This is a genomic window from Acinetobacter sp. AKBS16, assembly GCF_002899995.1.
Lineage (GTDB): Bacteria > Pseudomonadota > Gammaproteobacteria > Pseudomonadales > Moraxellaceae > Acinetobacter > Acinetobacter baumannii.
This window is the reverse complement of the sequence record NZ_POYH01000060.1, coordinates 1-115,343: the sequence shown is the minus strand read 5'-3', so window position 1 is coordinate 115,343 and position 115,343 is coordinate 1. Positions and strand designations below refer to the sequence as shown.

General features: G+C 39.1%; 103 protein-coding genes, 6 pseudogenes and 1 riboswitch (1 of these 110 running past the window's edge). Of the genes and pseudogenes, 67 read left to right on the top strand and 42 right to left on the bottom strand.

The annotated features are described in order from the left end of the window. Positions 1 to 939, top strand: the 3' portion of a protein-coding gene (locus tag C1642_RS10715; RefSeq protein ID WP_103236308.1) for an MFS transporter. Its footprint begins 384 nt before the window's first position; the window shows 939 of its 1,323 coding nt (coding positions 385-1,323); its start codon lies beyond the left edge, outside the window; its stop codon occupies positions 937 to 939. A 52-nt stretch (positions 940 to 991) separates the two neighbouring features. Beyond that, positions 992 to 2,221, top strand: coding sequence for a CaiB/BaiF CoA transferase family protein (locus C1642_RS10710; RefSeq protein ID WP_103236307.1), 1,230 nt, complete (start codon positions 992 to 994; stop codon positions 2,219 to 2,221). A 104-nt stretch (positions 2,222 to 2,325) separates the two neighbouring features. On the opposite strand, the gene tcuB is transcribed toward C1642_RS10710, so the two are convergent. The 7 genes from tcuB to C1642_RS10670 all read right to left on the bottom strand — a co-directional run bounded on the left by tcuB (position 2,326) and on the right by C1642_RS10670 (position 10,151). Further along, complete coding sequence (gene tcuB, locus C1642_RS10705; protein ID WP_103236306.1) at positions 2,326 to 3,459, bottom strand: tricarballylate utilization 4Fe-4S protein TcuB; 1,134 nt, start codon at positions 3,457 to 3,459, stop codon at positions 2,326 to 2,328. Continuing rightward, the gene (tcuA, locus tag C1642_RS10700; protein WP_103236305.1) at positions 3,449 to 4,855 is read right to left on the bottom strand and encodes an FAD-dependent tricarballylate dehydrogenase TcuA; all 1,407 of its coding nucleotides are present in this window, start codon (positions 4,853 to 4,855) and stop codon (positions 3,449 to 3,451) included. The genes tcuB and tcuA overlap by 11 nt, the downstream gene beginning before the upstream one ends. Before the next feature lie 103 nt (positions 4,856 to 4,958). Further along, positions 4,959 to 5,888: a LysR family transcriptional regulator gene (locus tag C1642_RS10695; RefSeq protein WP_000421135.1), complete on the bottom strand. Its 930-nt coding sequence runs from the start codon at positions 5,886 to 5,888 to the stop codon at positions 4,959 to 4,961. A 131-nt stretch (positions 5,889 to 6,019) separates the two neighbouring features. Further along, positions 6,020 to 6,814: a substrate-binding domain-containing protein gene (locus C1642_RS10690; protein ID WP_000749505.1), complete on the bottom strand. Its 795-nt coding sequence runs from the start codon at positions 6,812 to 6,814 to the stop codon at positions 6,020 to 6,022. A gap of 92 nt (positions 6,815 to 6,906) precedes the next feature. Next, the gene (locus C1642_RS10685) at positions 6,907 to 8,217 is read right to left on the bottom strand and encodes an MFS transporter (protein ID WP_000383636.1); all 1,311 of its coding nucleotides are present in this window, start codon (positions 8,215 to 8,217) and stop codon (positions 6,907 to 6,909) included. 278 nt (positions 8,218 to 8,495) lie between these two features. After that, entirely contained in the window at positions 8,496 to 9,425 is a 930-nt protein-coding gene (locus tag C1642_RS10675) for a LysR family transcriptional regulator (protein ID WP_000403825.1), read from the bottom strand. Positions 9,426 to 9,542: 117 nt separating this feature from the next. Further along, positions 9,543 to 10,151 carry a LysE family translocator gene (locus C1642_RS10670; protein ID WP_103236304.1) on the bottom strand — a complete coding sequence of 203 codons (609 nt, stop codon included), beginning with the start codon at positions 10,149 to 10,151 and terminating at the stop codon, positions 9,543 to 9,545. A 249-nt stretch (positions 10,152 to 10,400) separates the two neighbouring features. On the opposite strand from C1642_RS10670, the gene C1642_RS10665 reads away from it, so the two are divergent. The 5 genes from C1642_RS10665 (at position 10,401) to C1642_RS10640 (ending at position 15,600) form a co-directional block, all read left to right on the top strand. After that, entirely contained in the window at positions 10,401 to 11,273 is an 873-nt protein-coding gene (locus C1642_RS10665) for a LysR family transcriptional regulator (protein ID WP_103236303.1), read from the top strand. A 365-nt stretch (positions 11,274 to 11,638) separates the two neighbouring features. Then, complete coding sequence (locus tag C1642_RS10660; protein ID WP_000031355.1) at positions 11,639 to 12,625, top strand: DUF1852 domain-containing protein; 987 nt, start codon at positions 11,639 to 11,641, stop codon at positions 12,623 to 12,625. Positions 12,626 to 12,646: 21 nt separating this feature from the next. Continuing rightward, entirely contained in the window at positions 12,647 to 13,690 is a 1,044-nt protein-coding gene (locus C1642_RS10655; protein WP_000735351.1) for a methionine synthase, read from the top strand. 185 nt (positions 13,691 to 13,875) lie between these two features. Next, positions 13,876 to 14,367 carry a flavin reductase gene (locus C1642_RS10650; RefSeq protein ID WP_000249482.1) on the top strand — a complete coding sequence of 164 codons (492 nt, stop codon included), beginning with the start codon at positions 13,876 to 13,878 and terminating at the stop codon, positions 14,365 to 14,367. Between the two features lie 684 nt (positions 14,368 to 15,051). Continuing rightward, entirely contained in the window at positions 15,052 to 15,600 is a 549-nt protein-coding gene (locus C1642_RS10640) for a TetR/AcrR family transcriptional regulator (RefSeq protein WP_213064275.1), read from the top strand. 117 nt (positions 15,601 to 15,717) lie between these two features. Here the strand turns inward: C1642_RS10640 and C1642_RS10635 are convergent, their stop codons facing one another. The 3 genes from C1642_RS10635 to C1642_RS10625 are packed head-to-tail and all read right to left on the bottom strand — an operon-like array spanning position 15,718 to position 20,245. Further along, entirely contained in the window at positions 15,718 to 18,105 is a 2,388-nt protein-coding gene (locus tag C1642_RS10635; protein ID WP_103236312.1) for an AAA family ATPase, read from the bottom strand. Beyond that, positions 18,102 to 18,815, bottom strand: a complete 714-nt coding sequence (locus tag C1642_RS10630) for an ABC-three component system middle component 1 (protein WP_004748208.1) — start codon at positions 18,813 to 18,815, stop codon at positions 18,102 to 18,104. The genes C1642_RS10635 and C1642_RS10630 overlap by 4 nt, the downstream gene beginning before the upstream one ends. After that, positions 18,812 to 20,245, bottom strand: coding sequence for an ABC-three component system protein (locus C1642_RS10625; protein ID WP_004748207.1), 1,434 nt, complete (start codon positions 20,243 to 20,245; stop codon positions 18,812 to 18,814). Before C1642_RS10625 ends, C1642_RS10630 begins: the two co-directional genes overlap by 4 nt. A 265-nt stretch (positions 20,246 to 20,510) precedes the next feature. Here C1642_RS10625 and C1642_RS10620 point away from each other — a divergent pair, with 265 nt between their 5' ends. Next, on the top strand, positions 20,511 to 21,248 hold the full coding sequence (locus C1642_RS10620; RefSeq protein ID WP_133246537.1) for a hypothetical protein: 738 nt from the start codon (positions 20,511 to 20,513) through the stop codon (positions 21,246 to 21,248). Between the two features lie 139 nt (positions 21,249 to 21,387). Here the strand turns inward: C1642_RS10620 and C1642_RS20135 are convergent. After that, a pseudogene (locus tag C1642_RS20135) lies at positions 21,388 to 21,498 on the bottom strand (Darcynin 1); the annotation flags it as partial. Then, positions 21,495 to 22,352, bottom strand: coding sequence for a LysR family transcriptional regulator (locus tag C1642_RS10615; protein WP_103236300.1), 858 nt, complete (start codon positions 22,350 to 22,352; stop codon positions 21,495 to 21,497). The gene C1642_RS10615 and the pseudogene C1642_RS20135, both read right to left, overlap by 4 nt. Positions 22,353 to 22,576: 224 nt before the next feature. Between C1642_RS10615 and C1642_RS10610 the strand changes: the two genes are divergently transcribed. Together C1642_RS10610 and C1642_RS19030 are read left to right on the top strand one after the other, a co-directional pair. Then, on the top strand, positions 22,577 to 23,470 hold the full coding sequence (locus tag C1642_RS10610) for a PhzF family isomerase (protein WP_103236299.1): 894 nt from the start codon (positions 22,577 to 22,579) through the stop codon (positions 23,468 to 23,470). 85 nt (positions 23,471 to 23,555) lie between these two features. Beyond that, positions 23,556 to 23,675, top strand: a pseudogene (locus tag C1642_RS19030) (TetR/AcrR family transcriptional regulator); the annotation flags it as partial. Positions 23,676 to 23,756: 81 nt separating this feature from the next. On the opposite strand, the gene C1642_RS10605 reads toward C1642_RS19030, so the two are convergent. From C1642_RS10605 to C1642_RS10590, 4 genes are all read right to left on the bottom strand, one after another. Further along, on the bottom strand, positions 23,757 to 24,536 hold the full coding sequence (locus tag C1642_RS10605) for a tetratricopeptide repeat protein (RefSeq protein ID WP_005129537.1): 780 nt from the start codon (positions 24,534 to 24,536) through the stop codon (positions 23,757 to 23,759). A 114-nt stretch (positions 24,537 to 24,650) separates the two neighbouring features. Then, positions 24,651 to 25,934, bottom strand: a complete 1,284-nt coding sequence (locus C1642_RS10600) for a ribonucleotide-diphosphate reductase subunit beta (protein ID WP_000025828.1) — start codon at positions 25,932 to 25,934, stop codon at positions 24,651 to 24,653. A 137-nt stretch (positions 25,935 to 26,071) separates the two neighbouring features. Then, on the bottom strand, positions 26,072 to 26,206 hold the full coding sequence (locus C1642_RS10595; RefSeq protein ID WP_000465010.1) for a hypothetical protein: 135 nt from the start codon (positions 26,204 to 26,206) through the stop codon (positions 26,072 to 26,074). Between the two features lie 55 nt (positions 26,207 to 26,261). Continuing rightward, entirely contained in the window at positions 26,262 to 29,096 is a 2,835-nt protein-coding gene (locus C1642_RS10590; RefSeq protein ID WP_000111540.1) for a ribonucleoside-diphosphate reductase subunit alpha, read from the bottom strand. A gap of 329 nt (positions 29,097 to 29,425) precedes the next feature. Here C1642_RS10590 and C1642_RS10585 point away from each other — a divergent pair, with 329 nt between their 5' ends. The 3 genes and pseudogenes from C1642_RS10585 (at position 29,426) to bfmS (ending at position 32,023) form a co-directional block, all read left to right on the top strand. After that, complete coding sequence (locus tag C1642_RS10585; protein WP_000143214.1) at positions 29,426 to 29,632, top strand: hypothetical protein; 207 nt, start codon at positions 29,426 to 29,428, stop codon at positions 29,630 to 29,632. Beyond that, positions 29,629 to 30,345, top strand: coding sequence for a response regulator transcription factor BfmR (gene bfmR / locus C1642_RS10580; protein ID WP_000076440.1), 717 nt, complete (start codon positions 29,629 to 29,631; stop codon positions 30,343 to 30,345). Before C1642_RS10585 ends, bfmR begins: the two co-directional genes overlap by 4 nt. A 32-nt stretch (positions 30,346 to 30,377) precedes the next feature. Further along, positions 30,378 to 32,023 (top strand): annotated as a pseudogene (gene bfmS / locus C1642_RS10575) (sensor histidine kinase BfmS). Between the two features lie 21 nt (positions 32,024 to 32,044). Here the strand turns inward: bfmS and C1642_RS10570 are convergent. Together C1642_RS10570 and C1642_RS10565 are read right to left on the bottom strand one after the other, a co-directional pair. Continuing rightward, positions 32,045 to 32,398 (bottom strand): hypothetical protein, encoded by a 354-nt coding sequence (locus C1642_RS10570; RefSeq protein ID WP_001047855.1) that lies wholly within the window; start codon positions 32,396 to 32,398, stop codon positions 32,045 to 32,047. Positions 32,399 to 32,490: 92 nt separating this feature from the next. Beyond that, positions 32,491 to 33,912, bottom strand: coding sequence for a sensor domain-containing diguanylate cyclase (locus C1642_RS10565; protein WP_103236298.1), 1,422 nt, complete (start codon positions 33,910 to 33,912; stop codon positions 32,491 to 32,493). Between the two features lie 427 nt (positions 33,913 to 34,339). On the opposite strand from C1642_RS10565, the gene ndhC reads away from it, so the two are divergent. The 16 genes from ndhC (at position 34,340) to C1642_RS10485 (ending at position 51,145) form a co-directional block, all read left to right on the top strand. Next, complete coding sequence (ndhC, locus tag C1642_RS10560) at positions 34,340 to 34,891, top strand: NADH-quinone oxidoreductase subunit A (protein ID WP_001274550.1); 552 nt, start codon at positions 34,340 to 34,342, stop codon at positions 34,889 to 34,891. 6 nt (positions 34,892 to 34,897) lie between these two features. Further along, positions 34,898 to 35,575 (top strand): NuoB/complex I 20 kDa subunit family protein, encoded by a 678-nt coding sequence (locus tag C1642_RS10555; protein ID WP_000878003.1) that lies wholly within the window; start codon positions 34,898 to 34,900, stop codon positions 35,573 to 35,575. Between the two features lie 84 nt (positions 35,576 to 35,659). After that, positions 35,660 to 37,447 (top strand): NADH-quinone oxidoreductase subunit C/D, encoded by a 1,788-nt coding sequence (nuoC, locus tag C1642_RS10550; RefSeq protein ID WP_000852150.1) that lies wholly within the window; start codon positions 35,660 to 35,662, stop codon positions 37,445 to 37,447. A gap of 13 nt (positions 37,448 to 37,460) precedes the next feature. Then, a complete protein-coding gene (gene nuoE, locus C1642_RS10545) occupies positions 37,461 to 37,970 on the top strand; it encodes an NADH-quinone oxidoreductase subunit NuoE (RefSeq protein WP_000973142.1) in 510 nt (169 codons plus the stop codon). Beyond that, on the top strand, positions 37,967 to 39,298 hold the full coding sequence (gene nuoF, locus C1642_RS10540) for an NADH-quinone oxidoreductase subunit NuoF (protein ID WP_001091095.1): 1,332 nt from the start codon (positions 37,967 to 37,969) through the stop codon (positions 39,296 to 39,298). The genes nuoE and nuoF overlap by 4 nt, the downstream gene beginning before the upstream one ends. 11 nt (positions 39,299 to 39,309) lie before the next feature. Then, positions 39,310 to 41,994, top strand: a complete 2,685-nt coding sequence (nuoG, locus tag C1642_RS10535) for an NADH-quinone oxidoreductase subunit NuoG (RefSeq protein WP_000190953.1) — start codon at positions 39,310 to 39,312, stop codon at positions 41,992 to 41,994. Positions 41,995 to 41,997: 3 nt separating this feature from the next. Further along, complete coding sequence (gene nuoH, locus C1642_RS10530; RefSeq protein WP_001070989.1) at positions 41,998 to 43,014, top strand: NADH-quinone oxidoreductase subunit NuoH; 1,017 nt, start codon at positions 41,998 to 42,000, stop codon at positions 43,012 to 43,014. A gap of 18 nt (positions 43,015 to 43,032) precedes the next feature. Continuing rightward, the gene (nuoI, locus tag C1642_RS10525) at positions 43,033 to 43,575 is read left to right on the top strand and encodes an NADH-quinone oxidoreductase subunit NuoI (protein ID WP_000276693.1); all 543 of its coding nucleotides are present in this window, start codon (positions 43,033 to 43,035) and stop codon (positions 43,573 to 43,575) included. Continuing rightward, entirely contained in the window at positions 43,575 to 44,093 is a 519-nt protein-coding gene (nuoJ, locus tag C1642_RS10520; RefSeq protein ID WP_014205902.1) for an NADH-quinone oxidoreductase subunit J, read from the top strand. The genes nuoI and nuoJ overlap by 1 nt, the downstream gene beginning before the upstream one ends. Beyond that, entirely contained in the window at positions 44,093 to 44,401 is a 309-nt protein-coding gene (gene nuoK / locus C1642_RS10515) for an NADH-quinone oxidoreductase subunit NuoK (protein WP_000529822.1), read from the top strand. The genes nuoJ and nuoK overlap by 1 nt, the downstream gene beginning before the upstream one ends. Further along, positions 44,398 to 46,287, top strand: coding sequence for an NADH-quinone oxidoreductase subunit L (gene nuoL / locus C1642_RS10510; protein ID WP_000121137.1), 1,890 nt, complete (start codon positions 44,398 to 44,400; stop codon positions 46,285 to 46,287). Before nuoK ends, nuoL begins: the two co-directional genes overlap by 4 nt. A 1-nt stretch (position 46,288) precedes the next feature. Beyond that, positions 46,289 to 47,887: an NADH-quinone oxidoreductase subunit M gene (gene nuoM, locus C1642_RS10505; protein WP_000429844.1), complete on the top strand. Its 1,599-nt coding sequence runs from the start codon at positions 46,289 to 46,291 to the stop codon at positions 47,885 to 47,887. 2 nt (positions 47,888 to 47,889) lie between these two features. Then, positions 47,890 to 49,386, top strand: coding sequence for an NADH-quinone oxidoreductase subunit NuoN (gene nuoN, locus C1642_RS10500; RefSeq protein ID WP_001011953.1), 1,497 nt, complete (start codon positions 47,890 to 47,892; stop codon positions 49,384 to 49,386). 100 nt (positions 49,387 to 49,486) lie between these two features. Continuing rightward, positions 49,487 to 50,122, top strand: a complete 636-nt coding sequence (gene upp / locus C1642_RS10495) for a uracil phosphoribosyltransferase (RefSeq protein ID WP_001007343.1) — start codon at positions 49,487 to 49,489, stop codon at positions 50,120 to 50,122. 116 nt (positions 50,123 to 50,238) lie between these two features. Continuing rightward, the gene (locus C1642_RS10490; RefSeq protein ID WP_000806835.1) at positions 50,239 to 50,532 is read left to right on the top strand and encodes a cold shock domain-containing protein; all 294 of its coding nucleotides are present in this window, start codon (positions 50,239 to 50,241) and stop codon (positions 50,530 to 50,532) included. 157 nt (positions 50,533 to 50,689) lie between these two features. Further along, complete coding sequence (locus C1642_RS10485; RefSeq protein ID WP_001985879.1) at positions 50,690 to 51,145, top strand: excalibur calcium-binding domain-containing protein; 456 nt, start codon at positions 50,690 to 50,692, stop codon at positions 51,143 to 51,145. 11 nt (positions 51,146 to 51,156) lie between these two features. Here C1642_RS10485 and gigC read toward each other — a convergent pair whose 3' ends face one another. Then, entirely contained in the window at positions 51,157 to 52,044 is an 888-nt protein-coding gene (gene gigC / locus C1642_RS10480; RefSeq protein WP_001242992.1) for a LysR family transcriptional regulator GigC, read from the bottom strand. Between the two features lie 86 nt (positions 52,045 to 52,130). Here gigC and C1642_RS10475 point away from each other — a divergent pair, with 86 nt between their 5' ends. Further along, a complete protein-coding gene (locus C1642_RS10475; RefSeq protein ID WP_000021165.1) occupies positions 52,131 to 52,892 on the top strand; it encodes a ferredoxin--NADP reductase in 762 nt (253 codons plus the stop codon). A gap of 46 nt (positions 52,893 to 52,938) precedes the next feature. Here the strand turns inward: C1642_RS10475 and C1642_RS10470 are convergent, their stop codons facing one another. Continuing rightward, on the bottom strand, positions 52,939 to 53,358 hold the full coding sequence (locus C1642_RS10470) for a hypothetical protein (protein ID WP_002000170.1): 420 nt from the start codon (positions 53,356 to 53,358) through the stop codon (positions 52,939 to 52,941). A gap of 292 nt (positions 53,359 to 53,650) precedes the next feature. Between C1642_RS10470 and C1642_RS10465 the strand changes: the two genes are divergently transcribed. The 3 genes and pseudogenes from C1642_RS10465 to C1642_RS10455 all read left to right on the top strand — a co-directional run bounded on the left by C1642_RS10465 (position 53,651) and on the right by C1642_RS10455 (position 56,074). Next, the gene (locus C1642_RS10465; protein ID WP_000543705.1) at positions 53,651 to 53,878 is read left to right on the top strand and encodes a hypothetical protein; all 228 of its coding nucleotides are present in this window, start codon (positions 53,651 to 53,653) and stop codon (positions 53,876 to 53,878) included. Between the two features lie 227 nt (positions 53,879 to 54,105). After that, positions 54,106 to 55,775 (top strand): annotated as a pseudogene (locus C1642_RS10460) (mechanosensitive ion channel). A 128-nt stretch (positions 55,776 to 55,903) separates the two neighbouring features. Then, positions 55,904 to 56,074 (top strand): hypothetical protein, encoded by a 171-nt coding sequence (locus C1642_RS10455; protein ID WP_000742883.1) that lies wholly within the window; start codon positions 55,904 to 55,906, stop codon positions 56,072 to 56,074. Between the two features lie 12 nt (positions 56,075 to 56,086). On the opposite strand, the gene C1642_RS10450 is transcribed toward C1642_RS10455, so the two are convergent. The 5 genes from C1642_RS10450 to C1642_RS10430 form a co-directional block, all read right to left on the bottom strand. Then, positions 56,087 to 57,286, bottom strand: coding sequence for an NAD(P)/FAD-dependent oxidoreductase (locus C1642_RS10450; protein ID WP_103236297.1), 1,200 nt, complete (start codon positions 57,284 to 57,286; stop codon positions 56,087 to 56,089). A gap of 117 nt (positions 57,287 to 57,403) precedes the next feature. Further along, entirely contained in the window at positions 57,404 to 58,285 is an 882-nt protein-coding gene (locus C1642_RS10445) for a 1-aminocyclopropane-1-carboxylate deaminase/D-cysteine desulfhydrase (RefSeq protein ID WP_103236296.1), read from the bottom strand. A 64-nt stretch (positions 58,286 to 58,349) separates the two neighbouring features. Then, positions 58,350 to 59,465, bottom strand: coding sequence for an HlyD family secretion protein (locus tag C1642_RS10440; protein ID WP_103236295.1), 1,116 nt, complete (start codon positions 59,463 to 59,465; stop codon positions 58,350 to 58,352). 40 nt (positions 59,466 to 59,505) lie between these two features. Beyond that, entirely contained in the window at positions 59,506 to 61,149 is a 1,644-nt protein-coding gene (locus tag C1642_RS10435) for an MFS transporter (protein WP_000047790.1), read from the bottom strand. Next, positions 61,146 to 61,715 (bottom strand): TetR/AcrR family transcriptional regulator, encoded by a 570-nt coding sequence (locus C1642_RS10430; protein WP_000044600.1) that lies wholly within the window; start codon positions 61,713 to 61,715, stop codon positions 61,146 to 61,148. The genes C1642_RS10435 and C1642_RS10430 overlap by 4 nt, the downstream gene beginning before the upstream one ends. Before the next feature lie 178 nt (positions 61,716 to 61,893). Between C1642_RS10430 and C1642_RS10425 the strand changes: the two genes are divergently transcribed. After that, on the top strand, positions 61,894 to 62,517 hold the full coding sequence (locus C1642_RS10425) for a LysE family translocator (protein WP_000463103.1): 624 nt from the start codon (positions 61,894 to 61,896) through the stop codon (positions 62,515 to 62,517). Between the two features lie 162 nt (positions 62,518 to 62,679). Next, a complete protein-coding gene (locus tag C1642_RS10420) occupies positions 62,680 to 62,868 on the top strand; it encodes an NF038215 family lipoprotein (protein ID WP_213064274.1) in 189 nt (62 codons plus the stop codon). Between the two features lie 128 nt (positions 62,869 to 62,996). Here the strand turns inward: C1642_RS10420 and metG are convergent, their stop codons facing one another. Further along, positions 62,997 to 65,060, bottom strand: a complete 2,064-nt coding sequence (gene metG / locus C1642_RS10415) for a methionine--tRNA ligase (protein ID WP_031987838.1) — start codon at positions 65,058 to 65,060, stop codon at positions 62,997 to 62,999. A 286-nt stretch (positions 65,061 to 65,346) separates the two neighbouring features. Between metG and C1642_RS10410 the strand changes: the two genes are divergently transcribed. The 3 genes from C1642_RS10410 (at position 65,347) to C1642_RS10395 (ending at position 68,195) form a co-directional block, all read left to right on the top strand. Further along, entirely contained in the window at positions 65,347 to 65,802 is a 456-nt protein-coding gene (locus C1642_RS10410; RefSeq protein WP_213064273.1) for a hypothetical protein, read from the top strand. Positions 65,803 to 65,947: 145 nt separating this feature from the next. Then, positions 65,948 to 67,177 carry an iron-sulfur cluster carrier protein ApbC gene (gene apbC, locus C1642_RS10405; protein WP_103236293.1) on the top strand — a complete coding sequence of 410 codons (1,230 nt, stop codon included), beginning with the start codon at positions 65,948 to 65,950 and terminating at the stop codon, positions 67,175 to 67,177. A gap of 145 nt (positions 67,178 to 67,322) precedes the next feature. Beyond that, the gene (locus C1642_RS10395; RefSeq protein ID WP_103236292.1) at positions 67,323 to 68,195 is read left to right on the top strand and encodes a 5'-methylthioadenosine/S-adenosylhomocysteine nucleosidase; all 873 of its coding nucleotides are present in this window, start codon (positions 67,323 to 67,325) and stop codon (positions 68,193 to 68,195) included. A 30-nt stretch (positions 68,196 to 68,225) separates the two neighbouring features. On the opposite strand, the gene C1642_RS10390 is transcribed toward C1642_RS10395, so the two are convergent. Beyond that, positions 68,226 to 68,792: a DUF2062 domain-containing protein gene (locus tag C1642_RS10390; RefSeq protein ID WP_103236291.1), complete on the bottom strand. Its 567-nt coding sequence runs from the start codon at positions 68,790 to 68,792 to the stop codon at positions 68,226 to 68,228. Positions 68,793 to 69,148: 356 nt separating this feature from the next. Between C1642_RS10390 and C1642_RS10385 the strand changes: the two genes are divergently transcribed. From C1642_RS10385 to C1642_RS10350, 7 genes are all read left to right on the top strand, one after another. Beyond that, complete coding sequence (locus C1642_RS10385) at positions 69,149 to 69,742, top strand: LysE family translocator (protein ID WP_000626777.1); 594 nt, start codon at positions 69,149 to 69,151, stop codon at positions 69,740 to 69,742. 114 nt (positions 69,743 to 69,856) lie between these two features. Beyond that, complete coding sequence (gene dcd, locus C1642_RS10380) at positions 69,857 to 70,426, top strand: dCTP deaminase (protein ID WP_000985728.1); 570 nt, start codon at positions 69,857 to 69,859, stop codon at positions 70,424 to 70,426. A gap of 296 nt (positions 70,427 to 70,722) precedes the next feature. Further along, the gene (locus C1642_RS10370; protein ID WP_001248735.1) at positions 70,723 to 72,030 is read left to right on the top strand and encodes a hypothetical protein; all 1,308 of its coding nucleotides are present in this window, start codon (positions 70,723 to 70,725) and stop codon (positions 72,028 to 72,030) included. Positions 72,031 to 72,252: 222 nt separating this feature from the next. Continuing rightward, a complete protein-coding gene (locus C1642_RS10365) occupies positions 72,253 to 74,385 on the top strand; it encodes a hypothetical protein (RefSeq protein WP_103236290.1) in 2,133 nt (710 codons plus the stop codon). 15 nt (positions 74,386 to 74,400) lie between these two features. After that, positions 74,401 to 75,126, top strand: a complete 726-nt coding sequence (locus tag C1642_RS10360) for a DUF6160 family protein (protein WP_103236289.1) — start codon at positions 74,401 to 74,403, stop codon at positions 75,124 to 75,126. Between the two features lie 32 nt (positions 75,127 to 75,158). Beyond that, a complete protein-coding gene (locus tag C1642_RS10355; protein ID WP_004842235.1) occupies positions 75,159 to 77,570 on the top strand; it encodes a DUF6160 family protein in 2,412 nt (803 codons plus the stop codon). Between the two features lie 161 nt (positions 77,571 to 77,731). Further along, complete coding sequence (locus tag C1642_RS10350) at positions 77,732 to 78,685, top strand: DUF6160 family protein (protein ID WP_000791869.1); 954 nt, start codon at positions 77,732 to 77,734, stop codon at positions 78,683 to 78,685. A gap of 80 nt (positions 78,686 to 78,765) precedes the next feature. Here the strand turns inward: C1642_RS10350 and C1642_RS10345 are convergent, their stop codons facing one another. Both C1642_RS10345 and C1642_RS10340 read right to left on the bottom strand, forming a co-directional pair. Further along, positions 78,766 to 79,710: a tRNA dihydrouridine synthase gene (locus tag C1642_RS10345; RefSeq protein ID WP_001984199.1), complete on the bottom strand. Its 945-nt coding sequence runs from the start codon at positions 79,708 to 79,710 to the stop codon at positions 78,766 to 78,768. A gap of 84 nt (positions 79,711 to 79,794) precedes the next feature. Beyond that, the gene (locus tag C1642_RS10340) at positions 79,795 to 80,604 is read right to left on the bottom strand and encodes a cytochrome C assembly family protein (protein WP_000624642.1); all 810 of its coding nucleotides are present in this window, start codon (positions 80,602 to 80,604) and stop codon (positions 79,795 to 79,797) included. Between the two features lie 140 nt (positions 80,605 to 80,744). On the opposite strand from C1642_RS10340, the gene ffh reads away from it, so the two are divergent. Beyond that, on the top strand, positions 80,745 to 82,154 hold the full coding sequence (gene ffh, locus C1642_RS10335) for a signal recognition particle protein (RefSeq protein ID WP_000460625.1): 1,410 nt from the start codon (positions 80,745 to 80,747) through the stop codon (positions 82,152 to 82,154). Positions 82,155 to 82,205: 51 nt separating this feature from the next. On the opposite strand, the gene C1642_RS10330 is transcribed toward ffh, so the two are convergent. Together C1642_RS10330 and C1642_RS10325 are read right to left on the bottom strand one after the other, a co-directional pair. Continuing rightward, positions 82,206 to 82,940 (bottom strand): pantothenate kinase, encoded by a 735-nt coding sequence (locus tag C1642_RS10330; RefSeq protein ID WP_000839417.1) that lies wholly within the window; start codon positions 82,938 to 82,940, stop codon positions 82,206 to 82,208. A gap of 15 nt (positions 82,941 to 82,955) precedes the next feature. Further along, positions 82,956 to 83,708 (bottom strand): biotin--[acetyl-CoA-carboxylase] ligase, encoded by a 753-nt coding sequence (locus C1642_RS10325; protein WP_000362828.1) that lies wholly within the window; start codon positions 83,706 to 83,708, stop codon positions 82,956 to 82,958. 30 nt (positions 83,709 to 83,738) lie between these two features. Here C1642_RS10325 and C1642_RS10320 point away from each other — a divergent pair, with 30 nt between their 5' ends. The 7 genes from C1642_RS10320 to C1642_RS10290 all read left to right on the top strand — a co-directional run bounded on the left by C1642_RS10320 (position 83,739) and on the right by C1642_RS10290 (position 94,322). After that, positions 83,739 to 84,542: a sulfite exporter TauE/SafE family protein gene (locus C1642_RS10320; RefSeq protein ID WP_000420176.1), complete on the top strand. Its 804-nt coding sequence runs from the start codon at positions 83,739 to 83,741 to the stop codon at positions 84,540 to 84,542. A 248-nt stretch (positions 84,543 to 84,790) separates the two neighbouring features. Then, positions 84,791 to 85,486 carry a GntR family transcriptional regulator gene (locus C1642_RS10315; RefSeq protein ID WP_001047228.1) on the top strand — a complete coding sequence of 232 codons (696 nt, stop codon included), beginning with the start codon at positions 84,791 to 84,793 and terminating at the stop codon, positions 85,484 to 85,486. Between the two features lie 10 nt (positions 85,487 to 85,496). Further along, a complete protein-coding gene (smc, locus tag C1642_RS10310; RefSeq protein WP_103236287.1) occupies positions 85,497 to 88,946 on the top strand; it encodes a chromosome segregation protein SMC in 3,450 nt (1,149 codons plus the stop codon). Position 88,947: 1 nt separating this feature from the next. Next, positions 88,948 to 89,985: a cell division protein ZipA C-terminal FtsZ-binding domain-containing protein gene (locus C1642_RS10305; protein WP_103236286.1), complete on the top strand. Its 1,038-nt coding sequence runs from the start codon at positions 88,948 to 88,950 to the stop codon at positions 89,983 to 89,985. 94 nt (positions 89,986 to 90,079) lie between these two features. Further along, on the top strand, positions 90,080 to 92,116 hold the full coding sequence (ligA, locus tag C1642_RS10300) for an NAD-dependent DNA ligase LigA (RefSeq protein WP_001018835.1): 2,037 nt from the start codon (positions 90,080 to 90,082) through the stop codon (positions 92,114 to 92,116). Between the two features lie 253 nt (positions 92,117 to 92,369). Further along, positions 92,370 to 92,834, top strand: coding sequence for a heteropolymeric bacterioferritin subunit Ftn (gene ftn / locus C1642_RS10295; protein ID WP_001214863.1), 465 nt, complete (start codon positions 92,370 to 92,372; stop codon positions 92,832 to 92,834). A 294-nt stretch (positions 92,835 to 93,128) separates the two neighbouring features. After that, complete coding sequence (locus tag C1642_RS10290; protein WP_103236310.1) at positions 93,129 to 94,322, top strand: MFS transporter; 1,194 nt, start codon at positions 93,129 to 93,131, stop codon at positions 94,320 to 94,322. 67 nt (positions 94,323 to 94,389) lie between these two features. On the opposite strand, the gene C1642_RS10285 is transcribed toward C1642_RS10290, so the two are convergent. Together C1642_RS10285 and otsB are read right to left on the bottom strand one after the other, a co-directional pair. Continuing rightward, positions 94,390 to 95,820, bottom strand: a complete 1,431-nt coding sequence (locus C1642_RS10285; RefSeq protein ID WP_000040111.1) for an alpha,alpha-trehalose-phosphate synthase (UDP-forming) — start codon at positions 95,818 to 95,820, stop codon at positions 94,390 to 94,392. Further along, the gene (gene otsB, locus C1642_RS10280) at positions 95,808 to 96,659 is read right to left on the bottom strand and encodes a trehalose-phosphatase (RefSeq protein WP_032009331.1); all 852 of its coding nucleotides are present in this window, start codon (positions 96,657 to 96,659) and stop codon (positions 95,808 to 95,810) included. The genes C1642_RS10285 and otsB overlap by 13 nt, the downstream gene beginning before the upstream one ends. A 355-nt stretch (positions 96,660 to 97,014) precedes the next feature. Between otsB and C1642_RS10275 the strand changes: the two genes are divergently transcribed. From C1642_RS10275 to bioD, 5 genes are all read left to right on the top strand, one after another. After that, positions 97,015 to 97,749 (top strand): hydrolase, encoded by a 735-nt coding sequence (locus C1642_RS10275; protein ID WP_103236285.1) that lies wholly within the window; start codon positions 97,015 to 97,017, stop codon positions 97,747 to 97,749. A 90-nt stretch (positions 97,750 to 97,839) separates the two neighbouring features. Further along, positions 97,840 to 99,120, top strand: coding sequence for an adenosylmethionine--8-amino-7-oxononanoate transaminase (bioA, locus tag C1642_RS10270; RefSeq protein WP_000131443.1), 1,281 nt, complete (start codon positions 97,840 to 97,842; stop codon positions 99,118 to 99,120). A gap of 1 nt (position 99,121) precedes the next feature. Next, positions 99,122 to 100,279: an 8-amino-7-oxononanoate synthase gene (locus tag C1642_RS10265; RefSeq protein ID WP_000054324.1), complete on the top strand. Its 1,158-nt coding sequence runs from the start codon at positions 99,122 to 99,124 to the stop codon at positions 100,277 to 100,279. Next, entirely contained in the window at positions 100,276 to 101,025 is a 750-nt protein-coding gene (bioC, locus tag C1642_RS10260) for a malonyl-ACP O-methyltransferase BioC (protein ID WP_000055872.1), read from the top strand. Before C1642_RS10265 ends, bioC begins: the two co-directional genes overlap by 4 nt. Beyond that, positions 101,026 to 101,682 (top strand): dethiobiotin synthase, encoded by a 657-nt coding sequence (bioD, locus tag C1642_RS10255; RefSeq protein ID WP_000016600.1) that lies wholly within the window; start codon positions 101,026 to 101,028, stop codon positions 101,680 to 101,682. 51 nt (positions 101,683 to 101,733) lie between these two features. Here bioD and rluB read toward each other — a convergent pair whose 3' ends face one another. The 5 genes and pseudogenes from rluB to C1642_RS10230 form a co-directional block, all read right to left on the bottom strand. After that, positions 101,734 to 102,657, bottom strand: a complete 924-nt coding sequence (rluB, locus tag C1642_RS10250) for a 23S rRNA pseudouridine(2605) synthase RluB (RefSeq protein ID WP_001291249.1) — start codon at positions 102,655 to 102,657, stop codon at positions 101,734 to 101,736. Positions 102,658 to 102,698: 41 nt separating this feature from the next. After that, positions 102,699 to 103,295, bottom strand: coding sequence for an SMC-Scp complex subunit ScpB (gene scpB, locus C1642_RS10245; RefSeq protein ID WP_000093856.1), 597 nt, complete (start codon positions 103,293 to 103,295; stop codon positions 102,699 to 102,701). Continuing rightward, entirely contained in the window at positions 103,292 to 104,083 is a 792-nt protein-coding gene (locus C1642_RS10240; protein WP_213064272.1) for a segregation and condensation protein A, read from the bottom strand. Before C1642_RS10240 ends, scpB begins: the two co-directional genes overlap by 4 nt. 228 nt (positions 104,084 to 104,311) lie before the next feature. Next, positions 104,312 to 104,924, bottom strand: a pseudogene (locus tag C1642_RS10235) (L-threonylcarbamoyladenylate synthase). Positions 104,925 to 105,013: 89 nt separating this feature from the next. Next, positions 105,014 to 105,676 (bottom strand): elongation factor P hydroxylase, encoded by a 663-nt coding sequence (locus tag C1642_RS10230; RefSeq protein WP_000550441.1) that lies wholly within the window; start codon positions 105,674 to 105,676, stop codon positions 105,014 to 105,016. Between the two features lie 96 nt (positions 105,677 to 105,772). Here C1642_RS10230 and C1642_RS10225 point away from each other — a divergent pair, with 96 nt between their 5' ends. The 6 genes from C1642_RS10225 (at position 105,773) to lysM (ending at position 109,447) form a co-directional block, all read left to right on the top strand. Then, the gene (locus C1642_RS10225; RefSeq protein WP_001275712.1) at positions 105,773 to 106,333 is read left to right on the top strand and encodes a YceD family protein; all 561 of its coding nucleotides are present in this window, start codon (positions 105,773 to 105,775) and stop codon (positions 106,331 to 106,333) included. 74 nt (positions 106,334 to 106,407) lie between these two features. Next, positions 106,408 to 106,593, top strand: coding sequence for a 50S ribosomal protein L32 (rpmF, locus tag C1642_RS10220; RefSeq protein WP_000290730.1), 186 nt, complete (start codon positions 106,408 to 106,410; stop codon positions 106,591 to 106,593). Positions 106,594 to 106,745: 152 nt separating this feature from the next. Beyond that, a complete protein-coding gene (gene fabD / locus C1642_RS10215) occupies positions 106,746 to 107,732 on the top strand; it encodes an ACP S-malonyltransferase (RefSeq protein WP_001274814.1) in 987 nt (328 codons plus the stop codon). Next, positions 107,729 to 108,463: a 3-oxoacyl-ACP reductase FabG gene (gene fabG / locus C1642_RS10210; protein ID WP_000191300.1), complete on the top strand. Its 735-nt coding sequence runs from the start codon at positions 107,729 to 107,731 to the stop codon at positions 108,461 to 108,463. The genes fabD and fabG overlap by 4 nt, the downstream gene beginning before the upstream one ends. Before the next feature lie 84 nt (positions 108,464 to 108,547). After that, positions 108,548 to 108,784 carry an acyl carrier protein gene (gene acpP / locus C1642_RS10205; RefSeq protein WP_001279871.1) on the top strand — a complete coding sequence of 79 codons (237 nt, stop codon included), beginning with the start codon at positions 108,548 to 108,550 and terminating at the stop codon, positions 108,782 to 108,784. A gap of 189 nt (positions 108,785 to 108,973) precedes the next feature. Continuing rightward, on the top strand, positions 108,974 to 109,447 hold the full coding sequence (gene lysM / locus C1642_RS10200) for a peptidoglycan-binding protein LysM (protein ID WP_103236283.1): 474 nt from the start codon (positions 108,974 to 108,976) through the stop codon (positions 109,445 to 109,447). A 45-nt stretch (positions 109,448 to 109,492) separates the two neighbouring features. Here lysM and C1642_RS10195 read toward each other — a convergent pair whose 3' ends face one another. After that, positions 109,493 to 110,260, bottom strand: coding sequence for a hydroxymethylpyrimidine/phosphomethylpyrimidine kinase (locus tag C1642_RS10195; RefSeq protein WP_001247940.1), 768 nt, complete (start codon positions 110,258 to 110,260; stop codon positions 109,493 to 109,495). A 97-nt stretch (positions 110,261 to 110,357) separates the two neighbouring features. Here C1642_RS10195 and C1642_RS10190 point away from each other — a divergent pair, with 97 nt between their 5' ends. Beyond that, positions 110,358 to 111,032 carry an HAD-IA family hydrolase gene (locus C1642_RS10190; RefSeq protein ID WP_103236282.1) on the top strand — a complete coding sequence of 225 codons (675 nt, stop codon included), beginning with the start codon at positions 110,358 to 110,360 and terminating at the stop codon, positions 111,030 to 111,032. Between the two features lie 65 nt (positions 111,033 to 111,097). On the opposite strand, the gene ribB is transcribed toward C1642_RS10190, so the two are convergent. Next, positions 111,098 to 111,757, bottom strand: coding sequence for a 3,4-dihydroxy-2-butanone-4-phosphate synthase (gene ribB, locus C1642_RS10185; protein ID WP_000096537.1), 660 nt, complete (start codon positions 111,755 to 111,757; stop codon positions 111,098 to 111,100). A gap of 90 nt (positions 111,758 to 111,847) precedes the next feature. After that, positions 111,848 to 111,998, bottom strand: a riboswitch (FMN riboswitch). Between the two features lie 177 nt (positions 111,999 to 112,175). Here ribB and C1642_RS10180 point away from each other — a divergent pair. Together C1642_RS10180 and C1642_RS10175 are read left to right on the top strand one after the other, a co-directional pair. Further along, positions 112,176 to 113,957 carry a DUF2157 domain-containing protein gene (locus C1642_RS10180; protein WP_103236281.1) on the top strand — a complete coding sequence of 594 codons (1,782 nt, stop codon included), beginning with the start codon at positions 112,176 to 112,178 and terminating at the stop codon, positions 113,955 to 113,957. Continuing rightward, positions 113,957 to 114,517 (top strand): GDYXXLXY domain-containing protein, encoded by a 561-nt coding sequence (locus C1642_RS10175; RefSeq protein ID WP_005129476.1) that lies wholly within the window; start codon positions 113,957 to 113,959, stop codon positions 114,515 to 114,517. Before C1642_RS10180 ends, C1642_RS10175 begins: the two co-directional genes overlap by 1 nt. 55 nt (positions 114,518 to 114,572) lie before the next feature. On the opposite strand, the gene panD is transcribed toward C1642_RS10175, so the two are convergent. Then, entirely contained in the window at positions 114,573 to 114,953 is a 381-nt protein-coding gene (panD, locus tag C1642_RS10170) for an aspartate 1-decarboxylase (RefSeq protein ID WP_000952664.1), read from the bottom strand. A 131-nt stretch (positions 114,954 to 115,084) separates the two neighbouring features. Next, positions 115,085 to 115,343, bottom strand: a pseudogene (locus C1642_RS10165) (aminoacyl-tRNA hydrolase); the annotation flags it as partial.

Sequence of the window (115,343 nt, the reverse complement as noted above, 5' to 3'; positions counted from 1 at the left end):
TTTATTGGTGCTTTGGGAATCGGAGCACTCTATATGGCCTGTAATACCTTAATGGCTGAATATGTGCCGACGACTTACCGTACAACGGTCTTGGGCACATTACAGACGGGCCAGACCGTAGGTTATATTGCTGCAACGTTATTAGCTGGCGCAATTATTCCAGATTATGGCTGGCGCGTTTTATTCTTTCTGACCGTAGTACCTGCTTTCGTTAATATTTTCCTGCAACGGTTTGTGCCAGAGCCAAAATCTTGGCAGCTCACTAAAATTGAAAGCTTGCAAGGCAACAGACAGCCTAAAGAAAGAGTAGTAGTTGAAAAGCCAAAAAGTAGCAGTATCTACAAACAAATCTTTAATAACTTTAAGCACCGTAAAATGTTTTTGTTATGGATGACCACAGCATTCTTCTTACAGTTTGGTTATTACGGCATTAACAACTGGATGCCAAGTTATTTAGAAACAGAAGTACATATGAACTTTAAAAACTTAACCAGTTATATGGTGGGTTCATATACTGCAATGATTTTAGGCAAAATTTTAGCGGGTTATCTTGCTGACAAGTTTAACCGCCGTGCTGTTTTTGTGTTTGGAACAATTGCCAGTGCTGTGTTCTTGCCAATCATTATTTTCTTCAATACCCCTGACAATATTTTGTATTTATTGATCACTTTTGGCTTCTTATATGGCATTCCATATGGTGTAAACGCGACCTATATGGCTGAAAGTTTTTCAACCGACGTGCGTGGAACAGCCATTGGCGGTGCCTATAACATTGGTCGTGTCGGGGCAGCGATTGCACCAGCCACCATTGGATTCTTGGCATCGGGCGGTACGTTTACCATGGCCTTTATTGTGATGGGCGCTGCGTATTTTGTTGCGGGTGTATTGCCGGGATTATTTATTAAAGATCGTCAGTACGATCCGCAAAAACAATCATAAACAATGACAGGAAGGTACGTTGAGTACCCTCTAAAAAGATAAGGGTATCGTTATGGGTGCATTACAAGGAATTCGGGTTTTAGATTTAAGTCGTGTGCTTGCGGGGCCTTGGTGTGGGCAAATCTTGGCAGACCTTGGCGCGGAAGTGATTAAAATTGAACGTCCTCGAGTCGGTGATGACACCCGTATGTGGGGCCCACCATGGATGCCCGATCAAGACGGAAACATGACCCGTGAATCTGGTTATTTCCAGTGTACCAATCGTAATAAATATTCTGTTGCGGTAGACATTACCACACCAGAAGGTCAGGCCTTAATTTATGAAATTGCCAAGACTGCCGATGTCGTGATTGAAAATTATAAGACAGGGTCTTTGGCTAAATATGGTTTGGACTACGCGTCATTAAGTGAGTTGAATCCGAACATTGTTTATTGCTCGATTACCGGTTTTGGGCAAGATGGCCCACGTGCAGAAGAACCCGGTTATGATTTTATTATTCAGGGTATGTCTGGCTTAATGAGCATTACTGGCGAGCCTGATGATGTGGCAGGTGGTGGTGCGCAAAAGGTTGGTGTGGCTGTGGTAGATATTCAAACTGGATTGTATTCCACCATTGCCATTCAAGCGGCACTGATTGCACGCTCACACACAGGACGCGGTCAGTATATTGATATGTCACTCCTTGATGTGCAGGTCGCGGCACTGGCAAATCAGGGAATGAATTATTTAGCTTCAGGTAAAGCGCCACAACGCATGGGTAATCAACACCCAAGTATTGTGCCGTATCAAACTTTTAAGGCTAAAGATAAAGAATTTATTATTGCTTGTGGCAACGACAAACAGTTTAAAGATTTGTGTATTGCGATTAGTTATCCAGAGTTGCTCGAAAATGATAAGTTTGTGCGCAACCAAGACCGCGTAAAATATCGAAATGAACTGATACCTTTATTGTCCGAGCACTTTTTGCAGAAAACTGCTAAAGAATGGGTTGATATGATTCATGCGTTAAAAGTACCCGTAGGTGTTATCAATTCTATTGAAGATGCTTTGGCTGAACCACAAATCGTGCATCGTAATTTGGTGGTCAATATTCCTCATCGTTTAAATGAAAACTTCCAAACCATTGGCTCACCCATCAAACTGTCTGATACTCCCGTTGAATATCATCATGCACCTCCAGAGCTTGGTGAACATACTGCTCAAATCTTATCGAGATTTAAAACAGCAGAAGAGCTAGCTGCGTTAAAAGAGAAAGGCATTATTGATGGGAAAATTGCTTAAGCTATTACCGTTTTCAATATGTCCATTCAATTATCATTGTAGTTGAATATAAAAAACCGCTTTTATAGCGGTTTTTTATTAGGAAGTTTTTCTAATCTTAAACATTATGACTTCTTGGAAATACGCTCTTCGATGGCAAATTTAAGTAAAGAAGCGCTGCGGTAAAAACCGTGTGCGAACTTTCCAAATGGCATGGTAATAAAAAACGTCATGACCGTAGCTAAATGGAAAATCAGTAAAAGTGCCATGTAAGGGGTATTGCGAAATGCCATGAGAGCTAAGCCTGAAGCACTGACTAAAATTAAAAGGAAAATAAAGCCTCGATCTACAGGTCTTTGCTCACGGTCACCATGTAATGGGTGACGTTTAAGATTTAAATAGAGCAAGCCCGATGGTCCAATCACTAAGCCAATCCCACCCAAAGTACCCAAAATCACAGGCAAGCTAAAGATAGGGTAAGGCGCATGTAGGTCAAGAAAATAGTGATATAAAGTCGCTACACCCGTAGCTGCAAAGCAAAGCATAAAGCCATAAAACGTCAGGTGATGGAACACACGGCGGATTTGTGTATAACGGTCATCTTGTTCATTACAGCCTTTACCATGACCGCCATCTAAATATTTAAGTGTTAATACATTTTGAGTGGCTTGAACCAGATCTGGTTTCTCAACTTTGCCATGAATGACTTTAGAGGTTTGTCGCCAGAATTTGCTAACTCCAATGCCGAGTAAAACAATTGCAACTGTAAAGGTCGCTCCAAACAATAGTGCTAAAAAGTTATGCGGGAAAATCGCATAAAAATTACCTTGATAGCCTGCAAATAAGTCAGTGCCTTTCCACCACACTACAGCTAACATGCAAAAAAAGAAAATGAGTGTTAACGTCGAAACAAAAGGAATACCTACAGACTTATAAAGTCGACCTAAAGGCTGAGGTGTAGCAAATTCTTGATAAGTTTCTAAACGTACTTGTGCCATCGCTTTTGGAATATTTACACCAAACTCGTGTGGTGGAGCATATTGGCAAGCATGTAAACATGCACCACAGTTATGGCAGAGGTTTGCCATGTAATGAATATCGGCTTGGTTAAACTCAAGACGTTTGGTCATAGCCGCAAATACAGCACAAAAAGACTCACAGTAGCGACAAGCATTACAAATCTGTAGCACTCTTTGAACTTCCTGCTCATGGTCAGAGAGCTGAACAACTGGAATTAGGGCTTTGGTACTAGCATTCATGTTCAACTCCTTGTGAAAGTGCATAGTGGGCGGCATTTTTTCCGGCAATGCGTCCAAAGGTTGTGCCGATCGACATGCCAACGCCTGCGGTATAACCCTGACCAAGTACGTTACCTGCCATCATTTCACCTGCGACAAATAGGTTACGGCTTGGTTTATTGTTAAAACGCACCGCAGCATCGTCTTCGACTTTTAAACCTAAATAGGTAAAGGTAATGCCGGGTTTAAGCGCATAGGCGTAGAAGGGTGGTTGATCGAGAGGAACGGCCCAGTGGGTTTTGTTGGGAACAATATTTTCGGTGGTGCAGTCATCTAAAACCGTGTGGTTAAAGGTGCCTTGTACGCAGGCTTGATTAAATTCTTCTACGGTGTGGCATAAGGTTTTTGCATCTAGCCCGATTTTTTCGGCCAGTTCTTGAATGCTATTTGCTTTCACACCCGCAAACACAGGTGGCATAAAGCGACCAATGGCTTTTGAGTCGATAATCGAATAGGCGATTTGCTGAGGTTGTTTGGCAACAAGGCGGCCCCAAATCGCATAACGTTTTGGCCAGAAATCTTCGCCCTCATCGTAAAAACGTTCAGCTTTGTTATTGACTACAATTCCCAGTGAAACGCAGTCAATACGGGTGCAGATGCCGCCGTCATATAACGGTGCGCGTGCATCTACCGCCACACAGTGCGATTGTGATGGGTCACCAATAATATCGGCGCCTTGATCTATCATAAATTTGAGCAAGTTGCCCTGATTAAAGCGGGTTCCACGAATAATGAAATTATCGGCAGGCCATTCGCCGTTTTCATTTTGTCCCCATGCTTCTCTTAACCATTCGAGATTTGACTCAAAACCACCTGCGGCCAATACACAGCTTTTTGCTTTAAATACACGTCCATCTTCAGCAATTGCAGCTTCAAAATGTCCTTGATTTAACTTTAGATCTTTAATTTTTATGTTGTATAAAATTTCGATACCAAGTTCTTGGGCGCTACGGTAGTAGGCATTAATGAGGGCTTTACCTCCACCCATAAAAAAGGCATTGGTGCGTGCAACATGCAAAGCACCCGATAGCGGTGGCTGAAAATTCACACCATGTTTACGCATCCAGTCACGGCAGGTCGCCGTGCTACGAATGACGAGACGAGCTAAATGTTCATTGGTTTTGCCCGCAGTCACTTTAAGTAAGTCTTGCCAATATTCTTCTTCTGGGTAAGCATCGACCAATACGTCTTGAGGAGCATCATGCATGCAGCGAAGGTTACGAGTGTGTTGTGAGTTACCACCACGCCACTCTTTGGGCGCTGCTTCTATGACAAGCACTGACGCGCCACTTTCTTTTGCTGTGAGCGCGGCACACAGTGCGGCATTCCCACCACCAATCACAATTACATCATGCATGGATTTCTCCCTTTCTCAGCTAGGGCTAATGTAGCTTCAAAAGGGAAGATGAAGTGAGAGGCTAGGCTTGAATGGGTGTTTAGTAAAAATAAACACTAATGGCTTAAGTGTTTATGAGTTCCGCACCGGGCCAGCGCTTTTCATTAATCAAGTTTGCTACACAGGCACGAATCACCACTTTTGTGGCTAAGGTGGCAGGCGAGAGCTCTTCTTCAGAGAGACTAATTAAATAATTAATACGTTCAATAGCAGGTTCTATAACGCGCAGTAAACACAGGTCTTGCCGCGAGTTTAACGATGCACCAGCAGGTTGAATAGTTGCCATTTCGAGTTGGCTAATGCTTTCCATTAACAAATGCAGCCCATCAATTTCATAGGCCACTTTAAGTTGGTGAATTTTCTGTTCGAGCAACAAGCGCAGCCCATGTCGTTGGCTCGGTAAAATCAAGGGAAGTTCTTTAAGCTGTGAATGGGTAATGGTTTGAGTGTCGATACAGCTTTCAAGGTCGTACTGACTCAGCACTTCTTTAGGCGAGATTAAAAACATCTGTTCTTTGACTAAAGGCTGTATGGCCCACTGTGGGTCGACATCGTCACTAAAGATGATCGCGACATCGAGCTGCCTTGCATTCACCAAAGCTTTGAGATCACCCGATAACCCTTCAATTAAACGGACTTTAATGTCGGGGTAACGGTTTCTCATCAGTTTTAAAAAGTGTGTGCCAATAACAGCTGCAACACTCGGTGAAAAACCGACGGTGACGTGGCCACTTAAACGTGAAGAATGCGCAGAGTCTACGGCATGGTCTAGGTGTCTAAGTGCCAGTTGAACCTGTTGAAAAAAAGCTAAACCCGCAGGGGTGGGAACCGTACCCAAAGCAGTACGTTGTAAAAGGCGAATAGAAAGCTCGCTTTCTAATTTTGAGATTTGCTGACTTAATGCAGACGTTCCAATATCGAGATTTTTTGCAGCTTTACCCAAGCTTCCTGACTCGATCACTGCAATAAAATATTTTAATTGTTTAAGTTCCACGGCAAATTCTACTTTGACCTTTGTTAATTATTCTACACTGGTTTATTGCTCTACATTTTGTTCTATTGCTTTGAGTAAACCGTTCAAAGAGTAAAGGCAACATCCTCTCAAAATGCTGCCTTTTAGAGCTTTTATTGTTTAACCTGCTCAAGACCCTGTTCTTCAATAATTTGTGTCGCTTGAGGCGATTTCACAAATTGAATAAGTTCTTTTGCGACTTTTGCATGTTCCGAGTTTTTACCAATACCAGCAGCAAATACGGTAACTTTTTGGTAAGGCGCAGGGATTGGACCAACTAACTCAACTTGACCATATTTGCCGGTAAAAGGTTTGATTTCACTAATTTGCTGGAAACCAATATCAAACTGGCCTTCGGCAATACGTTTTGCAACGCGGTCGCCTACCACTTTTTCTGCTTTACTAGAAATTACTTTGTATTCGACAGGTGGAAAGCTTGGGAAAACATCTTTTTCAAGATGAGTACCACTCGCACTTGCAGAATAGCCTATGTGCTTGGCATTTAATAAAACTTTTTCAAATTTTGCTGCAGAGCTAATGTCTGGCTTTGGTGCACCTTTAGGCACAGCCATGCCAATGCTTGAATTCACTAAAGCGCTTTGTGAATTTGGGTCAACATAACCTTTTTCTGCGAGTTTGCTTAGTTCAGGAGCAGCCAACACAACAATGTCAAAACGTTCACCACGATTGAGTCGATTTGGAATTGCAGTCGGTGATTCACCCATAGACGAACCAGATGAGAGGTGAACTGTGTGACCAGTTTGCTTTTCAAATATTGGAATGAGTTTTTCCATAGATGAATAGAAACCGCCTGAGCTAATTACTTCGAGCGTATCTGCATTGGCAAATGTAGATCCTAAGCCTGCACCAGCTAGGCAAATAGTTATGAAGATAGGGGACTTTTTCATAGTACCTCACTTGAATTGCAAGAAAGCACAGTACGGAGATTTAAGGTCTGCCGTACTGTTTATTAAAATTTCAGGTTAAGGAATGAGTTGTTTTAAGCGCTAACCTTTGCAGGTTCAGCAATCGCGTCAGGATCTTTCTGTTTAGAACCACGACATAAATACAAGCTTGAGATGAGACTACATACCGCAGCGAGCATGAGCCAGAACGCTGGTGTGCTTGCATTACCTGTATTTTCGACAAGGAAGGTACAAGCCATTGGAGTCATACCACCAAAAATCGCGGCTGCAAGACTAAATGCTAAAGAGAAGCCAACGGTACGTACACGTTTTGGCATCACTTCGGCAAGCGTTGCGACCATAGTGCCGTTGTACATACCAAAGAAGAATGAGAAGTAAGCAAGGGTAATAAGTAGGTTTGAGAAGCTAATGTCGCTCACCAACCAGCTTAAAACCGGATAGCTGGTAAAGATCGCAAGAGTCGTAATACCCACTAATACTGGACGGCGACCAATTTTGTCTGAAAGCAAACCACCCATTGGCAACCAGAAGAAATTCGACAAACCTACAAACACGGTTGCTAAAAGGCTATCTGTTACCGACATTTCTAAAGTACGTTTCGCATACACCGTGGTGTAAACCGTAATAAAGTAGAAAGTTGTCGTAGTCATCGCACTCATCATCATGCCGGCAAGTACAATGCGCCAGTTGCTTACAAGTGTGCTGAAAATTTCTTTTGAAGATGGATGAGTTTTTTGCGCTTTAAAGTCTTCAGTTTCCTCTAAAGTACGACGGAACAAGAAGATTAAAGGAATAATTAAACAGCCAATTAAGAACGGAATACGCCAGCCCCATTCACCCACTTGAGCATGAGTTAAAATGGTGTTGAGCCAATAACCAAGTAAGGCCGCAAACACAACCGCAATTTGTTGGCTACCAGACTGCCAGCTAGTAATAAAGCCACGATTTTTATCGGTTGCAATTTCAGCGAGGTAAATTGAAACGCCACCAGATTCAACACCTGCCGAGAAGCCTTGTAATAGACGCCCAATCACCACCAAAATTGGCGCGATAATACCAATGGTTTCATAACCCGGCACAAAGGTAATTAAGATGGTGCCAATTGCCATAAGACTTAAAGTGACAATCAAACCTTTACGGCGACCGACTTTGTCGACATAGGCACCCAAGAAAATAGCGCCGAGAGGACGCATAAGAAAACCCGCAGCAAACACGGTAAATGTCATCATTAAAGAGACATATTCATTATCAGAATGGAAAAACTTTGCTGCGATATAGGTGGCATAGAAACCAAAAAGAAAAAAATCGTACTGTTCTAAAAAGTTGCCACTCGTTACATTTAATATTTTTTTAAAAGTAGCCCTACGGTTATTAACGACATCCATTGGAGACCTCCTTGGCCTAACAAAATGGAAACATTCACGATCTTCAAGGTTTGGACGTAAACTGATTCAATCAATAAACCTAAATAGGAAATGGGTTAGAGATGAGATTTAAAGGTGTCCTTCGTAGAAAATGTGATGCCTTGTTTCCAGTTCAAACTACACATCTATGTTTCGATAAACAGAAAACCACTTATCATTCGAAGGAAAATGTAATCTTAAAAAGCAGGAGGGAGTGAGAGGAGAAAATTAATTAGGTATTTAGAAAAATTAATGACCCTTTATAAAATAATTTCAGAACATGGCCAAATCTGGTTTTGAATCAATTCTTTCACACATGCCTTAATGGCTGACTTGGCAGCAAGTGCGGCAGGTGATAATTCTTCTTCGGCAAGGCTCACCAAATAGTTAATTCGTTCAACTTCCGGGTCGACAACCTTAAGCAATTGTAGCTTGTGTTTATACTCTTGTAAGCAAGCACTACCGGGCCTCACACTTGCAAGGTCAAGATGAATCAGGCTGTCCATAAGCAAATGCAAGCCATCAATTTCATAGACGACATTGAGCTGTCCAATCTTGTGCTCAAGCAGTTTTCGTAAGCTATGGCGTTGACGTGGCAACACTAAAGGAATATCGCCAATTTGCTGCGACTGAATAATTCCACTTTTAATACATTCGCTAAGTCCGTATTTGTCGAGCACTTCTTTGCGTGCCATTAAATACATTTGCTCGCGTACCAAGGGTTGAATTGACCACTGTTTATCAATTTCATTGGTAAAAATAATGGCAATATCAAGCTGACGCGAATTAATCGACTGAATCAGGTTCCCCGACAAGGTTTCCACAATCTCTAAACGAATATCTGGATAACGTTCAGACATTAGTTTCATTAAAGGGATGCCAATTAAAGCGGTAATGGTCGGTGGAAAACCAAGGCTGACATGACCTGAAAGCCGTGCTGAATGTGCAGCATCTATGGCGAAGTTCACTTGACGCAAAATAAGTTGAGAGTGCTTTAAAAAGGCAAGGCCAGCAGGGGTTGGGGTCACACCAAAAGCATTACGCTGTAATAAGCGAATGCTTAACTCTTGCTCGAGCTTACTAATTTGCTGACTAATTGCCGAAGCACCCACATCGAGTTTTTGGGCAGCTTTTCCAATACTGCCTGATTCAACGACCGTCAAAAAATACTTTATTTGCTTGATTTCCATAATAAATGTATTCGCTCATCATCCTTGATTTATAGAGATATGAAGGATTGGGAAATCTATCATGTATTTTTATATTAACAGTAATACATTAAAAAGGTTCTGAAAAATTAAGTGCCTCTACTGAAACTTAGTAAAAAGCAAAATCACACCTAACACACATAAAATTGAACCAATCACCCTATTAATCTGTACTTGCTTGGCTAACATTTTTTGTCTCAGTAGCATGGATGAGAACAGTACAGCCACAAGTGAAAACCATACAAAATGGGCAAATGACATAAAAAAGCCATAAGCCAAAAGAATGGTTTTAGGCGTAGTTAAGCTCACAATTTGCGTATAGGTACTAATCACAAATAGCGTGGTTTTTGGGTTCAGGGCGTTGGTAAAAAAACCGTATTTTATCGCTTGCAAAGTACCTATAGAATTTAAAGCAGCAGAGTCTAAAACAGGTTTCTGAGTAAAAGTTTTATAGCCAATATAGATCAGGTAAAGTGCGCCAATATACTTAACAATATTCAAAATTTGCGGCGTATAAGTCATCACAAAGGCAACGGCGACTAACGTATAAGTCACATGCACCAACACACCAAGCGATATTCCAAGTGAAGTAAACACACCTATTTTTCGACCGTACAAGTAACTATTTTTAGTCACAATCGCGAAGTCTGCTCCGGGGCTAACCACCGCCAAAATCGTAATTAAAATAACCGCAATAAACTCTGCCATTATCTTGTACCCTCACTGAAAATGAGGGGAATGCTCTGTACTTTTTGGAATGTATTTGAGAGGGGAGCTGTTTTGCTTAAAGCTATTATTCTTTTCGTGAGAAAGATTGGGGCTTTACATTTATGAAGATAGATATTTAAAATATTTTTCATCATCTAAAATAGGTTTTAATAAAGATGATTTTTATTTTGAACAGAAACCTAAAAATAAAAATCGATAAAAACGACAACATAACTATGAGTTTTTGGAATGATCGAAAGAATATCGCTGAATTCACTAAAATTTTTCTATTTTGTAGCGAAGTATGGCAGCGTAACTTTAGCTGCAAAGAAATTATTTTTGACGCAAAGTGCGGTCAGTAAACAGATTTATAATTTAGAAGAAGCTTTAAATACGTCTTTATTCGACCGAAAAAATAAAACGCTTGTGATGACTAAGCAGGGCGAAATTTTATTGAGTTGTTGCCATCAGGTGTTTGGTCAACTCGATGAATGTTTAATAGAGCTTAGCCAACCCAAAACCGAAAACAAGCAACTGGTTTTGTCCTGTGAACCGACTCTTTCTATGAAATGGCTCATTCCGCGGTTATCAAAATTTAAAAAGCTCGGGCATGATTTTGAGGTTGTGCTACTCACAGCAGGCGGCTTGGTCGATTTTGAAAAAGATAATATTGATATTGCGATACGTCGAAATGACTTTGATTGGGGGGAGCATATCTATAGCGAAAAAATTGCCGATGAATATATCGCTCTAGTTCAAGCAACCAACCCATCGGAAACCAACGATGTACTCATTTCGACTTCTAGACCAAATTTTTTCAAAAACATGAGCCGCATTGCTGAGTTAAAGCAGAGTTTAAAAGGCTACTCCAAAGTTGAACTTGAACATTTTTACCTATGTTTAGAAGGTTGTTTAGCGGGACTCGGCGCGACAGTCATCTCAATTTATATGATCGAAAAAGAGCTTGAATGGAACTTACTGCAAAAAAATTCACCAGTCGTTCAAGATGGTTCAGCCTATTTTCTACTTTCTCATCGTGCTTTTGAGGAAGATCCACGCAAAACCCTATTTTTAGAATGGCTAAAAGCAGAGATGAATGAGAGTCAACATAAATTGCTCTAGACTTATCTGTTTTATTTAAAGAAAAATGATTTAATTAACTGAAAATAATCATAAATTCTAAATTTTCAGGCACAATAAAGCGAGTGCTGTATATTGAATTTCTGCCGTCTAAAATTCCCTAAGATGAAAAATATTTAACTTTATACTTATTTATAAAACCCTAAACATGAATTTCACTCAGTTTTGAATGAGACTAAATCATTTTTATTCATGTTGTGATTGCGGTATAAATCTATCCATGCTCTGAAGCGCTCCAGTTATTCACTTTGATAAGACCATAAGGCACAAAACTGATAAGGCTGGAAAGTTCAAAAAGAGCAAAAAGATTTTTTAGGTTTATCTCAGAAATTAGGGTACTGATCACAATGAGTAAAGAATTTACATTTACGATTAAGAGTATTTGTTTCGATGAGAACTATCGTCCAGCAGACAATACGCGTATTACAACCAACTTTGCTAACTTGGCGAGAGGGATGAGCCGCGAAGAAAATTTGCGCAACACCTTACGGATGATCGACAATCGTTTCAATGCCTTAGCTCATTGGGACAACCCTAAGGGCGACCGCTATGGCGTTGAACTTGAAATCATTTCAGTTGAAATGAATATTGATGCGGAAAATCGTACCAGCGGGCTTCCTCTCATCGAAATATTGAAAACCAATATTGTTGATAAAAAGACCAATGAACGCATCGAAGGTATTGTAGGTAACAACTTCTCGTCTTATGTACGTGACTATGACTTTAGTGTGCTGTTGTTAGATCACAACAAAAACAAGTCTACGTTTAGCACGCCAGAAAAGTTTGGTGAATTGCACGGCAACTTGTTTAAGAGCTTTATTAACTCTGAGACTTATAAAGCCAACTTTAAAAAGGCACCAGTCATTTGCCTAAGCGTTTCAACAAGTAAGGTGTATCACCGTACTGAAAACGAACATCCTGTTTTGGGTGTTGAATACAAGCAAGAAGACTATTCATTAACTGATGAATATTTCCAAAAAATGGGCTTAAAAGTTCGCTATTTCATGCCGCCGCATAGCGTTGCGCCGTTAGCGTTCTACTTTACTGGCGATTTGTTGAGTGATTACACCAACCTTGAGTTGATTAGTACCATTAGTACGATGGAAACCTTCCAAAAGATTTATCGTCCTGAAATTTACAATGCAAATTCAGTGGCTGGAAAGTCTTATCAACCAAGCTTGAAGCACCAAGATTATTCACTTACTCGAATTGTGTATGACCGTGAAGAACGTAGCCGTCTGGCTATAGAGCAGGGGAAGTTTGTTGAAGAGCAATTTATCAAACCATACCAAGCGATTCTTGAGCAGTGGTCTGCGAATTACGCTCCTAATTAATCAACATATAGGTCATTTATTATGAAAAAGTTATTACCGACTTCAACTGCTGGCAGCTTACCAAAACCGTCTTGGCTTGCAGAACCTGAAAAGCTTTGGTCGCCGTGGAAACTCGAAAACGAAGGCTTAATTGAAGGTAAAAAAGACGCGTTACGTTTAGCACTTCACGAACAAAAACTTGCGGGCATTGATATTGTTAGCGATGGCGAACAAACCCGCCAACACTTTGTGACTACGTTTATTGAGCACTTGAATGGCGTAGATTTTGAGAAGCGCGAAACAGTTCGTATTCGTGACCGTTACGACGCAAGCGTACCGTCTGTGGTAGGTGCGGTGTCTCGTCAAAAGCCTGTGTTTGTTGAAGATGCAAAGTTTTTACGTCAGCAAACTGATCAGCCAATTAAATGGGCGTTACCTGGCCCAATGACCATGATTGATACGCTTTATGATGGTCACTACAAGAGCCGTGAAAAGCTTGCTTGGGAATTTGCCAAAATCTTGAACCAAGAAGCGAAAGAGTTAGAAGCTGCTGGTGTAGATATTATCCAGTTTGATGAACCTGCATTTAACGTATTCTTTGACGAAGTAAATGACTGGGGTATTGCGACTTTAGAACGTGCAATTGAAGGCCTAAAATGTGAAACTGCGGTGCACATTTGCTATGGTTACGGTATTAAAGCCAATACTGACTGGAAAAAGACACTCGGTTCAGAATGGCGCCAGTACGAAGAAGCTTTCCCGAAACTTCAAACTTCTAACATTGATATCATCTCGTTAGAATGTCACAACTCTCGTGTGCCAATCGACTTACTTGAACTCATTCGTGGTAAAAAAGTCATGGTGGGTGCAATTGATGTTGCAACGAACCAGATTGAAACACCGGAAGAAGTTGCCAATACACTACGTAAAGCGCTTCAGTTTGTAGACTCAGACAAGCTTTACCCGTGCACAAACTGTGGTATGGCGCCTCTTTCTCGTGAAGTGGCACGCGGCAAGCTAAATGCCTTAAGTGCAGGTGCAGAAATCGTTCGCCGAGAACTTACGGGTTATGATCTTACTGCTTAATATTTACCAATAAGTGGTATAAAGGGTTACTTTTTTGATGGTGGTTGATAATCAAACAAGTAACCCTCATTTTACTTACTACATGTCGCTCTAATCAGATCGCATGTCGATAGTACCTTCCTGATAGAGTTGGGCGGTATAGCAAACACACAGGACAAGGTACGGTTCAATTTAGGAATAATGTCATGGTTCAAGCAACAGACTTTAGAAATGCAATGTCTTTACTCACAAGTGCGGTTAGTGTTGTGACCACGGCAGGCATGTCTGGCCGTTTTGGATTTACTGCCTCTGCTGTTTGTAGTGTGACTGACACACCGCCGACATTATTGGTCTGTATGAACCAAGCTGCGAGTTCACATGCACATTTCCTAGATAATAAAATCTTAACCGTGAATGTGTTAGGCGCGCACCACGAACATATTTCAAAAGCTTTTTCATCTAAGCTCACACCAGAAGAACGCTTTAAACATGGCGAATGGATTGAGTTAGAAACAGGCGCACCTGTGTTGGAAGATGCTTTGGTGAGCTTCGATTGTGAGATTGAGCAAATTCAACAAGTCGGCACACACACGATTTTTATATGTCCGATTGTGGCGATTAAACAAAGCCAACATGACCAAAGTTTGGTTTATTTTAACCGTGCTTATCACCAAGTGGGGCAGACAGAGACTGTCTAATCCTACTTATCATTTCGTTATTTCATATTAAAAGTCTCATTAAGAAATCAATAAGCACGGATCGCTTCTGTTTAATTTTAAAAATACAATTAAATATAATATCTTAAATAAAAATTAAGTTAATCTAATGAAAAACAATAAGAAATTTAATCACTTGTCATTAAAGCCACATTGACACATCTCAACTCTCAGATTATGCTTTGCGTGCTGGCCACATTGCCAGCCGGCTTTGACAGGCTGATCTTTGAGAACATTGAAAAAACTCGTTTTTTTGATGTAGACCCACTCGTCTCCCTTTTTGTAGCGGTAGGACGGAAGGGGGACGTCTTTGTGCGTGCTGGGTTCTCGAAGCCAGTCTGTCAACCCTCTTTCGTTCTGCCACCATAATTCCAAATGAATGCTTTGGCAGAACTCCCAAAATTAGGAGTTGGCTATGCACATCCATCATTTCTTGGCCTCGAGCGCCAAAAGCTATAACGACACCACTTAATTCATCTTTAAACAGTTTGGAGGCTTAACCGCTTTTCAGACTTTAAGTCATTACGGCTAAAAACTTATATCAACAATAAAACTTGAGATGTGCCAAGCACCGTCTTACGGCTTTGCTGTGCCTTTTTTTCTCCCAGAAAGGGCACAGGCTTTTTATCTCATTTAGAAACAACAAGAATTTATAACGGTAAAACTATGCCAACTTTAGAAATATCTTCCAAAAAATTACAGGTTGTTCAAACTGCCATCCAACTCTTTACTACGCATGGATTTCATAATGCAGGCGTAGACCTGATTATCAAAGAAGCCAAAATACCGAAAGCCACATTTTACAACTACTTCCATTCCAAAGAACGCCTAATTGAAATGTGCATCGCCTTTCAAAAAAGCCTACTCAAAGAAGAAGTGCTCTCGATTATTTACTCAAGCCGTTACTACACCCAAAAAGATAAACTCAAAGAAATTATTGTTTTACATACCAACTTAAACAGTCTGTACCATTTGCTGCTTAAAGCAGTTTTTGAAATAAAACGGTTGTATCCGCAGGCCTACCGTATGGCAGTTGAATACCGAAAATGGCTACATCGGGAACTTTTTGACCTGATTTTTAGCTGTGAAACTCGTGCTTTTAATTTTGATGCAGACATGGTTTTAAACCTGATCGATGGTTTGCTACTACAGGTTTTAAGCTCAAATAGTGTGGATGAACGGGATGTGGTGTTGGAGAGGTTTTGGGGGAGATAAGTGAGTAAAAGTTTTTAAAAAAAACTTATACTGATCCTAAATTTTTATTATTTATATTAAAAATTTAATTTTTAAGGGAATGATACATCGTTATCATACCCTTAAAAATAAGAAATTTTATAATTTTTTAGCTTCATATACATAATTATTATTTAAAATGTATTCAGCTCTTTCCATTAGGTTTACTGATTTCACGCTTTTATTATATTTTAAAAATTTATAAGAAAAGTATCTTGCTACTTTATTTTCATGAGTAGATAGAATAATTTGCTTCTTAGAGAAATCATTACGTAAAACTTCAACTAGTGAGGACATGTTTACATCATCCATTGTTTGTACTGGATCATCGATGAGAATTGTAGAAAATTTTGTAGAGTAAACTCGATGTAAGGCTAAAGTTAAAGAAATTACTACAGCTGATATTTGTCCGGAACTCATTGTATTCAATATATCATGATCACTTTGCCAGTTTGAAACTAGACGTATATTTTTGAGTTCATCCTCACTAGTCGGATCTTTAATTGCTGGATCCTTAATAAATACACCATACCCTAAACCTGCTTGATGAGTTTGTAATATTTTTCCAGAATAAATATAAAAAGGTATTTCAATTTCTGTTATTAATTTTTGTCTATATAACCTGATTTTTTTTCGTATAGTTATAATTAAATTGTTTATATCATGATAGGCTATATTCAGATAACTAAGTTGTTTATTTAGACTTTCTATCTTCTCTTTAACTTCTGCTAGAGAATTAAAGTACAAGTTATGTATATAATTCTGTTTTTGATCAATTAAACTAGAATTTATTAAATTTAAATTTTTGTATGTGTTGTTGAAGTAATCTCGATAAACTCGATTAAATACATCAGAGCCATTAGATTCTGAATATCCTTCAGGAGGGGTTCCAATTGCAGATAAAATACGTAAAATTAATTCATTAGTTGCTTCTTCTAAATTATAAATATCATTCCGTATCGGAAAAACTTTAGCTATTAAATCTTGATATTCAAATTTTTGGCTCTCTAACCATCCATCTATTCTATCAAGGAAATCTTTATAATTTAGTGCCTTAGATAGAGATTGTAAATCTTCTTGAGAAATATCTATAGTTTTTTCTAAAAAATCTTTACATGCATGTATAAGAGGTAAAAGATGAATATTATTAAATTCTTCTTTTAATTGGGATAAAAACTTTTCTTTATCAGTTAGTTCTAATTCAATTACAAGCTTTTGTTGAGCTATAGCATTTACTAAGGCATCGTGATTTTGATGGTTATGACCACATAGTAAACAAGATGATTCATTTGGTAAACTTTGTAGCTTTGAAGACATTTCATTATGATATTGAAGAAGTTCAGTATAAACAGAACTTAGACCATGATTTTTTGCTTCTTGATTAATAAGAAATTGAAGTGAATTTTGAAAGGAAGAATAATTTTTTAAACCTAATAAATCAAAAATGTTTTCAAGGTTAGTTATTGTTTGTATCAATTTATAATCTTTATTATTTAATATATTATAAGTGCCTTTGATAAACTGATAATTCTTCTCTTCATTGATATAAAAATTATATTTATCAATAAATTGGTAATATCCAAGATAGAGCTTGAGTTGTTCGCGCTGTTGAGTAACACTTTCGAAACTACGATTTTTGATAAAAAAATCTTGATATTTAATTAGATTTCTTATGTGAGAAATTTCTTCTAAAGAGTTATTGAGCCTTTCGTGATTGAAATCTTTAATAGAAGGCATATCCCAAAAAGGGGTTTTATCAACTTCGGTAAGCCATGGGAATAGAAAGAAGTGTTGTTCAGAGTTTTCTGGTGTCGAATTTAAATCATTAATTTTATAAAGTTCATTAATATTATTTATTTGTGTTTCTATTTTACTTTTTTCAGTGCTTATCTTATTTTGAATATCTTTTAATTTATTTAGTTTTTCATCAGCTTCTAATGTATTACCAAAAAGCTGTGCTAATTCCTCAGCTCTTTTTACTTCATTTTTAGTTTTAAGAAATTGAGAGGTTTCTTCTTGTTGAACATAGTGAAAAAGTAGAAAATCTCTAGCAAGATCCTGACTACCTAAATATTCCTCTAATTTATCTTGAGAAGATTCAATTAATTTTCCATCTATTATTTCGAATAATTCCCATAACTCAGCAAACTTAGATATTTTTTTTAAGGCTTTGGGTGGATTATTTTTGAGCTTTCTTTGAAAAGTTTTTATTTGATAATTTTGATCTATTAGTTCGATTGTAATCTCAACATTTTCATTCCCTTTATGTGCGACTACCACATCTGTAGGAACTTGTCTGTTCTCAACAGAAATTAAACGAGAAATATTTCCTGTAAGACTTAATTCAATAGCATCAAATACGGATGTTTTGCCATAGCCATTTGGTCCATCTAAAAGGATAAGATTGTTATGATCTAAATTTATTGTATAAGGATCATTTCCAAAAATTTTAAAATTCTTGAATGTAATTTTTTTTAACTGGATCATGTTAAGTTCCCCCATATTTTTTCAATATTTTGATAAATATTATTTTCATTCCAATCTATTTCAGGTTCCATTAAATTTTTAAAAATCACAGATTCTCTGTCTTCGAGAGTTTTTTCAATCTCCAAACTCAAATTTATTAATTCTTTCTTTTGAGGGATATAGGTAATAAATGGTAATTTGAGTGCTATTTTTAAAATAAGAGAGTAATAGTTTTTGATATTATTATGATTCTTTTTGAAATTCAAAAAAAGTTGTCCATTCTGACTATTAATAATTTCGCTAATAGTTAGATTAGAAATTTGTTTAATATTATTTTCTTCTAAATACTTTTTTAAATCACTTAATTCAGAAGGGAAATACGTAATGACATTTTTTTTGAAATTATATGGATCCTCTTCTAGAGTGAATATTGTTTCCCTATTTATACGGGTTTCATCGTGACAAATAAATAAAGTACAATTTTTTATAAAATATGACTCAACTTTTCCAGAGTTTCTTATAGTTTCGAATAACTCCTCAGCTGAATTTTCTAATAACTCTTTTGCGAGTTCATCTGATTCGTTATTTAGTTGAATGGTAACGAAATATTCTTCTTTTGCATGTTCTGTTCTAGGACAAAAAAGAAAAATATTATGTTTATCATCGGGTAATTGTATATCGACTAACTCATATCCATTGTTTAATAGAATATTATTAATAATTTTAATCATTTAACTAATTTATCCTTGGCATTGGTTAAAGGAATAAGATGGATAATATTTAAGGGTTCATTTCGCTTAGATCTAAGATCTAAATCTTGAGAAACTGGAGCTTCAGTATGCCTTGATGCTATTGCTGAAATAGGATGTATGATATTCCCATGGTAAATAAGATTCTCAACTTCATACAAAATTTCAATAATGCTTGGATTTAAACTAATTTGTCTCTCAATTTGTGTAATTCGGCGAAAAGAGTTAGTAATAGTTGTTGGTAAATAATATTGATAGGGTGGAGTAGTGTTGCGATAAAGTAATTTATATTTTTGGGGTTTGTGAATTGCTAAATTGAAATCAATTTCATGGAAAATGCGTATAAGCATGTAACGAATTCCATCAGAATTAGTCTCAAATGCATCATCAATATTATTATTCTGTAGATTAATTTGTGGGGAAAAATGACGGTAATGTTCCCAAAGCTCGTAAGGTGTAAGACTTAATAGTATTTTGCGGATCTCTTGTAAATTACAATGGAATCCTGGTTCTGGTGACTGATAATCTTCATCAGGATCTTCCATATAGTGATCAATATAAAAGAAAAAACGTTCTTTAAATTTATAAGCTATATATTCTTTGCTTACATTCTCATGATCTATATTAAGGATATTAATTATCTCAGTAAATTCTATTGGAGCCTTTGTTAGGCTTTTTTTATGTTCATGGCGATAAATAATATATTTATCCATCATGCCTAAAAAGTGCAAAAAAGCTTTATCTAATTGGTTTTCAGTTGTAGGTATACCTCTTTGTTTTAAGGCTAAAGATAGCTGTTTTTTAATCTTTTCATTAATTGTATTAATATCACAAAATAAATTTTTATCCTCATATTCATATGCAGAAATTCTAGATAAAGCATCATTTTGTTCAGTCGAAATAGATTGTAAAAGTTGAGCTATTTCTTCTGCTGATTTACTTTTAAAAGCATTTCTAATAATTAAAGTAGTTTTAGAACAACCTTGCACATTAGATGCTGCTTTATGGATAGTAGAATTTGCTTCAGTTGAGAGACGGTATTCTTTTAGAATACCGTCTATATCACTTTTTATTGATGATTTTAAATCGTAACAACCTGATTTATAATTTATTTCTTTCCATGTGTGAATTTTACCTATTACATTTAAATTCTTTGAAAGCTCTAAAGTTATTTCTAAAAGTGCATCAGAATATTTACTATAATTAGATTCATTATATGCTTTTACTTGGTGAAAAGAGATAGGGGCTTTATCAATGACAATTTCAAAGTCTTCATTATCTTCAAGCATTAAATTATAGTTAGAGAAATCTTTTTCTACTGATTCTGAATTAATACATTTTAAAGCATAGTAAAGAGCTACTTTGCCTTGATAATTGAAACCACTCCAAGATGGGGATGCATCAAAAGCCATTTAAAAACTCCAATACACAGAAAAATTGCGGTAAAGTGTTTGTAAATTTCTGTGTTAATTTTTTGAATTTATGTTAATGGGTTTTACCATTTTTTAACTTTTAATTCTAGTCTCTTTTTTGGTAATTTAATGAAATATATAAAATATGTTATTCAGATAAAAAAGATGTAATATCAATAGGATCTATATTTAAAAAATATTAATATTTACTTATGGAATAGCTTTAATCATCCCTATGATAGCTAAATTAGAGGACTCAAAATTAGTGAAAGAAATTAAGCTGAAAGAGATACGTGATCAATGTATAGCTTTACAAAAAGCGATGGATGCTTCAAGAAAATCGAAGGTAGATGATGTCTGGTTGCATTCAAGTTTTAAAACTTTTATGCGTAAATATAATGAGATATTAGCGAAAGCTCAGGAAGTAATTAATATTAGAGCTCCCGTAGACGTGTATAATTTAGAAAAAGTTCCTTCAGCTTTTGATACCGTCACGATTGAACAAAGAATTTATTTTGATGAAGTCTATACTAATCTTTTAATTTTAAAAGCATTTGTTGAAACTACGGGTGGTTTGGATGAAGTTGAAGCAGATAATATTCTTAATTTTTTAAAAGCAAATCTTCGAAAAGCTATTTACGATACTCCACAAAATGAAAAAACTATCCAAAATGGTATCGAAAGCTTATTAATTGGTAAGGGAAAGCAAAAAGGGATTGATTATGATCGAGAGACTGGGCGAGTTAAAGTGGCGGGAAAAGAATCTATACCAGATTTTGTTTTCAAAAACCAAAGTATGGTTTTAGAGGTTAAAATCTGTAATCGATCAGGAAAATTAGCAGAAATAATTGATGAGATGAATGCCGATATAGTTGCTTATAGCAGTGGATATGAATTTATTTATTTTCTAATTTATGACCTTGGTTATATAAGGGATGAAGATGAAATTATAAAAGGATTAGAAATATCAGATAATATTAAATGTTTTATTGTGAAACATTAATATCTAATATAATAAATTTAAAAGGCTTAAGAAGATTATTAATATAATAATTTAAGCCTAACTAAATTTTATAAAAATTAATGAAAGATTTAGAAAAATGATCTTCTGACTACGAAAATTAAAAAATTATTCTCAGCCTCTATAAAGAACTTTCATACTCCACATACCCATCTTCAATTGCAGGAATAATCTCTACAAACTCAAAGTAGGGCACTGTACAAAACTCAGAGTCTCGAATCACATCAATCACAACAGATATTCTTGTAGCTCTTTTTCAATCGTCTCGCTAATCAACGTTGAATAGTCACTATCCTTAGTATCTAAATGACGCATTAACCACACATCTTGTTTTAAAGTTTGCGCAGGTAGTATGGGTACTAAACCAGAAGCCTGTGCAACAAAACAAGGCAGGGCTGTAACTCCTTGTCCTTCAATGACTGCTCGTAGTTGCGAGTGCATGTTATCAAAAGTTAAAGCAGGGGCTGCATCTTGGGTGAGTTCACGCATCCATTGTGCTAAGAACGTATATTGAAGGCTTCTGTCCCAACCGATTATACGATGATTCACTAAATCGTCAGCCGTTTCAGCATGTTCTGTGAAACTGGCGAGATAATCTTTACTGCAATAAAGTCCATATTCTAGTTGGCCAAGGCGTCGAATAATGTAACGCCCGCTTTCTGGACGAACAAGTCGAAGAATAAGGTCAGCTTCCCGTCGGGAAAAATCAACAGGAACGACACTCGTTGACATCTCTAATTGTAAATCTGGATGCTTTAGCTGCAATGCAGTTAGCTTTGACTGAAGCAACTGCTGCCCAATTAACTCAGGTAAAGCAATGCGGAACAATGATTGTTGACCTTGATCATTGTAACGTTCCATCGCTATCAAATGCTCTTCTGCTTTTTCAGCCAAAGAAAAAAAATGTTTTCCAACGTGGGTGAGTGTATATCCATCACTGTCTCGGGAAAAAAGAACCGCATTGAGGCTTTTCTCCAGTTCAACGGCTCTGCGATGTACGGTAGAAACACTAATACCAAGCAATTTTGCACTGCGGCCACCAGTTCGCCCAATAGCTAACAAAATTTTAGTATCGTCCCAGTTCATACCTTTCCATATTTAGAAAATGCGTTTGCAATAAAAACTATAGTATCCCCGATGTTTAGATTTATACAATTCAAACAATCACTACAAGAACTCAAAACTCATTATATGAGACGACTATAAACGTTTTTGAGCGGTGATATGTCTTGCTGCAATTAAATAAGATTTTCTGGTTATGGCAGGAGCTATTTCTGAGATCACAATATTAACAACAGAGGAATTCTGCCATGACGACCATTTATGTAGTTGATGCATTTACTACCCAACCAAATACAGGAAATCGAGCAGGAGTTGTGCTAGATGCTGACCATCTTACAACTCAAGAAATGCAAGATATTGCTGCATTCGCAGGGTATTCAGAAACTGCCTTTGTTTTGTCACCTAAAGATCAAAGCCATGACATACATGTTCGATATTTTACCCCTACACATGAAGTCCCAATCTGTGGACATGCCACAATCGCCACTCATTTTTTACGTGCAACTACAGGCCACCAATCCGACTATCCATTAATCGCAAAAACAGGAGCAGGTCATTTACCCGTTTCAATATTTGGAAGTCCAGAAGCGTTATTGGTGAAAATGACTCAAGGTCGCGTAGAGTTTTTATCATCTTTTAATGCGAATCAAATGGCTGAACTCGCAAGCGCATTGGGTGTAAGTGTGAATGATTTTGCTGACTTACCCATACAAGTTGTCACGACGGGGCATTCCAAGGTGATGGTGCCAATGTTGAGCAGAAATAAGCTCGATGAATTAATTCCAAACAATGAAAAATTGAAAGCTATTAGTGCTGAAATCGGTTGCAATGGTTTTTTCCCATTCGTCTTGGAAGGGAGTAGGCAAGAACCTATTACTTATGGTCGAATGTTTGCACCCGCAATCGGTATAAATGAAGATCCGGTAACTGGTAATGCAAATGGTCCAGCGGGGGCGTACCTTGTTCATTACGATTTAATCGAATGTGACCAGAAAGTAAGTTATTGGGGATATCAAGGCTTCGCAATAGAAAAACCGGGGCGGGTTTTAGTGACAGTTGAGAAAACAGATTCAATATTACACGTTAGCATTGCAGGCCAAGCAGTTTTAGTTGGCTCAGTTTTGTATTCTGGAAAAGATTGATGATCTTTGAGAAATTATGGCATCTTGCGTATTCCAAAGAATTTCTTCTCTTTACGTAAGTCCATCATCTCAGATATCCATTTAAGATGTGATTGCTTTAAGTAAAGGAATGATTAACGCGGCAGGTATAGCAGGGGAAAGTGATTTAAAAAATTTACAGCAGCGAGTTGAAAAAGCTGTATTTGGTTATTTAGATCTATCATAAATATTATCAATTTATGGATCTGTAGATATGAGAAAAGGGTTGTTAGTAACACCCTTTTTTCTAAGTGAAATACATTATAGTTTACTGAAACTGTTCTAAAGCCTCTTTCGCGGGTTTATATCCATTATGGGCAGCTTTTTTGAACCAAAATTTTGCTTTTTCATAATCTGAGTAAACATTAGCATACATATAGGCTAGATTGTTTTGAGCTTCAGGTACACCTTTCTCAGCTAGTTGTATATATAGCTCTAAAGCTTTTTCATTATCTTGTTTAACTAAGTTACCATCTGAATAAATATTTGCTAAGTTATATTGAGCTTCAGAAAGATTTTGTATTGCAGCTTTTTCATATAATTCTAAAGCTAAATTAATATCTTTTTGTACACCATCTCCTGAAAGATAAGCATTTGCTAGATTATATTGAGCTTTAGCATAACCTTGATTAGCAGATAGTTTATAAAACTCTAAGGCTTTAGATCTATTTTTGTTTACATAATAGCCATTATCATACATAAGCCCCATATTGTATTGAGCTTCTGGAAAATTATTTTTAGCAGCTTTCTCATACCAATAGTAAGCTTTTTCTTCATTTTTCGACGTACCAATTCCTTTGGAGTACATTCCTGCTAAATCATTTTGTGCAATAGGTAAGCCTTGTTCAGCCGCCATTTGGAAATAAGAAAAAGCTTTTTGATAATCTTGTGGAACATTTTTTCCTAAGAAGTATTTACTACCTTGTTCGTATAGTTTACTTGACTCACTTTGGTTATTATTTTGTGGTGAAAGTGATTTTGAGCAGCCTATAATATTTAAGGTACACAAACTTATGACGCTAAAAATTATTAAATACTTTATATGCATAATGTATCTCTTATAAGCTAATCTGGTTCAATTTAATACTAATAATTATAAAAAATCCGACATAGAGTCGGATTTTTTATAGTCTCAAATTACTTTGAGTAAGAACGCTTCAACTTACCAGCTTAACGCACCACCAGTTTGGTAGTCAGTTACGCGAGTTTCAAAGAAGTTCTTCTCTTTACGTAAGTCCATCATCTCCGACATCCACGCGAATGGGTTAGTTACACCAACAAATTGCTCTGGTAAACCTAACTGAGATAAACGACGGTTACAGATGAATTTCAAATATTCTTCCATCATGCTTGCGTTCATACCCAATACACCGCGTGGCATTGTGTCACGTGCGTATTCGATTTCAAGCATCGTACCTTCAAGAATCATTTGAATCACTTCTTGTTGGAACTCGGCAGTCCAAAGGTGAGGGTTCTCAATCTTGATTTGGTTAATCATGTCGATACCAAAGTTCAAGTGCATAGACTCATCACGCAAGATGTATTGGAACTGCTCAGCAACACCATTCATCTTGTTACGGCGACCCATACTCAAAATTTGAGTAAAGCCACAGTAGAAGAAGATCCCTTCAAGAACACAGTAGAACGCGATCAAGTTACGAAGTAAACGTTGGTCGTTTTCAGGCGTACCTGTGTGGAAAGTAGGATCACTTAACGATTGAGTGTACTTCAAGCCCCAAGCTGCTTTACGCGCAACCGATGGAATCTCGCGGTACATGTTGAAGACTTCGCCTTCATCCATACCTAAAGATTCGATACAGTATTGGTAAGCGTGAGTGTGAATTGCTTCTTCAAACGCTTGACGCAAAATGTACTGACGGCATTCAGGGTTCGTGATGTGACGGTAAATTGCCAATACGAGGTTGTTCGCAACCAAAGAGTCCGCAGTCGAGAAGAAACCTAAAGAACGCATAACGATCGTACGCTCATCTTCAGTTAAGCCATTTTCAGACTTCCAAAGTGCGATATCGTGGTTCATGTTCACTTCTTGAGGCATCCAGTGGTTTGCACAACCATCTAGATATTTTTGCCAAGCCCACTCATATTTAAATGGAACAAGCTGGTTCAAGTCGGCGCGACAGTTAATCATGGCTTTGTCGTCAACCTGAACGCGTTGCGCGCCCATTTCTAACTCTTCAAGGCCAGGAGCAACATCCAAATGTTCTAAGGCTTCAGATGCTCGAGCCATTGAATCGGTTGGATTTGTTGATCGCACGGAATGGGTTCCAGTGGATTGTGGAGCTGCCACGCTCTGCGATGATGGCTGCGCAGCAGATACATTCTGCGAATCAGGCGTTTTTTCCGGGTTGACGGGCGCAGACTTGTGTTCAGGTGCAGCCGGTTTTTGCGAATCATCTTCAAAATCGTCCCAACTAAGGATAGACATTGTTGTTCTCTCTTCGTTGTATATATCTATGTTCGACATCTCTAAACGAAGATGTCACTACTATACGCTCATAATGTGTAAACAAAATTAAGTTTTATTGATGTATGACCAAATTTTGGGCCTTTGGTCCATTATCCCTACAACTTATTTTGCTTACGCTGTTGTTTACGGATTTTAAAAAAGGCGTAAACCATAGGCGTATAAAAGAAAATAAAGGCAAAGATTAAGATTCCAACACCAAGCATATAGTTATGGCTGAGATGAAAAAACATAATCTTTACCTCGTTTAAAGTTGCTCTTTTTGTTAAAGAGCAACTTTATTGAATGTTATTGGCAAGCTTCGCAATCTGGGTTGTCGATTGAACAAGCCATAGGAACCGGAGCTGCTTGAGTAAAGCCGTCTTCTTCAACTGCTTCAGGCTTCTTCGCTTCTACGACTGGAGCTGCCGCAGGTGCTGCTGCTTCTACAGTTGCAGGTTTAACCGCGTTTAACGCACCTGTGTTAATTGTAGATTTTTCAGCAGATGTTGCGCCTAACGCACGGAGGTAATAAGTCGTCTTAAGACCACGTAACCATGCCATCTTATAAGTGATGTCAAGTTTCTTACCGTTTGCACCAGAGATGTAAAGGTTAAGAGACTGTGCTTGATCAATCCATTTTTGACGGCGTGATGCAGCATCAACAATCCAGCGTGGCTCAACTTCAAACGCAGTTGCAAAGATTGCTTTTAATTCTTCAGGAATACGAGCAATTTTTTGTACTGAACCTTCAAAGTGTTTGAGGTCATTAACCATCACTGTGTCCCAAAGACCACGTTCTTTTAATGCGCGAACAAGGTAAGGGTTAATCACAGTGAACTCACCAGACAAGTTAGATTTCACATATAAGTTTTGGAATGTTGGCTCAATAGACTGAGAAACACCACAAATGTTCGAAATGGTTGCAGTTGGAGCAATCGCCATTACGTTTGAGTTACGCATACCGTCTTTTTGAACTTTGGCACGTAAACTGTCCCAATCTAAACGTTGAGTACGGTCAACTTCAAACATGCGTTCTGGACGAGATTTCGCAACAATTTCTAAAGAGTCGATTGGAAGGATACCTTGATCCCACAATGAACCTTTAAATGTTGAGTAAGCACCACGTTCAACAGCCAAGTCACTTGAAGTTTGGATTGCATAGTAGCTAATCACTTCCATTGACTCATCAGCAAAGTTCACAGCTTCATCAGAACCGTAAGCCATACCCATTTCGTAAAGTGCATCTTGGAAGCCCATGATACCCATACCAACAGGGCGGTGTTTCAAGTTAGAGTTCTTCGCTTGTGGTACAGCGTAGTAGTTAATGTCGATAACGTTATCGAGCATACGAACTGCTGTTTTAACAGTACGCGCTAACTTCTCACGGTCTAATACGCCACCTTTAACGTGTTGAACAAGGTTGATCGAACCTAAGTTACATACCGCAATTTCGTCTTGGTTGGTGTTTAACGTAATTTCAGTACATAGGTTAGATGAGTGAACTACGCCAACGTGTTGTTGTGGTGAACGTAAGTTACAAACATCTTTAAACGTGATCCAAGGGTGACCAGTTTCGAACAACATAGAAAGCATTTTGCGCCATAAGTCTTTCGCACGTACTTTCTTGTGCAACATGTTCTGTTCTTTTGCAACAGACTCATAGTATGCATAGCGTTCAGCAAACTCAGCACCAGTTAAATCGTGTAGGTCTGGAGTTTCAGACGGAGTGAATAGTGTCCATTCGCCATCTTCAAACACACGTTGCATAAATAGGTCAGGAACCCAGTTTGCAGTGTTCATGTCGTGAGTACGACGACGGTCATCACCCGTGTTTTTACGAAGTTCTAAGAATTCTTCGATGTCTAAGTGCCAAGTTTCTAAGTACGCACATACCGCACCTTTACGCTTACCACCTTGGTTTACCGCAACGGCTGTATCATTCGCAACTTTAAGGAACGGAACAACACCCTGAGATTTACCGTTTGTACCTTTAATATAAGAGTTCAAGGCACGTACAGGTGTCCAGTCGTTACCTAAACCACCTGCCCATTTAGAGAGCATCGCGTTGTCACGCATTGCACCATAAATGTCATAAAGGTCATCACCAATCGTTGTTAAGTAACAACTTGAAAGCTGTGGACGTAATGTACCTGAGTTAAACAGGGTAGGCGTAGATGCCATATAGTCAAAGCTAGACAACAAGTTATAGAACTCGATTGCACGCTCTTCTTTGTCTTGCTCATTAAGTGCAAGACCCATTGACACACGCATGAAGAATAATTGTGGTAATTCAAAGCGAACGCCATTTGAATGGATGAAGTAACGGTCAAATAGAGTCTGTAAACCTAAATAGGTAAACTGGTTAGAACGTTCCGGTTGAATTGCCGCTGCTAGTTTTTCTAGATCGAACTTAAGCAAGTCCGGTGAAAGCAAATCAAGCTCTACACCTTTTTTCAAGAATGCTTCAAGTGCATTGTTTTCAGCTGTATCGGCTGGTAAACCTAAGAATGCTAAGCCAGTGCTGACCAACTCATCACGAAGCAAACGTGCAGTTACGTATGTATAGTTAGGTTCTTGTTCAATACGTGTACGTGTTGCCATCATCATGGTGGTAGCAATATCGCTTTCTTTTACGCCGTTATATAAGTTTTTAACGGTTTCATCGATAATTGCTTGAACATCAATACCTTCTAAGCCTTCAGCAGCTCGATTTACAGTTGCTTGCAGTGCACTTAAATCAAGTGGTTGAAGTTGACCGTTTGCATCGGTAACTTGCAAGGTAGGGTGATGATTAGAATTTGTGTCTTTACGGGCACTTGCGCGTTGATCGCGATAGATAACGTAAGCACGAGCGACTTTGTGCTCCCCAGTACGCATCAGTGCAAGTTCAACTTGATCTTGAATCTCTTCAATATGAATGGTACCGCCAGAAGGTAAACGGCGAGTGAAAGTGTTCAGTACCATTTCCGTCAGTTGGGTAATACGGTCGTGAATACGGCTCGAATCCGCACTTTGTTGACCTTCCACAGCAAGAAAAGCTTTACCAATCGCAACAGAAATTTTCTCTGCATCAAATGCAGCAACATCTCCGGTGCGTTTAATCACCTGAATTTGACCGGGAGTCGAAGTAATTACGCTCATGCCAGCATAGCTCCATTGTCACTTTTGTTATGTTCATAGACCGTTTGAACCGAGCAAAAAACATGCCACGATATTTGAGGGATAAACACAAGACTTAGTAGTTAAAGTTTATTTTCAACACAAGATACGGGATTTTTTACGGTAGATCAATCTTGACTTTTTAGTAATTTTTTATCTGTATGATTTGTCGGGAGATAGCATACCAAAGCTGTGAAAAAACACTTATAGATAACTTTGTGGATAACTCAAAAAACAAACACTTGAGTGAATTTAAATTTAGTGAAGAAATAATTTGTTTAATATTCATACATAGGAAATATGAATAGATTATGACATTTAAGAACAATAAACAGATAATAAAAATACCTGAAAATTCAAAGATTAATAAAATGCAACAAAACATGGTTGTCATGTATCAGTTTGGTGAACGCCTACTTGTTTACAATGTAAACGTGTGTATATTGCAAATGATAAACGAATGTATCTGCAAGATTTTTAAGATACATGTAATGAGATTTATAGGGGCAATGATATGAGCCAAGAAGAAAAGTTACCAAAGATTCTGATCGTTGAAGACGACGAGCGTTTAGCGCGATTAACTCAAGAATATTTAATCCGTAATGGTTTGGAAGTTGGTGTAGAAACCGATGGTAACCGTGCAATTCGTCGTATTATTAGTGAGCAACCGGATCTTGTGGTCTTGGATGTCATGTTGCCGGGTGCAGATGGTTTAACCGTTTGTCGTGAAGTTCGCCCACACTATCATCAACCAATCTTAATGTTGACTGCACGTACTGAAGATATGGATCAGGTACTTGGTCTGGAAATGGGTGCAGACGATTATGTCGCGAAACCAGTTCAACCACGTGTATTATTAGCGCGTATTCGTGCTTTGTTACGCCGTACGGATAAAACTGTTGAAGATGAAGTTGCTCAACGTATTGAGTTTGACGACCTCGTCATCGACAATGGTGGCCGTTCGGTAACGTTGAACGGTGAGCTTGTTGACTTTACAAGTGCTGAATATGACTTGTTATGGTTGCTTGCATCAAACGCTGGTCGTATTTTATCGCGTGAAGATATCTTCGAACGTTTACGTGGTATCGAATACGATGGTCAAGACCGTTCAATTGACGTACGTATTTCACGTATTCGTCCAAAAATTGGCGATGATCCTGAAAATCCAAAACGTATTAAAACTGTACGTAGTAAAGGTTACTTGTTTGTTAAAGAAACCAATGGATTGTAAAATCTGATTAAACTTCCTATAAGGTTGGTCGAGTGTTTAAACACAGTATATTCCTGCGAATATATGCGGGGCTGGTAATTCTTGTTGTTTTGGTGGCTGTTTTTGGGTATTTACTGGTACAAATTATCAACTACCAACGCGCACAAGAATACCGAGAATCTTTAACTGATGGTATTTCTTATGTCATTAGTGAAGGAGTCGCTCGACAACCTGGGAAGCAGCAAAAAATAGATTGGATTTCTGACGCATCTGATTTGCTCGAACTTCCAATTTATTATACCGATGCAAGTAAGGTTGAGCTGTCTCGTACCGAGAAAAAGCGGATCGAAGCACAAAAATCTGTAGTTCGTTACGATGCAAGCAATAGCATTGCATATGTCATTATTGGCTTGCGTGACGACCCACAACATTACCTATCTATAAAAGTCGACAAAATCACTGAACGCCAAATGAAGGCTCTTCCTATTTTTGTGCTCGACTATTTAATGTTTTATCCGGGGCAGGAACAAGAATATCTTGCCAAGATTGAAAAGCATTTCTCATATCCGATCAATATTCAAAACATCCAAGATGTAAATCTGGACTCTGAACAGATTGGACGTTTGCGCCAAGACCAAAGTGTCATGTTGTACAAAGATAGTGCAACAGTGCGCGGTACAACCATTTCGATTGTGTCTCCAATACCGAATCATCCTGCGCAGGTGTTAGTGCTGGGTCCGGTTCCAATGTTTAACTGGATGCCTTTACAGCTTTCGGCGGGTATTACTTTATTTAGCTTGTTTTTATTAAGTCTAGGCGTTTACGGTTTGATTTTGCCGTTAGAGCGCAAAATCCGACAGGTGCGTTATGCATTAAACCGTATGAAATCGGGTGATTTGTCACTGCGTGTTCCTATTGAAGGAAGCGACGAAATGGCAAACTTGGCTTCAAGTTATAACAATATGTCTGACCATATTCAGCGTTTGATTGAGGCTCAACGTGAGTTAATGAGAGCAGTATCTCATGAGCTGAGAACGCCTGTAGCACGTATTCGCTTTGGTACAGAAATGTTAGCCGAAGAAGATGATTACAATCATCGTATGCATCAGGTCGACATGATTGATAAAGATATTGAAGCACTCAATACCTTAATTGATGAAATTATGACTTATGCAAAACTAGAGCAGGGTACACCTTCATTAGACTTTGCAGAAATTGTACTTTTTGAAGTGTTGGATCAGGTTGCAGTTGAAACTGAGGCTTTAAAAACACAGAAAGAAATTGAACTTATTCCACCGCCTTTATATGTGAAAGTAGATGCAGAGCGTCGTTACCTTCACCGTGTCGTGCAAAATCTGGTAGGTAATGCAGTCCGTTATTGTGATAACAAAGTTCGGATTACGGGCGGTATTCATAGTGATGGGCTTTTGTCTGTGTCGAAGACGACGGACCGGGTATTCCTGAGCAAGACCGCAAACGTGTATTCGAAGCCTTTGCCCGTTTAGATGACAGTCGTACACGTGCATCTGGTGGTTATGGCTTAGGTCTTTCCATTGTAAGTCGTATTGCTTACTGGTTTGGTGGGGAAATTAAGGTAGATGAAAGTCCAAGTTTGGGAGGCGCACGCTTTATTATGACTTGGCCAGCACATCGCTTTAAACAACCGCCATTAAAGACCAATAAAAAAGCACCTGCATAAGGTGCTTTTTTATTGGTTTATTTATAATTGAGTTGCATCAGGTTCCAAAATAGGTTTGCCGCTTCTCAGGCTATTGAGTGCATCTGTATTAAAGTCAATCAAGAGCGAATTATTTTTAGCATCAATTTGATATTTTTGAATAAGAGGCTGATCCCCATTCAAAGTCTCAACTCTATATGAGTCTGCAATATGTAAAATGCCTTCTAGGTTTGTTGTGGTTGATGCGAAATCTTGCCTGAAAATTTCATAGACATCTCGCAAGTCAAAAATGGCATTATCTGCATCTGGGTGTTTATGAATATAGCTTTCTATATGTCGCACCAGTAATTGTGCAAACAAGTAATAGTCTGGTTTATGCGTATATTCTAGATTCATGCATTTTTCTCCTTATTATCTGTTATTAGCATACATGGCAAAACAGAAGATATTGTATAAAATTCATTACACTAGATGATGACTTGGAAATATTACAAAGAAATAAAAACTCTATTACGCCCTTGGCGCTTTGCTTGATAGAGTGCATCGTCTGCTTCTTTAAACAAACTTTCAATAGAACGGTGATAGCTTGGAGAATATAAGCTAATACCAATACTTACCTGCACAAAGATGGGTAATTTGCCATATACATAAATCGGTTGCTGACTAATTTGAATGCGTATTCTTTCCGCGAGTTCAAAGGCAGCCTCTCTGGTGGTATCCGGAATAAAAATTGCGAATTCTTCTCCACCAAAACGTCCTAGTAAGTCATGAGGATGTAAAATATTTTGTATGGTCGTTACACAGGTCTGTAAGGCTCTATCCCCAATTAAGTGGCCATAACTATCATTCACTTTTTTAAAATGATCGACGTCCAACATGAAAAATGCAGAGGTCTTATTTTCCTTTTGTACTTTTTCTTGGAGTAGGCGGACTGACTGTAAAAATTGGCGTCGAGTTAAACTTGAGGTGAGTTCATCATGGGCAATTGCATGTTGTAACTTCTGAATTAATTCAGAATGGAGTGCGCTAATACTGGAAACAGTAAGTGGCGCAATCGTCATCATGATTAGCCCTATACGTATAGAAATGTTATTGCTTAAATAGTCTTGCGGATACAGTAATAAATAATGCCCTGAGACATGATAAATAATATATGCACTGGTAAAGGATGTAATGAGAGCAACAATAATGGGTTTATAACGTATAGCGCACCAGATTAATGCGGCGATGGGGTAGAGTAGGGAACCTGGACCCGAGTCGTAATAACTCACTCCTATCGAAATTAAAACAGCGAATAAAGGCAAAAAATCAATCGCTTTGATATATATACGATTACCCTTAAGGTGGTTTTTTATTTTAAGGTAAGGGGGGATATTTAAAATAATGGGCAGTAACAATAAAGCATTTTGAAGCTCTGATGTAACCCAATAACCAAATTCGGCCCAAAAACTACCAATCATAAATTTGGTGTTAAACATAGGCACAAAAGTTGCTGCAAAAAAAGCACCAGTTATGCTGCCAATCCCGCATAGTGCGAATAAGAGTAAATAAGAATAGCCTTGATAAGCTGCTTTTATATGGCGATTAAACAATATTGCGAGTGCTAAAGTCGTTACTACATACAGGTAGTTGGATATCGTTAAAATAAGGGTGAGAAAAAGAGGTGTGCCATTAACTAAATCGGCAATCATGTAACCGGTAAAAGCACCAGCAAAACTACCTATTTGGCGAGTTTGTGGAAATCGAAGCAATAGGCCTAGAAATACCGAGTTAGCAGGCCAGAAAAAAGCAAGAAAACTAAGAGGACGAGATGCAATTCCAATAAAGCAACATAGCGTAATAATGATGGTAAATAAGAGAAAAAATTTCAGGGAGGTAGAAAATGAAAATTCACGAAGTGAGTATGGCATCAGCTGCCCTTAATGATAAACACTCTTATCCAAGAGTAATAAAATATTAATGCATGATTAAACATTCATCATAATTCAGAGGGGAAGATGAATACAATAAAAAACCGATTAATATTATAAAAAAGTAAGGTGTTTAATTTGACCGATTGAGCAATTGTGCAAATAATATTAAAAATCAGAAAATGAAAAAAATCATTACAAGTGCGAAAACTATCAAATAAACCGATTATAAGCGGTGAAACCCCCTCTACAAGACATAGATGATTACTTTTGATTGGAAAATCATCCAAAAGACTAAGACGCTTCAACTAGCAAGGGAAATTAGAAATCAGGTACAATTGGCGGGATTAATTTTGTGTTTGGTGTATTTGAAGGCCAATACATACATTCTTTGTTAAATAATAGGCCTGCCAGGAGTTATCCCCGCATGAGTGCCATTACTCCATACGACTGGGCGATTATCGCCTTCGTGATCGGCGTTACATTTCTTTGCGTCTTTATGCTCACAGTTCCCTTACTCCTCGGGGGGAAATCGTGGGGACGTGCTAAGCAAGAGCAGTTTGAATCAGGTGTCGTGAGTGCTGGTGGCGCTCGCATTCGCCTGTCTGCAAAGTTCTATCTAGTTGCAATTTTCTTCGTTGTTTTCGACTTAGAGGCACTTTACCTCTATGCATGGTCTACTTCGGTGCGTGAAGTAGGATGGTTGGGTTATACCACTGTCGTAATCTTTGTCGTTGACCTATTAATTGCGCTTGTTTATGCCTTCTCTGTAGGTGCTTTAAGTTGGGCACCGGCAGATCGCCGTAAATTAGCAGGTGAGAAGATTAAAGTCGGTTCACCAACAATGAACATTGCTGAAATTACACGCTTTAACTCTATTGAAGAGCTCGTAACTGACCCTACAGGCCAGATTCCAGCCCAATCATCAGGTCGTGTTAAGTCAAAAACTACACCTGCATTGTCATCTGAAAAGGAGTAAGTCGGGATGAAATATACTCTGACCCGCGCGAATCCGGATGCTGATCAATATCCATTGCAAGATCGTCAAATTGTGACAGATCCACTTGAAGAGGAAGTGAATAAAAACGTATTCATGACTCGTTTAGAGGATGTCTTGCATACAGCAGTAAACTGGGGACGTAAAAACTCTTTGTGGCCATTTAACTTTGGTACATCATGTTGTTACGTTGAATATGCAACGACCTTAACAGGCGTGCATGACTTGTCCCGTTTCGGTGCAGAGGTTATTCGTGCTTCACCTCGTCAGGCTGACTTGATGATTGTTGCAGGTACCTGCTTTGTAAAAATGGCTCCGGTTATCCAACGTTTGTATGAACAAATGTTAGAACCTAAATGGGTTATTTCAATGGGTGCTTGTGCAAACTCTGGAGGTATGTACGACATCTATTCAGTAGTACAAGGTGTAGACAAAATTATTCCTGTTGACGTGTACGTCCCAGGTTGTCCGCCTCGTCCTGAAGCATTAATCCAAGCATTAATGCTTTTACAAGACCAGATTCAATTAGAGCGACGCCCGCTTTCTGCCGTGATTGGTGATGATCTTCAGCCAGTGTATAAGCCAAAGATGATGCCAGAACGTGATCGTAAGAATGCGCAGCGTATTGCCGTTAAAAACTTACGCTCTATGGATGAGATTAAATAATTTTTTGACGGTGTTTTGACATATCTAACCGATATGTTCATCGAGAAAATTGACAGAATTTGTATTAAATAGGAAGCCAAGCCAATGGCTGAAACTGACATTGCTATGCCAGAATCAACACCAGTTGATTCACGCCCAGCATTTGCAATCGTAGAAGAGCTCAAAACCAAATTTGGTGAGAACTTTTATGTGCAGGCGACTTTTGAAGAGTTTCCAACAGTCTGGGTTGAGCGCGCACGCGTGCAAGAAGTCCTCATGTTCCTGCGTAAAGTGGAACGTCCTTATGTAATGCTGTTTGACTTATCAGCGATGGATGAGCGTTTACGTCAACATCGTGATGGTTTGCCAGCATCTGACTTCACTGTGTTCTATCATTTATTATCGCTTGAGCGTAATAGTGACATTCGTATCAAGGTTGCCTTGAACGAAAACGATCTTAACCTCCCGACAGCGACAAATATCTGGCCAAATGCCAACTGGTATGAACGTGAAGCTTACGATATGTTCGGTATCAATTTCGAAGGGCATCCAATGCTTCGTCGTATCTTGTTACCAACTTATTGGGAAGGTCACCCGCTTCGTAAAGAGTATTCAGCACGTGCGACAGAATATACGCCGTACATGCAAGACAAAGCGAAGCAAGATTTCGAACAGGAACACTTACGCTTTGTACCAGAAGACTGGGGTCTTAAGCGTGGTAACGCTGACGAAGACTTCATGTTCTTGAACTTGGGTCCTAACCATCCATCTGCGCACGGTGCATTCCGTATTGTATTGCAGTTAGACGGTGAAGAAGTGAAGGACTGTGTTCCTGATATCGGTTATCACCACCGTGGTGTGGAAAAGATGGCCGAGCGTCAAACATGGCACTCTTTCATTCCTTATACTGACCGTGTTGACTACTTAGGTGGTTGTGCGCAAAACATGCCATATGTCATGGCTGTTGAACAGCTTGCTGGAATCAAAGTTCCTGAGCGTGCACAAGTGATTCGTGTCATGTTGAATGAATTGTTCCGTATTAATAACCACTTACTTTACTGTGGTACGGCAATTCAGGATGCCGGTGGTATGACACCAGTATTCTATATGTTCGCAGACCGTCAAAAAGTATACGACATCGTTGAAGCAATTACGGGTTACCGTATGCACCCAGCATGGTTCCGTATTGGTGGTACAGCACATGACCTTCCAAACAACTGGCAAAAACTTGTTAAAGAGTTGCTAGATTGGATGCCAAAACGTTTGAACGAATACTACACAGCTGCATTCAAAAACTCTGTGTTTATTGGTCGTACACGTAATGTTGCTCAATACGATGCCAAATCTGCGCTTGCATGGGGTGTAACCGGTACTGGTTTACGTGCAACAGGTATTGATTTCGACGTTCGTAAATATCGTCCATACAGTGGCTATGAAAACTTCGACTTCGAAGTTCCGGTTGAGTATGAAGGCGATGCGTACGCTCGTGTACTTGTTCACTTCCGTGAAATTGAACAATCACTCAAAATTATCAAACAGTGTTTGGATAACATGCCTTCTGGTCCATATAAAGCGGATCACCCATTGGCTGTTCCACCACCAAAAGATAAGACGTTACAAGATATTGAAACTTTGATTACGCACTTCTTGAGCGTGTCATGGGGTCCTGTCATGCCTGCTGGTGAAGCGTCATTCATGACTGAAGTTGTGAAAGGTGCAAGTACTTATTACTTGACTTCGGATAAGGCAACGATGAGTTATCGTACTCGTATCCGTACACCGACGTTTACTCACTTACAGCAAATTCCTTCAGTGATTAACGGCAGTTTAGTATCTGACTTAATCATTTATCTGGCGACCATTGACGTGGTTATGGCTGACGTGGATCGCTAAGAGGTAACGCAAAATGATGATTCTGACTGATAAAAAACCACGTGTGAATGTTGAAGGGATTTTGACTGCTGAAGAAATCCACGAAATTGAACATCACATTGGTCACTATCCATACCCACGTGCAGCTTCTTTAGATGCATTAAAGTGCGTACAGCGCCGTAATGGCTGGGTAGATGATGCTCAAATGAACGCCATCGCACAATTATTGACGATTAGTGTTGCAGATTTGGAAGGTGTAGCAACGTTCTACAACCGTATCTATCGCCAACCTGTAGGTCGTCACGTAATTTTGCTTTGTGACTCAATTGCTTGCTTCTTGATGGGTGCTGAAACACTTGCTGAAGCATTCCAACGCGAATTAGGTATTCAGTTTGGTCAAACGACACAAGATGGTCGTTTTACGCTGCTTCCAATTTGCTGTCTAGGCAACTGTGACAAAGGCCCAACGTTAATGATTGATGAAGATACTCACGGTTTAGTAGAAGTGACATCAATCAAACAGTTATTGGAGAAGTATGTATGAATACTGAACCAAAACCAATTTATGGCGACGGTAATCCGGAAACTCATCCACTGACTTGGCGTTTAAGCAAACAAGAATCGGTACGTAGTGCTGACGATTACGAAGCACTTGAAGGTTATGCCGGCTTTAAAAAAGCATTAGGTATGAAACCTGCTGAAGTGCTTGAAGTCATTAAAGCTGCAACTGTAAAAGGTCGTGGTGGTGCAGGCTTCCCTGCAGGGATCAAATGGTCTCTTATGGCGCCAAATGATGGCGGTCCACGTTACTTGATCTGTAACGCCGATGAGATGGAACCAGGTACCTTTAAAGACCGTTTGTTGATGGAAAAACTTCCTCACCAATTGATCGAAGGTATGTTGATTGCAGGTTATACCCTAGAAGCAACTCAGGGTTATATCTTTATTCGTGGTGAATATATTGAGGCTGCACAATACCTAAATGAAGCGCTTGAGCAAATCCGCGCTAAAGGTTACTTAGGTGACAACATTTTAGGTTCTGGCTGGAACTTTGAGTTACACGTGCACACTGGTGCAGGTCGTTATATTTGTGGTGAAGAAACTGCATTGATTAACTCACTTGAAGGTCGCCGTGCTAACCCACGTACTAAACCACCGTTCCCGCAAGTTGCTGGTGCATGGGGTCGCCCAACGATTGTGAACAACGTTGAGACTTATAACAACTTGCCAGCAATCATGCTTCGTGGTCCAGAATGGTATATCGGTTTATCAGCAGGTAAATCAAAAGATCCGGGCACAAAGATTTATGGTGCATCAGGTAAAGTAAAATTCCCTGGTCTTTGGGAACTACCATTTGGTACGACTGCACGTGAAGTAATCGAAGAACATGCTGGTGGTATGCGTGATGGCTTGAAGCTTAAAGCATGGTTACCAGGCGGTGCGTCTACTGACTTTTTACCGGCGGATACCATTGATTTACCAATGGATGCTGAAACCATTATGAAAGCAGGTTCTCGTTTAGGAACATGTTTATTAATGGTGGTAGACGAGACCCAATGTATGGTGTCGTTGACCCGTAATCTGGAAGAATTCTTTGCGCGTGAATCATGTGGCTGGTGTACACCTTGCCGTGATGGTTTGCCATGGGCTGTTAAAGCGCTTAAAGCACTTGAGACAGGTGAAGGTAAGAAAGAAGATATCGACCACTTACAAGAACTTACTCGTAAATTGTGGATTGGTAAAACTTTCTGTGCTCACGCACCAGGTGCGATGGAGCCGCTTATGGGCGCACTCAAACATTTCCGTAGCGAGTTTGAAGCGAAAGTGACTGATCGTCCTGTCGTGCAAACTAGCAACGTAGAACAAGCTTAAGGGATTCGACTATGGCTACAATTCATGTCGATGGAAAATCGTACGAAGTCAATGGATCAGAAAACTTGCTACAAGCATGTTTATCCCTTGGCATTGATATTCCGTATTTTTGTTGGCACCCATCCTTAGGTTCTGTTGGTTCATGTCGTCAATGTGCCGTAACTCAGTATGCAAATCCTGAAGATACGCGCGGACGTCTTGTGATGTCATGTATGACACCAGCATCTGACAATACCTATATTTCGATTGAAGACAAAGAAGCAGTAGATTTCCGTGAATCTATTGTTGAGTTCTTAATGACCAACCACCCACACGACTGTCCAGTGTGTGAAGAGGGTGGTCACTGTCATTTACAAGATATGACTGTAATGACAGGTCACGACCGTCGTCGCTATCGTTTTACTAAGCGTACACATTACAACCAAGAACTAGGCTCATTCATTGCACATGAAATGAACCGTTGTATTGCTTGTTACCGTTGTGTTCGTTACTACAAGGATTATGCAGGCGGTACAGACTTTGGTGTATATGCCAATGCATCACGTGTTTACTTTGGTCGTCCAGAATCAGGTACTTTAGAGTCTGAATTCTCTGGTAACTTGACTGAAGTATGTCCAACTGGTGTATTTACCGATAAGACTCATTCAGAGCGCTATAACCGTAAATGGGATATGCAATATGCACCAAGCGTGTGTCATGGCTGTTCTTCAGGTTGTAACATCTCTCCGGGTGAGCGTTATGGCGAAATCCGTCGTGTAGAAAACCGTTTCAATGGTTCGGTTAACCAATACTTCCTTTGTGACAAAGGCCGTTTTGGCACAGGTTATGTAAACCGTGCAGATCGTCCACGTCAACCTCAATTCCGTAATGGCGAAACAGTAGCAACTGTTTCTGTTGACCAAGCGTTGGACCAAACAATTGCGAAACTTGAAGGTAAAAAAGTTCTAGGTATTGGTTCGCCACGTGCAAGCTTAGAATCAAATTACGCATTGCGTGAACTAGTGGGCCAAGCAAACTACTCAACAGGTGTTGCACAAAAAGAGCAAAGCCTCGTTGAACTTGCTGCTTCAATCATGCAAACAGAGGGTATTTACAACCCGAACATGCGTGAAATTGAAAGCTACGATGCAGTATTAATTTTGGGTGAAGATTTAACTCAAACTGCTCCACGTATGGCATTGTCAGTTCGTCAAGCTGCAAAAAATAAAGCTCGCGAAATGGCTGCAAAAACACGTACACCGGACTGGTTGGCTGAACCTGTACAACGTATTGGTCAGGAAGCGAAATCTCCGATCTATATCTTGGCTGCAACTCAAACTCGCCTTGCAGATGTTGCGACAGGTGAAGTTGTTGCATCACCAAATGATATTGCGCGTTTAGGTTTTGCAGTTGCTGCGGCAGTTAAAGGTGAAACAGTTAATGGTTTAGATGACGATGCAAAAGCATTTGCTCAAACTATTGCCGACACTTTAAAAGCAGCAAACAAACCGTTAATTATTGCGGGTACGAGCTTGCAAGATGCTTCAATTATGGAAGCGGCAGCAGAGTTAACGCAAAACCTTGGCTCAAAAGCTGGTTTAAGCCTTGTTGTTCCTGAAGTGAACTCTATGGGCTTGGCATTATTTGGTGGCTTAAGCCTTGAACAAGCATTTGCTCAAGACTACGACACACTTGTTATTGTTGAAAATGACTTATTCCGTCGTTTACCGGCCGCTCAAGTTAAAGCAGCACTTGATAAAGCTGAAACAGTAATCGTGCTTGATCATAGTGAAACTGAAACTGTGAAACAGGCTGATATTGTACTTTCAGCAGCAAGCTTTGCCGAAGGTGATGGTACTGTCGTAAGCCAAGAAGGTCGTGCACAACGCTTCTACCAAGTTTACGATCCAAGCTACTACAAACCTGAATACGCGATTAAAGAATCTTGGCGTTGGTTGCATGCCATTGAAACTGGCCTTAAAGGCAAACCAATTGATTGGACAGTACTTGACGACGTAATCGAAACAATCGTGAAGAACGTTCCGGTACTTGAAGCAATTCAAGATGTTGCACCAGACGCTGGCTACCGTGTACATGGTTTGAAAATTGCTCGTGAACCACGTCGTTATTCTGGTCGTACAGCAATGCGTGCGCCTTTATCAGTTCATGAACCTAAACAACCGACAGATCCAGACTCAGCATTAACATTCTCTATGGAAGGTTATGTTGGTCCGCAAAAAGCTTCTTCGCTTGTACCATTTGCGTGGGCGCCAGGTTGGAACTCTCCACAATCTTGGAACAAATACCAAGATGAAGTGGGTGGTCACTTAAAAGGTGGTGATTCAGGCGTTCGTTTATTCGACCGTTTAGCAAAACGTCCAGCACGTAGCTATGTCGCTCCAACAGCTGTAGTTGCAAATCCTGAAAGCTTCCGTCTTGTACCAATGCACCATATCTTTGGTTCTGGCGAATTCACAATTAAAACACCTGCAATGGAAACTCGTATTCCTGAAGCTGTATTTGCTGTGGGCGAACAAGACGCAACACGTTTGAATCTACAAGAAGGCCAACGTATTACAGTAAAAGCAGGCGAAACAACTGTGAGCTTACCTGTACAAGTAATTGAATATTTACCTACAGGTTATATTGGTTACCCAGTTGGTTTAGCTCCGACAGTATCTTTAGCTGAACCTGTTTCAGTGGCATTAGGAGTGTAATTCATGAATCAAGAAATTATACGTCAAACGCCACTTTGGGCTGAGAACTGGCCAATTGCTTACGCTGTTGTTCAAGCAGTTGTGATTTTGCTTGTTGTTGTTCTTGTTGCTGCGTTGATGTCTTTCATTGAGCGTCGTTTGCTTGCGTGGTGGCAAGACCGTTATGGTCCAAACCGTGTTGGTCCTGGTGGTATGTTCCAGATCGTTGCCGACATGCTTAAGATCATGTTCAAAGAAGATTGGACACCAAAATTTGCTGATAAATTAACTTTCCGTTTAGCTCCGGCAGTTGCGATGGCAACTGCGGTGCTTTCATTCATGGTTATTCCTGTAAGCCCTGCATTGGGTGTTGCGGACATGAGCATCGGTTTGTTGTTCTTTATGGCAATGGCTGGTATTGCGGTTTATGCAGTGTTATTCGGTGGTTGGTCATCAAATAACAAATATTCATTACTCGGTGGTTTGCGTTCAGCTGCTCAAACAATTTCTTATGAAGTGTTCTTGGGTATCTCGCTAATGGGTGTGGTTGCAATCGCTGGTTCATTTAACCTTCGTGAAATTGTTGAAGCTCAACGTGATGTTTGGTTCATCATTCCACAGTTCTTAGGTTTCTTGATTTTCGTTGTTGCAGGTGTTGCGGTAACTCACCGTCACCCATTTGACCAACCTGAAGCAGAACAAGAATTGGCCGAAGGTTACCATGTTGAATATGGCGGTATGAAATGGGGTATGTTCTTCGTTGCTGAATATGTAAACGTTGTACTTATCTCTGCATTGATCGTGACTTTATTCTTTGGTGGCTGGTTAGCTCCATTCAATTTAGAAATTCCATTTGTTCCACCAGTGTTCTGGTTTGTGATTAAAACAGCATTCTTCGTAATGATGTTTGTATTGGCACGTGGTTCTTTAATGCGTCCACGTTACGACCAAGTCATGAACTTCGGTTGGAAAATTTGTTTGCCGCTGGCGTTGGTTAACCTATTGGTAACTGGTGCTGTGATTCTGATGAATCAGGCCTAAGACAGCAGGGAGTACAAAATGTATAAAATTCTAGCTGGAGTTGGGTCAATCGTTCGGACGTTATTCATGGTATTTACCCATGGTTTCCGTAAACGTGACACAATTCTTTATCCAGAAGTACCAGCAGAGGAAATTGTACCACCTCGCTATCGTGGTCGTATTATCTTGACACGTGACCCGGATGGGGAAGAGCGTTGTGTGGCATGTAACCTTTGTGCGGTTGCATGTCCGGTTGGCTGTATTTCACTGCAAAAAGCTGAAAAAGAAGACGGACGTTGGTATCCGGAATTTTTCCGTATCAACTTCTCTCGTTGTATCTTCTGCGGTATGTGTGAAGAAGCATGTCCAACTACAGCGATTCAGCTAACTCCAGATTTCGAGTTGGGCGAATACGTACGTCAAGACCTCGTATATGAGAAAGAAAACTTGCTCATTTCAGGTCCAGGTAAATACCCAGACTATAACTTCTACCGTGTAACTGGTATGGCAATTAACGGTAAAGAGAAAGGTCAAGCACAAAAAGAAAGTGCACCAATCGATGTACGGAGTCTATTACCATGATGTGGCCGTTTTATTTGATGGCGCTCGTGGCCATCGTTTCTACGGTTCGTGTAGTGACTAACACGAACCCTGTACATGCATTGCTTAGTCTGATTGTTTCATTGCTTGCTGTTGCTGGTATTTTCATGATCGTAGGTGCGCCGTTTGCCGGCGCCCTCGAAATCATTGTTTATGCTGGTGCGATTATGGTCTTGTTCGTATTCGTTGTGATGATGCTTAACTTAGGGCAACACACAGTTGAACAAGAGCGTAAATGGCTTTCTTCAGATGCTTGGGCATATCCAGCACTCATGAGCTTTTTACTTGGCTTACTTTTAGTTTGGATGCTCGGTGGTGAATATACAACCATCTCTGCACCACTTGGAGCACAAGTAATTGGACCAAAAGTTGTTGGTCAAGCGCTCTTTACACACTATTTATTGTTGGTTGAAGTTGCCGCCATGTTATTGCTAGCAGCCCTTGTTGCAGCATACCACTTAGGTAAACGTGAACCAGGTGCAGAAGAGGAAAAAGAATAATGGGCCAGATCCCTTTAGAACATGGTTTGATTGTTGCAACCATTCTTTTTGCACTCGGTTTTTACGGTGTAATGGTGCGACGCAACCTTTTATTTATGTTAATGAGCCTTGAGATCATGATGAATGCTGCAGCGTTAGCATTCGTTCTTGCGGGTAGCGTATGGGCACAACCAGATGGACAAGTCATGTTTATTCTGATTTTAACCCTTGCTGCTGCAGAGGCGTGTATCGGTCTTGCGATTGTCCTTCAGTTCTATCATCGCTTCCATCATTTGGATGTGGATGCTGCTAGTGAGATGCGCGGATGAGTTATTTATATCTAACAGTATTATTTCCGCTAATCGGTTTTATTTTATTGGCGGCTGGGCGTGATAAGCTCTCTGAAAATGTTGCAGCAATTATTGGTGTAGGTTCTGTAGGTTTATCTGCATTATTTGCATTGATTGCTGGTATGGCATTTACCAGTAGCGGCCAGCAAGTTTTTGTTCAAAATCTTTGGACATGGTTCAATGTTGGTGGTTTCGCGCCTGGCATTAGCTTACATTTAGATGGCTTATCTTTACTCATGATGGGCATGATCACGGGTGTTGGTTTCCTAATCCACATCTTTGCATCATGGTATATGCGTGGTGAAGAAGGGTATGCGCGCTTCTTCTCTTATTTCAACCTGTTCGTTGCAAGCATGCTTTTGCTTGTGTTGGGTGACAACTTAGCGTTGTTATTCTTAGGTTGGGAAGGCGTAGGTCTATGCTCTTACTTGCTGATTGGTTTCTATTATGCAAATCCTGCAAATGGTTGGGCAGCGATCAAAGCATTTACAGTTACCCGTGTAGGTGACGTATTCTTACTTATCGCTTTATTCTTGCTTTACCAACAATTTGGTACGCTTAATACTCAGTATATCGTTGAACACGCAGCAGAAGTCATGACGAAGAGTTCGTCACTTACCATCTGGACTGCATTAATGTTGTTCTTGGGTGCTGCTGGTAAATCTGCACAAATTCCATTGCAAACATGGTTAGCAGATGCGATGGCAGGTCCTACACCTGTTTCTGCATTAATCCACGCAGCAACAATGGTAACAGCTGGTGTGTACTTGTGCTGTCGTCTATTCAGCGTATTTGAACTTGCGCCTGAAGTGATGCAATTCATTTCGGTAACAGGTGCTGTAACTTTATTAGTTGCAGGCTTTGCTGCTCTCGTACAAACAGACATCAAACGTATTTTAGCTTACTCAACTATGAGTCAGCTTGGTTATATGTTTATGGCTGTAGGTGCTGAAGCGTATCAAGCTGGCTTGTTCCACATGTTGGCTCACGCATTCTTCAAAGCATTATTATTCTTGTCTTCTGGTGCAGTTATTCTTGCTTACCATCACGAACAAAATATTTTCAAAATGGGTGGTTTGTTCTACAAAAACAAATTCCTATTTGCATGTTTTGCGATTGGTGGCGGTGCATTAGCAGCTATCCCATTCTTAACAATCGGCTTCTTCTCTAAAGACGCGATTCTCGGTGAGGTTTGGGTACAAGGTCAATCGATTGCTTTATATAACAGCTTATATTGGGCTGGTGTAGCAGGTGCATTCCTGACTTCAATCTATACCTTCCGTTTAATCTGGGTTGTATTCTTCGGTAAAGAAAATACACATTACCATGAGATTAAAGGTGCTACTTACTGGGCTCCATTAGGTATCTTGGCTGTATTGTCTACTTTTGTTGGTGCTGCATTAAAAGCTCCAGTAGCAAATATTTTGAATACAGCAAAAATTCCTGAATTCCATGTTGCTGAACAATTTGTTGAAGGCATGCATGGGGCAGAGCATTTAGCAGTAGGTATCGCGCTTGTTGGTTTAGCTGTTGGTATTGGTCTATTTGCATTTGCTTACGGTGCAGTAAAATCGTTTGCAAAAACAAGTCTTGGTGCTGGCTTAGCTCATATTTGTCGTACTGCATTTGGTTTCGATGCGTTGTATGACATCGTTTTTGTTAAACCTTATTTATTCTTCGCCAAACTATTTGGTCGTGATCCGATTGACAGCTTATGGCTTGTTCTTCCTGCGCTTGTTAAAGGCGGAAACAGTTTCACAAGCTCACGTCAAACAGGTTCATTGCGTGAATACGCATCAAGCATGTCACTCGGTGTAGTGGTGTTATTGATGATCTTGATCGTTATTCAGGTAGTGGGGAAATAAAATGGAAAACAATTTAATTTTACCCGCGCTGATCCTTGTTCCGTTCATTGCAGGTTTTACTTGTTGGTTAGTCGATAAACTCGACAAAACTTTGCCACGCTGGATCGCCTTAATTGGTATGCTCATCACGTTGGGCTTAGGTCTTGCACTTTGGCAAAGTGGTACTTATAGCTACGAGTTAGGCTCAAAAGTCCCAACTTGGACAGCTGAGTTTTATTTACCGTGGATTCAATCTCTCGGTATTGGCATTCACCTAGCAGTGGATGGCTTGTCTTTACTCATGGTGTTATTAACAGCTTTACTTGGTGTACTTGCTGTTGGTTGTTCATGGGGTGAGATCCAAAAGAATGTTGGTTTCTTCCACTTAAACTTGTTATGGAGTTTAGGGGGCGTTATCGGCGTGTTCTTGGCAATTGATTTGTTCCTATTCTTCTTCTTCTGGGAGATGATGCTTGTACCAATCTACTTCTTGATTGCGTTATGGGGTCATAAGGGTTCAAACGGTCGTTCACGTGTTTACGCTGCAACCAAGTTCTTCTTATATACGCAAATCGCTGGTTTAGTAATGTTAATCGGTATCCTTGGCCTTGTGGTTTATGGTTACATGATGACTGGTATGATCGGTTTTGATTACAACTATTTATTAGCTGTAGCGAATCGTTTACCTGCTGGCTTCGCGTATGGTTTCATGATCTGCTTCTTTATTGGTTTTGCAGTGAAGTTACCAGTTTTCCCATTGCATGGCTGGTTACCGGATGCCCATGCTCAAGCACCTACAGCGGGTTCTGTAGACTTGGCTGGTATCTTGATTAAAACAGCAGCGTACGGTTTGCTTCGTTTTGTAATTCCATTCTTCCCGGCAGCTTCTGCACAGTTTGCAGATATTGCAATTATTTTCGGTTTGATTGGTATTTTCTACGGCGCGTGGTGTGCTTACCAGCAAACTGATATGAAACGTTTACTTGCGTATACGTCGATTTCACATATGGGCTTCGTTTTACTTGCTATTTATGCAGGTAATATTTTGACCTTCCAAGGTCTAATGATCATGATGTTGGCACATGGTTTGTCATCAGCTGCATTGTTCATTATGTCTGGTCAAATCTACGAGCGCTTACATACACGTGATTTACGTTTGATGGGTGGTCTTCGTGGTCAGCTCCAGTATTTACCGTTCTTCTTAATGTTCTTCGTCGCAGCTCTTGTTGGTGTGCCAGGTTTAGGTAACTTTATTGGTGAATTCCTGATTTTGATGGGTTCATTTAATAAATATCCTGTATTCACGATCATTGCTTCTATCAGCCTTGTATTTGCAGGTTTGTATGGTTTGATCTTGATTCACCGTGCTTTGTTTGGTGAACCAAACTCTGAACAAAAGCAACACTACACTAGTCCATTAAAAGACTTATCTGCTCGTGAAGTTAGTATTTTGATGATTTGTGCGATTGGTCTCGTTTGGCTTGGTATCTATCCACAAACATTCTTGGATGTATCTCATTCAAGCATGCAGTGGTTGGTCAATAGTTATGTACCAGTACAAGAAGTCGTTGAAACTGTTCAGCAAACAGCTACTCAACTTGACCATGTGGAGATCCAATAATCATGAACTTCACAGTATCATTTTCTACGCTTATGCCTTTAGCACCGGTGATGATTGTTGCTTTGACAGCAGTCGTCGTCATGCTGTTAATTTCAATTAAGCGTAACCATAATTTAATCGCAACAACCTCTGTTGTCGGTTTAAACCTTGCTGCACTTTATATCTTGTTAGAATTATTTGGCGGTAAATTTGTACCGGCAAATGTGATGGGCATGTTTATGGTTGATCCATTTACTTTGTTCTATCAGTTCATGATTTTAGTTGCATCATTGGCTTGTTGTACTCTGTCTCATGCTTACATCGAGACTTATAAAGACAACCGTGAAGAACTCTATCTTTTGTTACTTGCTTCTGTAGCAGGTGCAATGTTGATGGTTGCAAGTTCACACTATGCATCATTCTTCATTAGCCTTGAGTTAATGTCGATTCCTGTATACGGCTTACTTGCTTATACATATCAACGTAGTCAGTCGCTTGAAGCAGGGATTAAGTATCTTGTGCTTTCTGCAACAGCTTCTGCAATGTTGTTGATGGGTATGGCGTATATCTACGCTTACACTGGTTCACTTTCATTCTATGATTCTGTACAAGCTTTATTTGGCGCAATCAAACAGCCAATGGTGTTATTAGGTTTAGCACTCATTATTTTTGCTGTTGCATTCAAATTGTCGCTTGCACCGTTCCATAAATGGACACCAGATGTATATGCAGGTGCGCCAGCTCCAATGGCAACGTTCTTGGCGACTGCAGCTAAAGTTGCAACAATTGGTTTGTTCGTACGTTATTTGCTTGCTTCTGGCGCAATTATGGTGAATTCGCTAGTGACCGTTTTGACAATCATTGCCGTATTGTCAATTTTAGTCGGTAACTTGCTTGCTGTTCGTCAGGTCAACTTAAAGCGTATTTTGGGTTATTCATCTATTGCTCACTTTGGTTATTTGTTAATTGCTTTAATCAGCATGACATATGCAAGCTTGGGCAGCGTAACTGTGTATGTGGTGACTTATGTATTAACGACTATTGGTGCTTTTGGTGCAGTAGCGTTAATGTCTAGCCCATATAACAACGTAGATGAAGCGCAAAGCCTTGCAGACTACCGTGGTTTGTTCTGGCGCCGTCCAGTACTTACAGCAACATTAACAGTCATGATGTTATCTTTGGCTGGTATTCCATTAACAGCAGGCTTCATTGGTAAGTTCTTGGTTGTTATGGCTGCTGTAACAACTCAACACTGGTTCTTAGCTGCAATGATTATTGTGGGTAGTGGTATTGGTTTGTATTACTACTTACGTGTGATGGTTGTTATGTATATGACTCCACCTGAAACTCCTCGTATTGATGCTGATGCACATTGGGGACAAAAAGTGGGTGGTTTAATGGTATTGGCTGCTGCTGCATTAGTTATTATTTTGGGTGTTTATCCAGATCCAATGATTAATTTGGCATTAAAAGCAGAAATTTTATCTCCATTACATTTCATGCTTTCTCAGCAACAATAATTCTTGTGTACAAAAAAGCCTCCAAATATGGAGGCTTTTTTTTATTGATAGTTAAAAAAAGATTATAATAAATACGTTTTTATATTTTTAGGTAACATCTGTGGCCATTCAAGAAATTCGTCACCCACTTATTCGTCATAAATTAGGTTTATTACGTCGTGCTGACATCAGTACCAAGAATTTCCGTGAGCTTGCTCAGGAAGTGACTATGTTATTGACATATGAAGCGACGAAAGACTTACCAGTTGTGGATTGTGAGATTGAAGGTTGGGCTGGCAATGTTACTACTCAGCGTATCGCGGGTAAAAAAATAACGATTGTACCGATTTTGCGTGCAGGTATCGGTATGCTTGATGGTGTGCTTAACCTAATTCCAAGTGCAAAAGTAAGTGTGTTAGGGCTTGAGCGTGATGAAGCAACTCTAGAAGTACGTACTTACTATAAAAAGTTAGTTCCTGATGTCGCTAACCGTATTGCCATGATCATTGATCCAATGTTGGCAACAGGTAATTCTTTAGTTGCTGCTATTGATGTATTAAAGGCAAGTGGATGTAAAGATATCCGTGTTATGGTGTTAGTTGCAGCACCTGAAGGAATTGCGAAAGTAGAGGCAGCACATCCTGATATTCAGCTTTATACTGCATCTATTGATAATGGCTTAAATGAACATGGTTATATTGTTCCAGGTTTAGGCGATGCTGGTGACAAGATTTTTGGTAGTGTTCAAAAAGACTAATTTTTGAAATAACGATAAAAAGAGACTTCATTAAGCCGTATAACTTTTAAGAGCGGAAATGAAAGTCTCTTTTTATTTACTACAGTAATTGCATTGGTAAAGTAGGGTGAAAAATCATGAAGCAAGAGTTTTATACTGGAAGGATAAAACAATATAACGCCGATAAAGGATTTGGTTTTATTTCGACGACTGAAGGAGATATTTTCTTTCATATTTCTGATTTCCCTGCATCCGAAGGTGAACCGAAAAGAAATGAAAAAGTGAGATTTCTTGCTGCAGATAATCGAGGAAAATTTAAAGCTATTAAGATTGAGCGTATCGATCCTAATCCTGCGAAGACTAAGAAAACTAAAATTGCTGATCACAATAAAGCGATCACAAGTGAGTTATTGTCTAATTTCCGACGTTAATAATGAATTAAATGTTGCCGATGGAAGTACCTAAGTAATGTATTAGACAACTACTTCGCTAGCACTTAGAAAGTTTAAATGATTTAGAATTAAGGGAGATATAATTTTCCCTTAATTTTCTTAAGAATGAATAATAAGATTAAAAAAATGGGGAAGTATGATTCAACGGGGAAAAATTAAACGCAGCAGATTCAAGCTGAGTTCAAGTGAATACATCAGTATATTTATCGTTAGTATCTTGGTTATAGTTGCATGTGTGAGTTTTATGGTATTGCACTATCGTCAGCAGGCTCAGCAACGTGCATCACACGAAAAAGTGCAATTATTAATACAACAACAGAAGACGATTATTGAAGCACAGCGTACAGCTTTGGGTAAATTACCGGATGTTCAGCTTTCTGAAAAAACGAAAAAGGCTTTAGCACTTACATCAGAAAAAGTTCCAGAACGGGTAAATGATGAAACATCAGCTTTTCAGTGTGATGGTCGTGAGTACTGTACGCAAATGCATTCTTTAGAAGAGGCACGTTGGTTTGTACGAAATTGCCCGAACACTAAAATGGATGGTGATCGTGACGGTGAGCCATGTGAAAATGACTCGCGATGGCATTAGAAAATCAAGCTTTAAGCCTGATCTTCATCGCAAAATTTTAAAAATGCTTTAAGGCCCGGACCTTGATATTTTTGGCGGTGCACTAGCATATAAAGAGGGCGGGTAAGTTGCCAAAATGGGGTATCTAAAATAACAAGTTGACCTTTTTCACTTAAAGGTTCAATCGCTAACTTTGAAATACACGACATTCCTAAACCACCAGCCACTATTTTTAAGATCGCTTCGTTATGTCCAAGCGTCAAACGAATGTTTGCATCTGGTAAATCTTGCAAAATTGCATTATCAAAGACTTCACGAGTACCTGAACCTTCTTCACGTAATATCCATTCTACGTCATGAAAATCTTGAGGGGTAAGTGGGCGATTTAAACGTGTTAACGGGTGGTCAGGTGAGCAGCACACTGCTAGCTCATCGTCACGCCAGTGAATACATTGGAGTTGAGGTAAGTGACAAGACCCTTCAATTAAAGCTAAATCAAGCTGAAACTGATTTACAGCTTCAATCATTTGGCGTGTGTTACCAACTTGAAGTTGTAAATGCGCTTGTGGATGACGTTGTAAGAAGTTAGCCATTAAATCTGGCATTAGATAATCACTGATGGTTAAAGTAGCCCCGATACGAAGGTCAATACTCTGTAACTCACCCTTGGCTGCTTGTTCAAAGGCTTCACAGCGGCCTAAAATTTCTAATGCTTGGGGAAGCAGAAAACGTCCAAGATCATTTAGCTGCAAGCGCTTACCTAAACGATCAAATAAAGGAGCACCTAAGCCGTCTTCTAAATCGGCTAAAGCCATACTTGCTGCACTTTGCGTCAGTCTGACCGCATCACTGGCTTTAGTAACGGTTCCTTCTTGGGCGACTGCTACAAAAACAGCCAACTGGCGTAATGTCATCCGCATGTTTAAAAAGCCTTAACGTTTAAAAGTATTCATTATTTCGGCTGTCATGCTAACATGAGCGCACTATTTCATGCCACGTTGAAATCATGTCAATTGAAAAATTTAGCGTAGAAAAAGTTTTATCTGTTCATCGTTGGACCCCAACACTTTTCAGTTTTACCATGACGCGTCCTTCGCATTTTAAATTTACGGCAGGGCAATTTGCGCGTATTGGTTTAAAGGTAGGAGATGAGCTGGTTGTCCGTGCGTATTCGGTGGTGTCTTCTCCGTTTGATGAAACGCTAGAGTTTTTCTCAATTGTAGTACCAGACGGTGCCTTCACCTCGAATCTACAGCATTTGAAAGTCGATGATGAGCTATATTTGGAAAAAATTCCATATGGTTACCTGACGTTGGCACGCTATCAACAGCCTTTACCGCATGATCTGTGGTTACTGGCAACAGGTACAGGCTTGGCTCCATTTTTGTCGATGCTACAAGATTTTGAAACTTGGTCTAATTACCAGAAAATTAACTTGGTCTACAGTGTTCGTACTGCGGCTGAGCTGGCTTATGTTGACCGTATTCAAGAGATTGCTGAAACGTTTGGGGAAGGGCATAGCGGTTTTAAATTTATTCCTATAATTACCCGAGATCCATCTGCGCCGTTGCATGAGCGCTTACCTGTATTAATCGAAAATGGTGAGTTAGAAAAAGCAGCAGGTTTGGAACTCAGCCCAGCATCAAGTCATGTCATGCTTTGTGGAAACCCACAAATGGTTGATGATACGAAAGAGGCTCTAAAATGCCGTGGTCTCACAATGAATCGTCGCGGTGAAGGAAATATTGCGGTAGAAAATTACTGGTAAAACTGGAAGTAAAATATTTTAAGAAAATTTTTTATGGATATGTTTATTAATGGACAAACATATCCATAAACTCACGGATCTCTGCAATCGCACTGTCGACATCTGTTGAAAGCCATGTTGGTTCAAATAATCCCGCATAGTGTTCAAGGCGGTCTTGAGGAACAACTAGGCGAACAGGACAATCTTCTTCGAGTAAACGCCACGGTAAAATTGGAACTTCATTGTCCAGAAATACATTGATATTACGAATATCAACAATCATCGCATTAATGCATTCAGGAAATGGCATGACCGAGAACTCTTCGGTGCGGCGACGGAAGTATTCAAGATCACCCCATTTGAGTTCATAACTTGGTTTATTAAATTCAATAATACCAATGAGATGGTCATCTCTTGTCTGATGCAAATAACATTGATGTGTGACGTCAGTGTCGAGATCAAGAGTTACGCTTTGCTGACGATACATCATAAAATTGAGTAGCTTTAAAACAAGGGGGCTTATTATAGCCTATTTTATAAAAAGTAAGGGCTAAAACATATTGTATTACAAATCGGACTTTAGCGAAGATTCTGAATATCGAGAAGTTAGATTCTAAAACGTTATAATTAAAGTGGCTAAATTTTATACTAAATTAATATTTTTAAAAGTAGAGTTTTGCAACTGTAGACACCTTCTCATAATGCTTTTTCACACAATGCAACAAATCAAATTGTTATGATGAATATAAAGTTAATGATAATAGAAGAGGGGAAAGAAGATGCATGATTTTTCAAAACCGCCTCATGTGACGAGTCCGGAAGAGACTGCAAAAAAAAGAAGATTGCCAGTTTATATTTTAATTATTGTTGGGCTTTTTCTTCTCGCACTTGTGGTTTATATGGTTGCTGATCACAGCAAAACGCCAAAAGAGGAAGCCGCATTTCAACATGAGACCATACCACAAGTCATCAGTGGTACTTCTGATTTGAAGACCTATGAAGGGTAATAAGCTAATCAGTATATCGTGATAAAAAGCCTTTAGGATGTGACCTGAAGGCTTTTTTTGCAATCTTTTGCATCAATTTGTTGTATTTATGCAGAAGGTTGTTGATTGAAAAATATTCAAAACATAAGGTGACATAGACCGCATTTATCGTCATTTTTTACAACGAACTGGTGTTTTTCATTTAGTGATAACACTGAAAAGAACATAACAATTGAGGACATAACAATATGAATGAATTTTTTAATGGGCCTCGCGGCGCTCAGTTTGATGCGATGTATTACTGGGATCAGTTTCATCCTATTTTAGCTGCAATTGTCATCTTACTGGTAGGCTGGATCATCGCTTTATTGGTGGCGGCAGGTGTAAAAAAACTTCTGCAAAAATTAAATACCAATGCGAAATTATCTTCAGCGACTGGACGTACACCCAATATAGAAGGTCTGATCTCCAAAGTCGTATTCTGGTTTATTCTGATTCTCGCCGTTGTTGCTGCTTTAAATGTGCTCAACATTAGTGGAGTGAGCGGTCCATTTAGCAACATGGTTAATCAGGTACTCGTCTATATACCAAATATTATTGCTGCTGTAGTGGTGGGCTTTATATCGTTGCTCGACTGGTGCGGGCGGGGGTGACCAATGTTTTATCCCGAACTCAACTTGATGATAAGTTAAGCAGCGAAGTGGGTGTAGGGGGAATTAGCCAGAATATTGGTGAAATTCTTTACTGGCTTGTATTGTTACTTTTCCTTCCGATTGTTCTTTCAATCTTAGGATTAACAGGCTTACTGATTCCAGTTCAAAATATGGTAAATGATGCTGTAGCATTCTTACCAAATATCTTTATTGCTGGCGTTATCGTTTTTGTTGGTTATATCTTGGCAAAAATTGTACGCGGTATTGTTGAAGGATTAATTAATAGCTTAGGTGTGCAATCTCAAGCGGAAAAAATTGGTCTTTTCAAAAATTCAAATGTAGGCAAATTCTTAGGTTCATTTGTTTTTGCCATCATTATTATTACGACATTGATTGTAGCATTTGAAGCTTTAGGTATTGAGACTATTTCTCAGCCAGCAACAGCAATGCTCAATGAAATTTTACAAGCTATTCCAAACATTATTGCTGCTGGTTTAATTTTACTGGTTGCTTATATTGTTTCACGTTTTGTTGGTCGCTTGGTTGCTGAGTTAATTGCAGGAACTGGTGTTGATGAAATTCCAGCAAAATTAGATGTACAACGCTTTTTAGGTCAAACTAAAGTTTCTAATGCCGTTGGTTGGCTAATCGTGTTCTTTACCATGTTGTTTGCAGTTTCTGAAGCTGCTGACCGTCTTGGTTTCGATCAGATTAGTGGTCTAATCGCAATGTTTATCCATTTCGGTGCAAACATTCTATTGGGCGCTGTAATCTTGGTGATTGGTTTCTGGCTTGCAAATGTTGTGGCGAACGTTGTTCAACGCGGTGAATATAATAGTTCGCGTTGGTTAGGTAGTTTGGTTCGTGTCTTGATTATTGGTTTAGTCCTTGCACTTGGTTTAAGAGCGATGGGTATTGCCGATTCGATCGTAAACCTTGCGTTCGGCTTAACGCTAGGCGCAGTTGCAGTTGCTTTCGCTCTTGCATTTGGTTTGGGTGGTCGTCAACCAGCAGAAAGACTTTTATCTGATTTACTGGATAAAGCTAAGAAAGAGGCAAATCAACCAAATCCTTTATATCAACCGCCTACTACTAATAATACAACAGGTAGTTCGTCTACGGCTTCAACTCCGTCAACGACTACAACTGCACCATCAACAACAGTTTCATCTGATGCAAAACCAGCTGATTCTGCACAAGTAAATCCATCACAACCACCAGTAAATAAACCGTTTGGTTCTACTGGCGAAAATGATGAAATTTAGTAGGTGTAACTAATTTTCAGATAAACAGTACAAAAAATCTTTGATTTTTGTGATAAGTTCGACCACTCTATATTGAGTGGTCGTTCTGTCTTTGACAGCTATAAAAACAAATAAGTGAGGAAAATACGATGAAAAAACCTGGTCGTTTTTTAGCACCTGTTGTAATTGCTGGGATTACCGTTGGTTTTTTAGCAAGTGCTTATAAATTTGTATTTAGTAAATCCGAATCATCAAAACAGACAACAAGCCATAAGCATGATTCTGAAAAATCATCCAATGATTCGAAAGCATCAAATTAGCTTATTCATCATTTAAACATATTGTGCTGCTGCATAAGCCGAAGACCAAGCCCATTGGAAGTTATAGCCTCCTAAGTGGCCAGTCACGTCAAGTACTTCTCCAATAAAGAATAGTCCTTTCTGCTTTTTGCTTTCGAGTGTTTTAGATGAAACTTCAGTTGTATCAATTCCACCTAAGGTAACTTCGGCAGTACGATATCCTTCTGTGCCTGATGGTTTAACAGTAAAACCATGTAGCTGCTCGGCAATATGCTCTAGCTGTGCATCACTGATATTACCAATGGCTGTCTCGCTCTGCTCTGGCCATATAAGTTGTTGTAATTCTTGTACAATACTTTTTGCCGTAAATTCGTTCAGAAGAGTACGCAGTAAAACTTTAGGTTGGGCTTTCTTTTTATCTTTTAAATAAGTTGCTAAATCTTGGCTCGGGAAAAAGTCGATTTTAAAACTTTCACCTGTATTCCAATAGTTTGAAAGCTGTAATGAACTTGGACCACTCAAACCACGATGCGTAAATAATAATGCCTCAGTAAAGCTATTTTTTTGGTTGCTTAACGTGACATCTAAAGCATTACCACTCAAGCGTGTGGTGACTTCTTTAATATGATCCGAAAAAGTAAATGGTACTAAACCTGCACGGGTTGGGAAAACTGTATGTCCAAATTTTTGTGCCAATTCATAGCCAAAACCAGAGCCACCTAAAGTTGGGATGGATAATCCACCTGTAGCAACCACTAATGATTCACAGCTAAAACGGCCCTGATTTGTGTGTACTGAAAAACCACCTTGTTCTAATGGATCGACTTGTCCAACCTCACAATGGGTCTGGATTTCGACATTGTTTGTTTTATTACACTCACTTACCAACATCTCTAAAATTTCTTTAGCACCGTTTAGCGTAAATAATTGCCCGTGTTTACGTTCTTCATAGGCAATTCCATAATCACAGACCAGACCAATAAAGTCCCAGTTGCTATAGCGTGACAGGGCAGAAATAACAAAGTGCGGATTATGAGAAATATAGTTTTCAGATTCTACATAGAGGTTGGTAAAGTTACATTTCCCACCGCCTGACATTAAAATCTTTTTACCAATTTTATTGGCTTTTTCTAAAATTAAGACCGAACGTCCCCGTTTAGCAGCATGTGCAGCCAACATGAGTCCAGAAGCACCTGCACCTAAGACAATGACATCGACATGACTGTTAGACATAAGAAGTTCTCGATTAGTCGTAAAAATTAAAAAGGGGCATATACTATCATGCCAGCACTTACTCATGCTAAGGACATTTATACAGGTAAGGGATAAGGCCTTCTAAAAGCGGGTGAGTTATGTGTGAGGTTTATTTCTAATATCGGCTTGTAAACCACCGGAATGAATTGCCAAAATGCGTGTATTCGCTGGAAAATAATTGTTTTTTATAAGATCAAACAGACCAAACATCATTTTTCCGGTATAGATCGGTTCAAGGGGGACCGTATATTGCTCTTCAAAATTTTCAATAAATGCGAATAGTTCAGGTGAGGTTTTCGCATAACCGCCCCAGCAGTATACACCTGTCAAAGACCAATTTTGTTTTTTAGTCCATTGCCTAATCTCTTGTTGTAAGAAATCACCTTTTAAAGCCGAAAATCCTAAGACTTTCTGATGTGCTGCACTTCTTTCAATCAGACCTGAAATCGTTCCGCCAGTTCCCACTGCACAGCAAATCACATCATATTGCTCTAAGTCATATTGGCTCAGGATTTCCTGACAACCTTGAACTGCCAGTTCATTGGTACCACCTTCGGGAATGATATAGGTCTGCGAAAATTGTTGCTGTAATTGTTTAAGGTAATTTGCTTCATCTCGTAAGCGATATTCATGGCGAGAGACAAAATGTAGCTGCATTCCCAAACTTTGAGCTTTTGCCAAGGTGGGATTAAGTGATTTACCAGCTAACTCTTCACCACGAATAATTCCTATACTTTTTAAACCAAAAAGATGAGCTGCATAAGCTGTTGCAGCTATATGATTTGAGTAAGCCCCACCAAAAGTCAAAATGCTTGATAAACCTTGTTTTTTTGCAGCAAGCAAATTGTATTTTAATTTGAAAAACTTATTACCCGAAATTTGAGGATGAACTAAATCTAAACGTTTAATGTCGAGATGAACAGGAAAGGGTAGTTCAATGTGCTGATAGGAGATAGGTTGGGCAATGTGATCAAACATTAGAAATTGAGAAAAATAATGATTGATCACATTGTAGCTTTTTAAAGAGGTTTTTAAAAAGCTATTAAGAGCTTGTGTCGACAGAAGTAATCACTGACATACCAGGGCGTAAGTGTTCTATTCCTTCCTGATTTGGGTCAATGGTAATACGCACGGCAATCCGTTGAACGACTTTGGTAAAGTTTCCTGTCGCATTATCCGGTTTTAGTACACTGAACTCGGAACCCGCGGCTGGAGAGATTTGTTCAACATGACCTGTAAATTTTTTATGTTTCATTGCATCGACTGTAAACCACGCTTTTTGTCCAATTCGCATGTTGGCAATTTGGGTTTCTTTAAAGTTGGCAATCACCCAAGTTTGCTGTGGAATCAGATAGAGTAACTGTGATCCTGCGGCCACATATTGCCCAACGCGAGGGTTTACTTCACCAAGTTGTCCATCCATTGGAGCAACAATAACACTATAGTCTTTGGTGGTTTGTGCTTGATCTAACTGTGCTTTAGCACTGGAAACTTGTGCTTCTAAGCCAGCTTCTGCGACTTGAGCTGTTTTAAGTGCTTCTTTGGCAACTAGAACATTAGCCTCTGCCTGTTTAAGTGCTGCAAGATTATTTTCGGCATCAGCAGCGGCTTTATCTTGCTCAGATTTAGAAGCTGCTCCACTATTCCCTAGCTGTTGATAGCGTCTAAGCTGTGCTAAAGAGAGTTCATATTGAGCCCTAACTTGTTCTACTTTAGCCTGCGCAGCCACAATATCTGCTTGTTTTTGAGCAATTGACTGAGTTTGATTGGCTAAAGTATTTTTGGCCTGTTCTACCCCCGAAGCCGCTTGTGCTACTTTTTGGTCATAAGTAGTGGCATCAATATGCATTAATACTTGACCCTTTTTAACATGGTCAAAGTCTTTCACTAATACATCTTTAACGTAGCCATTAATTTGCGAGGATAAAACGGTAGTTTTACCTTTAACATAACTATTGTCAGTTTGCTGCACACTTGTGGCAAAAGGCCCAATTCTCCATGCCCACAAAATCACTAAAATACCGATAATAAGCACACCCAACATCCATAATAGGGTTGAGCGTTTTGTCGGAATCAGTTTACTTGCAGGTGCAGGTGTTGGCTCATTATTAGATGTTTGAGCAGGTGTTTGTTCCGGTTTATTTTGATCATCTGACATATATCAATCTCAATTTCTATTTCATCAATAACAAAAGCCGTTAAGGGCGGCTAATTCCTCTACGTTGTAGGTATTTACTACGCGCAATATTAAATCCGCCCCATAAAAGTAAGGCGACGGCAAAAATACCGTTTAATGCAATCACATCATTGTAGGCACGGACCTGAGCTTCACGAGTAACCACTTGATTAAGTGAGCGCATAGACTGAGCTGTTTGTAATGCGGGATCATTTGTTGTGATGGCTGCACTACGTTGATAGGTAGAAAGCCTTTGAGCAACTAATGGGTCGGCTTGTTCCAAATCTTTAATAATCTCGACTTGATAGTTTTGTGTACGATGTTGTTGATAGGTCGAGAAGAAAGATGAGCCAACAAGGCCACCAAATGTTTGGGTTGCAGAGAATAAGACAATAAAAGTCACTACATACGAAGGACCTTTAGCCAAAGTTTGTGCAAATCCAATTAGAAGTAAAGGACCGATAAACAGGCCACCGGCAAAGCCTACTAAAAACTGGCTTGCAAAGAAGTTTGAAGGCCGTACATCGCTCGTAAGGTGATAATCTAGTCCACAGGCAATGAGAATCAAAAACTCTGCAAAAAGTAAGTGAAAAATAATTCGTTCACGCGAGAAAGTAAGCGCACTAAATAGAGTTCCGCTTAAAATCCCCACCAATATGACCACATAGAGTGGAACAAATTGGTCTGGACCCATTCCCATAGTTTTTAGGAAGTTAACGGCTGCATAGCTTTGTTCTGACATTAAAAGACGAATGGCAAAAGCACCAAAGATAAAGCGTAGGGTTGAGGAGGCGCCTAACCAACGTGTCATAATTAATGGATTGGCACGATAATGTTCATAGAGCAAACCTAAAACAACTAAGCTAAAACCTGCAATTAATACATAAGCAAGCCATTCACTGTTAAACCACCATAAGATTGGGCCTTGTGTCAGCACAATACATAGACATGCAAAACCTGGCGCCAGTAAAGCAAAGGTGAAGAAATCCTGTTTTTCGAAAACATAGATTCGTAAGCTACGTGGTAATTTCAACGAAACCACCATCGCTAAACAACAAAGTGCTAAGCCGAGTTCAAAGGTGTAAAGAACAGACCAACTGTCTGTACTCACAAGAAAAGGGGAAATAATCCAGGCGAGGGGCACACCTAACTGCTGAAAACCAAAGGCAATATATATACCTTTTGCCATGTCGGCTTTTTTAAAAGCTTGCATGGTGTAATACATACCTAAAGAGCTGAGTGGTGCGCCAGCTAAACCTGCTACAACCCGAGCGAACAAGGCCATTTCATAGGTATGCACAAAAATGTGCAAAACCAGCACGGCAATAAAAATAACAAGTCCTATTTCTGAAAAGACTCTCAGACCATATTGTTGCCTAGCTTTAAATAAAATCAGATTCGAACTGACATTCGCCATTACATAAGCAGCAGGAAGCCAAGCGGCTTCAGAAGGCGTCAGGCCATACTCACCTTGTATTAAGGGTAAATTTGCCGTAATGAAACCATTACTTAAGCTTGCTGAAATAGCGACAAACAGACCAATAAAAAAATAAAGAAATCGCTTAGGTACAGAATGCGCAATCGCTGCCGGTGAACCAGGTAAAGTCGGTTGTTCTTCTGGTGTCCAGTCAGGTGGCGTTTCTAAATAACGAGGCGTTTTACTCATTCTATCCCTCGAATTTTTTGTACTTGAATACCATGAAATAGTAATTCAATTGCTCGTTTCGCTAAGCGGTTCTGTTCTTCAGGTTCATGTCCTTGAAATGAAGAACCCAACATTGCTGTGACCATTGCATAGTCATCAGCAGTTAGATCAGCTCGGCACAGTTTTTGTTCTATTGCATTTTCAATCAGTGGCTTAAGTGCATTATTCCGCCGTTCATAAATTTTTAGCATAATTGGATCTTGTCGATCAATCACTCTCCAAAAATCTTGTAAAATTGCGAGCTTGGGAAGTTGTGCAATATGTCCTTCAATTAAACGAAATAAACCATCTTCGAATTGTTGAAAATGAGCAGCTTTTTGCTCTAGCTGTGTAATCGCACGCTCTAAAAGGGCGCTAATTAAAGCCTTTCGGTCACAAAAGTTGCGGTAGAACGTCGCTCTACCTACACCTGCATGGTCAATCACGACTTGTAGAGGGACATTAATACCATGAATACGAAAGCATTCCTCGGCTGCATTGAGTAATTCATCCCGATTATGGGCTGCAATTTTTTGACGTTTACTCATGTCACTGATTTGGGAGGTTTAAAGATGATATATTTAACGGACATTTTTGTCCGTTGTGAATAGCTAAATTGTAAAAACATGAAAATTCAATTTTTATAATTTATCTCTTTTCCATTTTTATATGTGTCATAAAAAGCTGCTAGAATATCGCGCAATTGCATGATGCTAGGTCAATACAATGTTTGAGTCCCTTATTCCTCTTTTTTCAATTGCGATGGCATTGATGCTTGGAGCAATAAGTCCTGGGCCAAGCTTTATTTATGTAGCGCAAAATTCAATATCTAAATCACGTAAACATGGTTTGTTTACTGCTTTAGGGACGGGTACAGGTGCAGCTCTTTTTGGCTTTTTAGCGGTTATGGGGTTACAGGCAGTTTTATTGGCAGTGCCTTCAGCTTATCTAATTTTAAAAATTGGTGGTGGGCTGTATTTGCTTTGGCTTGCTTTTAAAATTATTAAACATGCCAAAGAACCAATTGCCATGGAAAATGATGCCAAATCGAAAATGACGTACAAACAAGCCTACCGATATGGTTTGATTACTCAGTTAAGTAATCCGAAAATTGCTGTTGTACTAGCGAGTGTTTTTACTGCTTTACTGCCCAAAGAAATTCCAAATTATTACTACGTCGCATTACCGCTCATTTGTTTTATGATTGATGCAGGTTGGTACTCGTGTGTAGCAATGCTTTTATCTTCAGAGAAGCCTCGAAAAATGTATTTAAAAGCAAAAACGGGTGTTGACCGAGTGGCTGGAAGCATTGTTAGTGTATTGGGCTTAAAGTTAATCTTCTTCAAATGATAAATCTTTAATTAAAATATCTAAAAAATATAAAGCCAACTCTTTGTAGTCTGGCTTTATTTTTGCGCAAAATATATACAAATTGAAATATCTTTTTTAGCACTTAAATATTTAAAAAGTGGTAACTTAATTAATAGAACAAAAAGAAATGAGGATCACGTTATGAAAAAACTAATGGTGAGCATTTCGGTTGTTTTTTTCATCTTAACTACAGGATGTGAGATGAGAACAACAAGTAAACAGCAACCTTCAAATGAACGGGCGATGAGTATTGCTGGTTCTCCGGTTTATGAAAAAGACTACAAAATTCCCGATTTACAAGCCAGTAATCATGAGCAATCTAATTATTAATTGATGGATAGAATGTCTCACATATAGCACTTTAAATGTACTCAGTGTAGATAAGCCTGCTTATTTAAAAAGTAGGTTAGAAATAAAAAAGCTCCCAATGTAGGGAGCTTTTTTTATATGTAGGCGGATTAAGAAACTTTATCGCCAGGTTTTGCACCGCTATCTGGTGAAATAATGAAAATACCTTCACCATTTCCGGCAGCAAGTACCATACCGTTTGAAATACCAAAACGCATTTTACGTGGTGCAAGGTTAGCCACCATCACGACCAATTTTCCTTTTAGGTCTTCTGGCGCATATTGACTACGAATACCACTAAATACATTACGTGGTTCAGCTTCACCTACGTCTAAAGTAAGTTGAAGTAATTTATCTGAACCCTCAACTGTACCTGCCTCAACGACCTGAGCAACACGTAAGTCAACTTTTAAGAAATCTTCAATACCGATAATTTCAGCTTCACCAACTGCTGGAGTAGGGGCTGCTTTTTTCTCGGCAGATTTCTCTTTTTTCGCTGCTTTAGTCGCTTGTGGAGCAGGAGCACCTAAAGACTCTTTAGAAGCATCAACCATGGCTGCAACAGCTTTTGGATCAACACGCTGCATAAGAGGTTGGAACTGTGCAATCTCATGGCTTACAAGAATTTGTTTACGTGACTCGAAATCGAAGCTTTCAAGTTTTAAGAAATTTTGAACTTGCTGAGCTAAAGTTGGCAGTACTGGAGCTAAGTACACTGCTAATTGACGGAATAAGTTGATACCGATAGAGCATACATCAAGAACTTGTTGTTCTTGACCTTCTTGTTTAGCAAGAGCCCAAGGTTTTTTCTCATCAATATATTGGTTTGCGCGGTCAGCAAGCGCCATAATTTCACGGATCGCCGTAGAGAATTCACGCGCTTCATATGCAGCAGCAATTGAATCACCAGCATCAATAAAGCTTTGTACTAAATCAGATTCAGCACATGTACTTGATAGCGTATTGTTAAAGCTGCTGTTAATGAACTTAGCACAGCGACTAGCAATATTAACTACTTTACCGACTAAATCTGAATTTACTTTCTGAACAAAGTCATCAAGGTTCAAGTCGGAGTCTTCAACTTTATCTGAAAGTTTAGAAGCAAAGTAATAGCGTAAATACTCTGGGTTTAGATGTTGTAAGTACGTCTCGGCTTTAATGAAAGTACCGCGAGACTTAGACATTTTTTGTCCATTTACAGTCAAGAAACCATTTACGAATAAGCCCGTTGGGGTGCGATAATTCGCGCCTTCAAGCATCGCAGGCCAGAATAAAGCATGGAAGTAAACAATGTCTTTACCAATAAAGTGGTAAACCTCATTTTGACTATCTTTCTTCCAGAAATCATCAAAGTTTAAGTCTGGGCGCTTAGTTTTGATGTAGTTTTCAAAACTAGACATATAACCGATTGGGGCATCTACCCACACATAGAAATATTTATTCGGTGCATCCGGAATTTCAAAACCAAAATAAGGAGCATCACGAGAAATATCCCAGTCTGCTAAACCTGCTTCAAACCATTCATCCAATTTGTTAGCAATTGAAAGAGGTAAGCGACCTTCATCGCGGGTCCATTTTTGCAAATATTCAGCAAAGTTTGGAAGCTTGAAGAAATAGTGATCTGATGATTTTTCAACTGGTGTTGCACCACTTAAAGTCGAACGCGGGTTGAGTAACTCAGTCGCATTATAAGTTGTACCACACACTTCACATGAGTCGCCGTATTGATCTTCTGACTTACATTTTGGACAGGTACCCTTAATGAAACGGTCAGACAAGAACATACCTTTTTCCGGATCAAATAATTGAGTTACAGGTCGAACTGCAATATTTCCGGCTTCACGGTTTTTAATATAGATATCTGTTGAACGAGCTTTGTTTGCATCACTATGAGTTGAATCATAATGATCGAAATGTACGCCAAAACCATCAAAATCACGGATGTGTTCTTTTTGAACATTCGCGATTTGCTCTTCTGGGCTAATACCATTTGCTTCGGCACGTAGCATAATTGCTGTACCGTGAGCATCATCCGCACATACATAAGTCACGTCATGACCCATTGCCCGCATGGCACGAACCCAGATGTCTGCCTGGATATAACCGAGTAAATGACCCATATGAATTGGACCATTGGCATAAGGGAGGGCATTGGTGACTAAAATTTTACGCACGGATCTCATTCTCTCATTCGTATTTATAAGGTGGAAGATTTTAACTGATGCAGGAAGATAAGCAAAGATTAATAATCTTTGACTAAATATAAGAGGTATCTACAAAAATGGACTTAAAGCCAGAAGTTATTTCTCTTTAGAACAGATAAACAAATCAAAAAATATTTGAATCTTCCTGTATTGTCTTTGTTTCAAATTGCAGTTACGGTCAGAAAATAAGCCATAACGATGTATAACTAATAACTTATTCAGGTAATTTTATTAATTAACGATGAGGATAACAACGATGACTACTGAAAATAAATTAGATGAATTAAACGATTTAAAAGAAAATGTAAAAGAGAAACAAACTGCGGGTAAAGAAGCAGTTGCAGATAAAGTAGATGAGCTAAAGACCAAAGCGGCCGATGCAAAAGTACAAGGTGAAAAAGCCTTGGAAGATTTAAAGGAAAATGTAAAAGAAAAACAAGCTGCTGCAAAAGAGGCAGTTGAAGATAAAGCTAGTGATTTGAAAGGCAAACTTGATGATGCTCAGCATAGCCTGCAAGACAAGTTTGATCATTTACGTACTGAAGCAGCGCATAAACTTGATGATGCTAAAGCCAAAGCTGCAGAATTAAAGGAAGAGGCGGCTACAAAATTTGATGAGTTAAAAACTCAAGCAACTGCGAAATTTGATGAGTTGAAGAAAACTGCTACCGAAAAACTCAATAAATTGAAAAATCATGATTCTGCTGAATAAGCTGATTTAAACTAAAATCCGTACTCCTTACCTAAAAGATGAGATCTGAAGTTAGTAATTATTCATCCCAAGGTGAGCGAGTGCGGAGCAATACTGTTACACTATCTCCATTAAGCTGTAATGATCTGTTTTTGGAGTAAACAATATGTCTTGGCTTTCTTCATTAAAATCCGTTTTTTCACCCGCACAAGAAGTGAAAGAAGAGGAAATCCAAACCGTACTCCAAAATTATTTATTGCCACATTCAAAAGATGCTTTAAAAGAGCGCATTAGTCAGCTTCAAGTGCAAGGTCATGTTTTACAACTCACCATTAATACTTTCCCAGACGAAAAAGAATACTTGCAGCAAATTCATGATGATTTAGCTGGCGCTTTGCAAAAGTGCGGTATTGAAGAACTTAATTTACATGTAGTTCAACAAAAGCGCCCTACACAAGAGAGTTCGGGTCAAGGTTGTTCATCTAAAGCACCGAAAGAGAATTCGAATTTACCTCCTGTGCTTGATGCTTCACCTAAGTCTGAACCGGATCCAAATAACCCACCAATTCAGAAAGCAGCGCCGCAACAAAGAGATGTGCCACTTCATCCTCGAATCAAGAATGTTATTTTAGTTTCATCAGGTAAAGGTGGTGTTGGTAAATCGACAACTACGGTCAATTTAGCGCTTGCCTTACAAAAAATGGGACTTAAGGTTGGAGTATTAGATGCTGATATCTATGGGCCAAGTATCCCGACCATGCTAGGTAATGCTGGTAAAACTCCTCTGATTGAAAGTGAAAATTTTGTGCCTTTAGATGCTTACGGTATGGCAGTACTTTCTATTGGACATCTAACTGGGGACAATAATACACCTGTTGCATGGCGTGGACCGAAGGCTACAGGTGCTCTAATGCAATTATTTAATCAAACGCTTTGGCCAGATTTAGATGTACTCATGATTGATATGCCACCGGGTACAGGCGATATTCAGCTGACACTTGCACAGCGTATTCCAGTGACCGGCTCAGTCATTGTGACGACCCCACAAAATGTTGCTTTGCTTGATGCGACTAAAGGAATCGAGTTGTTTAATAAAGTTGGTATTCCTGTATTAGGTGTCGTTGAGAACATGTCGACTCACATTTGTTCAAACTGTGGGCATGAAGAGCAAATTTTTGGTATCGGTGGTGGTGATAAGCTTTCCGAGCAATACCATATTCCATTGCTAGGTCGTTTGCCTTTAAATGCTCAAATACGTGAGCATGCTGATCAAGGTAAACCGAGTGTGATTGCAATGGATGATGCAGCTGATAGTTATATCGATATTGCGAAAGCAGTGTGGCAACAGATTGAGAAAATCCCTCAGCGTGCACGAGATGACAAACGAATTTTTTGATTCATCTGACCCGACTTTAAGTCGGGTTTTTTATTGGCTAGTTAAAAGAAAAATTTAAATAACTGAATCTAAATAACAAAGCTAAACTTGAAATTGGCATGCAGATTGCTACTTTACGCTTCTTTTTCAAAGAAACAGGTGGAAAATGCAATTTAAGTATAGTTTGGGCGTAATCAGTTTATGTAGCGCTTTATTTTTAGTTGGATGTAATGATGACAACTCATCAGTTTCACAAACACCAACCGTTCAGGAGCAAAAACAGAAGTTACAGCCGATTATTATTCAGGGTGCTTTACCCGTAGAGTCGGAAAGAATGGCTTCAAAGTTAGAAAATAAAACTGTTGAAAAAATAGGTGGCTGGACCTTTTGGAAAGGAACCTACAATGGTTATCCAATGATTATTTCTAAAACACGTATGGGAATGAGTAACTCTGCTGCCGCAACTGCTTTGGCAATTGAACGTTATAAACCGATTGCCATTATTAACCAGGGAACAGCAGGGGGGCACGATCCTGATCTTCATGTTTACGATATTGTTTTAGGAAAATATGCAACCAATATTGGGGCGTTTAGAACGCCTAAACAGCCATTAGGTGGTGGTTCAAACTCACTTACATGGGTTGAAGCTTTTGATGTTTTACCGACAGAAGAATCTGAGCCTGAGCCTATTGCAATTCGCAAATTTGAAGGTGACCAAGAGCTATTAATGGCGGCACATAAAGTACGTTATGACAAAGGTGAGGTGGTTGAAGGAACAATTGGCTCGGCAGATGTGTGGAATAATGAACTTGACCGAATTCAATTTTTCCATGAGCGTTATGGTACCTCAGTTGAAGAAATGGAAGCGGCTTCTGTTGCGCAAATCGCAAGCCAGTTTAATGTTCCGTTTTTAGGAATTCGAATTTTATCTAATAATATTACAAATAACGGGGCTTATGACCCTGGTACAGGAGAAGCTTGCCAAGACTACGTGCTTAACGTAGCGGAAGAATATATGAAATCTAAACTACCAAAATAACAATATAATTTTAGGCAAGAAGATGAATTCTTATAGAGCGTCTTCTTGTTTTTTATGACTTGTTCTATTTTTCCAGTTTCGAATGACCATCCAACGCCAAAAAACCTCAGTCACTATATATAGTATGGTTGCAAATACAAACGCTTCGACAATGAGACCTGATATTAAAATTTTAGCGAGGCTCAAATCGATATGACCATGACCAAAATGCGTAATCCAACGTGAAATCTGGTGAAGCACCCCTAAAAGCATTTTCTTATTTATCATATGTACATGATAAATATGGGCACCAAACCAGAAACCAATATATAAAATAGGTGCTAATGTAAGAGGATTGCTGAGCCAAGCAAGCATTAAGCTAATAGGTAAATTAACTTCAAACAGTAAAACTGCCATAACAATAAATACACTATGAAAGGGTATAGGCAGTAAACCGAAAAAAGTCCCTACAAAAACGGCGCGAGTAATAGATTTACGGTTGACATACCAAAGCACAGGATTAAGGGTTTTTTGCCCGAAAATCCTTAAAAATTTCATATTTGAAACTTTCTCTGGAGAAGGAAGCCAAGATTGAAAAAATTGCTTTGCCATAATCATAGGATAGTAGAGCGTATGGGCTCATATAAACACAAAGAAACAATATATTAATTGAAACTTATTAAAAGCTTAAAAATTAAACTTACTGCGGTAATAATTTATTATAGGCCTTTTTAATGTAAAAATAGATTTAAAATAAAAATACTTATATTACTTAAATACAATTTGGTACGTAAAACGCTGTAACTGACTCTATAGTTTTTTAGCTTAGAATTAATAAAATTTTAATAAATTATTGTTTATAAATAATTTTTAAATTTTATTTCTTAAGATGTTAAAAAATTGTCTTACAATTAGATTTTGCCTTCTAGAATAATATCTATTAATCTGAGATGACTACATTGTGAGGTCATTCAATGATTTCATGGCTTTTTATTGGCTTGGTTGCCACTATTTTACTTACCCCTGGCCCAACAAATACTTTACTTGCATCATCAGGAGTACAAGTAGGTCTTAAAAAATCTGCTAAATTAATTCCGGCAGAAGTTCTAGGGTATGTGATTTCGATTTCAGCTTGGGGAATGTTAATCGGGAAAGTTTCTGCAACGCTTCCTTTATTACCTCCTATACTTAAATTGCTCAGTGCTTGTTATATTATTTTTTTAGCAATTAAATTATGGCACACGGCAAATCAACAGCTTGAACTAGATCAGCCAACTATTCGCCCACGTGAATTATTTTGTGCAACTTTACTAAATCCTAAAGCATTACTTTTTGCTTCAGCGATTTTCCCTGTTGCAGCGTGGACTAATTTTCATATTTATCTCATTCATATGCTGGCTTATTTAGCTTTAATTACCCCGATTGCCTTATTCTGGATTTTTTTAGGGTCAGTCTTGGCTGCAAATAAAGTACGTTGGTTAAATCAATCAAATTTACAAAGAACAGCTTCGTTGGTTTTAGTTAGTTTCTCAATTCCAATTAGCTATTCTGCTTTATTAAATCTTTAAAAATTTATTCCGGGCTATTCTTAGCGATAAGAGTAGCCGCCATTGTTTTCATAATTGCTTTTTTACGTTAAAGTACGTCGCAATCAATGAAATTACCTTTTGGATAGAAAATACATGGCTATTAAGTCTGATCGTTGGATTCGCGAGATGAGCGAAAAACACGGCATGATTGAACCTTATGCAGAGAATCAAGTCCGTTTTGATAAGAATGGCGAAAAATTGATTTCCTACGGGGTCTCTAGCTATGGTTATGACGTACGCTGTGCCCGCGAATTTAAAGTTTTCACTAACGTACATTCTGCAATTGTTGATCCAAAAAATTTCGATGAAAAAAGTTTTATCGATATTGAGTCTGACGTTTGTATTATTCCGCCTAATTCATTTGCTCTAGCGCGTACAATTGAATATTTCCGTATTCCACGTAATGTTTTGACTGTATGCCTTGGTAAATCAACTTATGCACGTTGCGGTATTATTGTAAATGTCACTCCTTTAGAACCAGAATGGGAAGGGCACGTTACTTTAGAATTTTCAAATACCACGAACTTACCTGCGCGTATTTATGCGGGTGAAGGTGTAGCACAAATGCTATTTTTCGAAAGTGATGAAGTATGCGAGACCTCTTATAAAGATCGTGGTGGTAAATACCAAGGCCAAACTGGGGTTACACTTCCTAAGACATAAATTGTTAAAAATAGATGAGCTTTAAAAATGGGTCACTTTAAGTGGCCTATTTTTTATATATACCTTAAAAAGTGACGTTTATCGGAATATTAATAAGGTACGTTTTCTTTTGTAAAAAATGATATAAAATGATCAAGAATTGATTTTTTTCTTTGATGTGGATCACACAAATTAAAAAGAAGCGAAATCGTAAATATCGGTATTTTTCTTATGTATTTAGTTTAAGAGTACATTAAAGAAAAAGAAGCCAAATAAAAAGAAATTAGATTATGCCCCCAAGGATACGGAGGTCGGTCATGCGACAGTTTACGTCTCTTCAGGTTGCGATATTAGCACTCGGAAGTTTATGCTTTTCTTCAGCTTATGCTGGTTCTACCTTAGTTCCAATGTCTGATGCTGAGTTGTCAGCTACTCGTGGTCAAGCCTTGATGAGTATGTCCTATATTGCGCCTACCGATGCTGCAAGTAATTCTAATACTAACGGAAACATGGGCTTCTATCGACTTGCTCTAGATGCCCAATTAGAACTGAATGCCAATATTAAAAAATTACAGTTAGGTTGTGGTGGTGTCAATGGAGCAGGGGCCTGTGATATTGATATCGATTATTTAAGCTTAAGTGGTGGTACTGTAGATAGTACCAGTGCTGAACGTGCTGCCTCTTCAGCAGTTATTACTAATCCATTTTTAGAGTTCGCTGTTAAGAACCCGAATTCAGCGTCTACACGTGAAATACAAGGTTTCCGATTAAGTGCTAAATCGCTTTCGGGTTTACTTACCTTTGGTTTGCAAAATGGCGATGCTGCGAGTGGTATTAATTCTTTGAGTGGTTACTTAATTACTAAACCAACAGGCGGGACTGTGACAACGAATCCTTACTATGGTATTACTCAAGATGAAACAAACACAGCAATTACTGGTCGAGCAACTGTTCTAGGACAGGGTGTCACGGTTCCTTTTACATCCACTGCATATAACTTAAATTTAGGTGTAGGTACGGGTACATTGTCGATGGGGGAACAGATTATTACGGGTAAACGTATAAATACGGCTAATTTAAAAGCGACAGCTACAGTCGGCGGTCTGGCTATTAGTGGGACCCTAAATGCTACAGCTTCAGTACTTGGAATTCCTATTCCTATTTCTGGTAATGTAACAGGTTCTGTAGATAATCTAGATGTTAATGTAGCAATTAAACAAAGTCTGGGTTATTTCCATGCTGCACAATTAAATGGATCCGCAGGGTATCTTTCCGTACAGGGGGTAAATATTCTATGGCCTGAAGCTGCTTCTACTGCACAGACTGGGTGGTGGCTAGAACTCACAAATCCAATTGATATCGGCCAAATTACTCCTACAGGTAGCGTTGATATTGCACTTTCTACAATTGTTGATGCATTAGGGCAAGTAAGTGCTTACTTAAATAGTCCAGGTCACGCAGTAGAATGTGGAATTTTAGCAGCTAACTGTTTAATAGTAGGGAATCTTCCTGTAGGGACAGTTGATTTAACAGGAAAAACGCCAGCCTCTATGACCTTAACTAATGTTGTCTTACAAAAACAAAATTTCTCAGCTAACTGTTATGGCTCTTTGAAATTCTGTTAGTTGAGCTAAAAATCAATATTTTCATTCATCGGAAAAAAGCGTTTTTGCTGATTTAATTTTGCATTTGAGTAAATATTCAGCATAATGGAAATGTGGAAAGATTGGCAATTTTTAGAGTTTGCCCCTAGTGAGATGAAAAAGGAAATAATTTCATCTTGCCTCAAGGACTGTTCAAGAAAAAGAAATATGGTGCGCGGCATCGTATAAAACAGGAAGGTCATGATGACTACACTTAATTATACGGTCGGTTTTCAAAAAACCGTTTTAGCAAGCTTAATTGGACTCTGTTTAAGTCAATCTAGCTTTGCTCTTGAAGAACTTTCTGATGCCGGTTTAAGTGAAACTACAGGCGAAGGTATTGCAATATTACCTCAAAATGCATTTATGGTATTTCGTGGTGCTGGTCCAAATGAATCTGTAAGTCAAATTATTACTGATCGTAGTAAAGATATAGGCTCTATTAACTATGTGCCTGTAGGACCCTTGAGTGTGGCTGCTGCCGATACTAGTGGTAATGGCACTGTGGGGCCAGAAGACCGCGCAGTAGGTAAAGCTGATATCTTTCTTTATGGTTTAGCACTTTCCAAATCGGACGGTGATGCAAACTCACGTATTGCCAATACTGCAACAGCAGCAGCGATTTCGAGTTGGGGCACAGCAGCCAATCCTTGGATATTTAAGGTAAAAACTGCTACGAATGTTCCTAATTTTAGTACAACGGATAGTTCTCTTTACCCTGTAACATATTTATCTTTAGAGGCTCCTTTATATCAACCAACAATTGATGGTGCAGAAGGAGCTGATGCATATAATTTAAAATTAGGATTATGGGCTGATGCCTTTGTACGGAATCCTAATATTGTAGCGACTACAGATGGCTCTTTAGCACAGTTCCAGTATGGCGATAGTAATGGATTAATTGGTACCAGTATTGATACAAATCGGGCTAACCGATTGCGCTTACAAGGTGTTTTAAATGGCTTTAGTCTGAATGGCAGCCAGATTAGTATGTTTCAAACTTTAGGTGGAGCAACTACTACAGGTGGAATGAGCCCCTTTTACAATAATACTTTAGGTATGTCTGGCCTAGTCCGCTTAAATACAGGTGATAGTAAAAATACCAGTATAGTGACTGAAAACGTTACGAGTCAAACCCAGACATATGCATCGAGTACCAATAATGGTTGGCAAACGGTACATGCAGGCGCAAATTCTACATTAAGCACGAGTAGCACTGGAGATTGTGGTAATAGTGGAACGGGAAGCTTTAGCACATTACGTGGATGTCGTTATTACGTAGAAAATCGCACAAGAACAGATACAAGAACATCAAGTAAGACGCGTAATTCCTTTAACGATACGAGTAAAGTCTTACGATTTAGTACCCGTGAAACTTCAGATTCACCAAATACATCAAACAAGTTATATACACCAGCATTGGATTCTACTGGTGCTATAGCACCGAAATTTGCTGATAGTGAGGGTTTATATTTATACAATCCAAATATTAATTTAGTATTAGGTAATTTATATCAACCCGTTATTTTAGGGACTGATGGTAAAAACTTTAGTATAGAAATTGCGAGAATTGCCAATAAGCCAGAAATATATAAACAGGTCTATACTGACTATACTGGTGCTGATACGACTTATAAAGGTTCTACTTGTAATGTTTACTCTTGTGCTAACCCAACGCATAGTAGTATCGCAATTGGTACGGTCTATAGTCCTGATAATGGAAAAACCTTGCTAGCAGATACAAGTGAAGGAGCTATTGGGGTTTCATTTGGGCGCTTAATTTCAACAGGTACGCAAGTTTCTGGAACCTCCGCTGGTAGTCTAGTGTCATTGAACAATTCTGTGTCTGGAACTACCTCGGCAACTATGACAGAAGTTCGTTTTAAGCAAAGACAACAGAATACTCAAACATGGAATCAGGAATATAGTTGTGGTTTATTTAATTCAGACTGTGGTTATAAAACTGCTGGTTATTTATATCAGTGGGAATATAACAAAGGAACAGGCACTTGGGTAATTACGGATCCAACAGCTAAACCAGCAGATGCACCACAGTGTTCTAGTCTATTAGGATGCACCAACAAATCAGGTTCAACCCCAATGTATGGAACTGTTTTAAACCGAGATTGGAATAATTCTGCTATTCCATGGCTCACATCAAGAAATGCTGTTGTCAATGATTTAATTGGAAGTAGGAATGGCACCACAGGCTATGTGATTCCAACTGCCAATCAGGCACCTGCATTATCCAATATTAGTCCTCTAAACAATTTAGGTTCAGCTGTTATTGATGGTGTTTTAATTCAACATTTAAAGCTCACCACAAAAGGTTTATAAGAGGAGAGTAACGCGATGAAAAAAATAACTGCTTTGCTCTTTGCTCTTTGTGCAACTGTGACTCATGCAGAGTTACAAACCTTGGATAATGATGCATTACAGGCAATTAATGGCCAAGCTGGTGCTGATTTATCACTCATGCTTAATTTAAACCAGACCAGTAACGGTATATTTGATAATGGCAGTGGTGGCGTTTGTGAAAAGGTAGAGTTCTGTCATATTGGTTTAGCAATTAACAAACGTTTTGTGCAAGCAGACACGACTAAGCCAAGTGGTTGGGCTGAAAATAGTGATAGCGGTAATAAACTTTGGTTAGTATTTAAAGGTGTACAAGGCACTTTAAATATTCAAAAAATGGGTTTAGATGGCGCTGATTTAAAGTATCTTGATAAAAGTAATACTGAAATTATAAAACCGGCTATTCAACTTAGTTTTAGTGCAGCACAGCCAATTTTAATTCGTAACTTTGGCTTTAATGCCCTGTCAATTGAGCAAGATAACTTTACGAGCTCAACAACAACGCAAGGCTCGAGTGCAAATATGTATGATTATGCATATTTCAAAAAAACAACTTATGCAGCGACTGCTAATAGTGCGAACCAGCAAGTGGCTACTGCGACCCCATCGGCGTATGACTACGGTCGTGAAACAGGTTTTATGGGCTTAATGATGAATGGCAACTTAGCAATTCAAGGAAAAGTCATGGTCTTTAGCTGTGATGGTAGCCATCCACGTTGTTAAAGGTTAATGTAGATTTCAAAGGAACTGAAGTGATGAACAAAAATAAAGAAAGTCACGGCTCAAAGTTTATTTTAAATACATTAACAGCCAGTATGTTGTTAGTGAGCGGACAGGTTTTTGCTTTAGAAGCGTTAACAGATGCCGATTTGAGTGCGGTCAATGGTCAAGATGGAATCTCGATACAAACGACTTTCAACGAAATCAATATTGATAATGCTTATTGGGACGACCATGCAGGCACACCAACAAGTGCTGATCAAATTTTAAGAGCTCAAGCGAGTGGTGTAAAAATACAAAAAAGTAATGCCTCTACACAAGCTTTAGGTACAAACTACCGTTTAGACGTAGGAAGTAATGCGACTACAGGTAAAGCAGGGGTCGATTTTTCTATGCAAAGTAGTCCCTCGCTTATTACTGTAAATAGCGTCAAAGTCTGTAATAGTTCGGCTGCTTGTTCACCTACTTTAGGACAGTTGGCTATACAAACAACTTCGCCTTTAAACTTGGCTCTTACTACTCAAGATGGTTTATTTAGCCCGAATAGTCAGTCAAGCATGACGCTTGGTCTAAATAATGCAAATATTTATTTAGGGCAATTAGACGCGCGTAGTCAGCTAAATCAATTGATATTAAAGAATTTTAACTTTAATTTTGTTGGTAAAGGCGTCATGTTTATTGATCCTACCCGTGGCATAGTCTTACAAACTAATACAGGGAATAATACTGCTGCGGTTGGGCAAACTCCAAATAGTACCTATGGCTATGTCGATTTTAATCGTGTCGCCGATTCTGCTTCTGGTTTAACTGCTGGTACATATGTAGACAGTAGTGGGAAAGTAACCAATTCAGGTCTAAATATTGAGGTAATGCTTAGCTCAAATGTTGATAAGTCAAGTCCTTATGCCCTAGACACGACAAATAGCCCACAGAATTCTAAAGGCTTGATTCGTTTAGGTGCTAGCGGCCGTATGGTCAATAGTTACTTACAAGTCCGTGGTATGGATGGCTCTTCAGATAAAACAACATTAGGTACTGCTAATACAGCTTCAGGTACGGGATCAAGTAATAGTATTTTAGGTAACTCTGGAATTGCCTTTCGTATGAAAGGGGAGTTCACTAAAGATAATGATTCGATGTTAGGTTCAGATGGTAAAGCAACTACCTTGGAAATTGGTGGTGCAGGTCTGAATGCTTATGGTTTTGAATTCGGTAATTTAACGGGGCTGAACTCGGCTACACGCGGTTATTTTGACAGCGGAAATATTTATCTAAATCTTGCTGATACAAAAACCTTATTAATGCCAAATAACGCAACACTAAATGCAATTCGTTTAGGATCAGGCACTTTAACCACTGCTGCCGATTATCAACATAATATTCATCGTGATACGGTGACTAATCCATTTAGCTTAATTCTTGCCATGCGTGGAGCAGAGTTTCAGGCATTTTCAAGACGAGGTCGTTTTACCACCAGTGCAAATGTCGCTGCTGCTAATCAATTTGCAGATAATGGTTTAAATAACCAGTGGGGTTTGGCATTACCTTTTTATAATTTAAATGCGAATGCCGCTGTCTATGGTGTAGATGCGCCTGCAAATGGTGCTTATTACTATACAAAAGATGCCAACGGTAAACCGATTCAAAATTTAGTTGCAACATCTGGTACAACTTCACGCTTAGGTTTTGGTATAGCTGTCGGAACGACAGGTCGAGATGCAGGCGGTACTAAAACAACTTCAATTTTATTAATTGATGGTTCTCCAAATGCTAATAATGCGGGCAACCCTACCGATTATTATATGGGGTTACGTAATATTGATATGTTCCTCAAAGGCAATGGCACTATTGGTTTAGAAAATGGCAGTTTAAATATCGGTTTAAAAGATATGTTACTTGCTTTATCAACCGAAATTGCAGCAGGTTATTTACCAGGAGCTAAATATAAAACTTGTCCGGCAGCAGGATCTTGTACTTCGCCAATCGATAACTTTGCCAAAAATAATGATGTCTTATTTGGTTTAAAACTACGTTTAGGCGGCGATCTTAATTTATCGATAGTGCCGAATAGTTCAATTGCAGATGGTAGTGCTTTAACTGTACTCGGCGATTTTACAATGCCTGCGACAGCAACTGGAAATACTGTACAAATTAGTGACCCGATTGATGGTTCTGCAATTGGTTTTGACAATATTACTGGAAAGCTAGCGTTTAATACCGCTTTAGTTGTGGGCAAAGATACCGCAAGTGGTTTAGGTAAAGTTGGCGTAAATACCGCGGTTTATTTTAACCCTGATAAGAGTATTGACGGCGCATTACGTGTGAAAGATATTAATTTCTATCCACCTTCAACAGGTGCAGGAGCACGTTTAGGTGAGCTTGCAATTACGGGTGGACGTCTAAATAGTAGCTTTAGCATTGTGCCTAGAAATGGCGCCTTTAACTAATCAATAAAAGTGACGTTTAACGTCACTTTTTTATATAAATTTTAGTTTAGTGTGATTGGATTTGCATTCGTCGGGTTATAGAGATAATTGCTTTGTACTTAAATATTATTCTGATAGTCTGAACAAATAATAAACGTTTGTCTCTTAAGGATTAGAGCGACATGAAAAATAAAAATATAGGGTGCTGGCTGTTACTTGCCGGTAGTTCAAGTGTTTGCGCGATGCAACCTTTGGATGATCAAAGTCTCGCAGCTGCGACGGGTCAAAATGGTTTAACCCTAGGTATTCAGGCCGATCAAGTTAAATTTAATCAAGTCGCCTTGATTGATACGAACGGTATTGCATCTACGTCTTACAACAGTAAAGCAGGTCTTGTCATTGCAGGAAACTCTACTAATCCGGTTCCTGGCATAGAGTTTATTAAAGCTGCTGTATCTACAAATCCTTCTTTTAATATTGCAATCGATACCGATGCTGGTGGTGGAAATCCTTTTTTAAATTTAGCTGTCACGATGGGGAGTGACGTAAATGGTATTCGGCTTTTACCATTTTCAGTTTATTTAGCACCAAGTACATCTTTATCTAGCCCATCCGATTATGCATTAACAAGTTATGCACCAAAATCAATTTTTAGTTCGGGCACAACGGTGAATACCGGGGTAAAAGAGCTGATTCGTTCTACTGGTAATCTTGATATTAACTTTGTACAAACCAATAAGCCCCGTTTAAATATTCAACTGGGACATGCTGCTCAGTCGGTTATGGTTAAATTCGGAGGAGCTATTCAATCGATTTGTTCTGCCGCATCTGGTTGCCCGATTACTTTAGTTTCAGATAACACGGGTGCTACATTTGGGTTTAAATTTGCAGGTACGAATGCGTCAACGGGTTTTGTTCTTGATGGATTTTATGCTGGGGTTGACCCGACAGGACTTACCTTTGGAAATATAGGTGTATCTAGTAAATTTGATGCATCACTTAACAATGTGACTTTAGGAAATTTAGGTACACAAAGTACAACAACATTTAATAATTTGCCCAATGGGTCTATGGGGAGTTTTGGAGTTACGGGTGCTTCGGTGACCGACTTTAAAATGAAAGTAAGTGGCTTTTAAAAAAATAATTAATAATTACTTAACCTGAAATACCAAAAGAGGGCGGTTGTCTAAACAATCGCTCTCTTTTGTTTGAGTGATTAAATACGAGAAGAACTGGTTTGCTCTAGCTGCTGAACAATTTCATCTAAAGCTTTAATGCGTTTCACTTGGTCCCATAATTCTTTCGCTTGAGGATAGGCTTTTGTCATCATACCTAACCACTGCTTATAACGGCCAACCATCCCAATTTCTGTTTTTGCTTGACCATTTAAAAAACGTATTTGTAAGTCAACCAGTTGTTCCCAAGTAAACAGTGCTTCATCCATATTTTGGCGAATACATTGTGTTAAATCTGGAGTAGTCACTGCACCACGGCCAATCATTAAATCTTCACAGCCAGATTGTTGCTGGCAAGCTCTAGCATCAGCATTGGTCCAGATTTCGCCGTTAGCAATCACATTAATTTTTAAAGCTTCTTTAATCGGTAGAATTTTTTCCCAATAAGCTGGTGGCGTATAACCATCTGCTTTAGTTCGAGCATGTACTGTTAACCAGCTTGCACCCGCATCTTCAACTGCATGGGCATTTTCCATGGTGTGGTTTTCATCTAGATAACCTAAACGCATTTTTGCTGAAACAGGGATGTGCGCAGGTACTGCATCACGGACTGCCTTAATCAGCATATGTACTACGTCTGGTTCATCAAGAAGTACCGAACCACCTCGATGTCGATTGACGGTTTTTGCAGGACAACCAAAATTAAGGTCGATTGCAGGAGCACCCAGTTCAACGACTTTTGCCGCATTTGCTGCAAGCATCTCTGGATTATTGCCTAAGAACTGAACATGCACGGGTGTTCCCGCAGCTGTTTTACCATCGTTTTTAAGTTCAGGACAAAAACTATAGTAAATATGGTCTGGCAAAATACTGTCTGTAACGCGAATAAACTCGGTTACACACCAGTCGAAGTGACCAACAGATGTGAGTGTATCCCGCATGATCGGGTCAGTTAAACCTTCCATTGGAGCGAGTATGAGTTTCACAGTCTGAGTCACCTGAGCAAAACAAAAACAGCGTTATACGGGATATGTATAACGCTGTCTAGTAGTGCTGAAATTTTAATTGTTTTATCGGCCCAATATCATCTCAAGCACAAATTTACTGCCAATAAAACCGATCGCTAATAATGCAAAACCAATTAAGGTAAAACGAATCGCTTTTTGTCCGCGCCAGCCAAGTTTATAGTGGCCAATCAATAAAGAGCCATAAATAAACCATGAAATAATACTAAATACGGTTTTATGAGCGAGATGCTGGGCAAAGAAGCTATCAACTGTTAAGAAACCAAACGCGAGAGCAATAGTTAATAAAATAAAACCAGTAATGATGAGGTCAAATAATAAAGACTCCATGGCCTGAATGGATGGAAGTAAATTGACCCAAATACGTTTTTTTTGTTTCTTTTTGAGTTCACGGTTTTGGAACCATATCAAGATCGCATGTATGGTTGCCATCAGTAAAACAGCATAAGCAGAAAGTGAAAGAATAATATGAGTATCTAAACCTAATGAATGCTGTTCAATAAACTGATCGGGACGGCTAAATGCAAAACCTAAAATAAGACCAATCGCTGCTACAGGAATGCCGAGCAAGTTTAACGGTACAATCGGACGGAAAGTACTAAAAACTAAGCTTAACAACAACATAAGTCCTGATGTAAAAGACACCAGATTAAAAACATCGTAGTTAATTCCTGATGGCGTCAGCATGGCATGACATAAAACTGTGCCATGTAACAGCAGTGCTAAGGTCGTAACAAAAGCAAATAACCATGGGTTTGGTTCACGTTTTGACATTAAACGTATGAACAGATACCAGAAAGAAGTGGTATATGCGATGAGTGCCAAAATTGTGTAAACCAAGGGGAGGCTAATCATGTCAAACCTTTTTCAGGATTAATTCATCTAGATAAGATATAAATTCGCTGCGAACTAAAGTATCCTATAGCATTCTATGCATAAATTTTCTATTTCGAGAAAGATTTTTTTGCAACTAGCCATTTTAAGCGGATTTTGCAATGTTTGATACCTTAACAGAACGACTCACGCAGAGTTTAAGAAATGTTACTGGCTCAGGGCAGCTGACCGAAGACAATATTAAAGATACCTTACGTGAAGTACGTATGGCTCTTCTTGAAGCCGATGTCGCGTTACCTGTAACTCGTGAATTTATCGCGAAAGTTAAGGAAGAGGCATTGGGCCAAGAAGTGATGACGCAGTTATCTCCAGGCCAGGCATTTGTAAAAATTGTCTATGATGAACTCACCAAGATGATGGGTGAGGCCAATGAAACACTGGATTTAAGTGCTAAGCCTCCAGTTGTGGTATTACTTGCTGGTTTACAAGGTGCAGGTAAAACAACTACAGCAGCCAAGCTGGCACGTTTCTTAAAAGAACGTCAAAAGAAAAAAGTAATGACCGTTTCTGCCGACGTTTATCGTCCGGCAGCGATTAAACAGTTAGAAACTGTGTCAGCAGAAGTTGGTGCAGGCTTTATTCCATCAGATCCTTCTGAAAAACCAATTGATATTGTTAACCGTGCAATTGAACAGGCAAAAATCCAGTTTGCTGATGTGTTGATTGTCGATACAGCGGGTCGTTTACATGTCGATGAAGACATGATGGACGAAATTAAAGAGTTACATGCAGCAGTTAAGCCGACTGAGACCTTGTTTGTGGTTGATGCCATGACAGGTCAGGATGCTGCAAATACAGCAAAAGCCTTTAATGATGCTTTAGCGCTTACAGGTGTGATTCTTACTAAAACTGATGGTGATGCGCGTGGTGGTGCGGCACTTTCTGTACGTGCTATTACCGGTAAGCCAATCAAGTTTTTGGGTATGGGCGAAAAGCTTGATGCCTTAGAGCCATTCCATCCGGACCGTGTTGCTCAACGTATTTTAGGTATGGGTGACGTACTTTCTTTAGTCGAAGAAGTGGAACGTAAAATCGACAAAGAAAAAGCCGAAAAAATGGCGAAAAAATTGCAAAAAGGTGGCAGCTTCAACTTTGAAGATATGCTGATGCAATTTGAGCAAATGAAGAAGATGGGCGGCATGATGGGCTTCTTAGACAAGTTGCCAGGCATGAGTAGTGCAGGAATTCAGCAAGCAATTGAGCAGGCGAATCCTGAAAAGCAGGTCAAGAAAATGGAAGCTATTATCCAGTCAATGACCATCAAGGAACGCCGTAATCCAGACCTGATGAACCCAAGCCGTAAAAAACGTATTGCAGCTGGGTGTGGTATGGATGTAGCTGAAGTGAATAAACTCATTAAGCAACAAGCACAAATGGCTAAAATGATGAAGAAGTTTGCGAATCCATCTGGTATGAGCAAAATGATGCGCTCATTAGGCAATATGCAAAAACAATTTGGCGGTGGTGGTGGTATGGGACCACTGTTTGGGAACAATGACCAAAAGAAATAAAAATATAAAATAAAAGGCGCCCAGAGCGCCTTTTATTTTGTAGAGTATTTATTAATCTTTAGGATGATATGCAATATATTGTTGCAACCCTTTAAGTAAAAGATCTGTTTCAACAGTAGGTTGGTACTTCTGTAGAAATTTTGCAAAAAGAGGAGCATCGCCACCTGTGAGGAGTAGCTTTTTAGGTGATTGTTGCATAATGCTTTCAATCGTACTAATGAGGCCCAGTAAAATACCATGATGTACTGCATCTACGGTGTTATTGCCTGGATTTAGATTATCAAAAGCCGAATCGGGAATTTTAATACCTTTGGTATTTTGAATCAGCGCATCACGCTGTAAATAAAGGTTTGGCAGAATATAACCGCCTAAATGCTGTTTGCCTTTAGTTAAATCAATGGTCAGCGCAGTTCCGCAACCAATAATGCAATAGTTTTCTTTTTCCTCAGCAACAGCAAGTACCTGTAGCCAGCGGTCAATCCCGAGCTGACTTGGAACTTCATAGCCACATTGTAAACCTGCATATTCAGCATGCACTTTGGCAAAAACAACAGGAATTTCTAGCCATTTTAGAATTTGCTGAATACGCTGATTATTTTCGGTATCGAGAACCGAAGAAATCCCAATACGATGCAAGCCTTGATGTTTAAAGTGTTGGATTAATCCCAGTAATAAATCGGCAGGAGACTGTAAATGTAACTCAGCTGCATGTTCAATAATTTGCTGATTTTCAGTAATCCAGTATTTTAAACGGGTGTTTCCGATATCAAGCCATAAACTTTTCATGGGAAAAATACCTGATTACTGAGTGGTTTGTGGTCTTAGACGACCTTGATAAAACTGCTGTGGTTCAGGAGTTTCAAGAATCACCGCACCTTCATTAGAGATTCCAACGAAACGGCCATATACCAGTCCTTGACTATGTTCGAACTGAACTAACTGATTAAGCCATGCTGCATGGTGGTTAAAACGTCCTGCAAGGTTATAACAGCCATGATCAAACCAGCGGGCTGCATTTTGAATTGCAACATAAAGCTCTGAAATTAACTCAAGACGACTCATTTGCTCTAGGCCTAAATCTTCTAGAGACGTGATCGGTTGATCACTATCAGTGACTGGTGGGGTTTTTAAATTAATACCTACACCCACAATAGCCTGATGTTGGGAAAGAGGTTCAACCAAAATTCCGCCCCATTTTCCTTGTGTACTATACAAATCATTTGGCCATTTCACTTGTAGGCTCAAAGGTTGTAGCTGTGGAATTTGCAAAATATTTAACGCAACTTCAAGTGCTAAGCGACCATCTAAGGGTGTTCGAGTTTGCACCAATGTGCTTAAATAAATGTTTCCTTCAGGTGAAATCCATTGCCGTTGATGTTGACCTCGCCCTTGAGTTTGTTGAGCACTGCAAACCAAGCCTGTTGTAATGCCTTTTTGGGCAATTTCACGAATATCATCATTGGTCGAAGTTGTGGTTGCTTTTAATAAAACCACTTCTGGAAGCTGGTTTTTTGCGCTTAAAAGTTGTTGTAGTTGGCGAGTCTCTAAATCCATGTTGAATATGAGCAGAGTGGTAAAACATTTATGGAGTTAATCATATATTTACTCATTGGCGCAATTGCTGGTTTTACTGCCGGACTGTTTGGAGTTGGTGGTGGACTAATTATTGTACCAATCCTCTATGTCGTTTTTACCCAGTTGCACTATGATCCCGCTGTAATCATGCATATTGCAGTCGGAACCTCCCTAGCAACCATTATTGTGACTTCCTTTAGTTCAGTTTCGGCTCATCATAAAAAAGGTGCAGTCCTCTGGCCTGTTTTCCGTAATTTAGCACCGGGACTAGTGATTGGTTCCTTTTTAGGTGCAGGTATTGCCGACCTTTTGTCTGGACAGCATTTACAGCTTCTTATTGGTGTCTTTGCTGTTGTGATGGCTTATCGGATGTTCAAAGGAGCCCATGTTGTGGTTGACCCAACACGTCAGCTTCCTTCAACCCCTATGCAATTTATGGCAGGTGGTGGCATTGGTATTGCCTCTGCAATTTTTGGAATTGGAGGAGGAAGTTTAACCGTTCCATATTTAAACCGTCATGGCGTAGTCATGCAAAAAGCAGTTGCGACCTCTGCTGCCTGTGGTTTACCTATTGCTATTGCAGGTGCAATTGGTTTTATGTGGTTTGGTGCTAAAGAGCACATTTCTGTACCTAATACGATTGGATATATCCATATCTATGCTTTTATTGGTATTAGTGTCATGAGTTTTGTCACTGCTAAACTTGGGGCCAAGGTTGCACACGCATTGTCACCACAAATGCTAAAAAAATGCTTTGCTTGCTTGTTAGTCGTGGTCGGCAGTTATTTTATTTATAAAGGTTTTATGAATTAAAAATGTTTTATTAAAAATATATAGAAAAGAAAGCTTAGACTCTCACGGTTTAAGCTTTTTTATTTGAAGACTTGAAAAGATTAAAGGTGAGTTTTTCATCCGATTTGTGTATGGATTTTGGGTGGGTTGGCTTAAAATGCAATAAAATTGTCAGACAATGACATAGTTTTTAATGGATGGGATCAGTTAAAAACAAGGATGCGAAAGAAAAGCATGGATTAATGCATATAAAAAGTAGCGGGTGATTTATGAATCTCGAAGAGACAGAAAGTCTTTCTGAGCAAATTGTCAAATATATTAGCGAACAGATTATTAGTGGTGAATTGGTCGAAGGCGAACGCATACAAGAGCTTCGTATCGCTAAAGAGCTTGACGTAAGTAGGGGATCAGTTCGTGAGGCGCTATTATTACTCGAGCGTACGCATCTCATTGAAATTTTTCCGCGTCGTGGTGCAATTGTTTCGGAAATGTCGGCACAACAGGTCAAAGCGTTGTTTGATACAAATATGATGTTATTGGGGCATATTGTACAACGCATAAGCGAAACATGGCGTGCCCATGAAGCTGATCAATTACAACTCTTGTTAGAACAGCTTCTTGAGCATGTAAAAGCAGGCGATATTGAAAAATTCTACGATGCTATTTTCCAATATCTTGCTGAACAACAAGATATGGTCGGTAATCCTTATTTAATGAAATTTTATAAAGAATTATTACCATCATTACGTCGTAGTTATTTTTTGACGCTAAATACCTCTAAACGGGAACTACAAGAAGCGTTTGCATTATTTAAACTCGTGACTGATGCAATTTTAATCCGAAAATCACAACAAGCCGCTTTATTTATGGAAGATTTTTGTCGACACTTACGTAACCTTGTGTTGGAATCGCTGACACGAATGAAACAGATTGAATTGGCTTGGGCGAGACGCTCACGCCGCTAGTTAGGGCATTATGCGTTTAAGCAGTTTAAAACTTTCCGGCTTTAAATCTTTTGCAGATAGTACAACTTTAAATTTTAAGGCGAACCGCACAGCAGTGGTTGGTCCAAATGGTTGTGGCAAATCCAATGTTATTGATGCGATCCGCTGGGTGATGGGGGAGTCAAACGCTCGTCAGCTGCGTGGTGGTAGCATGCAAGATGTTATTTTTACCGGAACATCCAAGCGTAAGCCAGTTGGTGTTGCCAGTGTAGAACTGCGTTTTGACAATACCTATGGCAAATTAGGTGGAGCTTATAATGCTTATAATGAGCTCGCAGTTCGTCGTCAGGTAACTCGCGAAGGTAAATCTGAGTATTTCTTAAATGGTACACGTTGTCGCCGCCGTGATATTACTGACATTTTCTTGGGAACAGGGTTAGGGCCACGCTCTTACGCAGTCATTGAACAAGGCATGATCAACCGCTTGGTTGATGCCAAACCTGAAGAAATGCGTATTTTCATTGAAGAGGCGGCAGGTGTTTCACGCTATCAAGCGCGTCGACGCGAAACCTTGCAACATCTTGAACATACGGAGCAAAACCTTTCACGCTTGGAAGATATTGCGCTTGAGTTAAAATCGCAGCTTAAAACGCTTAAACGCCAGTCAGAAGCGGCAGTTCAATATAAAACATTAGAAAGCCAGATTCGTACACTCAAAATTGAAATTTTGTCTTTTCAGGCAGAGAAAAGTGTACGTTTACAAGAAGAATATACAGTTCAAATGAACGAACTGGGGGAAACATTTAAGTTAGTTCGTTCAGAATTAAGTACCATTGAACATGATTTAGAATCTACCAGTGCTTTATTTCAGAGACTTATTCAGCAATCTTCACCACTACAACAAGAATGGCAACAAGCTGAAAAGAAACTGTCTGAACTGAAAATGACTCTAGAGCAAAAACAAAGTTTATTTCAGCAAAATAGTACAACTCTCGTTCAGTTAGAACAGCAAAAAGCCCAAACGAAAGAACGTTTACAGCTTTCTGAATTGCAACTCGAAACACTGAATAGCCAGTTAGAAGAGCAAATCGAAGCTTTAACTGCAATTGAGCATACAGCAGCTGAAGCAGAGCAAAGTTTTGCCGGTTTACAATCACAGCAACGGCAAGCGCAGCAACAATTTGAGCAAGTAAAAGCTCAGGTTGAAAAACAACAGCAGCAAAAAATGCAAATGTCTGCCCAAATCGAGCAATTAGGCAAAAATGTACAGCGCATTGAACAGCAAAAAGAAACGCTGCAACATCAAGCAAACCAGATCCAATCGCAAGTACACGAAGATGAACAAGGCGAGCTTGAGCAATTACAGCAGCAGCTTTGTCGTGAAATCTCAACGCTAGAAGCTGAAATTGAGCAGTATGTGCAGCGTATTGAACAAGCTCAACAAGCGCATCAGACAAATAAAAACCAGCAGCAAACGTTAAAAACAGAAATACAGGTTTTATTATCAGAGCAGAAAAACTTAAGCCAGCTTGTTGCTAAACAAAGTCCAAAGCAAAACCAAGATACGCTACGTTTAATGCAGGCTCTAGAGTTAACAGAGCAGGGCAAACCACACGCACAAATTATTGAAAAGTTTTTAGCAAAATGGTTACAGGCACATATTGTTGAAACTGAACAAGCCTTTCAGGAAGGAATTGCTCGCCAGTTAAAACCTTCAGAGCAATCAAGCAAATTTAAGGGGAACCTGACTTGCTTGAATGATTGGATTGCATCGCCACAGCTATCAATATTCTCGAATGTAGCGATTGCACAAGATTTATCTCATGCTTTAAATGAACAAAAGCAACTGCAATATGGCCAGTCTATTTTGACTTTAGATGGTTATCATGTCGGGCAAGATTGGGTAATTGCTCTTATGTATGATGACGAAAGTCAAAGTGCGCAAGGTATGCTCAGTCATCGTATTCGTCTAGACGAAATTGAACAAGTTCTTCAAAAGCAGCAACCAGAATTACAAGCATTAGATCAAATTATAGTTCAGCAAAAAGATGAGCTAGGACAGTTACAAGTTGACCTACAGCAAAAACAACAAGTCATTAAACAAAAACAAAAAGACTTGCAACAGCTTGATGTACAAATTGCCAAGCAACAAACCGCAGCACAAGCATTTTTATTGCAAAAACAGCAATTGAAAGATCAACTCGCTCAATTAGATACACAGCTTGAAGAAGATGCGATGCAAAAAGATGATCTGGAAATTGATTTGCATGCATTGGCAATGAAGCTCGAAACCATTTTACCTGACTATAAAACTTTGCAATTTCAGGTAGAAGAATTAACAGAGCAGCTTGAGGAACAGCAACAGGTCTTGCAACAGCAACAGCAAGAGCGCGAGATTCTACGTCGTAACAGCACGCAGACGACTCAACAAATCGAGCTGCTTGAAAAAGATATTTCATTCTTGCAGAGTCAATATCAACAAATTGCAGCTCAAATGGAACAGGCGAAAAAGTTTGTTGACCCTATTCAGTTAGAGCTACCAAACCTTGAGTCAGAATTTCAACAACAGTTTGCTCAGACTGAAAAGTTGCAAAAGACGTGGAATGACTGGCAGCTTGAGCTTAATAGTGTGCAAGAGAAGCAACAAACACTCACAGACCAACGCCATCAGTACCAACAGCAAGATGAAAAGCTTAGAGAGCAGCTTGAAGTCAAACGTTTAGCATGGCAAGCAGCTAAATCAGACCGCGAGCACTATCAAGAGCAGCTAAAAGAGCTAAATGCTGAGCTTCAAACAGGCTTAAAAATAGATTTAACCGAGCACCAGCAAAAACTGGAAAAGGTACAAAAGCAGTTTGAAAAAATCGGTGCGGTTAACTTGGCAGCCTCACAAGAGTTTGAAGAAGTTTCTCAGCGTTTTGATGAGTTGAGCCACCAAATTCAAGACTTGGAAAATACGGTAACTCAGTTAAAAGATGCGATGAAAAGCATTGACCAAGAAACTCGTAAGTTGTTTATGACGACTTTTGATCAGATCAATCAAGAGTTGCAAAACCTATTTCCAAAGGTTTTTAATGGTGGTGAAGCCAGTTTAAGTCTGGAAGATGACTGGCAATCTGGGGTTAAGCTCATGGCGAGACCACCTGGAAAGAAAAATAGTTCTCTAGCATTACTTTCCGGTGGAGAAAAAGCGTTAACGGCGTTAGCATTAGTATTTGCCATTTTCAGGTTAAACCCGGCACCGTTTTGTGTACTCGATGAAGTGGATGCTCCACTCGACGATGCGAATGTACAGAGATATTGTAATTTGGTAAAAGAGCTTTCTGAACATGTACAATTCATTTACATTACACATAATAAGCTGGCGATGACCATGGCAACTGACTTGTTGGGTGTAACCATGCCTGAACCGGGTACATCAAAATTAGTCACTGTCAATTTAGAACAGGCAAAAGAATACGGGTTAGTTTCGGAGTCATAGAATGGAAATCAATACGATTATTGGCATCGTTGTTGCCATTATTATCATGCTAATTGGCTTAAGAATGATTTTAAAAAAGCCGAACCATGCTGAACCCTCGCTAGACAGTGATTTGCATATTAATCCTGAAAGTAATCAACCGGTTATCCCTCGTCATGTACGAGATCAACTTGAACAGCCAGAAGTTACTGTTGCGTCAGCAGCCGTTGCTGAACGAGTGGAACCAACTTTAAGCGAGCCAGCACAGTCAGAAGAAAAGGGAACAAAAGAACTAGAACAGGCTTCACAAGCTCAAACAGTCCAGACACAAGTACCCGTTGAAAATACGCCAGTAGAAGTAGAAGAAGTTAAAGCTGAAGAAAATACTGTTAGCCCAACTGTAAGTGAAAATAGTTCAGTTGAGTTAACTGACACCGTTTCTGCTGAACCAGAAGCTACAAGCTCATCAGAACCAAAAGTTGCAGAAGGGCAACCGAAAACTGAGCCGGAATTAAGCTTAAATCCAAATATCGAAACTGCTGAAATTGCTGAGTTTGAAGGTGAAAGCAACATTCTTGATGTACATTTACATGAGCAGCAGCGTTTTGATGACGAAAGTGCGTTAGCAATGGCTGAGCAGATTATCGCATTAAATGTATATCCAAATCCGCGCCGTGCGTTATCGGGTGATAAAGCACTGAAAGTGCTTTTGAAATATGGTCTACGTTACGGTGAAATGTCTTGTTTCCACCGCTATGAAAATACCGATGAGCCGAGTGCATTGATGTTCTCTGTATTGCGTATGACTGATAATGGTCCTGCTGGTTTCGATTTAGAAACTTTATCGACTGAGCAAGTTCAAGGTTTAGCATTTTTCCTTGCACTTCCAAACAGCAAAGCTGTTACCGGTTTTGACATGATGACCAGTATTGCAGGCCTTATTGCTCGTGAAATTGATGGTAAGGTTTATGATGAAAATAACCTTGAATTTACGCCACAGTTAAAAGAACATTGGCGCCATCATGTGATTGATTATCGTCCAGCACAGGCAACAGCCTAGTTTAAATTTTTGGTATAGGTTGCGATAATTGTAATATATCTAGTCGCAGCTCAGGGTGGAGAAATTTCCACCCTTTTTTATGGTGAAGAAAATAATGGCAATAACTTCCGTGATCGAACAGATGCGTCAGCTTATTCAATTGATTGCAAAGCATAACCATGCCTACTATGTCATGGATCAGCCGACAATCTCGGACAGTGAATACGATCATTTATTTCATCAGTTAAAAGCTTTAGAAGAACAATATCCGGAATTTGTACAAGCCGACTCACCAACAACAAAAGTAGGTGGTCAAGCGCTTTCAAAATTTGAGAGTGTGACACATGTGGTGCCAATGCTTTCACTTGGTAATGTATTTAACCAAGAAGACTTATTTGCATTTGCACGCCGTGTAGAAGAGCGACTTCCGAACCAGAAAGTACAATATGAAGTTGAGTTAAAACTCGACGGCCTTGCGATTTCACTATGGTATGAAAATGGTGTACTTGTTCGCGGTGTAACCCGTGGGGATGGCGAAACGGGGGAAGACATTACTCAAAACGTTAAAACCATTCGTAACTTACCTAAAGTTCTGCATTCAGAAAAATATGAAATACCTCGTCTACTTGAAGTACGTGGTGAAGTATTGATGCCAAAGTCTGGTTTTGAAAAACTCAATGCTGACCAAGAAGCAAAGGGAGAAAAAACCTTCGCTAACCCTCGAAATGCAGCCGCTGGAAGTTTAAGACAACTTGATCCAAATATTGCTGCTGCTCGACCTTTGGCATTTTATGCGTATGGGATTGCACAGTGTGAACCAAATCATGGCCTAACAACCATGCATGATAGCTTGCAATGGTTAACGGAACTTGGGTTCCAAATTGCTGAGCGTCAGTACTTGTGTAATTCAATTCAAGAAGTACAGCAGCGCTATGAGCAAATTCAGCAAGAACGTCCAAACTTGCAAGTTGAAATTGATGGCATGGTGGTGAAGGTTGATGACCTAAAACAACAACAGCAGCTTGGTTTCTTAAGTCGTGAACCACGCTGGGCAACTGCTTATAAATTCCCGGCACAAGCTGCATTAACTACAGTTGAGCAGATTGACTGGCAAGTAGGGCGTACAGGGACTTTGACCCCTGTAGCACGCTTAAACCCTGTTTTTGTGGGTGGTGTGACTGTTTCTAACGTAACGTTGCATAATATTGGGGAAATTCATCGTCTGGATGTACGCATTGGCGATACGGTAAGTGTATATCGTACGGGTGACGTGATTCCTAAAGTAGAAAAAGTTTGGCCGGAGTTCCGTCCTGCTGAAGCAGAAGTTGTTCATTTACCAGAGTCCTGCCCAGTATGTGCTTCGCCTGTAGTGATGCCTGAAGGTGAGGCTCTCGCACGTTGTTCAGGCGGTTTATATTGTGCCGCACAGCGTATTGAAGCCATTCGTCACTTTGTATCGCGTAAAGCGATGGATATCGAGGGCTTGGGAGATCGTTGGGTAGAATCTTTATTACGTCTCGATTTACTTAAAGATGTTGCTGATATTTACCATTTGCATGAGCACAGAGAAACTCTCTTGGGCATCGAAAAAATGGGAGAAAAGTCAGTACAGAACCTAATAGATGCGATTGAAGCAAGTAAGAAAACAACTCTAGCACGTTTTATTTATGCATTAGGTATTCGTGGAGTAGGTGAAACAACGGCTAGAATGTTAGCAAATACATTTCAGACGCTAGAGGCACTTAAAGCTGCGAATGTAGAAGCTTTAAAGAAAACCCCAGATGTAGGGGATATTACAGCAGAGTGGATTGCTGACTTTTTCTTGGCACCGCATAACATTGAAGTACTCGATCGTTTAATTGCCGCAGGAATTCATTGGGATGCACCAACAGCACCAACGCGTCAACCTTTAAATGGTGAAAGCTGGGTACTTACAGGTACATTAGAACAAATGACCCGTGATCAGGCCACTCAAATGCTACAAGCATTAGGTGCACGAGTAAGTGGGAGTGTTTCTAGCAAAACAAAATGTGTAGTTGCTGGTGAGAAGGCGGGTTCAAAATTAGAAAAAGCTGCGAAGTTAGGTATTCCCGTCATGAATGAAACAGATTTCTTATCACTCATGGCAGGCTATGGGCAAACTTTGAGCTAAAAGGTTAGCGAAATAAGAACCATTGATTTTAGTTACAAATTTATAAATTGATGGTTTTTGCTATATTTGAACGCTTGTCTGAGCTTATAAATCGGACAAGCGTTTCTTTTTGCAAAGGAAATTTAAATAACTTAAACTGCAAATGCGTATGTTTCTCATTTTAATTTGATAAAAATCATAAACTTAACTATTTTTTGTTTTGCAATCATTTTTAAGTTTGCCCATAATAGACTCATACGATAGGAGATTTATTATGCGTGGCAATCCAGAAGTCATAGACTATTTAAATATGCTCATTGGCGGAGAGTTGGCTGCCCGTGATCAATATTTAATCCATTCTCGTATGTATGAAGATTGGGGCTTAAACAAGATTTATGAACGTATTGACCATGAGATGCAAGAAGAAGCGTCTCACGCCGATGCGATTATTCGTCGTGTATTATTTTTAGGTGCCAAACCAAACATGCATCGTGAAGATATCAATGTTGGTACAGACGTTGTATCTTGCTTAAAAGCTGATTTAGCACTTGAATATCATGTGCGTGAAAAATTAGCGACAGGTATTAAACTTTGTGAAGAAAAAGGCGACTACATCAGTCGTGACATGTTACGTCAACAATTATCAGATACTGAAGAAGACCATACTTATTGGCTTGAAAAACAGTTGCGTTTAATTGAACTGATTGGCCTACAAAATTATATCCAGTCTCAAATTTAATGACTTGAAAAACCCAGCTTAGGCTGGGTTTTTCATTGGCTCATTTTAATAAAATGAAGTCACCATTTAAATGTTAATTCTGCCAAATTGAATATATTCAAAGCCTTACTACATAAGGCTTTGGCAGTTACAAAAAAGTCAGAAAATTTGTATCAGACCCCATGTTTTTTTTGTGGAATTGGATATAATTTCGCCAACAAAAACCCTTGCCTAGAAATTTAATGAGGCAAGGGTTTTTCTATGGGGAATCGGTTGGTATGGATCGCCAATGGTTTTATGGTGAGCTTCGCGTATATGTTATTTTCCAAACCTGCTGTTTTAGATACAGCTACTCTCTTAAGTACACAACGATTAGCAACTCGTCTTAGCTTTTTTAGCTTGGGCTTTGCGATATCTGCATGGGCACCACTTATTCCGTATGCTCAGCAACGTTTAAACCTAAATCATGCAAATTTTGGTTTATTGCTGCTTTGTATGGGAATCGGCTCAATGATTGCTATGCCTGCGACTGGGGCTTTAGTTAAGCGTTGGGGATGTCGTCCATTAATTGCTGTGGCGACCATACTCTTGATGGTATTACTACCAAGTTTAACGATCTGGCATAGTCTTGTATCGATGGCTGTAGCGTTATTCATTTTTGGTACGGCAGCAGGTAGTCTTGGCGTTGCTATTAATTTACAAGCAGTTGTGGTGGAAAAGCACAGCTTACGTGCGCTCATGTCTAGTTTTCATGGTATGTGTAGCCTTGGCGGTTTAATCGGTGCCATGCTTGTCACTGCACTATTAGCAATTGGCCTTTCACCACTCATGAGCACATTGTCTGTAGTCATGGTTTTATTGGTGGTGAGCTTTGTTGCCATTCCATCTGCCTTAACAACATTTGAGCAAGATGAACAAGGTGCAGCGGAAATAACTGACGCGCCTAAAAAATCTTCACGTCCGAACGGTACGATCCTTTTGATTGGGATGATGTGTTTTATTGCCTTTTTGTCAGAAGGTGCGGCAATGGATTGGGGTGGTATTTATTTAACCAGTAAATACCAGCTTAATCCTGCCTTTGCTGGGCTGGCTTATACTTTCTTCGCGCTTAGTATGACAAGTGGTCGTTTTGCAGGGCATATCTTGTTAAAACAGTGGGGTGAGAAAACTATTGTGACTTATAGTGCAATTGTCGCTGCTCTTGCTATGGTCACTATTGTGATGGCACCTGTTTGGCAAGTTGTCGTATTGGGTTATGCACTTTTAGGTTTAGGCTGTTCTAATATTGTACCAGTCATGTTCTCTCGTGTTGGACGCCAAAATGATATGCCTAAAGCAGCGGCACTGTCTTTAGTGTCAACGATTGCTTATACAGGTTCATTAAGTGGCCCAGCCTTAATTGGTTTGATTGGCCAGTGGACTAGCCTAACCACCGTCTTATCAGGAGTGGCGGTTTTATTAACCATGATTGCTATACTCAATCGCTTTACTCTTGTGAAGGCAAATTAATTTAAGCTTGCTTACCAGCCGCGGAACATCGAGAAAAACATCCTCGATGTTCCCTAAGCTTAAATTATTATAAGACATGGTAAGTGGGTTGATACTTTTCTTGTAAGGACAACTTAGACTTTGTGAATGTCGGAGAATTTTCTAAATCCTTCAAGAAATTATTTCGCCAATCACTCAGGTCAGTAGCTGCCAAACCTTCTATTAACTGTTCATAACGATTAATACGTTCAGCTTTTGACATCTCTAGAGCCGTTTTTAAAGAATCCATCATGGCTGCTCTATCTAATGGATCAACAATCAATGCTTGAGTCATTTGTTCAGCAGCACCGGCATATTTAGATAAAATCAGCACACCTGGGTTCTCTGGATCTTGAGCCGCAATATATTCTTTTGCGACCAAATTCATACCATCACGTAATGAGCTAATCCAGCAAATGTCAGAACGACGATAAATATGCATCAAGCTGTCATGTTGAACTGTGTCGAAGCAACAATCGATAGGCCGCCAATCTTCATGAGCAAACTCTTCATTAATCAGTTCTAATTTGGCCTTAAAGCGTTGGTATAAGCGTTGATAGGCTGGAATATCTGTACGTGAAGGCGTTGCAACTTGAAGATGACGTACCAATCCATGATATTCAGGATTAGTTTCAAGGAAAGTTGCAAAAGCATTGAAACGTTCAAGTAGACCTTTTGAATAATCAATCCGGTCAACCCCAATAATTGTTTTTTGACGTGGTATATCTTCAAAGTTAAATACGTATGGGGTATGAAAGACCTGTTGTGCTTGGCGCTGAATAAGCTCTGGCTGAACACCGATAGGATAGGACTTAATCAAGATTTGACGTTTTTTATAACTGATTCTGTCGCTTAGTATTTTTTGAGCTTCAAGTAAGCCCATACAGGTTTGCATACAGGTGTTCTGATCGGTTTGAGTTTGTAAACCAATCACATCATATTGGCAAAGATCTTGGACCAACTGTAGTGCAACTGGGATCTTGCGCCAGATATTTAAGCTTGCGAAAGGGATATGCAAAAAGAAACCGATTTTATTTTGCATACCTAATTCACGGCAATGACGAGCTACGCTGAAAAAGTGATAGTCATGCACCCAAATAAGATCATCGGGCTGAGCAATCTGCTGTAATTTTTCAGCAAATAAACGATTGACCTTTTGGTAGGTATTATATTCTTCTGCATTATATTCGATCAGGTCATCCCGATCATGCATGGCTGGCCATAATACTTTATTAGCAAAACCACAGTAGTACTGTGCATATTGCTGATGTGTAAGAGGGCAGGTAATGTAGTCGATCCCATGAGAATATGCCTGATCGAATTCAGGCGCTTCAGTATCGGTAATTTGCTGACCATTCCAGCCTAACCAAATGCCGTTACTATCATTTAATGCGTCTTGTACAGCTACTGCAAGGCCACCTGCTGAAGCCTTACCCGATGGCATACTAATTCGATTCGATAACACGATTAATTTAGACATATTTGTTCTCCATTCTGATCTTGACTATTTTTGACGTATAACTTTTTTATTTTTTCTAGGAAGAAAAAAAGAAAATTAGAAACACTATTAATATCTTTTAATCTATATTGAGCTTCTGTTTCACCAGAACCTACTTTAATTGAAGTGCCAAACTGTTGGTTAATAAAAATGAAACCTGTTTCATCCGTTAAATCATCTCCTATAAATATGGGATGAATTAACGGTAAATTAAGATGATTTAATATTGTTTGTATTGCTTTACCTTTATCTGCCTGTTTAGGTAATAATTCAACGACAAATTTTCCTCTATTTAATTTTAATTGAGGATAAAAATATTTAATCTGTTGCATAATATAAATTGCATTATCTTCTAATTCCGGGTTTTTTCGATAATGTAAAGCAATAGAATGTCCTTTATCCTCAATTAATAAATCGGGATATTTTTCACAAGAATTTATAATATCTTCTTTTAATTTTTGAAAATTAATATCGCTTAAATCTGGGCGAATATAAGTATCAGAATCAAAATAAATATCTAAACCATGTAAGCCCGCTATAGGTAATTCAATAGACTGAAGTAGCTTACTTGCTGTTTCAACATCACGTCCTGTTACAGCAATCACCGGTATATTTAATTCAATAATTTTTTTTATAACTTCTAAGGTGGTATTTGGAATAAAACTATGCTCAGGATGAATTTGAAATGGAGCTAATGTTCCATCAATATCCAGAAATAAACAATAATTTTTATCTGTAGGTAAGGTATTTATAATATCATTGGGTGTAACAAAATATGTATATTTTTCTCTCCCATCTGATATTATACTTTGATTGTTCATATTTGCCTGCCCATATTTTTTGATCAATATTTAATCTTCTAACATTAAAATGAATTGATGAGTCATTTTTTTTAATAAAAAAACATAAGTATTAACATTAATTACATTGCATAATGGATTTATGGGTGAAGTGTGGATTATGTTGTTTTTTGATTTGCTTCAATGTTTAGATAATTAAATTTTTGTATATTTCATATAAATATTTTAGGCCTTATTTATCAATATATTTCAGAATATTTAACAGCCCTAAATAGTTGATTTTACTTTTTTGAATTCGATTTTTATATTGATTTTAAAAGATATTTTAAATTGATATTAATATATAATTTCCATAAATTTGTCTTTGAGCGTGCATATGAAGTTACAAAATAAAATTTTATTGATTACAGGTTGGGGAGTAGGAATAGAACCTTTGCACTCGTTAAAATTAGGTTTAACGAAAGCTGGGTATGACACGCAACTTATTAATATTTTTAATGTTTTAGGTTGTGACTTTCACGAGCAGCTTGATTTTTTAACTGATATTGATGTGGTTGTAGGTTGGTCTTTAGGTGGACAGTTAGCAACATATCTGGTTGACTTTTTTTATAAACAAACGGGCCAAACTAAAACGTTAATTACGCTCGCGTCGAATCCTTGTTTTGTGGCTAATACCTCGTGGCATACTGCTATGCCTGCTGATGTATTTAGTCAATTTAAAGCATCCTTTTTACAGAATCCCCAAGCTACTTTAAAACGTTTTTATTATTTAATTACACTTGGCTCATCTCAGGCAAAACAAGATTGGCTTAGTGTACAAAACATAGCAAATCCGCCCTCAAATAAACTGTTGTTAGAAGGTTTGCAAATGCTTGAGCAGCTAAATTTGGTAGATAACTTGAAAAACTATCCGGGACGACAGCTTCACCTGTTTGCTGAACAAGATAATGTCATTCCTTGCAAGATTATGGAAAATTTTAAAGATATAGCGACAGAAAATATGAGTTATAAGCTAATAAAAGATGCTACACATGCTTTTCCCTACTTACAGGTAGAAAGAACAATTGAAGAAATCTGCCAATTTTTAACAATTCATCAGCAAAGTTCATAAGCTTTGATTGATCTCGCAATTTTCTTTCATTCTTAACAGGTTTAACATGTGCTAAATGAAAGATTTGATTGCTGTAAAAAGGTATAGAGGATGACCGATAATTTTGATTTGGAACATATTTGGCATCCATATACTTCAATGACCCAACCTTTACCCACATTTAAAGTGAAGCGTGCCTATGGAGCAACGATTGAACTTGATGATGGTAGAACTTTAATTGATGGTATGTCATCTTGGTGGTGTGCAATTCATGGCTATAACCACCCTGAACTTAATCAGGCAGTGACCGACCAGCTACAAAATATGTCTCATATCATGTTTGGCGGTTTAACTCATGATCCTGCTATTGAACTTGGCAAAATTCTTTTAAAAATTACACCGCCGAGTCTCGATAAAATTTTTTATGCAGACTCAGGTTCCGTTGCCGTTGAAGTTGCTTTGAAAATGGCTGTGCAATTCTGGACAGCACAAGGCCAGCCACAAAAAACAAATTTTATTACTACACGTTCTGGTTATCACGGTGATACATGGAATGCGATGTCTGTTTGTGATCCAGTGACAGGCATGCATCAGATTTTTGGTACCAGCTTACCGAACCGTCTTTTTGTAGCAGCTCCGCAAACCAAATTTCATGAGGAGTGGAACCGAGAAGATATTGCCGAGTTAGAGCAAGCTATTCAGCAAAATCATGAAAACCTTGCTGCACTTATTATTGAGCCGATTGTCCAAGGTGCAGGAGGCATGCGCTTTTATCACCCTGAATATTTACGTCAGGCTAAAGCGCTTTGTGAACAATATCATCTGTTATTAATTTTTGATGAAATTGCCACTGGTTTTGGTCGTACCGGTAAGCTTTTCGCTTGGGAACATGCACAAGTTGAGCCAGATATTATGTGCCTAGGTAAAGGGTTAACAGGCGGTTATATGACTTTGTCTGCGACCTTAACGACAAAGCATGTAGCAGAAACCATTAGTCGCGGTGAGGCTGGGGTATTTATGCACGGCCCAACTTTTATGGCCAATCCACTCGCTTGTGCCGTTGCTTTAAAAAGTACGCAATTATTAATTGAGCAAGATTGGCAGGCCAATATTAAGCGAATTGAGCAACAGCTTAGCCAATATTTAATGCCTTTAAGCCAGCTTGATTATGTTGCTGATGTAAGAGTGCTCGGGGCGATTGGTGTAGTAGAACTCACCTTTAATGTCGATATGAAAACTTTACAGCAACAATTTGTAGAGCGTGGAATCTGGATTCGTCCTTTTGGAAAATTAGTTTATGTCATGCCGCCTTATGTCATCACTCAACAAGAGTTAAGTGGCTTGCTCGAACAGTTGGTTGAAGTAGTTAAAACGATGCAGGGGGCACATTAAGATGTCATTGCTCGATCATTTTGCTACAGAGTTAGATGAGTTAAAACGACAAGGTAATTTCAGACAATTTACCCAAAATGTGCAGCATGGCCGTTTTATTACGATTCAAAATAAAACGATGCTCAACTTAGCTTCAAATGACTATCTTGGGTTGGCAGCTGATATTGATCTTCGCCAAGAATTTTTAGATTGCTATCCATTAGAACGCAGCTATTTTAGTTCTTCATCTTCACGTTTATTAACGGGCAATTTTGATGAATATGAACAGTTGGAAAATAGCCTAAGCCAAGCATTTGGTGGTCGGGCGGCTCTATTATTTAATAGTGGCTACCATATGAATATTGGTATTTTGCCCGCTGTTGCTGATAGTAAAACTTTAATTCTGGCAGATAAGTTAGTTCATGCCAGTATGATTGATGGGATCCGTTTGTCTGGTGCCCAGTATGTGCGCTATCGACATAATGATTTACAGCATTTAGAGCAACTTCTACAAAAGTATCATGATGATGACCAGATTGAACGAATTATTGTGGTCACGGAAAGTATTTTTAGTATGGATGGCGATGAAACAGATTTAACCGCTTTAGTCCAGCTTAAAAAACGCTTTGCTAAAACCATGTTATATGTCGATGAAGCGCATTCAATTGGCGTACGTGGACAGCAAGGTTTAGGATGTGCCGAACAATATAATGTAATTCAGGAAATTGATTTTCTAGTTGGTACCTTGGGTAAAGCGCTAGCAGCAGTCGGTGGTTATATTATTTGCCATCCAATTATTAAAGATTATCTCATTAATAAAATGCGTCCGCTTATTTTTAGTACCGCTCAACCTCCGATTGTTATGGCATGGGCAAATTTTATTTTTAAAAAAGTATTAATGGCTCAATCTCAACGTGAACATTTAAAAAATATTAGCCAATATCTTCAACAAGCAGTGGTGCAAAAGGGGTATGTGAGTCCATCGACCAGCCATATTATTCCAGTGATTGTGGGAGAAAGTCAGGCTGCTATCGATAAGGCGAAACAGGTTCAGGAAAGCGGTTTTTATGCCATGCCTGTACGTCCACCAACAGTACCTAAAAATAGTTCGCGTTTGCGCATTTCCTTAACATCAATGGTTGAGCAACATGAACTTGAAGCATTGGTGAGTTTCCTGTGAGTTTGAATAAAAATTTGGTTGCCCAACGTTTTGCTAAAGCAGGGCAAAGCTATTCAAAGCATGCAATTGTCCAAAAACAAATTTGCCAAAACTTAACGAACTTACTAAAGCAATTTTGTCCAAGCGCAATGTCACGTGTCTTTGAAATTGGTTGTGGTTCTGGCAATTTAACTCGTCTGCTTGTTGAATCTTTTCAAATTGAAAATTTAGTTTTAAATGATTTGTATGCAGAGGTGCAACAGCACTTTAATCATGAAGAACATGTGAAATGGTTAATTGGAGACGTTGAAACCTTAGAATTCCCTCAGCAGCTTGATATGATTGTTTCCGGTTCAGCTTTGCAATGGATGCAAGATTTACCACGGCTACTTCAACATTGCTATGCTGCTTTAAATGAGCAAGGCTGGCTATGCTTTTCAACATTTGGTCCTAAAAACCTCATTGAAATTAAAGAGCTAACTGGGCAAGGTTTAAATTATTGGAATCTTGAAAATTGGAATAGTGCCTTAACTCAGGCTGGTTTTGAGATTTTGCATTTGGCACAGTCAGAAACTCAGCTTTATTTCGATTCGCCTAAAGCTGTGTTGCAGCATTTAAAAGCAACAGGTGTAACGGCAACTGCTCAGCATCGTTGGACTAAGCAATCTTTACAGCAGTTTTATCAAGATTATGACCGGTTTAAGCACACCGAGGGGTACTCCCTAACATATCACCCGATTTATTGTATTGCCCGGAGAATGAAGTAAATGAGTGGCCAGATCTATTTTGTGAGTGGGATTGATACCGAAATTGGTAAAACCTACGCGACAGGTTTCTTAGCAAAATTATGGACTGAGCAGGGTAAAAAAGTAATTACCCAAAAACTTATTCAGACAGGTAATGCTGATATCTCAGAGGATATCCAGAAGCATCGTGAAATTATGGGGCAAGGTTGGTTTCAGGAAGATCATGACAAGCTGACTATGCCGGAAATCTTTAGTTATCCTGCTTCACCTCATTTAGCAACGCGTCTTGATAACCGAGAGATCGATTTTCAAAAAATTGAGAATGCGACTCAAACATTGGCTGAACGTTTTGAAATTGTATTGTTAGAAGGTGCAGGTGGCTTAATGGTACCCTTAACCACCAGTTTACTTACTATTGATTACGTTGCTCAGCATCAGTTTCCTGTTATTTTGGTGACGTCTGGTCGTTTGGGGAGTATTAACCATACATTGCTTAGTCTCGAGGCACTTAAGTCACGTGGTCTGAAATTAAAAGCTTTGGTTTACAACCTAAAAGATGAATCAAAAGATCCATTAATCTCTCAAGATACTTCAAATTATTTGAAGGACTATTTAGCCATTCATTTCCCTGAAGCTGAATGGATTGAATTAGCAAAAATGAATGAATTAAAAAATTAGGCCATAAAAAACCGCTCTAAATTGAGCGGTTTTTTGATTTAAAAGCTTTACTTAGAACTTTTTAAATCCACGGTTAAAACCAGTCGATTTGCGCTGATTACCTGTGTTAGCTGGCGCTTCTTTTTCATCATCACGACGTTGCTGACGTAAGTAACCACCACGGCGTGCTGCCATTGGCTTTTCTGTCATACGTTCGGTGCGACGTTTTGCCATACCAAATAAGCCTGTACCTTGACGTGGTTTTAACTCAACAGATTTTGCCAAGTTGTCGATGTCAGTTTTGTCGAGTTCCATCCAGCGACCAGTACGTAATTCGCGCGGTAAAATGACTGTACCGTAACGAGTACGCAATAAGCGGCTTACTTTAAGGCCTTGTGATTCAAAAATACGTCGTACTTCACGGTTACGGCCTTCTTTCACTACAACTTGATACCAGCGGTTAATACCTTCACCACCAATTTCAGAGAAAGATTCGAATTTGGCAGGGCCATCTTCAAGCTCTACACCGTTGACCATGTTTTGACGTAATTGTGGTGTTACTTCACCCATTACACGTACAGCGTATTCACGTTCAATTTCATTAGATGGGTGCATTAAGCGGTTAGCAAGCTCGCCATCGTTTGTAAAAAGTAATAAACCTGTACTGTTAATATCTAGACGGCCTACCATTACCCAACGGTCATTTGCAATTTGTGGTAAATGATCAAATACGGTTGGACGCTTTTCAGGGTCATTACGTGAACAGATTTCACCCTCTGGTTTATAATAAATCAGTACACGACGACGAATTTCATCTTCGATCTGGAACTGAACTTTACGGCCATCAATGCGTAATTCATCGCCTGGTTCAATGCGCTCGCCAACTTGGGCAACGCGGCCGTTCACACTCACGCGTCCTGCGGCAATAACCTCTTCCATATATCGGCGAGAACCTAATCCGATTCGCGCTAATACTTTTTGCAATTTTTCACTCATGACAGCACAACCTTAGACATAATGATCAACAGTCCACCTCTTTATGACTTCGGTGCATTTGCATCGAGAGCCATAAATGCTTCCTTGGCGTTCTGCAGGGGAGGCAATTGGCCTAGAGAGGCTAGACCAAAAGCATTCAGAAATTGAGGCGTTGTAATTAGCAACGCAGGTCTTCCGGGTAAATCTCTAAAACCGGCTTCTTTAATCCAGTTCCAGTCAAATAGCGTTCTGAGAATCTGACTATTATTAGATACACCACGAATTTGTTCAATATCAGCACGTGTGACCGGTTGATGATACGCAATGACAGCCAACGTTTCTAGTAATGATGGTGACAGTTTTGTTGGTCGCTCTGGCCAAATCTGCGCAATGATATTGCGATATTTGGATCTTACCTGAAAACGAAAGCCCTGCGCAGTTTCAATCAACTCAATGGAACGGCCATGTTGTAAAAGGGCAAGCTGTTGTAAAAGCTGACGAAGCTGTTGTTTGTTATATTGATTATTAAATGCTTCTTTTAAACGGGCAATTGAGACAGGCGCTTCACTCGCAAAAATAATGGCTTCAAGCTGTAATAAAACTTCATGATGAATATCGGCTAATGACAAATCATTATTATTTTGTTCAAAACTGCTCATATTGAAGACCCTTGAATAGCTAGTGGAGCTTCAACTCCTGTAGCAATAATCTTAATCTTTTGTTGTCGGGTCAATTCTAAAACAGCCATAAAAGTTACAACCATTCCCATACGGCCTTGTTGGGGATTAAGTAATTCTTTAAAACTTAACACGTCGCCTGAATCTAATTTCTCTTCAATATAAGCAATACGTTCTTCTAACAGTACAGGCTCTTGCGCAATTGTGTGTGTTACAGGTTCCGGACGGTTAAATACACAGAACAAAGCATCGTGTAATGCTGAAACATCATAACCTTCATAAACAGGTGCAATATGACCTAAGCTTACATTGGCACTGAATGTATCACGGTCAAGAACTGGCATTTGGCCTAAACGTTCAGCGGCTTGTTTAATGCGTAAATAAGTTTCGAGTCGATCAATAAGATCCTGTTTAGGATCTTTTTCGATGCTTACGACAGTAGGCTTAGGTAAAAGTAAGCGAGATTTCAAATCAGCTAATAAAGCAGCCATGACCATATAGTCGGCAGTCAGCTCAATGTTTAAGGATTTCATACTATCCATATAAGCCAAATATTGAGTTGCAATAGGAGCAATATCAAGCTGGATGAGATCAAAACCGTTTTTTTGAATCAGATAAATTAAAAAGTCGAGCGGTCCTTCAAACTGTTCGAGCAAAATCTCAAAGGCAGCTGGAGGAATATAAAGATCCTCAGGAATCGTATCGTGCCACTCATCTAAAACACGGATGTGTGGAACGTCTTCCATGGATTGATGAAGTGATTGGTTCATTACGATTATAAGCCACGCGAATTTTCAAAAGCATGAGACTTGTTTTTCAAGTCAATAAGAGCTGTAGCAGAAGAACAGCAGATAGTGAGAAGCATTCTAAAGGAATTGTGACTTTTAATAAATTGCTTAACGACTAAAGTGTAAAAAAAATCCAAACTAAATAAAGAGTATTTTTTTTCTTGATAATGCTTTTTTTTAAACTATTGGTAAAAAATGAAAAGTAAGTGCTTATTCAAAAGCACTTACATCACCGACACCACGACGAATAATTTCAGGATGTTCACCTGATAAATCAACAATACTCGTGGTTGTTAAAGTACCAAAACCACCATCAATAAAGACATCAATACGCTTAGCTAATTGATTTTCAATATCGTAAGGATCATCTAGTGGATCTTCTTGCCCCGGTAAAATTAATGTACTGGTGAGTAAAGGTTCACCGAGCTCTTTTAATAAAGCCTGACAAATTGGATTACTCGGAATACGTAGACCAATCGTTTTTAGGGTGCATTAACCTACGTGGAACTTCACTGGTTGCCGGTAAAATAAAAGTGGTGATGGCGGGTGTATTTGCCTTTAATAAACGGTACGTCGCATTATCAACTTTGGCATAAGTCGCGATATCTGATAAATCGCAACACATAATTGCATATTGATGTTTAGGACCTAAACCACGAATCTGGGCAATCCGTTCCATCGCATTTTTATTACCAATCTGGCATCCGATTGCATAGGCAGCATCGGTAGGGTAGACCACAACATCTCCGGCACGAATACGCTCAACCGCTTGTTCAATGAGGCGTTGCTGTGGATTTTCAGGATGTACATGTAAATGCAACATATTTTAGAGACTCCATCACGCCATTATTAAAAATAGTATTAGACCTTTCAAACTTATGAAGCAAGTAACTTACGTAGTTTTTTTGTCATTTAATCAAGGAGTTCACGTTTAAATTCATTTAATTGTAATGCTGCACCTGCTCGCGTACATTGGCAAATACATTCAATGAATCTTGCTGCATCGGCAGGCAGCTTTGCTTCACCAGAAAAGTAACGTTGAACTTGGGCATAAACATTATCTTTAAACTTTCTGCCATCTCCACCATCGCCCGTAAGGTTATCTAGCGAGACTCTGAATTTTCTGCCAAAAGACTGTGCAAATAACCATTCAATGGCTTGAGGTTTGATTTCTACTTGTTCAAATAAATCTTGCTGTTCTTTAGTTCTGCCATCTGGCGCATACCAATAACCTAAATCGGGTAATAGGCGACGTTTTGCACCTGCAATTGTCCAATGGCTAATTTCGTGAAGAGCACTATTAAAAAAACCATGAGCAAATTGAATTTTTGCTGGTTCATGCTCATTCGCTGGGAAATATTCTGGTTCAAATTCTCCACGAACTAATGTCACATTATGGTGGGAAAACCAGTGATTAAAGTGTAAAATAAGCCAATCAACTTGCTCAGACTCTAATTTTGAGCTTGGCCATGGTGAGAGTTGCACCACGTCAGGTAAAAGAGGGTTCTGGTGGGTTGAATGGGTGCAAACGAGTAATGAAGTGTTAACTTCAGGTTGCGGCTGCAACAGGTGCATTGCTTAATTTACCCCGAGTTCTGTCTAAAGAAGTACAAAATTGTATCTTAATCTTTGACAGAGTACCGATGAATTTGTAGAATTGCCGCCTTAATTATGTCAGCAAATACCTTTCCGGCACAGATTGAGCCGTTTAAATGGGCTGAACAAGGCTTTACATGGTCAGGTCAACTGCCATTGTCTCGCTTTGCTCGTATTGCTCGTGAAGCTGTTGGGTCAATTGATAACCAATTGATCAACATAGACTGTAAGCTATCAATGGATGCCTATCATCGCATTGTGTGGTTAGATGGTCACATGGAAACAAAAGTTCCAATGGAGTGCCAACGTTGTTTGGAACCTGTTGAAATGCCAATTGTTTCTGACTTTCATATTGCACTTGTAGATGATGAGTCACTGATAGAGCGCTTGGATGAGGATGCTGATTTCATCGTTTTAGGTGAAAGTGAGTCTTCGACAAAAGGTGATTTTGATACACCTGCCTCGATCAACTTACTCGCATTACTAGAAGATGAACTGTTATTGTTGATGCCTTTATCTCCCAAGCATGATGCTTGTGAACATAAACATCAACCTACCATTCAGAACGTTGTCGAAGAGAAACGGGATAATCCGTTTGATGTTTTGGCAGGTTTGAAAGGTAAACTTAACTCATAATTTGTGTTATGATTATGGGATAAGACAACTGAATTTGTTCTGATCCATTTTTTCGATCTTTGTAAGGAGCCATCATGGCCGTTCAGCAAAACCGTAAAAGTCGCTCTCGCCGTGACATGCGCCGTTCACATGACGCTTTAACCGAGAATGCATTAACAGTAGACCAAGCAACTGGTGAAACTCATCGTCGTCACCACGTGACTAAAGACGGTTTCTACCGTGGTCGCCAATTATTCGCTAAAGCAGCTGATGCTGAATAATTGCATGATATGCATTAAGCGTGATGCTTAAGTATAGAAAAAATGGGAGCGAAAGCTCCCTTTTTTTGTTGTTTTTCGCAATTATAAATATACAAATTAAATGTTAAATTTCCGCTCCAGAGAAATGAGTGAAAACCCAAAAAGGATTTCTTATGTCTGCTAAACGTCTTGAACAAGTAGCTTTAGCCACAAAAACTGCCTTTGTGTTTCCAGGTCAAGGTTCACAAAAAGTTGGTATGCTCGCTGAACTCGCAGAACAGTTTAGTGGAGTTGGGCAAACTTTTGCCGAAGCTTCAGACGCGCTAGGATTTGATCTTTGGCACATTGCACAAAGTGGTGAAGGTTTAGACCAAACAGAAAATACCCAGCCTGTATTATTAACTGCCAGTATTGCTTTATGGCGTTTATGGTTAGATTTAGGTGGTTTAGCCCCTAAATACCTTGCAGGTCACTCTTTAGGTGAATACAGCGCTTTAGTTGCAGCAGGTTCAATGAGTTTGGCGGATGCAGTTAAGTTAGTTAATTTGCGTGGAAAACTCATGCAAAATGCTGTTCCTCAAGGGGAAGGCGCTATGGCTGCTATTCTTGGTTTAGCTGATGATAAAGTAGTTGAATTGTGCCAGAGCGTGTCTGCATTAGGCCAAGGTTCAGTTGAAGCAGCAAACTATAATTCACAAGGTCAAGTTGTGATTGCTGGTAGTACTGCATCTGTACAGCAAGTTATGGCATTGGCAAAAGAACAATCTGCTAAAGCAATTGCTTTACCGGTTTCTGTTCCATCACATTGTTCATTGATGAAGCCGGCAGCAGAAAAATTTGCAGAAGCTTTGGAACAAACTGCCATTGAGCTACCTACCATTCCTGTAATACAAAATGTCAACGCGGGAATTGCTACCGATGTTGCTCAATTACGTCAGGCTTTAACAGCACAATTGTACCAGTCTGTACAATGGACACGTACCATGCAGTCTCTACAAGACCAAGGTATTCAGTACATTGTTGAGTGTGGTCCAGGTACAGTATTGAGTAATCTCGCAAAGCGTTTACCAAATATTGAAAAAGCTTTTTCTATTGATAGTAAGAGCAAAATGGAAGATGCCCTAAATGCTGTTTTAGTGGCAGAAGGAAAAATTGCATGACACAAGAACGCAAAGTTGCATTAGTAACGGGCGCGAGTCGGGGCATTGGCGCTGCAATTGCCCAGCAACTTATTCAAGACGGTTATTTTGTCGTAGGTACTGCGACTTCTGAATCTGGTGCACAAAAGCTAACTGATAGCTTTGGTGAACAAGGTGCAGGTTTGGCTCTCGATGTGCGTAATCTCGATGAGATTGAAGCAGTCGTGTCTCATATTGAACAGAACTATGGTCCTGTACTTGTTCTCGTTAACAATGCAGGTATTACGAAAGACAATTTGTTGCTTCGTATGTCGGAAGATGATTGGGATGACATCCTCAATATCCACCTTAAAGCCGTTTATCGTTTATCTAAACGTGTACTTAAGGGTATGACGAAAGCACGTTTTGGTCGCATTATTAATATCAGTTCTGTTGTAGCTCACTTTGCAAACCCAGGCCAAGCGAACTATTCTGCTGCTAAAGCAGGTATTGAAGCATTTAGCCGTAGTCTTGCAAAAGAGATGGGTAGCCGCCAAATCACTGTAAACAGTGTGGCACCAGGTTTTATTGCAACAGAAATGACAGATGCACTTAGTGAAGACATTCGCAAAAAAATGAGTGATCAAGTGGCTTTAAATCGCTTAGGCGAGCCACAAGATATCGCAAATGCGGTGAGTTTCCTTGCAAGTGATAAAGCAGGTTACATTACCGGTACGGTATTACATGTAAATGGTGGTTTATACATGGCCTAACGCCGATGTATAAACTTTTAAAAATTTTTATATTCAATTAAACTAGTGGCAAATCAAACGCCACAAGCAATGAGGAGAATTCCTGTGAGCGATATCGAACAACGCGTTAAACAAGCGGTTGCAGAACAACTTGGTCTTAAAGCTGAAGAGATTAAAAACGAAGCATCTTTCATGGATGACTTGGGTGCTGACTCTTTAGATTTAGTTGAACTTGTTATGTCTTTCGAAAATGACTTCGACATCACTATCCCTGATGAAGATTCAAACGAAATCACTACAGTTCAATCTGCAATTGACTATGTAACTAAAAAACTTGGTTAATTCGCATATTGCTGATTAAAAAAGAAGGCCACCGTAAGGTGGCTTTTTTTATACGAGTAAGATAATTGATGAGATACATATTTTTACAAGATCAACCTCAATTGATAGCAGAGGTGTCTCTTTTTTCAAGTATAACAATAAGGGTCAGTTTAATGACTTTACTATAAACAATAATATGAGGACTAAATAATGGGTCTTTTTGATTTTGTAAAAGGTATTGGTAAGAAAAATACCGCACCAGCAGAACCACAAGCAGCTCCAGCAACACCAGCAGAACCTTCTGCACAAGAAATTGCGAATAAATTATTGGGATTGATTAAAAGCTTAGGCCTTGGGGTGGAAGGCTTATCTGTAACATATAATGGCTCAACTGACACTGCTATTATTAAAGGGCAAGTCCAAAGCCAAGCAGATAAAGAAAAAATCATTCTTATTGTGGGTAATGTAGATCATGTGGCACAAGTAGATGACCAGATGACTGTTGTAACTCCTGAGCCAGAAAGCAAATTTTATACAGTGAAATCTGGTGATAATCTTTCAAAGATTGCAAAAGAATTTTATGGTGATGCCAATCAATATCAAAAAATCTTTGAAGCGAATAAACCAATGCTGAAAGATCCAGATGAGATTTTTCCAGGACAAGTTTTACGTATTCCTCAATAATAGGAATATAAAAAAGGCGCTTAAAGCGCCTTTTTTATTTATTGGTTAAAACCGTTTTGGAATCTTTTGTCCATTGGGTACAGGTGTTTCAGCATTTTTTAACACACCAAATAACCATGTTTCTGCATGTTGAACTGCAATTTTTAAAGAGTCACCTAGAGCTAAACGACCTGCAATAAAACTCGCTAATGAACAACCTGAGCCATGATATTCACCTTCAAGGCGCGGACATGTACTACTTGCTGCAAGCTCGCCATCAATATATAAACTATTTTTAATAAAGTCAGGTGTGTCTTCATGTCCACCTTTCACCAATACGGCCTTGGCACCCATTTCAAATAACTTTTGGGTTGCTTGATCTAAATCGGTAACGCCTGTTAAAGCGCGCAATTCAACTGTATTTGGAGTAATGAGTGTCGCTAGAGGAATAAGCTCCACAAATGCTTTAACTAAAGTTGCTTGGTCTCCTAACGAACCGCCACTGTTTGCAACTAAAACAGGATCAAGTACATATTGATAGTCAGGATGAGCACGTAAAAATTCGGCTAGAGCCGCAATATTATCAGTAGTGCCTAGCATGCCAGACTTAACACATTTAATGGGTAAATCGCCTACAACAGCATTTGCTTGGGCTAATAATAGTTCTTTTGAGGTTGCTTCAAAGCCAAATACTTGTTGAGAATTCTGAATGGTGAGGGCTGTACATGCAATTGCTGCATGTGCACCACTTTGTCCAATCGCTTCAATATCGGCTTGTAAACCTGCACCACCTGAAGGGTCTAAACCCGAGAAACAAAGTACGGTTGGACGCACGGTTATTTCCTTTTCAATTTAAATTTACGTTAGTATAAGAGAGTTTAATTAAACTCTCGACCAATTGAATTAAATACTTTACTGGGTTAGTGATTGAATGGCTATAAAACATATTTTGATTGATTTAGATGGAACCTTAACAGACCCTAAAGTTGGTATCCATACATCAATTCGTTATGCAATGGATAAGTTAGGTTATCCATTAGCTGCCGATTTAAATATTGATTGGACGATTGGCCCACCTTTAAAAGCGTCATTAGCAAAATTATTAGCTACTCAAGATGATGCACTAGCTGAGCAAGCTTTACTTGCTTACCGTGAGCGTTTCTCGGTGATTGGTTTATTTGAAAATGAAGTATACCCATCTGTTGCGGAAACACTTAAGGCCTTAAAAGCAGAAGGGTATCGTTTGTTCGTTGCTACTGCTAAACCAACGATTTATGCAAAACGAATTTTAGATCATTTTGATTTAAGCCAATATTTTGTACAAATTTACGGTAGTGAATTAACGGGTGAACGGACCAATAAAGCTGAGCTTATCCATTATATTCTTGAACATGAGCAATTAAACCCAGAAGAATGCTTGATGGTGGGTGATCGTCAATATGATGTTTTAGGCGCCCGTCATAATGGTATTGAAGCGGTAGCTGTGACTTATGGTTATGGGACACCAGAAGAACTTACTCAAGCACAACCTAAAGCAAAGATTACAAAATTTTCTGAACTTTTAGATTATGTTGAAGAACAGGCCGCACAAAAGAAAGTTTCTTAAATTTCAAGAATTATAATTTAGAGGTTTGACCTGCAAGTGAACAAGTCAAACCTTTTTATTTATTTTTAAATACCGTGTTGTTGACGATATTGTACAAGCTCTTCAATTGTAATCACGGTTAAATGATGAGTTTGAGCATATGCTAAAACTTGAATTCCTGATGCCATTGTCCCATCCGGATTGGTTAATTCACATAATACTCCAGCAGGTTTTAAACCAGCTAATCTTGCTAGATCAATAGTCCCCTCCGTATGACCTCGACGGGTAAGCACGCCACCATTACGTGCGCGTAATGGGAAAACATGGCCTGGACGGTTAAGATCACTTGCAACAGCACCATCTTTAATAGCAGTTTTAATTGTGGTTACACGGTCTTTAGCAGAAACACCAGTGGTAACGCCTTGAGCAGCTTCAATAGTCACTGTAAATGCAGTATGAAACTGACTTGAGTTTTGAGAAACCATTGGTGGAAGTTCAAGATGATCAGCTAACTCTTCAGTAAGGCATAAACATACAATACCTGAGCCATCACGAATCATACGTGCCATGGTCTCAACAGTTAGGGTTTCCGCTGCAACAATTAAATCTGCTTCATTTTCACGGTCGAAGTCATCCATCACCAAGACAGGTTTGCCTTGACGGATATCTTCTAATGCTTGTTGGATGCGTTGCTCAGCAGGAGAGAGGGCTGAGAAAAAAAGTTCTGGTTGAATTAAACTAGACATAATGAAACGCTCTCGTAAGAATACGGTTGAACATTTCAGGACTGATGCAAAAACAGGCTGGCACTGAAATAAAATGGATTTATTTCAGTTCGTCGTCTTCTTTCATCCGGACTATACCGTCGGCTTTGGAGTTTCACCAAATCTGCTCAAATTACATAATTTAAGCTCGTGGGCTTGTTAATTTAACAATAAAAATTAACTTTACCACCGGTGGGGAATTACACCCCGCCCTGAAGCGATGGGTTTTATTATAGCGCGCTTGGCAAAATTGGCTAGATGCTTTTGTAGAATGCTAAGTCTCTTTATGAATAAGTATTTTCATAAATTGAAATAGTCTTTTTAACAAGAGCTTACTTGTTGAGCTTAAAAGTGAGTGTTATGTTTTTTTCTAGAAAATTATAAGTAAAACCGGTGTTTCATGCAGATAAGAGATTATTATCCTTTTAGGAATACTTTATTTATTCAGCATCTCCATATTTTCAGTTATGTATTTATGGCGCTCAGTATTCTGTACTTAATTGCTGCTAATTGGTTGATGCTTCCAGATAGCATTCAACTCATTATTCCACCTGTTATATTACTTATAACAGCTTGGGTGAGTGTCAAGAAAATTTTAAGTGAAGGAGTAAGGCAAACTTTACATGGCATCTGCGGCTTAATGGTCGGTTTGAGTTTGGCTGTAATTGGGCAAGTTTATCAAACTGGTGCAGACAGTTATTTACTTTTCTTGATTTGGACTTTGCTTTTATTGCCGTGGCTATATCGACCAAATATTGGAATCTTTGCTTTAATTTGTATTACAAGCCAACTCACCCTATTTTTATTTTTTAAACAGACTTTCTGGGCAGAAAAGTTTCCCTATCTTTATCTTTTTGCTCTAAATCTATTAAGTCTTGTGCAGTTTTGGATCTGTCAAAAGAAATATACGGCTTTACGTTTTATTTTTATTGCTTGGTTTGCTGTTATTTCAATAACAGGAATGATTCAATTCCTATCAAGTGAAAATTTACCTTATCTGATCTCGGCTTTTTTTCTAGGAATCATCGCTTTTTATTATTTTTTTAATAAAGATGATCAGTTGTGTGCCAGTTTAATGGCTGCTGTTCTTGGTGTGACGGCTACCATATGGCTTGTGGATGGTATTAATCAACTATTTAAAGATTCTAATGAGTTCATCTTTTTATTGATCGCGGGGATTATTTTTACTTGGTTTGCACTCATTAGTTATTTCTTAATCAAGATTTTCCGTCAAAGCCGTTTTTATATCATTCCTTTGGCAATTGGTGCTTGGCTTGCTGGTCTAGCGCTTGCAGCATTTACTTTGGTGTTTTGGGAGACTATTTCCTTAATTATTGGAATCATCTTTGTTGCTGTAGCTATAACTTTACTAACAAAATCGCAAAGTTATTTCATCCGGCAGTTTGCATATTGTTTATTTGTGAGTGGACAGACTGCTTTTTTATTCCATCTTGGTTCTGAAACAGATCAAATTTTATGGGTATTAATTGCCCAGATCTTTATTTTATGTATCAGTTATTGCCTTAAGCCTCATTGGTTCTTTATTTTAATTCAAATGCTTGCAACTTATGGTATAGCAGTAATCTATCTACTACAAATGGATCATTCATTATGGTCTTTAAACTCTACTCTGACTTATTTAAATTTAGTCTTACTTAACTATTTGGTTTTTAGCTCGGTACTACTGATAGGAAGTAAAGCGGTCGTATCGTATAAGCGGAGTATCTTCTTAAGTACGCTCGTTGTAATTTTGGTGAGTTCATTCTTTGATACCTTTATAGGAGTAGCACTTGTTGATTCGGCTGATCACTCACTATGGTTCCTTTATGCATTGCCGTGCGTATGGTTATTATGCTTTAGTTTTTTCTATCTCTATCGACAACTTCACGGTATAACTTTTTTTGCCTTTTTAGTTTTTGGCATATTACTTATTGCACTCGGCTATTTTGAAGTATTCATCTTATTTGTTATTTTGACATGGGCTTTAAAAAATAAAGATCGCATTGTTTATGGTGTTACGCTCGTAGTATTTGCCTTTGTGCTTTGGCAACTTTATTACAGTTTACAATTAAGTTTTTTAGCTAAAAGTGCATCAATCTTGGTGTCAGGCATTATATTGCTGGCTCTATATGGGCTACTTATGAAAGAAGCTAAAATTAATTTTATTGAGGAGGGAAAGTAATGAAAAAGCATTTCTCTCTTATGCTTGCAGTAGTCACTGTATTATTTTTTGCAGGTTTAGTCATGAAAAATGAATGGCACTTGCATCAAAGTAAAAGTATTTTTATTAAGCTGAAACCAGTTGATCCTCGTTCTATTTTACAAGGGGACTACATGGCGCTGGCTTATGAATTAAATTTACAATCTCTCAAAGCTCTGACAGGAAGTGAAAGTGAAGCTTTAGATCAGGTGATTTTTAATCATGCTTCTGTTCCAGCAAAAGTTATTTTAGATTCACGAAATCGAGTAATCCGTACTATTTTAGACCCTAACTCTTTATCTAATGAGCAGAATTTAATTTTAAAAAATCCGGACAATCACTATCAATCTTTGTACCCAGCTTCTCGCAGTTTCTTATTTGCCGAAGGCTTAGCTCATTGCTATGAGAAAGCGAAATATGCTGAATTTAAGGTAAATGCAAAAGGAGAGGCGATTTTATTTGATTTACGTGGAGAAGAGCTACAGTCTCTAAATTGTAAGCAGCAACAGAGCTGGTGGAAGGGAACTGCCAGAAGTTTATAAAGTCTTATAAAAAAAGCCCGTATTTACGGGCTTTTTATTATTTTTAAATCTTTAATTAGGCAACTTGCACAGGAATACAGTTCGCTGTGTGATTGACTGTGTTATCTGGGTTCGCATATACCAAGCGTGGTTTATGGGCATTTGCTTCAGCTTCTGTGAAATCACCAAAAGTAGCAATAATAACTAAATCGCCCACATCTGCTTGGTGAGCAGCGCCGCCATTTACTGAAATAATGCCAGAGTTATCTTCACCACGAATTGCGTAAGTTGTGAAGCGCTTGCCATTAGTTACGTTCCAAACGTGGATTTCTTCGTATTCACGAATACCAGCTAAGTCCATCAATACGCCATCAATTGCACAAGAACCTTCATAGTGAAGTTCAGCATGGGTTACAACTGCACGGTGAATTTTGCATTTTAATAAACGAGATAGCATGGCTAGCGTCTCCTGAGTAGATCTAAGATGAAGATCTTATGGTGAAATCTTTCGCCTTTGCCGCCGGCTAGGTGGCTGATGCGCATTTTGCTCCTAAAAAAGCAAGATAGCAAGCTTGATTGTTCAACAATTTAAGCTGGTTTATACGCATTAATTTGATTCATGGCCTGTGGTACTTGCCCTTGAACAAGTAACTTTACTTTAGAGAGAGCATGATCAATTGCTCCATCCATCAGGCTTTGTTCACTACTTGGTGCTTTCCCGAGCACATGTCCAGAAACTCTTTCTTTTGAGCCGGGATGTCCAATACCAATACGTAAACGATGAAAATTTGGGCCAATATGCGGGACAATATCACGTAAACCGTTATGACCGCCGTGTCCACCGCCT

Coding starts and splice junctions, on each gene's coding strand:
- C1642_RS10710 (WP_103236307.1), top strand. CDS start 992: ATGGGTGCATTACAAGGAATTCGGGTTTTAGATTTAAGTCGTGTGCTT.
- tcuB (WP_103236306.1), bottom strand. CDS start 3,459: ATGAATGCTAGTACCAAAGCCCTAATTCCAGTTGTTCAGCTCTCTGAC.
- tcuA (WP_103236305.1), bottom strand. CDS start 4,855: ATGCATGATGTAATTGTGATTGGTGGTGGGAATGCCGCACTGTGTGCC.
- C1642_RS10690 (WP_000749505.1), bottom strand. CDS start 6,814: ATGAAAAAGTCCCCTATCTTCATAACTATTTGCCTAGCTGGTGCAGGC.
- C1642_RS10685 (WP_000383636.1), bottom strand. CDS start 8,217: ATGGATGTCGTTAATAACCGTAGGGCTACTTTTAAAAAAATATTAAAT.
- C1642_RS10675 (WP_000403825.1), bottom strand. CDS start 9,425: ATGGAAATCAAGCAAATAAAGTATTTTTTGACGGTCGTTGAATCAGGC.
- C1642_RS10670 (WP_103236304.1), bottom strand. CDS start 10,151: ATGGCAGAGTTTATTGCGGTTATTTTAATTACGATTTTGGCGGTGGTT.
- C1642_RS10665 (WP_103236303.1), top strand. CDS start 10,401: ATGATCGAAAGAATATCGCTGAATTCACTAAAATTTTTCTATTTTGTA.
- C1642_RS10660 (WP_000031355.1), top strand. CDS start 11,639: ATGAGTAAAGAATTTACATTTACGATTAAGAGTATTTGTTTCGATGAG.
- C1642_RS10655 (WP_000735351.1), top strand. CDS start 12,647: ATGAAAAAGTTATTACCGACTTCAACTGCTGGCAGCTTACCAAAACCG.
- C1642_RS10650 (WP_000249482.1), top strand. CDS start 13,876: ATGGTTCAAGCAACAGACTTTAGAAATGCAATGTCTTTACTCACAAGT.
- C1642_RS10640 (WP_213064275.1), top strand. CDS start 15,052: ATGCCAACTTTAGAAATATCTTCCAAAAAATTACAGGTTGTTCAAACT.
- C1642_RS10635 (WP_103236312.1), bottom strand. CDS start 18,105: ATGATCCAGTTAAAAAAAATTACATTCAAGAATTTTAAAATTTTTGGA.
- C1642_RS10630 (WP_004748208.1), bottom strand. CDS start 18,815: ATGATTAAAATTATTAATAATATTCTATTAAACAATGGATATGAGTTA.
- C1642_RS10625 (WP_004748207.1), bottom strand. CDS start 20,245: ATGGCTTTTGATGCATCCCCATCTTGGAGTGGTTTCAATTATCAAGGC.
- C1642_RS10615 (WP_103236300.1), bottom strand. CDS start 22,352: ATGAACTGGGACGATACTAAAATTTTGTTAGCTATTGGGCGAACTGGT.
- C1642_RS10610 (WP_103236299.1), top strand. CDS start 22,577: ATGACGACCATTTATGTAGTTGATGCATTTACTACCCAACCAAATACA.
- C1642_RS10605 (WP_005129537.1), bottom strand. CDS start 24,536: ATGCATATAAAGTATTTAATAATTTTTAGCGTCATAAGTTTGTGTACC.
- C1642_RS10600 (WP_000025828.1), bottom strand. CDS start 25,934: ATGTCTATCCTTAGTTGGGACGATTTTGAAGATGATTCGCAAAAACCG.
- C1642_RS10595 (WP_000465010.1), bottom strand. CDS start 26,206: ATGTTTTTTCATCTCAGCCATAACTATATGCTTGGTGTTGGAATCTTA.
- C1642_RS10590 (WP_000111540.1), bottom strand. CDS start 29,096: ATGAGCGTAATTACTTCGACTCCCGGTCAAATTCAGGTGATTAAACGC.
- C1642_RS10585 (WP_000143214.1), top strand. CDS start 29,426: ATGACATTTAAGAACAATAAACAGATAATAAAAATACCTGAAAATTCA.
- bfmR (WP_000076440.1), top strand. CDS start 29,629: ATGAGCCAAGAAGAAAAGTTACCAAAGATTCTGATCGTTGAAGACGAC.
- C1642_RS10570 (WP_001047855.1), bottom strand. CDS start 32,398: ATGAATCTAGAATATACGCATAAACCAGACTATTACTTGTTTGCACAA.
- C1642_RS10565 (WP_103236298.1), bottom strand. CDS start 33,912: ATGCCATACTCACTTCGTGAATTTTCATTTTCTACCTCCCTGAAATTT.
- ndhC (WP_001274550.1), top strand. CDS start 34,340: ATGAGTGCCATTACTCCATACGACTGGGCGATTATCGCCTTCGTGATC.
- C1642_RS10555 (WP_000878003.1), top strand. CDS start 34,898: ATGAAATATACTCTGACCCGCGCGAATCCGGATGCTGATCAATATCCA.
- nuoC (WP_000852150.1), top strand. CDS start 35,660: ATGGCTGAAACTGACATTGCTATGCCAGAATCAACACCAGTTGATTCA.
- nuoE (WP_000973142.1), top strand. CDS start 37,461: ATGATGATTCTGACTGATAAAAAACCACGTGTGAATGTTGAAGGGATT.
- nuoF (WP_001091095.1), top strand. CDS start 37,967: ATGAATACTGAACCAAAACCAATTTATGGCGACGGTAATCCGGAAACT.
- nuoG (WP_000190953.1), top strand. CDS start 39,310: ATGGCTACAATTCATGTCGATGGAAAATCGTACGAAGTCAATGGATCA.
- nuoH (WP_001070989.1), top strand. CDS start 41,998: ATGAATCAAGAAATTATACGTCAAACGCCACTTTGGGCTGAGAACTGG.
- nuoI (WP_000276693.1), top strand. CDS start 43,033: ATGTATAAAATTCTAGCTGGAGTTGGGTCAATCGTTCGGACGTTATTC.
- nuoJ (WP_014205902.1), top strand. CDS start 43,575: ATGTGGCCGTTTTATTTGATGGCGCTCGTGGCCATCGTTTCTACGGTT.
- nuoK (WP_000529822.1), top strand. CDS start 44,093: ATGGGCCAGATCCCTTTAGAACATGGTTTGATTGTTGCAACCATTCTT.
- nuoL (WP_000121137.1), top strand. CDS start 44,398: ATGAGTTATTTATATCTAACAGTATTATTTCCGCTAATCGGTTTTATT.
- nuoM (WP_000429844.1), top strand. CDS start 46,289: ATGGAAAACAATTTAATTTTACCCGCGCTGATCCTTGTTCCGTTCATT.
- nuoN (WP_001011953.1), top strand. CDS start 47,890: ATGAACTTCACAGTATCATTTTCTACGCTTATGCCTTTAGCACCGGTG.
- C1642_RS10490 (WP_000806835.1), top strand. CDS start 50,239: ATGAAGCAAGAGTTTTATACTGGAAGGATAAAACAATATAACGCCGAT.
- C1642_RS10485 (WP_001985879.1), top strand. CDS start 50,690: ATGATTCAACGGGGAAAAATTAAACGCAGCAGATTCAAGCTGAGTTCA.
- gigC (WP_001242992.1), bottom strand. CDS start 52,044: ATGCGGATGACATTACGCCAGTTGGCTGTTTTTGTAGCAGTCGCCCAA.
- C1642_RS10475 (WP_000021165.1), top strand. CDS start 52,131: ATGTCAATTGAAAAATTTAGCGTAGAAAAAGTTTTATCTGTTCATCGT.
- C1642_RS10470 (WP_002000170.1), bottom strand. CDS start 53,358: ATGTATCGTCAGCAAAGCGTAACTCTTGATCTCGACACTGACGTCACA.
- C1642_RS10465 (WP_000543705.1), top strand. CDS start 53,651: ATGCATGATTTTTCAAAACCGCCTCATGTGACGAGTCCGGAAGAGACT.
- C1642_RS10455 (WP_000742883.1), top strand. CDS start 55,904: ATGAAAAAACCTGGTCGTTTTTTAGCACCTGTTGTAATTGCTGGGATT.
- C1642_RS10450 (WP_103236297.1), bottom strand. CDS start 57,286: ATGTCTAACAGTCATGTCGATGTCATTGTCTTAGGTGCAGGTGCTTCT.
- C1642_RS10445 (WP_103236296.1), bottom strand. CDS start 58,285: ATGTTTGATCACATTGCCCAACCTATCTCCTATCAGCACATTGAACTA.
- C1642_RS10440 (WP_103236295.1), bottom strand. CDS start 59,465: ATGTCAGATGATCAAAATAAACCGGAACAAACACCTGCTCAAACATCT.
- C1642_RS10435 (WP_000047790.1), bottom strand. CDS start 61,149: ATGAGTAAAACGCCTCGTTATTTAGAAACGCCACCTGACTGGACACCA.
- C1642_RS10430 (WP_000044600.1), bottom strand. CDS start 61,715: ATGAGTAAACGTCAAAAAATTGCAGCCCATAATCGGGATGAATTACTC.
- C1642_RS10425 (WP_000463103.1), top strand. CDS start 61,894: ATGTTTGAGTCCCTTATTCCTCTTTTTTCAATTGCGATGGCATTGATG.
- C1642_RS10420 (WP_213064274.1), top strand. CDS start 62,680: ATGAAAAAACTAATGGTGAGCATTTCGGTTGTTTTTTTCATCTTAACT.
- C1642_RS10410 (WP_213064273.1), top strand. CDS start 65,347: ATGACTACTGAAAATAAATTAGATGAATTAAACGATTTAAAAGAAAAT.
- apbC (WP_103236293.1), top strand. CDS start 65,948: ATGTCTTGGCTTTCTTCATTAAAATCCGTTTTTTCACCCGCACAAGAA.
- C1642_RS10395 (WP_103236292.1), top strand. CDS start 67,323: ATGCAATTTAAGTATAGTTTGGGCGTAATCAGTTTATGTAGCGCTTTA.
- C1642_RS10390 (WP_103236291.1), bottom strand. CDS start 68,792: ATGATTATGGCAAAGCAATTTTTTCAATCTTGGCTTCCTTCTCCAGAG.
- C1642_RS10385 (WP_000626777.1), top strand. CDS start 69,149: ATGATTTCATGGCTTTTTATTGGCTTGGTTGCCACTATTTTACTTACC.
- dcd (WP_000985728.1), top strand. CDS start 69,857: ATGGCTATTAAGTCTGATCGTTGGATTCGCGAGATGAGCGAAAAACAC.
- C1642_RS10370 (WP_001248735.1), top strand. CDS start 70,723: ATGCGACAGTTTACGTCTCTTCAGGTTGCGATATTAGCACTCGGAAGT.
- C1642_RS10365 (WP_103236290.1), top strand. CDS start 72,253: ATGACTACACTTAATTATACGGTCGGTTTTCAAAAAACCGTTTTAGCA.
- C1642_RS10360 (WP_103236289.1), top strand. CDS start 74,401: ATGAAAAAAATAACTGCTTTGCTCTTTGCTCTTTGTGCAACTGTGACT.
- C1642_RS10355 (WP_004842235.1), top strand. CDS start 75,159: ATGAACAAAAATAAAGAAAGTCACGGCTCAAAGTTTATTTTAAATACA.
- C1642_RS10350 (WP_000791869.1), top strand. CDS start 77,732: ATGAAAAATAAAAATATAGGGTGCTGGCTGTTACTTGCCGGTAGTTCA.
- C1642_RS10340 (WP_000624642.1), bottom strand. CDS start 80,604: ATGATTAGCCTCCCCTTGGTTTACACAATTTTGGCACTCATCGCATAT.
- ffh (WP_000460625.1), top strand. CDS start 80,745: ATGTTTGATACCTTAACAGAACGACTCACGCAGAGTTTAAGAAATGTT.
- C1642_RS10330 (WP_000839417.1), bottom strand. CDS start 82,940: ATGAAAAGTTTATGGCTTGATATCGGAAACACCCGTTTAAAATACTGG.
- C1642_RS10325 (WP_000362828.1), bottom strand. CDS start 83,708: ATGGATTTAGAGACTCGCCAACTACAACAACTTTTAAGCGCAAAAAAC.
- C1642_RS10320 (WP_000420176.1), top strand. CDS start 83,739: ATGGAGTTAATCATATATTTACTCATTGGCGCAATTGCTGGTTTTACT.
- C1642_RS10315 (WP_001047228.1), top strand. CDS start 84,791: ATGAATCTCGAAGAGACAGAAAGTCTTTCTGAGCAAATTGTCAAATAT.
- smc (WP_103236287.1), top strand. CDS start 85,497: ATGCGTTTAAGCAGTTTAAAACTTTCCGGCTTTAAATCTTTTGCAGAT.
- C1642_RS10305 (WP_103236286.1), top strand. CDS start 88,948: ATGGAAATCAATACGATTATTGGCATCGTTGTTGCCATTATTATCATG.
- ligA (WP_001018835.1), top strand. CDS start 90,080: ATGGCAATAACTTCCGTGATCGAACAGATGCGTCAGCTTATTCAATTG.
- ftn (WP_001214863.1), top strand. CDS start 92,370: ATGCGTGGCAATCCAGAAGTCATAGACTATTTAAATATGCTCATTGGC.
- C1642_RS10290 (WP_103236310.1), top strand. CDS start 93,129: ATGTTATTTTCCAAACCTGCTGTTTTAGATACAGCTACTCTCTTAAGT.
- C1642_RS10285 (WP_000040111.1), bottom strand. CDS start 95,820: ATGTCTAAATTAATCGTGTTATCGAATCGAATTAGTATGCCATCGGGT.
- otsB (WP_032009331.1), bottom strand. CDS start 96,659: ATGAACAATCAAAGTATAATATCAGATGGGAGAGAAAAATATACATAT.
- C1642_RS10275 (WP_103236285.1), top strand. CDS start 97,015: ATGAAGTTACAAAATAAAATTTTATTGATTACAGGTTGGGGAGTAGGA.
- bioA (WP_000131443.1), top strand. CDS start 97,840: ATGACCGATAATTTTGATTTGGAACATATTTGGCATCCATATACTTCA.
- C1642_RS10265 (WP_000054324.1), top strand. CDS start 99,122: ATGTCATTGCTCGATCATTTTGCTACAGAGTTAGATGAGTTAAAACGA.
- bioD (WP_000016600.1), top strand. CDS start 101,026: ATGAGTGGCCAGATCTATTTTGTGAGTGGGATTGATACCGAAATTGGT.
- rluB (WP_001291249.1), bottom strand. CDS start 102,657: ATGAGTGAAAAATTGCAAAAAGTATTAGCGCGAATCGGATTAGGTTCT.
- scpB (WP_000093856.1), bottom strand. CDS start 103,295: ATGAGCAGTTTTGAACAAAATAATAATGATTTGTCATTAGCCGATATT.
- C1642_RS10240 (WP_213064272.1), bottom strand. CDS start 104,083: ATGAACCAATCACTTCATCAATCCATGGAAGACGTTCCACACATCCGT.
- C1642_RS10230 (WP_000550441.1), bottom strand. CDS start 105,676: ATGCACCTGTTGCAGCCGCAACCTGAAGTTAACACTTCATTACTCGTT.
- C1642_RS10225 (WP_001275712.1), top strand. CDS start 105,773: ATGTCAGCAAATACCTTTCCGGCACAGATTGAGCCGTTTAAATGGGCT.
- rpmF (WP_000290730.1), top strand. CDS start 106,408: ATGGCCGTTCAGCAAAACCGTAAAAGTCGCTCTCGCCGTGACATGCGC.
- fabD (WP_001274814.1), top strand. CDS start 106,746: ATGTCTGCTAAACGTCTTGAACAAGTAGCTTTAGCCACAAAAACTGCC.
- fabG (WP_000191300.1), top strand. CDS start 107,729: ATGACACAAGAACGCAAAGTTGCATTAGTAACGGGCGCGAGTCGGGGC.
- lysM (WP_103236283.1), top strand. CDS start 108,974: ATGGGTCTTTTTGATTTTGTAAAAGGTATTGGTAAGAAAAATACCGCA.
- C1642_RS10190 (WP_103236282.1), top strand. CDS start 110,358: ATGGCTATAAAACATATTTTGATTGATTTAGATGGAACCTTAACAGAC.
- ribB (WP_000096537.1), bottom strand. CDS start 111,757: ATGTCTAGTTTAATTCAACCAGAACTTTTTTTCTCAGCCCTCTCTCCT.
- C1642_RS10180 (WP_103236281.1), top strand. CDS start 112,176: ATGCAGATAAGAGATTATTATCCTTTTAGGAATACTTTATTTATTCAG.
- C1642_RS10175 (WP_005129476.1), top strand. CDS start 113,957: ATGAAAAAGCATTTCTCTCTTATGCTTGCAGTAGTCACTGTATTATTT.
- panD (WP_000952664.1), bottom strand. CDS start 114,953: ATGCTATCTCGTTTATTAAAATGCAAAATTCACCGTGCAGTTGTAACC.